The sequence below is a fragment of the Pseudomonas alloputida genome, assembly GCF_021283545.2.
In the GTDB taxonomy this organism is placed as follows: Bacteria; Pseudomonadota; Gammaproteobacteria; order Pseudomonadales; family Pseudomonadaceae; genus Aquipseudomonas; species Aquipseudomonas alloputida.
This window is the reverse complement of record NZ_CP128540.1, coordinates 4,880,433-4,993,878: the sequence shown is the minus strand read 5'-3', so window position 1 is coordinate 4,993,878 and position 113,446 is coordinate 4,880,433. Positions and strand designations below refer to the sequence as shown.

Annotated in this window: 106 protein-coding genes, 4 tRNA genes and 1 riboswitch (2 of these 111 only partly in view); of the genes, 81 read left to right on the top strand and 29 right to left on the bottom strand. The window is 62.8% G+C overall.

Going from position 1 to position 113,446, the window contains the following annotated elements:
- The 16 genes from rseP to ispD all read left to right on the top strand — a co-directional run.
- A protein-coding gene (gene rseP, locus LU682_RS23165; protein ID WP_049587451.1) for an RIP metalloprotease RseP crosses the window boundary here: on the top strand, positions 1–37 show its end. Its footprint begins 1,316 nt before the window's first position; the window shows 37 of its 1,353 coding nt (coding positions 1,317–1,353); its start codon lies off the left edge, out of view; its stop codon occupies positions 35–37.
- 73 nt (positions 38–110) lie between these two features.
- Positions 111–2,471 carry an outer membrane protein assembly factor BamA gene (bamA, locus tag LU682_RS23160; protein ID WP_010952679.1) on the top strand — a complete coding sequence of 787 codons (2,361 nt, stop codon included), beginning with the start codon at positions 111–113 and terminating at the stop codon, positions 2,469–2,471.
- 44 nt (positions 2,472–2,515) lie between these two features.
- Positions 2,516–3,019: an OmpH/Skp family outer membrane protein gene (locus LU682_RS23155; protein WP_003252311.1), complete on the top strand. Its 504-nt coding sequence runs from the start codon at positions 2,516–2,518 to the stop codon at positions 3,017–3,019.
- A gap of 1 nt (position 3,020) precedes the next feature.
- Positions 3,021–4,076, top strand: a complete 1,056-nt coding sequence (gene lpxD, locus LU682_RS23150; RefSeq protein WP_003252312.1) for a UDP-3-O-(3-hydroxymyristoyl)glucosamine N-acyltransferase — start codon at positions 3,021–3,023, stop codon at positions 4,074–4,076.
- Between the two features lie 114 nt (positions 4,077–4,190).
- Positions 4,191–4,631 (top strand): 3-hydroxyacyl-ACP dehydratase FabZ, encoded by a 441-nt coding sequence (gene fabZ, locus LU682_RS23145; protein ID WP_003252314.1) that lies wholly within the window; start codon positions 4,191–4,193, stop codon positions 4,629–4,631.
- A complete protein-coding gene (gene lpxA, locus LU682_RS23140) occupies positions 4,628–5,404 on the top strand; it encodes an acyl-ACP--UDP-N-acetylglucosamine O-acyltransferase (protein WP_010952681.1) in 777 nt (258 codons plus the stop codon). The genes fabZ and lpxA overlap by 4 nt, the downstream gene beginning before the upstream one ends.
- Before the next feature lies 1 nt (position 5,405).
- Entirely contained in the window at positions 5,406–6,533 is a 1,128-nt protein-coding gene (gene lpxB, locus LU682_RS23135; RefSeq protein ID WP_010952682.1) for a lipid-A-disaccharide synthase, read from the top strand.
- A gap of 1 nt (position 6,534) precedes the next feature.
- Complete coding sequence (gene rnhB, locus LU682_RS23130) at positions 6,535–7,158, top strand: ribonuclease HII (protein WP_003252319.1); 624 nt, start codon at positions 6,535–6,537, stop codon at positions 7,156–7,158.
- Positions 7,159–7,344: 186 nt separating this feature from the next.
- Complete coding sequence (gene dnaE / locus LU682_RS23125; RefSeq protein WP_010952683.1) at positions 7,345–10,869, top strand: DNA polymerase III subunit alpha; 3,525 nt, start codon at positions 7,345–7,347, stop codon at positions 10,867–10,869.
- 106 nt (positions 10,870–10,975) lie between these two features.
- Positions 10,976–11,923: an acetyl-CoA carboxylase carboxyltransferase subunit alpha gene (locus tag LU682_RS23120; protein WP_003252323.1), complete on the top strand. Its 948-nt coding sequence runs from the start codon at positions 10,976–10,978 to the stop codon at positions 11,921–11,923.
- Between the two features lie 171 nt (positions 11,924–12,094).
- Entirely contained in the window at positions 12,095–13,378 is a 1,284-nt protein-coding gene (gene tilS / locus LU682_RS23115; RefSeq protein ID WP_010952684.1) for a tRNA lysidine(34) synthetase TilS, read from the top strand.
- Between the two features lie 267 nt (positions 13,379–13,645).
- Entirely contained in the window at positions 13,646–15,274 is a 1,629-nt protein-coding gene (pyrG, locus tag LU682_RS23110; protein ID WP_003252329.1) for a CTP synthase, read from the top strand.
- A gap of 3 nt (positions 15,275–15,277) precedes the next feature.
- Positions 15,278–16,123: a 3-deoxy-8-phosphooctulonate synthase gene (kdsA, locus tag LU682_RS23105; RefSeq protein ID WP_010952685.1), complete on the top strand. Its 846-nt coding sequence runs from the start codon at positions 15,278–15,280 to the stop codon at positions 16,121–16,123.
- 154 nt (positions 16,124–16,277) lie between these two features.
- Positions 16,278–17,567 (top strand): phosphopyruvate hydratase, encoded by a 1,290-nt coding sequence (gene eno, locus LU682_RS23100; RefSeq protein ID WP_003252333.1) that lies wholly within the window; start codon positions 16,278–16,280, stop codon positions 17,565–17,567.
- Between the two features lie 168 nt (positions 17,568–17,735).
- Positions 17,736–18,017: a cell division protein FtsB gene (ftsB, locus tag LU682_RS23095; protein ID WP_004576849.1), complete on the top strand. Its 282-nt coding sequence runs from the start codon at positions 17,736–17,738 to the stop codon at positions 18,015–18,017.
- The gene (gene ispD / locus LU682_RS23090; RefSeq protein WP_010952686.1) at positions 18,014–18,721 is read left to right on the top strand and encodes a 2-C-methyl-D-erythritol 4-phosphate cytidylyltransferase; all 708 of its coding nucleotides are present in this window, start codon (positions 18,014–18,016) and stop codon (positions 18,719–18,721) included. Before ftsB ends, ispD begins: the two co-directional genes overlap by 4 nt.
- A gap of 127 nt (positions 18,722–18,848) precedes the next feature.
- Here ispD and LU682_RS23085 read toward each other — a convergent pair whose 3' ends face one another.
- A complete protein-coding gene (locus LU682_RS23085) occupies positions 18,849–19,745 on the bottom strand; it encodes a LysR substrate-binding domain-containing protein (RefSeq protein ID WP_010952687.1) in 897 nt (298 codons plus the stop codon).
- A 107-nt stretch (positions 19,746–19,852) separates the two neighbouring features.
- Between LU682_RS23085 and LU682_RS23080 the strand changes: the two genes are divergently transcribed.
- From LU682_RS23080 to rpoS, 8 genes are all read left to right on the top strand, one after another.
- Positions 19,853–20,965: an S-(hydroxymethyl)glutathione dehydrogenase/class III alcohol dehydrogenase gene (locus tag LU682_RS23080; RefSeq protein ID WP_014592131.1), complete on the top strand. Its 1,113-nt coding sequence runs from the start codon at positions 19,853–19,855 to the stop codon at positions 20,963–20,965.
- A gap of 8 nt (positions 20,966–20,973) precedes the next feature.
- The gene (gene fghA / locus LU682_RS23075) at positions 20,974–21,828 is read left to right on the top strand and encodes an S-formylglutathione hydrolase (RefSeq protein ID WP_003252340.1); all 855 of its coding nucleotides are present in this window, start codon (positions 20,974–20,976) and stop codon (positions 21,826–21,828) included.
- A gap of 112 nt (positions 21,829–21,940) precedes the next feature.
- Positions 21,941–22,414, top strand: coding sequence for a 2-C-methyl-D-erythritol 2,4-cyclodiphosphate synthase (gene ispF, locus LU682_RS23070; protein WP_003252342.1), 474 nt, complete (start codon positions 21,941–21,943; stop codon positions 22,412–22,414).
- Positions 22,411–23,469, top strand: a complete 1,059-nt coding sequence (truD, locus tag LU682_RS23065; protein WP_010952689.1) for a tRNA pseudouridine(13) synthase TruD — start codon at positions 22,411–22,413, stop codon at positions 23,467–23,469. The genes ispF and truD overlap by 4 nt, the downstream gene beginning before the upstream one ends.
- Positions 23,457–24,206, top strand: coding sequence for a 5'/3'-nucleotidase SurE (gene surE / locus LU682_RS23060; protein ID WP_010952690.1), 750 nt, complete (start codon positions 23,457–23,459; stop codon positions 24,204–24,206). The genes truD and surE overlap by 13 nt, the downstream gene beginning before the upstream one ends.
- Positions 24,207–24,241: 35 nt before the next feature.
- Positions 24,242–24,880 carry a protein-L-isoaspartate(D-aspartate) O-methyltransferase gene (locus LU682_RS23055; RefSeq protein ID WP_003252348.1) on the top strand — a complete coding sequence of 213 codons (639 nt, stop codon included), beginning with the start codon at positions 24,242–24,244 and terminating at the stop codon, positions 24,878–24,880.
- Between the two features lie 237 nt (positions 24,881–25,117).
- Positions 25,118–25,975 (top strand): peptidoglycan DD-metalloendopeptidase family protein, encoded by an 858-nt coding sequence (locus LU682_RS23050; RefSeq protein WP_049588177.1) that lies wholly within the window; start codon positions 25,118–25,120, stop codon positions 25,973–25,975.
- Between the two features lie 108 nt (positions 25,976–26,083).
- Positions 26,084–27,091, top strand: coding sequence for an RNA polymerase sigma factor RpoS (rpoS, locus tag LU682_RS23045; RefSeq protein ID WP_003252351.1), 1,008 nt, complete (start codon positions 26,084–26,086; stop codon positions 27,089–27,091).
- A 532-nt stretch (positions 27,092–27,623) separates the two neighbouring features.
- On the opposite strand, the gene fdxA is transcribed toward rpoS, so the two are convergent.
- Both fdxA and mutS read right to left on the bottom strand, forming a co-directional pair.
- Positions 27,624–27,947 carry a ferredoxin FdxA gene (gene fdxA, locus LU682_RS23040; RefSeq protein ID WP_003252355.1) on the bottom strand — a complete coding sequence of 108 codons (324 nt, stop codon included), beginning with the start codon at positions 27,945–27,947 and terminating at the stop codon, positions 27,624–27,626.
- Between the two features lie 140 nt (positions 27,948–28,087).
- On the bottom strand, positions 28,088–30,661 hold the full coding sequence (gene mutS / locus LU682_RS23035; protein WP_010952693.1) for a DNA mismatch repair protein MutS: 2,574 nt from the start codon (positions 30,659–30,661) through the stop codon (positions 28,088–28,090).
- A 184-nt stretch (positions 30,662–30,845) separates the two neighbouring features.
- On the opposite strand from mutS, the gene LU682_RS23030 reads away from it, so the two are divergent.
- The 4 genes from LU682_RS23030 (at position 30,846) to recX (ending at position 34,114) form a co-directional block, all read left to right on the top strand.
- Entirely contained in the window at positions 30,846–31,913 is a 1,068-nt protein-coding gene (locus tag LU682_RS23030) for a hypothetical protein (RefSeq protein ID WP_049588159.1), read from the top strand.
- Between the two features lie 55 nt (positions 31,914–31,968).
- Complete coding sequence (locus tag LU682_RS23025) at positions 31,969–32,451, top strand: CinA family protein (RefSeq protein ID WP_010952695.1); 483 nt, start codon at positions 31,969–31,971, stop codon at positions 32,449–32,451.
- A gap of 103 nt (positions 32,452–32,554) precedes the next feature.
- The gene (recA, locus tag LU682_RS23020) at positions 32,555–33,622 is read left to right on the top strand and encodes a recombinase RecA (RefSeq protein WP_003252365.1); all 1,068 of its coding nucleotides are present in this window, start codon (positions 32,555–32,557) and stop codon (positions 33,620–33,622) included.
- A 21-nt stretch (positions 33,623–33,643) separates the two neighbouring features.
- Complete coding sequence (recX, locus tag LU682_RS23015; RefSeq protein ID WP_010952696.1) at positions 33,644–34,114, top strand: recombination regulator RecX; 471 nt, start codon at positions 33,644–33,646, stop codon at positions 34,112–34,114.
- A 276-nt stretch (positions 34,115–34,390) separates the two neighbouring features.
- Here the strand turns inward: recX and LU682_RS23010 are convergent, their stop codons facing one another.
- Entirely contained in the window at positions 34,391–35,509 is a 1,119-nt protein-coding gene (locus LU682_RS23010) for an LOG family protein (RefSeq protein ID WP_010952697.1), read from the bottom strand.
- A 160-nt stretch (positions 35,510–35,669) separates the two neighbouring features.
- Between LU682_RS23010 and LU682_RS23005 the strand changes: the two genes are divergently transcribed.
- Positions 35,670–35,879, top strand: coding sequence for a hypothetical protein (locus LU682_RS23005; protein ID WP_020193312.1), 210 nt, complete (start codon positions 35,670–35,672; stop codon positions 35,877–35,879).
- Positions 35,880–35,893: 14 nt separating this feature from the next.
- Here the strand turns inward: LU682_RS23005 and LU682_RS23000 are convergent, their stop codons facing one another.
- Complete coding sequence (locus LU682_RS23000) at positions 35,894–36,313, bottom strand: quorum-sensing-regulated virulence factor family protein (protein ID WP_003252372.1); 420 nt, start codon at positions 36,311–36,313, stop codon at positions 35,894–35,896.
- Positions 36,314–36,529: 216 nt separating this feature from the next.
- On the opposite strand from LU682_RS23000, the gene LU682_RS22995 reads away from it, so the two are divergent.
- The 3 genes from LU682_RS22995 (at position 36,530) to LU682_RS22985 (ending at position 38,509) form a co-directional block, all read left to right on the top strand.
- Positions 36,530–37,240, top strand: a complete 711-nt coding sequence (locus LU682_RS22995; protein WP_003252373.1) for a tRNA-uridine aminocarboxypropyltransferase — start codon at positions 36,530–36,532, stop codon at positions 37,238–37,240.
- A 179-nt stretch (positions 37,241–37,419) separates the two neighbouring features.
- Entirely contained in the window at positions 37,420–38,070 is a 651-nt protein-coding gene (erdR, locus tag LU682_RS22990; protein ID WP_010952699.1) for a response regulator transcription factor ErdR, read from the top strand.
- Between the two features lie 73 nt (positions 38,071–38,143).
- Positions 38,144–38,509, top strand: a complete 366-nt coding sequence (locus tag LU682_RS22985) for a diacylglycerol kinase (RefSeq protein ID WP_010952700.1) — start codon at positions 38,144–38,146, stop codon at positions 38,507–38,509.
- Here the strand turns inward: LU682_RS22985 and finR are convergent.
- Positions 38,506–39,432 (bottom strand): LysR family transcriptional regulator FinR, encoded by a 927-nt coding sequence (gene finR / locus LU682_RS22980; RefSeq protein ID WP_003252379.1) that lies wholly within the window; start codon positions 39,430–39,432, stop codon positions 38,506–38,508. The genes LU682_RS22985 and finR overlap by 4 nt on opposite strands.
- A gap of 117 nt (positions 39,433–39,549) precedes the next feature.
- Between finR and fpr the strand changes: the two genes are divergently transcribed.
- On the top strand, positions 39,550–40,329 hold the full coding sequence (gene fpr, locus LU682_RS22975) for a ferredoxin-NADP reductase (protein WP_003252381.1): 780 nt from the start codon (positions 39,550–39,552) through the stop codon (positions 40,327–40,329).
- A 142-nt stretch (positions 40,330–40,471) separates the two neighbouring features.
- On the opposite strand, the gene LU682_RS22970 is transcribed toward fpr, so the two are convergent.
- A complete protein-coding gene (locus LU682_RS22970) occupies positions 40,472–40,966 on the bottom strand; it encodes a SprT family zinc-dependent metalloprotease (RefSeq protein ID WP_010952701.1) in 495 nt (164 codons plus the stop codon).
- Positions 40,967–41,097: 131 nt separating this feature from the next.
- A complete protein-coding gene (locus LU682_RS22965; protein ID WP_003252385.1) occupies positions 41,098–41,697 on the bottom strand; it encodes a Yip1 family protein in 600 nt (199 codons plus the stop codon).
- 263 nt (positions 41,698–41,960) lie between these two features.
- Between LU682_RS22965 and ttcA the strand changes: the two genes are divergently transcribed.
- Together ttcA and LU682_RS22955 are read left to right on the top strand one after the other, a co-directional pair.
- The gene (gene ttcA / locus LU682_RS22960) at positions 41,961–42,785 is read left to right on the top strand and encodes a tRNA 2-thiocytidine(32) synthetase TtcA (RefSeq protein WP_010952702.1); all 825 of its coding nucleotides are present in this window, start codon (positions 41,961–41,963) and stop codon (positions 42,783–42,785) included.
- Between the two features lie 4 nt (positions 42,786–42,789).
- Complete coding sequence (locus LU682_RS22955; RefSeq protein ID WP_010952703.1) at positions 42,790–43,461, top strand: DNA-3-methyladenine glycosylase I; 672 nt, start codon at positions 42,790–42,792, stop codon at positions 43,459–43,461.
- A 103-nt stretch (positions 43,462–43,564) separates the two neighbouring features.
- Here LU682_RS22955 and LU682_RS22950 read toward each other — a convergent pair whose 3' ends face one another.
- Genes LU682_RS22950 through arsC form a run of 3 tightly spaced genes read right to left on the bottom strand, consistent with a single transcriptional unit; the run spans position 43,565 to position 44,926 of the window.
- Complete coding sequence (locus LU682_RS22950; RefSeq protein ID WP_010952704.1) at positions 43,565–43,978, bottom strand: DUF2069 domain-containing protein; 414 nt, start codon at positions 43,976–43,978, stop codon at positions 43,565–43,567.
- On the bottom strand, positions 43,971–44,576 hold the full coding sequence (gene wrbA, locus LU682_RS22945) for an NAD(P)H:quinone oxidoreductase (RefSeq protein ID WP_003252400.1): 606 nt from the start codon (positions 44,574–44,576) through the stop codon (positions 43,971–43,973). Before wrbA ends, LU682_RS22950 begins: the two co-directional genes overlap by 8 nt.
- On the bottom strand, positions 44,573–44,926 hold the full coding sequence (gene arsC / locus LU682_RS22940; protein WP_010952705.1) for an arsenate reductase (glutaredoxin): 354 nt from the start codon (positions 44,924–44,926) through the stop codon (positions 44,573–44,575). Before arsC ends, wrbA begins: the two co-directional genes overlap by 4 nt.
- Positions 44,927–45,011: 85 nt before the next feature.
- Between arsC and LU682_RS22935 the strand changes: the two genes are divergently transcribed.
- On the top strand, positions 45,012–45,476 hold the full coding sequence (locus LU682_RS22935) for a peroxiredoxin family protein (RefSeq protein ID WP_010952706.1): 465 nt from the start codon (positions 45,012–45,014) through the stop codon (positions 45,474–45,476).
- A gap of 35 nt (positions 45,477–45,511) precedes the next feature.
- Here the strand turns inward: LU682_RS22935 and LU682_RS22930 are convergent, their stop codons facing one another.
- From LU682_RS22930 to LU682_RS22915, 4 genes are all read right to left on the bottom strand, one after another.
- A complete protein-coding gene (locus LU682_RS22930) occupies positions 45,512–45,916 on the bottom strand; it encodes an META domain-containing protein (protein ID WP_014592116.1) in 405 nt (134 codons plus the stop codon).
- On the bottom strand, positions 45,913–46,350 hold the full coding sequence (locus LU682_RS22925) for a hypothetical protein (protein WP_010952708.1): 438 nt from the start codon (positions 46,348–46,350) through the stop codon (positions 45,913–45,915). The genes LU682_RS22930 and LU682_RS22925 overlap by 4 nt, the downstream gene beginning before the upstream one ends.
- 31 nt (positions 46,351–46,381) lie before the next feature.
- On the bottom strand, positions 46,382–47,371 hold the full coding sequence (locus LU682_RS22920; RefSeq protein WP_049588155.1) for a 2-hydroxyacid dehydrogenase: 990 nt from the start codon (positions 47,369–47,371) through the stop codon (positions 46,382–46,384).
- A 76-nt stretch (positions 47,372–47,447) separates the two neighbouring features.
- Positions 47,448–50,201, bottom strand: coding sequence for a response regulator (locus tag LU682_RS22915; protein ID WP_010952710.1), 2,754 nt, complete (start codon positions 50,199–50,201; stop codon positions 47,448–47,450).
- Positions 50,202–50,394: 193 nt separating this feature from the next.
- On the opposite strand from LU682_RS22915, the gene LU682_RS22910 reads away from it, so the two are divergent.
- From LU682_RS22910 to LU682_RS22860, 11 genes are all read left to right on the top strand, one after another.
- A complete protein-coding gene (locus LU682_RS22910) occupies positions 50,395–51,114 on the top strand; it encodes a response regulator transcription factor (protein ID WP_049588153.1) in 720 nt (239 codons plus the stop codon).
- A 3-nt stretch (positions 51,115–51,117) separates the two neighbouring features.
- Positions 51,118–52,494, top strand: a complete 1,377-nt coding sequence (locus LU682_RS22905; RefSeq protein WP_010952712.1) for a sensor histidine kinase — start codon at positions 51,118–51,120, stop codon at positions 52,492–52,494.
- 193 nt (positions 52,495–52,687) lie between these two features.
- Entirely contained in the window at positions 52,688–53,653 is a 966-nt protein-coding gene (locus LU682_RS22900) for an IS110-like element ISPpu10 family transposase (protein ID WP_010951808.1), read from the top strand.
- Positions 53,654–53,967: 314 nt separating this feature from the next.
- On the top strand, positions 53,968–54,867 hold the full coding sequence (gene cysM / locus LU682_RS22895) for a cysteine synthase CysM (protein ID WP_010952713.1): 900 nt from the start codon (positions 53,968–53,970) through the stop codon (positions 54,865–54,867).
- Positions 54,868–56,226 carry a 23S rRNA (uracil(1939)-C(5))-methyltransferase RlmD gene (gene rlmD, locus LU682_RS22890; RefSeq protein WP_010952714.1) on the top strand — a complete coding sequence of 453 codons (1,359 nt, stop codon included), beginning with the start codon at positions 54,868–54,870 and terminating at the stop codon, positions 56,224–56,226.
- A 96-nt stretch (positions 56,227–56,322) separates the two neighbouring features.
- A complete protein-coding gene (relA, locus tag LU682_RS22885) occupies positions 56,323–58,563 on the top strand; it encodes a GTP diphosphokinase (protein ID WP_010952715.1) in 2,241 nt (746 codons plus the stop codon).
- 123 nt (positions 58,564–58,686) lie between these two features.
- Positions 58,687–59,520, top strand: a complete 834-nt coding sequence (gene mazG / locus LU682_RS22880; protein WP_003252422.1) for a nucleoside triphosphate pyrophosphohydrolase — start codon at positions 58,687–58,689, stop codon at positions 59,518–59,520.
- A gap of 26 nt (positions 59,521–59,546) precedes the next feature.
- Positions 59,547–60,086 carry a DUF2058 domain-containing protein gene (locus tag LU682_RS22875; RefSeq protein WP_003252424.1) on the top strand — a complete coding sequence of 180 codons (540 nt, stop codon included), beginning with the start codon at positions 59,547–59,549 and terminating at the stop codon, positions 60,084–60,086.
- A gap of 310 nt (positions 60,087–60,396) precedes the next feature.
- A complete protein-coding gene (locus LU682_RS22870; protein ID WP_010952716.1) occupies positions 60,397–61,737 on the top strand; it encodes a hypothetical protein in 1,341 nt (446 codons plus the stop codon).
- Positions 61,738–61,741: 4 nt separating this feature from the next.
- Positions 61,742–62,233: a sorbitol dehydrogenase gene (locus tag LU682_RS22865; RefSeq protein ID WP_049587214.1), complete on the top strand. Its 492-nt coding sequence runs from the start codon at positions 61,742–61,744 to the stop codon at positions 62,231–62,233.
- On the top strand, positions 62,230–64,488 hold the full coding sequence (locus LU682_RS22860; RefSeq protein WP_060488993.1) for a GMC oxidoreductase: 2,259 nt from the start codon (positions 62,230–62,232) through the stop codon (positions 64,486–64,488). Before LU682_RS22865 ends, LU682_RS22860 begins: the two co-directional genes overlap by 4 nt.
- Before the next feature lie 100 nt (positions 64,489–64,588).
- Here the strand turns inward: LU682_RS22860 and LU682_RS22855 are convergent, their stop codons facing one another.
- The 4 genes from LU682_RS22855 to purM all read right to left on the bottom strand — a co-directional run bounded on the left by LU682_RS22855 (position 64,589) and on the right by purM (position 67,402).
- The gene (locus tag LU682_RS22855; RefSeq protein ID WP_003252431.1) at positions 64,589–64,771 is read right to left on the bottom strand and encodes a hypothetical protein; all 183 of its coding nucleotides are present in this window, start codon (positions 64,769–64,771) and stop codon (positions 64,589–64,591) included.
- A 200-nt stretch (positions 64,772–64,971) separates the two neighbouring features.
- Positions 64,972–65,682: a DUF3108 domain-containing protein gene (locus LU682_RS22850; RefSeq protein ID WP_010952720.1), complete on the bottom strand. Its 711-nt coding sequence runs from the start codon at positions 65,680–65,682 to the stop codon at positions 64,972–64,974.
- Positions 65,683–65,690: 8 nt separating this feature from the next.
- Entirely contained in the window at positions 65,691–66,344 is a 654-nt protein-coding gene (gene purN, locus LU682_RS22845) for a phosphoribosylglycinamide formyltransferase (RefSeq protein ID WP_010952721.1), read from the bottom strand.
- Positions 66,344–67,402 (bottom strand): phosphoribosylformylglycinamidine cyclo-ligase, encoded by a 1,059-nt coding sequence (gene purM, locus LU682_RS22840; RefSeq protein ID WP_003252437.1) that lies wholly within the window; start codon positions 67,400–67,402, stop codon positions 66,344–66,346. Before purM ends, purN begins: the two co-directional genes overlap by 1 nt.
- Positions 67,403–67,722: 320 nt before the next feature.
- Here purM and LU682_RS22835 point away from each other — a divergent pair, with 320 nt between their 5' ends.
- The 20 genes from LU682_RS22835 to LU682_RS22740 all read left to right on the top strand — a co-directional run bounded on the left by LU682_RS22835 (position 67,723) and on the right by LU682_RS22740 (position 85,224).
- Positions 67,723–68,790, top strand: coding sequence for a DUF2066 domain-containing protein (locus tag LU682_RS22835; RefSeq protein ID WP_010952722.1), 1,068 nt, complete (start codon positions 67,723–67,725; stop codon positions 68,788–68,790).
- A 12-nt stretch (positions 68,791–68,802) separates the two neighbouring features.
- Positions 68,803–69,876, top strand: coding sequence for an AI-2E family transporter (locus LU682_RS22830; protein WP_010952723.1), 1,074 nt, complete (start codon positions 68,803–68,805; stop codon positions 69,874–69,876).
- Positions 69,877–70,074: 198 nt separating this feature from the next.
- Positions 70,075–70,782 (top strand): DnaA regulatory inactivator Hda, encoded by a 708-nt coding sequence (gene hda, locus LU682_RS22825; RefSeq protein WP_003252443.1) that lies wholly within the window; start codon positions 70,075–70,077, stop codon positions 70,780–70,782.
- A 127-nt stretch (positions 70,783–70,909) separates the two neighbouring features.
- Entirely contained in the window at positions 70,910–71,548 is a 639-nt protein-coding gene (locus LU682_RS22820; protein WP_049587217.1) for a C40 family peptidase, read from the top strand.
- A 142-nt stretch (positions 71,549–71,690) separates the two neighbouring features.
- On the top strand, positions 71,691–72,224 hold the full coding sequence (locus LU682_RS22815; RefSeq protein WP_010952725.1) for a C40 family peptidase: 534 nt from the start codon (positions 71,691–71,693) through the stop codon (positions 72,222–72,224).
- A 121-nt stretch (positions 72,225–72,345) separates the two neighbouring features.
- A riboswitch (cobalamin riboswitch) is annotated at positions 72,346–72,566 on the top strand.
- A 120-nt stretch (positions 72,567–72,686) separates the two neighbouring features.
- Positions 72,687–73,298, top strand: a complete 612-nt coding sequence (gene cobO / locus LU682_RS22810; protein WP_003252448.1) for a cob(I)yrinic acid a,c-diamide adenosyltransferase — start codon at positions 72,687–72,689, stop codon at positions 73,296–73,298.
- Positions 73,295–74,590 (top strand): cobyrinic acid a,c-diamide synthase CobB, encoded by a 1,296-nt coding sequence (locus tag LU682_RS22805; protein WP_010952727.1) that lies wholly within the window; start codon positions 73,295–73,297, stop codon positions 74,588–74,590. Before cobO ends, LU682_RS22805 begins: the two co-directional genes overlap by 4 nt.
- Positions 74,587–75,237, top strand: coding sequence for a 5,6-dimethylbenzimidazole synthase (bluB, locus tag LU682_RS22800; RefSeq protein ID WP_010952728.1), 651 nt, complete (start codon positions 74,587–74,589; stop codon positions 75,235–75,237). Before LU682_RS22805 ends, bluB begins: the two co-directional genes overlap by 4 nt.
- Positions 75,234–76,142 carry an adenosylcobinamide-phosphate synthase CbiB gene (gene cbiB / locus LU682_RS22795; protein ID WP_049587220.1) on the top strand — a complete coding sequence of 303 codons (909 nt, stop codon included), beginning with the start codon at positions 75,234–75,236 and terminating at the stop codon, positions 76,140–76,142. Before bluB ends, cbiB begins: the two co-directional genes overlap by 4 nt.
- Positions 76,135–77,127, top strand: a complete 993-nt coding sequence (cobD, locus tag LU682_RS22790; RefSeq protein WP_010952730.1) for a threonine-phosphate decarboxylase CobD — start codon at positions 76,135–76,137, stop codon at positions 77,125–77,127. The genes cbiB and cobD overlap by 8 nt, the downstream gene beginning before the upstream one ends.
- A complete protein-coding gene (locus LU682_RS22785; RefSeq protein WP_010952731.1) occupies positions 77,124–78,578 on the top strand; it encodes a cobyric acid synthase in 1,455 nt (484 codons plus the stop codon). The genes cobD and LU682_RS22785 overlap by 4 nt, the downstream gene beginning before the upstream one ends.
- A gap of 1 nt (position 78,579) precedes the next feature.
- Positions 78,580–79,101 (top strand): bifunctional adenosylcobinamide kinase/adenosylcobinamide-phosphate guanylyltransferase, encoded by a 522-nt coding sequence (gene cobU, locus LU682_RS22780; RefSeq protein WP_003252463.1) that lies wholly within the window; start codon positions 78,580–78,582, stop codon positions 79,099–79,101.
- On the top strand, positions 79,098–80,153 hold the full coding sequence (gene cobT / locus LU682_RS22775) for a nicotinate-nucleotide--dimethylbenzimidazole phosphoribosyltransferase (protein ID WP_060488991.1): 1,056 nt from the start codon (positions 79,098–79,100) through the stop codon (positions 80,151–80,153). Before cobU ends, cobT begins: the two co-directional genes overlap by 4 nt.
- On the top strand, positions 80,150–80,716 hold the full coding sequence (locus LU682_RS22770) for a histidine phosphatase family protein (protein ID WP_010952733.1): 567 nt from the start codon (positions 80,150–80,152) through the stop codon (positions 80,714–80,716). Before cobT ends, LU682_RS22770 begins: the two co-directional genes overlap by 4 nt.
- Position 80,717: 1 nt before the next feature.
- Positions 80,718–81,440: an adenosylcobinamide-GDP ribazoletransferase gene (locus LU682_RS22765; RefSeq protein ID WP_014860997.1), complete on the top strand. Its 723-nt coding sequence runs from the start codon at positions 80,718–80,720 to the stop codon at positions 81,438–81,440.
- Positions 81,441–81,659: 219 nt separating this feature from the next.
- Positions 81,660–82,775 (top strand): glycoside hydrolase family 5 protein, encoded by a 1,116-nt coding sequence (locus LU682_RS22760; RefSeq protein ID WP_079732500.1) that lies wholly within the window; start codon positions 81,660–81,662, stop codon positions 82,773–82,775.
- Positions 82,776–82,837: 62 nt separating this feature from the next.
- Positions 82,838–83,242, top strand: coding sequence for a MarR family winged helix-turn-helix transcriptional regulator (locus LU682_RS22755; RefSeq protein ID WP_010952736.1), 405 nt, complete (start codon positions 82,838–82,840; stop codon positions 83,240–83,242).
- Between the two features lie 62 nt (positions 83,243–83,304).
- Positions 83,305–84,507: an MFS transporter gene (locus LU682_RS22750; protein WP_060495340.1), complete on the top strand. Its 1,203-nt coding sequence runs from the start codon at positions 83,305–83,307 to the stop codon at positions 84,505–84,507.
- Positions 84,504–84,626: a hypothetical protein gene (locus LU682_RS22745; RefSeq protein WP_010952738.1), complete on the top strand. Its 123-nt coding sequence runs from the start codon at positions 84,504–84,506 to the stop codon at positions 84,624–84,626. Before LU682_RS22750 ends, LU682_RS22745 begins: the two co-directional genes overlap by 4 nt.
- Positions 84,627–84,672: 46 nt before the next feature.
- Positions 84,673–85,224 carry a glutathione peroxidase gene (locus tag LU682_RS22740; RefSeq protein WP_049587226.1) on the top strand — a complete coding sequence of 184 codons (552 nt, stop codon included), beginning with the start codon at positions 84,673–84,675 and terminating at the stop codon, positions 85,222–85,224.
- Positions 85,225–85,359: 135 nt separating this feature from the next.
- On the opposite strand, the gene LU682_RS22735 is transcribed toward LU682_RS22740, so the two are convergent.
- Complete coding sequence (locus tag LU682_RS22735; protein ID WP_049587228.1) at positions 85,360–85,620, bottom strand: DUF2798 domain-containing protein; 261 nt, start codon at positions 85,618–85,620, stop codon at positions 85,360–85,362.
- A 114-nt stretch (positions 85,621–85,734) separates the two neighbouring features.
- Between LU682_RS22735 and LU682_RS22730 the strand changes: the two genes are divergently transcribed.
- Entirely contained in the window at positions 85,735–86,664 is a 930-nt protein-coding gene (locus LU682_RS22730; RefSeq protein WP_010952741.1) for a LysR family transcriptional regulator, read from the top strand.
- A gap of 41 nt (positions 86,665–86,705) precedes the next feature.
- Here the strand turns inward: LU682_RS22730 and LU682_RS22725 are convergent, their stop codons facing one another.
- The 3 genes from LU682_RS22725 to LU682_RS22715 form a co-directional block, all read right to left on the bottom strand.
- Complete coding sequence (locus LU682_RS22725; protein WP_010952742.1) at positions 86,706–87,971, bottom strand: OmpP1/FadL family transporter; 1,266 nt, start codon at positions 87,969–87,971, stop codon at positions 86,706–86,708.
- Positions 87,972–88,118: 147 nt separating this feature from the next.
- Entirely contained in the window at positions 88,119–88,601 is a 483-nt protein-coding gene (locus LU682_RS22720) for a hypothetical protein (RefSeq protein ID WP_003252489.1), read from the bottom strand.
- A 249-nt stretch (positions 88,602–88,850) separates the two neighbouring features.
- On the bottom strand, positions 88,851–89,075 hold the full coding sequence (locus LU682_RS22715) for a hypothetical protein (protein ID WP_010952743.1): 225 nt from the start codon (positions 89,073–89,075) through the stop codon (positions 88,851–88,853).
- Positions 89,076–90,025: 950 nt separating this feature from the next.
- On the opposite strand from LU682_RS22715, the gene LU682_RS22710 reads away from it, so the two are divergent.
- Together LU682_RS22710 and LU682_RS22705 are read left to right on the top strand one after the other, a co-directional pair.
- Entirely contained in the window at positions 90,026–90,445 is a 420-nt protein-coding gene (locus LU682_RS22710; RefSeq protein ID WP_049587229.1) for a tetratricopeptide repeat protein, read from the top strand.
- 410 nt (positions 90,446–90,855) lie between these two features.
- Positions 90,856–92,229 (top strand): DNA recombination protein RmuC, encoded by a 1,374-nt coding sequence (locus LU682_RS22705; protein WP_162490567.1) that lies wholly within the window; start codon positions 90,856–90,858, stop codon positions 92,227–92,229.
- On the opposite strand, the gene LU682_RS22700 is transcribed toward LU682_RS22705, so the two are convergent.
- Positions 92,201–95,680, bottom strand: coding sequence for a hybrid sensor histidine kinase/response regulator (locus LU682_RS22700; protein ID WP_010952747.1), 3,480 nt, complete (start codon positions 95,678–95,680; stop codon positions 92,201–92,203). The genes LU682_RS22705 and LU682_RS22700 overlap by 29 nt on opposite strands.
- A gap of 126 nt (positions 95,681–95,806) precedes the next feature.
- The gene (locus tag LU682_RS22695; RefSeq protein WP_010952748.1) at positions 95,807–96,985 is read right to left on the bottom strand and encodes an MFS transporter; all 1,179 of its coding nucleotides are present in this window, start codon (positions 96,983–96,985) and stop codon (positions 95,807–95,809) included.
- 181 nt (positions 96,986–97,166) lie between these two features.
- On the opposite strand from LU682_RS22695, the gene LU682_RS22690 reads away from it, so the two are divergent.
- The 4 genes from LU682_RS22690 (at position 97,167) to LU682_RS22675 (ending at position 102,160) form a co-directional block, all read left to right on the top strand.
- Positions 97,167–97,898, top strand: coding sequence for a GntR family transcriptional regulator (locus LU682_RS22690; RefSeq protein ID WP_020189988.1), 732 nt, complete (start codon positions 97,167–97,169; stop codon positions 97,896–97,898).
- A gap of 94 nt (positions 97,899–97,992) precedes the next feature.
- Positions 97,993–99,267, top strand: coding sequence for an MFS transporter (locus LU682_RS22685; RefSeq protein WP_010952750.1), 1,275 nt, complete (start codon positions 97,993–97,995; stop codon positions 99,265–99,267).
- A 24-nt stretch (positions 99,268–99,291) separates the two neighbouring features.
- Positions 99,292–100,125 carry an amidohydrolase family protein gene (locus LU682_RS22680; RefSeq protein WP_049587235.1) on the top strand — a complete coding sequence of 278 codons (834 nt, stop codon included), beginning with the start codon at positions 99,292–99,294 and terminating at the stop codon, positions 100,123–100,125.
- Positions 100,126–100,282: 157 nt separating this feature from the next.
- On the top strand, positions 100,283–102,160 hold the full coding sequence (locus tag LU682_RS22675) for an MFS transporter (protein ID WP_049587237.1): 1,878 nt from the start codon (positions 100,283–100,285) through the stop codon (positions 102,158–102,160).
- Between the two features lie 3 nt (positions 102,161–102,163).
- On the opposite strand, the gene sugE is transcribed toward LU682_RS22675, so the two are convergent.
- Together sugE and rdgC are read right to left on the bottom strand one after the other, a co-directional pair.
- Positions 102,164–102,481, bottom strand: a complete 318-nt coding sequence (gene sugE, locus LU682_RS22670) for a quaternary ammonium compound efflux SMR transporter SugE (RefSeq protein ID WP_010952753.1) — start codon at positions 102,479–102,481, stop codon at positions 102,164–102,166.
- Between the two features lie 217 nt (positions 102,482–102,698).
- Positions 102,699–103,619 (bottom strand): recombination-associated protein RdgC, encoded by a 921-nt coding sequence (gene rdgC / locus LU682_RS22665; RefSeq protein WP_003252510.1) that lies wholly within the window; start codon positions 103,617–103,619, stop codon positions 102,699–102,701.
- 217 nt (positions 103,620–103,836) lie between these two features.
- Here rdgC and LU682_RS22660 point away from each other — a divergent pair.
- From LU682_RS22660 to nirD, 7 genes are all read left to right on the top strand, one after another.
- A tRNA-Val gene (locus tag LU682_RS22660) sits at positions 103,837–103,912 on the top strand.
- 13 nt (positions 103,913–103,925) lie between these two features.
- Positions 103,926–104,002: transfer RNA gene (locus LU682_RS22655), tRNA-Asp, on the top strand.
- A gap of 170 nt (positions 104,003–104,172) precedes the next feature.
- Positions 104,173–104,248 (top strand) — tRNA-Val (locus LU682_RS22650).
- 13 nt (positions 104,249–104,261) lie between these two features.
- Positions 104,262–104,338 (top strand) — tRNA-Asp (locus tag LU682_RS22645).
- A gap of 519 nt (positions 104,339–104,857) precedes the next feature.
- Positions 104,858–108,883, top strand: coding sequence for a bifunctional nitrate reductase/sulfite reductase flavoprotein subunit alpha (locus LU682_RS22640; RefSeq protein ID WP_232857205.1), 4,026 nt, complete (start codon positions 104,858–104,860; stop codon positions 108,881–108,883).
- A 270-nt stretch (positions 108,884–109,153) separates the two neighbouring features.
- Positions 109,154–111,706, top strand: a complete 2,553-nt coding sequence (gene nirB, locus LU682_RS22635; RefSeq protein ID WP_010952756.1) for a nitrite reductase large subunit NirB — start codon at positions 109,154–109,156, stop codon at positions 111,704–111,706.
- Complete coding sequence (gene nirD / locus LU682_RS22630; protein WP_010952757.1) at positions 111,706–112,068, top strand: nitrite reductase small subunit NirD; 363 nt, start codon at positions 111,706–111,708, stop codon at positions 112,066–112,068. The genes nirB and nirD overlap by 1 nt, the downstream gene beginning before the upstream one ends.
- Before the next feature lie 127 nt (positions 112,069–112,195).
- Here the strand turns inward: nirD and LU682_RS22625 are convergent, their stop codons facing one another.
- Both LU682_RS22625 and LU682_RS22620 read right to left on the bottom strand, forming a co-directional pair.
- Positions 112,196–113,146, bottom strand: a complete 951-nt coding sequence (locus LU682_RS22625; protein ID WP_010952758.1) for a 2-hydroxyacid dehydrogenase — start codon at positions 113,144–113,146, stop codon at positions 112,196–112,198.
- A 24-nt stretch (positions 113,147–113,170) separates the two neighbouring features.
- Positions 113,171–113,446 carry the end of an SDR family oxidoreductase gene (locus LU682_RS22620; RefSeq protein ID WP_010952759.1) on the bottom strand. The gene runs 483 nt beyond the window's last position, so the window shows 276 of its 759 coding nt (coding positions 484–759); the start codon falls outside the window, past its right edge — the gene reads right to left on this strand; its stop codon occupies positions 113,171–113,173.

The following is a 113,446-nucleotide window of genomic DNA, read 5'->3' as shown; positions in this document are numbered from 1 at the left end:
GTTGCTCGCCCTGATCAACGATCTGGGTCGACTATAAAGCTTCGCTCAATTGCGAACCTGCCGTTCTGTGACGGCAGGTTGTTTATTGCCAGTTGGAATAAAAGGACTTCATGAAACGTCTGCTGCTAACTGCGGTCATGTCCGCACTGATGATCGCTGAAGTTCACGCCGAGTCCTTCACCATCTCCGATATTCGCGTCAACGGCCTGCAGCGGGTTTCCGCTGGCAGTGTGTTCGGTGCCTTGCCGCTGAACGTCGGCGACCAGGCTGACGACCGCCGCCTGGTGGACTCGACTCGTTCCCTGTTCAAGACCGGGTTCTTCCAGGACATCCAGTTGAGCCGCGATGGCAATGTGCTGATCATCAACGTGGTCGAGCGCCCGTCGGTGTCGAGCATCGAGATTGAAGGCAACAAGGCGATCAGCACCGAAGACCTGATGAAGGGCCTGAAGCAATCGGGCCTGGCCGAAGGCGAGATCTTCCAGCGTGCCACCCTCGAAGGTGTGCGTAACGAACTGCAACGCCAGTACGTGGCCCAAGGGCGCTACTCGGCCGAGGTCGATGCCGAAGTGGTGCCGCAGCCGCGCAACCGTGTGGCCCTGAAGATCAAGATCAACGAAGGCACCGTCGCCGCCATCCAGCACATCAACATCGTTGGCAACAACGTATTCGATGATGAGACCCTGGGGCAGCTGTTCGAGCTGAAGACCACCAACTGGCTGTCGTTCTTCAAGAACGACGACAAGTACGCCCGTGAAAAACTCTCCGGTGACCTGGAGCGCCTGCGTTCCTACTACCTGGACCGCGGCTACATCAACATGGACATCGCCTCCACCCAGGTGTCCATCACGCCGGACAAGAAGCACGTCTACATCACCGTCAACATCAACGAAGGCGAGAAATACACCGTTCGCGACGTGAAGCTGTCCGGTGACCTCAAGGTGCCGGAAGACCAGGTCAAGTCGCTGCTGCTGGTGCAGCCGGGGCAGGTATTCTCGCGCAAGGTGATGACCACCACGTCCGAGCTGATCACCCGCCGGCTGGGTAACGAAGGCTACACCTTCGCTAACGTCAACGGCGTGCCGCAACCCAACGACCAGGACCACACGGTCGACATCATGTTCGTGGTCGACCCGGGCAAGCGTGCCTACGTCAACCGCATCAACTACCGCGGCAACACCAAGACCGAAGACGAAGTGCTGCGTCGCGAAATGCGCCAGATGGAAGGCGGCTGGGCGTCGACCTACCTGATCGACCAGTCCAAGACCCGTCTTGAGCGCCTGGGCTTCTTCAAGGAAGTCAACGTCGAGACCCCGCAGGTGCCTGGCACTGACGACCAGGTCGACGTCAACTACAGCGTCGAAGAGCAGGCCTCCGGCTCGATCACCGCCAGCGTCGGTTTCGCCCAGAGCGCCGGCCTGATCCTGGGTGGTTCGATCAGCCAGAGCAACTTCCTCGGTACCGGTAACAAGGTATCCATCGGCCTGACCCGTTCGGAATACCAGACCCGTTACAACTTCGGCTTCGTTGATCCCTACTTCACCGCCGATGGCGTCAGCCTGGGCTACAACGCCTTCTATCGCAGCACCGATTACGACGACCTCGACGTCGACGTTGCCAGCTATGCGGTGGACAGCTACGGTGCCGGCGTCAGCCTGGGCTACCCGATCAGCGAAACCTCGCGCCTGACCTACGGCCTGAGCGTGCAGCAGGACAAGATCAAGACCGGCAAATACACCGTTGACGAGATCTTCGACTTCCTCGAGGAGGAAGGTGACAACTTCCTGAACTTCAAGGCCTCGATCGGCTGGTCCGAGTCGACCCTGAACAAAGGCGTACTGGCCACCCGTGGTCACTCGCAAAGCCTGACCCTGGAGTCCACCGTTCCGGGCAGCGACCTGTCGTTCTTCAAGCTTGACTACCGTGGCCAGCTGTTCAAGCCGATCACCAGCGACTACACCCTGCGCCTGCATACCGAGCTGGGCTATGGTGATGGTTACGGCAGCACCTCCGGTCTGCCGTTCTACGAGAACTATTTCGCGGGTGGTTTCAACTCCGTCCGTGGCTTCAAGGACAGCAGCCTGGGCCCGCGCAGTACCCCGAGCATCGGTGAGGCCGCAGGTGGCAAGCCAGGCACCATCGCCGACCCGGATCAGGATCCGTTGCCGTTTGGTGGTAACGTGCTGGTGCAAGGCGGTGCCGAACTGCTGTTCCCGCTGCCGTTCGTCAAGGACCAGCGTTCACTGCGCACCTCTGTGTTCTGGGACGTGGGTAACGTGTTCGACACCAATTGCGGCAACAAACCTGATTGCGAGAAGGTCGGGTTCTCGGGCATGGCCAGTTCGGTCGGCCTGGGCGTGACCTGGATTACCGCACTGGGCCCCCTGAGCTTCAGCCTGGCAATGCCGGTCAAGAAGCCGGACGATGCCGATACCCAGGTGTTCCAATTCTCTCTGGGCCAGACCTTCTAAGGTCGGCCCTTGCTTAATGACAACGGTTTATCCAGGAGTGCATCGTGCGTAAATTGGCTCAATTGGCCGTAGTGGCCGCGGCGCTGGTCGCCACCCCGGCTTTCGCCGAAATGAAGGTTGCCGTCCTGAACTACCAGATGGCCCTGCTCGAGTCGGATGCCGCCAAGAAGTATGCGGTTGATGCCGAGAAGAAATTCGGTCCGCAACTGACCAAGCTGAAAAGCCTGGAAAGCAGTGCCAAGGGCATCCAGGACCGCCTGATCAAGGGCGGCGACAAGATGCAGCAGCAGGAGCGTGAGCGCCTGGAGCTCGAGTTCAAGCAAAAGGCCCGCGATTTCCAGTTCCAGTCCAAGGAACTGAACGAAGCCAAGGCCGTTGCTGATCGCGACATGCTCAAGCAACTGAAGCCGAAGCTGGATGGTGCTGTCGAGGAAGTGATCAAGAAGGGCGGCTACGACCTGGTCCTCGAGCGTGGTGCGGTCATCGATGTCAAACCTCAGTACGACATCACCCGCCAAGTCATCGAGCGCATGAACCAAGCCCGTTGATATGAGTGTGACCATGACGCTAGGCCAGCTGGCCGAGGTACTCGGAGCTACCCTCAAGGGGCCCGAGGCGCTGCAGATTACCGGGTTGGCCACCTTGCAGGAGGCTGGCCCGACGCAGTTGAGCTTCCTCGCCAACCCGCAGTACCGCAAGTACCTGGATAACAGCCAGGCCGGCGCGGTGCTGCTCAAGGCTGCGGATGCCGAAAGCTTTGCCGGCAATACCCTGGTCGTGGCGGACCCGTACCTGGCTTACGCGCGAATTTCCCACCTGTTCGATCCCAAACCCAAGGCTGAGGCGGGTATACATCCCAGCGCCGTGGTGGCGGAAGATGCCCAGGTGGACGCCAGCGCCAGCATCGGGCCGTTCGCGGTCATCGAAAGTGGTGCGCGCATCGGCGCCAACGTCAGCATCGGCGCACACTGCTTCATCGGTGCCCGCTGTGTGGTCGGTGAAGGTGGTTGGCTGGCACCGCGGGTCACGCTGTATCACGACGTGACCATCGGTAAGCGTGTGGTCATCCAGTCGGGTGCCGTGATCGGCGGCGAGGGCTTCGGCTTTGCCAACGAAAAGGGCATCTGGCGCAAGATTGCGCAGATCGGCGGCGTCACCATTGGTGATGACGTGGAGATCGGCGTCAATACTGCTGTCGACCGTGGCGCGCTGTCCGACACCCGGATCGGCGACGGGGTCAAGCTGGATAACCAGATCCAGATCGCTCACAACGTACAGATCGGTGATCACACTGCCATGGCCGCTTGCGTCGGAATCTCCGGCAGCACGCGCATCGGCAAGCACTGCATGCTGGCCGGGGGTGTGGGGCTGGTTGGGCACATCGATATTTGCGATAACGTTTTCGTTTCCGGAATGACCATGGTTACCCGTTCGATCACTGAACCGGGTTCCTATTCTTCCGGCACTGCCATGCAGCCGCTGGCTGACTGGCGCAAGAGCGCCGCGCGTATCCGCCACCTGGACGACATGGCCAAGCGTCTCCAGCAGCTGGAAAAACGCGTCGATACCGTGACCTCAGGTGGCCTGCCGACATCAGAAGGCTGATACCATTCCCTGAGCAAGAGTGAACAGTCGCTAGCTGGCTCCTCTTTGGATTGCAAAAGGAGCGTGTGGTCAGCACCTGCGCTCCCTATTCTTATTACAGGCTTCCCCACCGAAATGATGGACATCAACGAGATTCGCGAATACCTGCCTCACCGCTACCCGTTCCTGCTGGTAGACCGTGTGACGGATCTGGACTTCGAGGCCCAGAGCATTCGTGCCTACAAGAATGTCAGCATCAATGAGCCGTTTTTCAATGGCCACTTCCCGGCACACCCGATCATGCCGGGTGTCCTGATCATCGAAGCCATGGCCCAGGCGGCCGGCATCCTTGGTTTCAAGATGCTCGATGCCAAGCCGGCCGATGGCACCCTGTACTACTTTGTCGGTTCCGACAAACTGCGTTTCCGTCAGCCGGTTCTGCCGGGTGACCAGCTTGTGCTGGAAGCCAAGTTCCTCAGCCGTAAAAGCATGATCTGGAAGTTCGAGTGCCGCGCCCTTGTCGATGGCAAGCCGGTCTGCTCGGCAGAAATCACCTGCGCGGAACGCTCCCTATGAATTCGATTGATCCTCGGGCCATTATCGATCCGTCGGCCAAGCTGGCCGACGGCGTCGAGGTCGGCCCTTGGTCGATCGTTGGCCCTGATGTAGAAATCGGGGAGGGCACCGTTATCGGCCCGCATGTTGTGCTCAAAGGCCCGACCCGCATCGGCAAGCACAACCGTATCTTTCAGTTTTCCTCGATCGGTGAAGACACCCCGGACCTTAAGTACAAGGGTGAGCCGACGCGCCTGGTGATCGGCGATCACAATGTGATTCGCGAAGGGGTGACCATCCACCGCGGTACTGTTCAGGACCGCGCGGAAACCACCGTGGGTGACCATAACCTGATCATGGCCTATGCCCACATTGGCCACGACAGTGTCATCGGCAACCACTGCATCCTGGTCAACAACACGGCGTTGGCAGGTCATGTACATGTGGGTGACTGGGCGATCCTGTCCGGTTACACCCTGGTTCACCAGTACTGCCACATTGGCGCCCACGCGTTTTCCGGCATGGGCACGGCCATTGGCAAGGACGTTCCGGCCTTCGTTACCGTGTTCGGCAGCCCCGCCGAAGCCCGCAGCATGAACTTCGAGGGCATGCGCCGCCGCGGTTTCAGCGACGAGGTGATCCATGTGCTGCGTCGTTGCTACAAGATTGTCTACCGTCAGGGCCTGACCGTAGAAGACGCGCTCAAGGAGCTGGCCGAACCGGCCACGCAACACCCTGAGGTCGAGCTGTTCCGTCAGTCGATCCTGAGCTCCGCTCGCGGCATCACGCGCTGATATGGCCCAGCTTTGCGTAGCGCTGGTCGCCGGTGAGGCCAGTGGCGATATCCTTGGTTCAGGCTTGATGCGTGCCCTCAAGGCGCGCCACCCCGACGTGCGTTTCATCGGGGTTGGCGGCCCCTTGATGGAGGCCGAGGGCCTGCAATCCTATTTCCCCATGGAGCGCCTGGCCGTCATGGGGCTAGTCGAGGTACTGGGGCGCCTGCGCGAACTGCTCAAGCGCCGCAAGCTGCTGATCCAGACCCTGATCGAAGAAAAGCCCGACGTATTCATCGGCATCGACGCCCCTGACTTCACCCTCAACATCGAGCTCAAGCTGCGCCAGGCCGGGATCAAGACCGTGCACTATGTCAGCCCGTCAGTGTGGGCCTGGCGGCAGAAGCGCGTGCTGAAGATCCGCGAAGGCTGCGACCTGATGCTGACGCTGCTGCCGTTCGAGGCGCGGTTCTACGAAGAGCAGGGTGTGCCAGTGCGTTTTGTCGGCCACCCGCTGGCAGACACCATACCGCTTGAAGCCGACCGCCCGGCCGCGCGTGCCGCGCTGGGCCTGGGCGAGGGGCCGGTGGTGGCGTTGATGCCGGGCAGCCGGGGTGGCGAAGTAGGGCGCTTGGGCGCGCTGTTCCTCGACGCCGCCGAGCGCCTCAGCCAACAAGTGCCGGGTGTGCGCTTCGTGTTGCCCTGCGCCAACGCCACGCGGCGCGCCCAGATCGAACAGATGCTTGAAGGGCGCCAACTGCCGCTGACCCTGCTCGATGGCCAGTCGCACCAGGCCCTGGCGGCCTGTGACGCGGTGCTGATCGCCTCGGGCACCGCCACCCTCGAGGCGTTGCTGTACAAGCGGCCGATGGTAGTGGCGTACCGCCTGGCGCCCTTGACCTTCTGGATTCTCAAGCGTCTGGTGAAAAGCCCTTACGTGTCATTGCCGAACCTGCTGGCCCAGCGAGAGCTGGTGCCCGAGTTGCTGCAGGACGACGCTACCAGCGAAGCGCTGGCCAACACCCTGGCGCCGCTGGTGCGCGATGGAAGCCAGCAGACCGAACGTTTCGACGAAATTCACCGCACCCTGCGCCGTGACGCCTCCAATCAGGCGGCCGAGGCGGTACTGGCCCTGCTCAAGGACCGCTGACATGCAAATTGGACTGGACTTCAACTTGGTAGAAGACCTGGTTGCCGGCGTTGATGAAGTGGGCCGTGGCCCGCTGTGCGGCGCGGTGGTAACGGCGGCGGTGATTCTTGATCCTGCACGGCCGATTCTCGGTCTGAACGATTCTAAGAAACTCACCGAAGCCAGGCGTGAGGCGCTGTTCGACGAGATCTGCGAAAAGGCCTTGAGCTTCTGCATCGCCCGCGCCGAAGTCGAGGAAATCGACAGCCTGAACATCCTGCAAGCCACCATGCTGGCCATGCAGCGGGCAGTGGAGGGGTTGCACATTACGCCAAAGCTGGCCCTGATCGATGGCAATCGCTGCCCGAAGCTGGCGGTGCCGGCAGCACCGGTGGTCAAGGGGGATAGCCAGGTGCCGGCCATTGCGGCGGCATCGATCCTGGCCAAGGTGACCCGTGATCGGGAGATGAGTGCGTTCGAACTGATCTACCCGGGTTATGGCATTGGCGGGCACAAGGGCTACCCGACCCCGGTGCATCTCGAGGCGTTGGCACGTCTTGGGCCTACGCCCATTCATCGGCGTTCCTTCGCCCCGGTGCGGGCGGCTTGGGAAGCGCGCGAAGGCGTCACCGATTCCCTGATCTGACCTATTGGGGCCGCTTCGCGGCCCTTCGCGGGCACGCCCGCTCTCACAGGATTCATCGGTCTGAGCGGCGGGGCCGTACCTGTGGGAGCGGGCGTGCCCGCGAAGGGCTGCAAAGCAGCCCCAAAAAAAGCCCCTAGTTAGGCTACAATCCCGCCCTTGTCGTTAAGCACTGCTACAGGATCTTCCATGTCGGTTCCCTTCGTTCACCTGCGCGTCCACTCCGAATTCTCGCTGGTCGACGGCCTGGTGCGGATCAAACCGCTGGCCAAGGCGCTGACCGGGATGAACATGCCGGCGGTCGCGATCACCGATCAGAGCAACATGTGCTCGCTGGTGAAGTTCTACAAGACTGCCATGGGCGCCGGCATCAAACCGATCTGCGGTGCCGACCTGTGGCTGGCCGGTGCCGACCCGGAAGCCCCGCTGTCGCGCATCTGCTTCCTGGCCATGGACCCCAAGGGCTATCGCAACCTCACCGAACTGATCTCGCGCGGCTGGACCGATGGCCAGCGCAATGGCCTGGTCATCCTCCAGCGTGAATGGATCGCCCCGGCCAGCGAGGGCCTGATTGCCCTGTCCGCGGGCAAGGAAGGCGACATTGGCATGGCGCTGCTGGCGGGGCGGCAAGACGAAGCCGAAGCGCTTCTTCAAGACTGGATGGGCATGTTCCCCGAGCGCTTCTACGTTGAAGTGCAGCGCACCAATCGGGCACGCGACGAAGAATACGTGCACGCGGCGGTGGCATTGGCCGACAAGCTTGGCGCCCCGCTGGTGGCTACCAACGACGTACGTTTCATCAAGCAGGCGGACTTCGACGCCCACGAGACCCGCGTATGCATTGGCGAGGGATGGACCCTTGACGACCCGCGCCGTCCGCGTTGCTACAGCGACCAGCAGTACCTGAAGTCGGCCGAGGAAATGGCCGAGCTCTTCAGCGACCTGCCCGACGCCATCGCCAACACCGTCGAGATTGCCAAGCGCTGCAACATCCAGGTGCAACTGGGCAAGTACTTCCTGCCTGACTTCCCCACGCCCAACGGCATGGGCATCGACGACTACCTGCGGCATGTGGCCCACGAAGGCCTGGAAGAGCGCCTGGCCGTGCTGTGGCCGAAAGAGACCACGCCCAATTATGAAGAAAAGCGTCAGGTTTACCTGGACCGCCTGAAGTTCGAGCTGGACATCATCATCCAGATGGGCTTCCCCGGTTACTTCCTGATTGTTATGGACTTCATCAAATGGGCCAAGAACAACGACGTACCGGTGGGCCCGGGTCGTGGTTCGGGTGCCGGCTCGCTGGTGGCCTATGTCCTGAAGATCACCGATCTCGACCCGCTGGCCTACGACCTGCTGTTCGAGCGCTTCCTCAACCCTGAACGTGTTTCCATGCCCGACTTCGACGTCGACTTCTGCATGGACGGCCGTGACCGGGTGATCGACTACGTGGCTGAGGCCTACGGCCGTAACGCGGTGAGCCAGATCATCACCTTCGGTACCATGGCCGCCAAGGCGGTGGTGCGTGACGTGGCGCGGGTGCAAGGCAAATCCTATGGCCTGGCCGACCGCCTGTCGAAGATGATCCCCTTCGAAGTGGGCATGACCCTGGAGAAGGCCTACGAGCAGGAAGAAATCCTGCGTGACTTCCTCAAGGGCGACGAAGACGCCCGTGAAATCTGGGACATGGCCCTGAAGCTGGAGGGTGTGACCCGGGGTACCGGCAAGCACGCCGGTGGTGTGGTTATCGCACCGACCAAGCTCACCGACTTTTCGCCGATCGCCTGTGATGAAGAGGGTGGTGGCCTGGTAACCCAGTTCGACAAGGATGACGTCGAGGCCGCCGGCCTGGTGAAGTTCGACTTCCTCGGCCTGCGTACCTTGACCATCATCAAGTGGGCGATGGAGATCATCAACCGCGAGCAGGCCAAGAAGAACCTGCCCGACCTCAACATCGACTTCATCCCGCTGGACGACCGCAAGACCTACGAGCTGCTGCAGAAGGCCGAAACCACGGCGGTGTTCCAGCTTGAATCGCGCGGCATGAAGGAGCTGATCAAGAAGCTCAAGCCCGACTGCCTGGAAGACCTGATCGCACTGGTTGCGTTGTTCCGCCCGGGCCCGCTGCAATCGGGCATGGTGGACGACTTCATCAACCGCAAGCACGGCCGCGCCGAGCTGGCCTACCCGCACTCCGACTACCAGTACGAAGGCCTCAAGCCGGTACTGGCGCCAACCTACGGCATCATCCTGTACCAGGAACAGGTGATGCAGATCGCCCAGGTGATGGCAGGTTATACCCTGGGTGGCGCCGACATGCTGCGCCGGGCCATGGGTAAGAAAAAGCCCGAGGAAATGGCCAAGCAGCGCGGTGGTTTCATCGAAGGTTGCGTGGCCAACAATATTGATGCGGACCTCGCCGGTAACATCTTCGACCTGGTAGAGAAGTTCGCGGGCTACGGCTTCAACAAATCCCACTCCGCCGCCTATGGCCTGGTGTCGTACCAGACCGCCTGGCTGAAAACCCACTACCCGGCGCCATTCATGGCCGCGGTCCTGTCGGCGGATATGCATAACACCGACAAGGTGGTGGTGCTGGTGGAGGAGGTGCGCAGCATGAAGCTGCGCCTCGACGCGCCGGACGTGAACTTCTCGGACTTCAAGTTCACCGTCAACAACGACGGCCGTATCGTCTACGGCCTTGGTGCCATCAAGGGTGTCGGCGAAGGCCCGGTGGAGGCGATTGTCGAGGCTCGTGCCCAAGGCGGTCCCTTCAAGGACCTGTTCGATTTCTGTGAACGCATCGACCTCAAACGGGTCAACAAGCGTACCCTTGATGCGCTGGTGCGCAGTGGCGCGCTGGACCGCCTTGGCCCGCACTTCCATGACGAGATCAAGGCCTACCACGCCAACATCGACATCAACCGGGCAACCTTGCTGTCGGCGCTGGGCGAGGCCATCAAGGCAGCCGAGCAGGCTGCGCATACCGCTGACAGTGGCCATGTCGACCTGTTCGGCAGCATGTTCGACGCGGCAGATGTCGACGTCTATGCCAACCATCGCAAGGTGCGCGAGCTCACCCTCAAGGAGCGTCTGAAGGGGGAGAAGGACACCCTTGGCCTGTACCTCACCGGCCACCCGATCGACGAGTACGAGACCGAGATCCGCCGCTTCGCACGCCAGCGCATCGTCGATCTCAAGCCGTCGCGCGAAACCCAGACCATCGCGGGCATGATCATTGCCCTGCGGGTGATGAAGAACAAGAAGGGCGACAAGATGGGCTTCGTCACCCTGGATGACCGTTCCGGGCGGATCGAGGCATCGCTGTTTGCCGATGCCTTCATGGCGGCACAGTCCTTGCTGCAGACCGATGCGATGGTGGTGGTGGAAGGCGAGGTCAGCAATGACGACTTCTCCGGGGGCTTGCGCCTGCGGGTGAAGCAGGTGATGACCATGGAAGACGCGCGCACCAAGCTGGCCGAGAGCCTGCGCCTGAAGGTGGCGCACGACGCACTGAAGGGCGACCGGCTGAAGTGGCTGGGCGAGCTGATCACCCGCCATCGCGGTGCCTGCCCGATCACGCTGGAGTACACCGGCAGTGACGCCAAGGCCATGCTGCAGTTTGGCGAGCAGTGGGCGATCGACCCGGCCGATGGGCTGATTCAGGCGCTGCGTGACCAGTTCGGGCGTGAGAACGTCTTCCTGCAATATCGTTGAACCGACAAAAATTTAATCTCGACCTGAATGCGCCTGATCCCGTAAGGTATGGCGCCAAACGGATCAACCGGCCGGCCGCCTGGCCGTAGACCCAAGACGGATGACTATGAACCCGAATTTCCTCGACTTCGAACAGCCGATTGCCGACCTGCAAGCCAAGATCGAAGGCCTGCGCCTGGTGGGCAACGACAACTCGCTGAACATCAGCGATGAAATTGCCCGTCTGCAAGACAAGAGCAACACCCTGACCGAAAGCATCTTCGGCAACCTGACCAGCTGGCAGATCGCCCGCCTGGCCCGTCACCCGCGTCGTCCTTACACCCTGGACTACCTGGAGCACATCTTCACCGAGTTCGAAGAGCTGCACGGGGACCGTCACTTCTCTGACGACGCCGCCATCGTGGGTGGTACTGCGCGTCTGGACGGCAAGCCGGTCATGGTCATTGGCCACCAGAAGGGCCGTGAAGTGCGCGAGAAAGTGCGTCGCAACTTCGGCATGCCGCGCCCGGAAGGCTACCGCAAGGCCTGTCGCCTGATGGAAATGGCCGAACGCTTCAAGATGCCGATCCTGACCTTCATCGACACGCCGGGCGCCTACCCGGGCATCGACGCCGAAGAGCGCAACCAGAGTGAAGCCATCGCCTGGAACCTGCGGGTCATGGCACGCCTGAAAACCCCGATCATCGCTACCGTGATCGGTGAGGGTGGTTCCGGTGGGGCACTGGCCATTGGCGTGTGCGACCAACTGAACATGCTGCAGTACTCCACCTACTCGGTGATCTCGCCGGAAGGCTGTGCTTCGATTCTGTGGAAAACTGCCGATAAAGCAGCAGACGCGGCCGAGGCCATGGGCATCACCGCCGAGCGTCTGAAGAGCCTGAACATTGTCGACAAGGTCATCCAGGAGCCGCTGGGCGGCGCCCACCGTGATCCGGCCAAGATGTCCGAAAGCATCCGTGCCGATCTGGTGCAGCAGCTGGACATGCTCGGCAAGTTCGACAACGATGCGCTACTGGCCCGTCGTTACGAGCGCCTGATGAGCTACGGCCTCTAATTCTGATTTGCCCCGGGGCCGTTTTGCGGCCCTTGTGATTGATGGCACCGGCTTCGCCGGTGTTCGCGGGTAAACCCGCTCCTACAGGTATTGCGCTGCCCTTGAGGCTTGCGCCGTACGTGTGGGAGCGGGCATGCCCGCGAATGCTTTCTGGAATCGAGCGAGGGCTAGATGATCAACCTCACTCCTTGGCTCAACGCCCCCACCTGGTACGTCGCCTTCTCCGGCGGCCTCGATTCCACCGTCCTCCTGCACCTGCTGGCCGAATACGCCCGCAACCACGCATCCCCCCCGCTGCGCGCCATCCATATCCACCACGGCCTGCAAGCTGCTGCCGACGCCTGGCCCGCCCACTGCCAGGCCATCTGCGACAATTTCGACGTTGAACTTCAGGTCATCCACGTCCAGGTCTCCCCAGGCGCCAGCCTTGAACAGGCCGCTCGCGATGCCCGCTATGCCGCCTTCAGGCAAGTGCTCGGCCCGGGCGATATCCTGTTCACCGGCCAGCACCGCGACGACCAGGCCGAGACCCTGCTGTTCCGCCTGTTGCGCGGTGCCGGCCTGCGGGGCCTGGCGGCAATGCCGGGGCAGCGGGCGCTGGGGCAGGGCAGCCTGGTCAGGCCGTTACTGGCCTGTTCCCGGCAACATTTGCAGGAGTATGCTCAAGCCCAAGGGCTGACCTGGATCGAAGACCCGTCAAACGTCGACACACAATTCGCCCGCAACTACCTGCGCGGCGAAGTGATGCCGCACTTGCAGCAACGTTGGCCACAGGCCAGCCAGAACTTCGCCCGTGCAGCAGAGCATCTGGGCGAGGCGCTGGGTTTGCTGGACGAACTGGCCCAGGAGGATCTGGCGCTTGCGGGTAAGGGGGCGCCCCTCGCCTGGCCGGGGCTGGATTCCCTCGACCTGGCCGCCCTGCTGGCGTTATCGCCGGCCCGTCAGCGCAATGCCTTGCAGTACTGGCTGAGCCAGCGCACCCGTTTGCCCGATACCCGGCACTGGGCCGGCTGGGCAGACCTGCGCGATGCCGGTGCCGATGCCCGGCCAGTCTGGCGGCTTGCCGATGGACGGTTGGTGCGTAGCCACGGGCGCATCTGGTGGTTGAGCGGTGATTGGCTACAGCAACCGGCTGGCTCGCTGGCCTGGCCCGACCCTGATGGGCCGTTGCGGTTGCCGGGCAATGGTTGCGTGCGTCTTGTTGGCGCAGCCGTGCCGAGCGGGTTGCGCATTGCCTACCGTCAGGGGGGTGAAATGCTGGAGGTTCCCGGCCGTGGTCGGCGGGACCTCAAGCGCCTGCTCAACGAACAGCAGGTGCCGCATTTCCTGCGCTCGCGCCTGCCGTTGCTGTATCACGGCGAATGCCTGCTGGCGGTGGCCAACCTGCCCGGGCTGGTGCAGGCGGATTGCCAACTGCACTGGCAGTTACCGACGAACGCGCAAGGTTTGAGCTGAAGGGTACATTCCGGTAGACTACCCTCCCTTCTTGATACAACTTCTGTGGGTTCCGCGAAAACACAGGAGTTGCCGATTACCAAGCAGTTTTTTGCCGAGCTGATTCTGGAAATGACGAGCGAACGCCATGCCGGGTATACCCTGGCTGTACAGACGCGGCAGTTTTTCGAGATGCACTGTGATTGACGCAGGTGATCGGGGGCTTCGGCCTTCCTTCGCTTTCTCCGGCGGCGCTGGCCGCCTTAACGCAGACTTCTAGGGTTTTTCATGACGCGCTACATATTCGTCACGGGCGGTGTTGTTTCTTCATTGGGGAAAGGCATTGCCTCGGCTTCCCTGGCGGCCATCCTGGAAGCGCGGGGCCTGAAGGTCACCATGCTCAAGCTGGATCCGTACATCAACGTCGACCCGGGTACCATGAGCCCGTTCCAGCACGGTGAAGTTTTTGTCACCCACGATGGCGCCGAGACCGACCTCGACCTGGGGCACTACGAGCGGTTCATCCGCACCACCATGACCCAGAACAACAACTTCACCACCGGCCGTATCTACGAGCACGTGCTGCGCAAAGAGCGTCGTGGTGATTATCTGGGCGCGACCATCCAGGTCATCCCGCACATCACCGACGAAATCAAGCGTCGCATCATCAAGGGTGCCGGCGATGCCGACGTGGCCCTGGTGGAGATCGGCGGTACCGTGGGTGATATCGAGTCGCAGCCGTTCCTCGAGGCGATTCGCCAGCTGCGTGTCGAAGTGGGCTCCAAGCGTGCCATGCTGATGCACCTGACCCTGGTCCCGTACATCGCCACCGCTGGCGAAACCAAGACCAAGCCGACCCAGCACTCGGTCAAGGAGCTGCGCTCCATCGGCCTGCAGCCTGACGTGCTGATCTGCCGCTCCGACCACCCGGTGGATGCTTCGTCGCGTCGCAAGATCGCGCTGTTCACCAACGTTGAAGAGCGTGCGGTGATTTCGCTGGAAGACGTCGACACCATCTACAAGATCCCGGGCGTGCTGCATGCTCAGGGCCTGGACGACTTCGTCGTCGAGCGCTTCGGCCTGCAGTGCAATGGCGCCGACCTGTCCGAGTGGGACAAGGTGGTCGATGCCAAGCTCAACCCGGAGCACGAAGTGACCATCGCCATGGTCGGCAAGTACATGGAGCTGCTGGATGCGTACAAGTCGCTGATCGAAGCGATGAGCCACGCCGGCATCACCAACCGGACCAAGGTCAACCTGCGCTACATCGATTCGGAAGACATCGAGAACCAGGGCACCAGCCTGCTCGAAGGCGCCGATGCCATCCTGGTACCGGGCGGTTTCGGCCTGCGCGGTGTGGAAGGCAAGATCACTGCGGTGCAATACGCCCGTGAGAACAAGGTGCCGTACCTGGGTATCTGCCTGGGCATGCAGGTGGCCGTCATCGAATTCGCCCGTAACGTGATGGGCTGGAAAGACGCCAACTCCACCGAGTTCGACCGTAACAGCGGCCACCCAGTGGTCGGCCTGATCACCGAGTGGGCCGATGCCACCGGTGCCGTCGAGACCCGCGACGAGGCTTCCGACCTGGGCGGCACCATGCGCCTGGGCGCACAGGATTGCCAGCTGGCTGCCGGTTCCAAGGTGCACGACTGCTACGGCAAGGACGTGATCACCGAGCGTCACCGTCACCGCTACGAAGTGAACAACAACCTGCTGCCACAACTGGTGGAAGCTGGTCTGGTGGTTTCCGGCCGTTCCGAAGACGGCGCGCTGGTGGAAGTGGTCGAGTCCAAGGATCACCCATGGTTCGTCGCTTGCCAGTTCCACCCGGAGTTCACCTCTACCCCGCGTGACGGCCACCCGCTGTTCAGTGGTTTCGTCAAGGCAGCCCTGGCTCAGAAGAACAAGGCCTGATCGATGACCCAGAAGATCATTCGCGTCGGTAACATCGAGATCGCCAACGACAAGCCGTTCGTCCTGTTCGGCGGCATGAACGTTCTGGAATCCCGTGACCTGGCGATGAAGGTCTGCGAAGAGTACGTGCGGGTTACCGAGAAGCTCGGTATCCCGTACGTGTTCAAGGCCAGTTTCGACAAGGCCAACCGTTCGTCGGTAACGTCCTACCGTGGCCCTGGCATGGAAGAGGGGCTGAAGATCTTCGAAGAGATCAAGCGCACCTTCAACGTGCCGGTGATCACCGATGTGCACGAGCCTTACCAGGCCGAGCCCGTCGCCAAGGTATGCGACATCATCCAGCTGCCGGCTTTCCTGTCGCGGCAGACTGACCTGGTGGTGGCCATGGCCAAAACCGGCGTGGTGATCAACATCAAGAAGGCTCAGTTCCTCGCACCTCAGGAAATGAAACACATCCTGGCCAAGTGCGAAGAGGCCGGTAACGACCAGTTGATACTCTGCGAACGTGGTTCGAGCTTCGGCTACAACAACCTGGTTGTCGACATGCTGGGCTTCGGCATCATGAAGCAGTTCGAGTACCCGGTGTTCTTCGACGTGACCCACGCCCTGCAGATGCCGGGTGGCCGCGCCGATTCCGCCGGCGGTCGTCGGGCCCAGGTCACTGACCTGGCCAAGGCCGGCATGAGTCAGGGCCTGGCCGGGCTTTTCCTCGAGGCCCACCCCGACCCGGACAACGCCAAGTGCGATGGCCCATGCGCCCTGCGCCTGGATAAACTGGAGCCGTTCCTGGTCCAGCTCAAGCAATTGGACGACCTGGTGAAAAGTTTTCCGACGGTAGAAACCGCGTAAAGCTCATTTCTCGGGTAAAGTACCGCCCGATCCACCCCTGACCAGTCGGTCAGGGGCTCCCTTCATCAGGCCTGCCCAAAGCAAGTTCGCCCGGTGAACGGCAAGAATTTCCTAAGCTAAGTTGTTTTCGTCAAATTCTGGAGTGCTTACAACAATGGCAAAAATCGTCGACATCAAAGGTCGTGAAGTTCTCGATTCGCGTGGCAACCCCACTGTGGAAGCCGACGTACTGCTCGACAACGGCATCATCGGCAGCGCTTGCGCGCCGTCCGGTGCTTCTACCGGCTCGCGCGAAGCGCTGGAGCTGCGTGATGGCGACAAGAGCCGTTACCTGGGCAAGGGCGTGCTGAAGGCCGTCGCCAACATCAACGGCCCGATCCGTGACCTGCTGCTGGGCAAGGATCCTTCCGATCAGAAGGCTCTGGACCGCGCCATGATCGAACTGGACGGTACCGAGAACAAGGCCAAGCTGGGCGCCAACGCCATCCTGGCTGTTTCCCTGGCTGCCGCCAAAGCTGCTGCCCAGGACCAGGACCTGCCGCTGTACGCGCACATCGCCAACCTGAACGGCACCCCGGGCCAGTACTCGATGCCGGTTCCGATGATGAACATCATCAACGGTGGCGAGCACGCCGACAACAACGTCGACATCCAGGAGTTCATGGTTCAGCCGGTTGGCGCCAAGACCTTCTCTGACGGCCTGCGCATGGGTACCGAAATCTTCCACCACCTCAAGGCTGTACTGAAGGCCCGTGGCCTGAACACCGCCGTAGGTGATGAAGGTGGTTTCGCCCCTAACCTGGCATCCAACGAAGACGCCCTGGGCGCCATCGCTGAAGCTGTCGAAAAAGCCGGCTACAAGCTGGGCACCGACGTGACCCTGGCCCTGGACTGCGCGGCTTCCGAATTCTACGAAGACGGCAAGTACAACCTGTCCGGCGAAGGCAAGTCGTTCGACGCCGAAGGCTTCGCCGACTACCTGAAAGGCCTGACCGAGCGTTTCCCGATCATTTCGATCGAAGACGGCCTGGACGAGTCCGACTGGGCTGGCTGGAAAATCCTCACTGACAAGATCGGTGAAAAAGTCCAGCTGGTCGGTGACGACCTGTTCGTGACCAACACCAAGATCCTCAAGGAAGGCATCGAGAAAGGCATCGGTAACTCGATCCTGATCAAGTTCAACCAGATCGGCTCGCTGACCGAAACCCTGGAAGCCATCCAGATGGCCAAGGCTGCTGGTTACACTGCAGTGATCTCGCACCGTTCCGGTGAAACCGAAGACTCGACCATTGCCGACCTGGCTGTGGGTACTGCTGCTGGCCAGATCAAGACAGGCTCGCTGTGCCGTTCCGACCGCGTTTCCAAGTACAACCAGCTGCTGCGCATCGAAGAGCAACTGGGCGCCAAAGCGGTTTACCGCGGTCGTGCCGAGTTTCGCGGCTAAGCAAGAGATGGTAAAAAGGCAGCAGCCGGAGTTGTAGGAACGTTCGTACTGAACTTTCCTACGTACTAACGGGTTTCTGTCGACGAAGCCTGGCCTCGGCCAGGCTTCGTGCTATTCGAGGCCCCGAAGTAACAAGTACGCGGCAGCCTTTTTAACCTGGATAACGTGATGCGCAGTCCCTATTGGTTGTTCCTCGTTCTGCTCTTGCTGTTGGGTGGCCTGCAGTACCGCCTGTGGGTGGGTAACGGCAGCCTGGCGCAAGTGACCGAACTGAAGCAGCAGATTGCCGATCAGCATGCCGAAAACGAGCGCTTGCTCGAGCGTAATCGTGTGCTCGATGCTGAAGTGCTAGAGCTGAAAAAAGGCATGGAGACCGTTGAAGAACGGGCCCGCCATGAATTGGGGATGGTCAAAGAGGGCGAAACCCTCTTCCAGTTGCCACAGAAATGATCGATATCTTGCCGGCCTTCTGGGCCGTGATCCCTGCGGCGGGTGTAGGTGCCCGCATGGCTGCCGACCGCCCCAAGCAATACCTGGAGCTGGCTGGGCAGACCCTTCTCGAGCACAGCCTCGACTGTTTTCTTGGCCACCCGGCGCTCAAGGGCGTGGTGGTCAGCATTGCCGAAGATGACCCGTACTGGCCTGGCCTGCGCTGCGCCAGCGACCCACGCATCCACTGCGCGGCGGGCGGGCGTGAACGCGCTGACTCGGTGCTTAACGCCTTGCTGGTGCTGCATGCCCAGGGGGCGGCGGACAGCGACTGGGTGCTGGTGCACGATGCTGCGCGGCCGAACCTGGCGCGCAGCGACCTGGACAAGCTGTTGTCGGAGCTGGCGGACGACCCGGTGGGTGGCCTGCTGGCGGTGCCGGCGCGCGACACCCTCAAGCGTGCCGACAGCCATGGCCGGGTGAGTGCTACCGTGGACCGCAGCACCATCTGGCAGGCGTACACACCGCAGATGTTCCGCCTTGGAGCGTTGCATCGGGCGCTGGCTGAGTGCCTGGTGTCGGATGTGGTGGTGACCGACGAAGCCTCGGCCATCGAATGGTCCGGTCAGGCGCCGCGGCTGGTGGAAGGGCGCAGTGACAACATAAAGGTGACCCGGCCCGAAGATCTCGAATGGTTGCGCCAGCGCTGGGCGGGTAAACGCTGAGCGTTCTCCTGGGCTGGCCTTTTCGCGGGTAAACCCGCTCCTACAATGGATTGCATCGGTGGTTGGACACAGACCGTCGTAGGAGCGGGTTTACCCGCGAAGAGGCCAGTACCAGCAGCACATCCCGTCAGCCGAAACGATACTCCGGCAACCCCGCCAACCCCTCCTTCAGGTAATCCACCAGCCGCCGTACCTTCGGCGACAGGTGCCTCTGCTGCGGATACAGCGCCCATACCGCCGTATTCGGCGGTTGGTGCGCCTCCAGCAGCGACACCAGCGCACCACTGTTCAGGTGTTCCAGCACGTAGTAATCCGGCAACTGGCACAACCCGATTCCTTGCAGCGCCGCATCCAGCACTGCCTGGCCACTGTTGCAGCGCCAGTTACCCTGTACCCGCTGGCTGATCTCACGGCCATCCTGCTGTAGCGCCCACAAGTCCGAACTCCCCACCAGGCAATTGTGCCGCGCCAGCTCCGACAGGCTGTGTGGCCGGCCATAGCGCTCAAGATAGGCCGGCGAAACACACAGGTACATGCGCCTTGGCGCCAGGCGGGTAGCCACCAGGCGAGAGTCGGCCAGGCGGCCAAGACGGATGGCCAGGTCCATGCCTTCATGCAGCAGGTCGAGGGTGTGGTTGCTCAGCTCCACATCCACGCGCAACTGCGGGTACAGCGCCATGAATCGCGTCACCAGCGGCACGATGAAGCGCTCGCCGTAGGCCACTGCACACGTCATGCGCAACAAGCCCTTGGGTTCGCTGGCCAGGTCGCCCATGGCGCGCAGCGCTTCCTCACGGCCATCCTGCAAGCGTTGGCAATGCTGCAGGAAGGTCTGCCCGGCTTCGCTCAGGGTTACCCGGCGGGTGCTGCGATACAGCAGGCGCGTTTGCAGGCGGTCCTCCAGCCGGGCGATCTGCCGGCTGATGTGCGATGAGGAAACCCCCAGGCGTTCGGCGGCGGCAGTGAACTGGCCCGATTCGGCCACGGCGACAAATTCGTCGATGCCTTCCCATCGGCTGCTCATCGATTATCCCTGTGTGGCAATAATGTTTTGTCTTTGGCCTGATTATTAATCAAAAGGCGCTGAATTACACTGCAAGACTGAATCGATCCTCTGTCTGGAGACCTTTGATGATCAAGTCCCGTGCTGCCGTAGCCTTCGAAGCCAAGAAACCCCTGGAAATCGTCGAAGTCGACGTGGCCATGCCAAAGGCCGGTGAAGTGCTGCTGCGCGTGGTCGCCAGCGGTGTCTGCCACACCGATGCCTATACCCTGTCCGGTGCTGACCCGGAAGGTATCTTCCCGTCGATCCTTGGCCACGAAGGCGGTGCCATCGTCGAAGCGGTAGGCGAGGGGGTGACCTCGCTCGCCGTGGGTGACCACGTCATCCCGCTGTACACCCCGGAATGCGGCAAGTGCAAGTTCTGCCTCTCGGGCAAGACCAACCTGTGCCAGGCCATCCGCGCCACTCAGGGCAAGGGCCTGATGCCGGACGGCACCACGCGCTTCTCGTACAAGGGCCAGCAGCTGTTCCACTACATGGGCACCTCGACGTTCTCCGAATACACCGTGCTGCCGGAAATTTCCGTGGCCAAGATCCAGAAAGAAGCACCCCTGGAAAAGGTCTGCCTGCTGGGTTGCGGCGTCACCACCGGTATCGGCGCGGTGCTCAACACTGCCAAGGTCAAGCCCGGTGATACCGTGGCCATCTTCGGCCTCGGTGGCATCGGCCTGTCGGCCGTGATCGGTGCGGTCAAGGCCAAGGCCTCGCGTATCATCGCCATCGACATCAACCCGGCCAAGTTCGAAATCGCCCGCCAGTTGGGTGCCACCGATTGCGTCAACCCGAAGGACTACGATCGCCCGATCCAGGAAGTGATCGTCGACCTCACCGATGGTGGCGTGGACTTCTCCTTCGAGTGCATCGGCAACGTTCAACTGATGCGCGCCGCCCTGGAATGCTGCCACAAGGGCTGGGGAGAGTCGGTCATCATCGGTGTGGCCGGTGCCGGCCAGGAAATTTCCACGCGTCCATTCCAGCTGGTTACCGGTCGGGTTTGGCGTGGTTCGGCGTTCGGCGGCGTGCGTGGCCGCAGCGAGCTGCCGAGCTACGTGGAAATGTCCGAGAAAGGCGAGATCCCGCTGGACACCTTCATCACCCACACGATGGGGCTGGAAGACATCAACAAGGCCTTCGACCTGATGCATGAAGGCAAGAGCATCCGTAGCGTGATCCACTTCTGAGGTCTGTCATGAGCCTGGATAACATCTCCTGCCAGAAGAGCTTCGGCGGCTGGCACAAGCGTTACCGGCATCATTCCAAGGTGCTGGGTTGCGATATGGTGTTCGCTGTGTACCTGCCGCCGCAGGCCGAGCAGGGCGAAAAGCTGCCGGTGCTGTACTGGCTCAGCGGCCTCACCTGCACCGACGAGAACTTCATGCAGAAGGCCGGCGCCCAGCGTCTGGCCGCCGAGCTGGGGCTGATCATCGTCGCCCCCGATACCAGCCCGCGTGGCGAGCAGGTGCCGGGCGATCCGGACGGCGCCTGGGACTTCGGCCTGGGCGCTGGCTTCTACCTCAACGCCACCCAGCAACCCTGGGCCCAGCACTACCGCATGCATGACTATGTGGTGGAGGAGTTGCCAGCCCTGATCGAGGCACACTTCCCGGCGTCGGGCGAGCGCAGCATCAGCGGCCACTCCATGGGTGGGCATGGCGCGCTGGTGTGCGCCTTGCGCAATCCGGGGCGCTACCGCTCGGTGTCGGCATTCTCGCCGATCAGCAATCCGATGGATTGTCCGTGGGGCGAGAAGGCCTTCAGCCGCTACCTGGGTGAAGACCGTGGGCGCTGGCGTGAGTGGGATGCCAGCGTGCTGCTGGCCGAAACCCCGGCAGGCCAATGCCCGCCGTTGCTGGTGGATCAGGGCGACCGTGACGACTTCCTCGAGAAGCAACTCAAGCCTGAAGCGCTGGAACAGGCGGCACGCAAAGGTGGCCATGCAATGACCCTGCGTATGCAGCCAGGCTATGACCATAGCTACTACTTCATTGCCAGCTTCATCGAGGAGCACCTGCGCCATCATGCGGTGGCACTGGGGCGGGTTTAACGCCTCCTGTGGGAGCGGGCGTGCCCGCGAAGGGCTGCACAGCAGCCCCAATCCCACAAATCCCCTGCAAAGCAGGTAGAATCACGCCCTGACTCATTCAGGGCGTTTTCTTATGCGTATTGGCCACGGCTACGATGTGCACCGTTTCTGCGACGGTGATTTCATTACCCTGGGCGGGGTGCGTATCCCCCACAAATACGGCCTGCTGGCCCACTCCGACGGTGACGTGCTGCTGCACGCCCTGAGCGATGCCTTGCTTGGCGCTGCGGCGCTGGGCGACATCGGCAAGCACTTCCCTGACACTGACCCGCAGTTCAAGGGGGCTGACAGCCGCGCGCTGCTGCGCCATGTGGTCGGCATCGTCAAGGCCAAGGGCTGGAAGGTCGGCAACGTTGACGCCACCATCGTCGCCCAGGCACCGAAAATGGCCCCACACATCGAAACCATGCGCCAGCTGATCGCCGAAGACCTGCAGGTCGAGCTCGACCAGGTCAATGTCAAGGCCACCACCACAGAGAAGCTTGGCTTTACCGGCCGCGAGGAGGGCATTGCCGTGCATTCGGTCGCCCTGCTGCTGCCAGCATGACCGAACTGGAATTGCTGGGCCCGCGCGCATCGGGCGAACCCCTGGGCACCGCCATCCTCAAAGCGGTCGCCGAAGACTTTCAGGTTGACGAAGTCCTCGATATACCGCTATCGGGCCAAGGCGAGCACCTGTGGCTGTGGGTCGAGAAGCGTGATCTGAACACTGAAGAAGCCGCCCGGCGCCTCGCCCGCGCCGCTGGCGTGCCGGTGCGCAGCATCAGCTACGCCGGCCTGAAGGACCGCCAGGCGCTGACCCGCCAGTGGTTCAGCCTGCACCTGCCGGGCAAGGCCGATCCGGATCTGTCGCGTGCCGAGGATGCCAGCCTGCGTGTGCTCAAGCAGGTGCGTCACCAGCGCAAACTGCAGCGCGGCGCGCATTCGGCCAACGGGTTCACCTTGCGCCTGACCGCCCTGGCTGCCGATCACCAGGCGGTGGATGCCCGCCTGGAGCAGCTGAGGCAGCAAGGTGTGCCCAACTATTTCGGCACCCAGCGCTTCGGGCACGGGGGTGGCAACGTCCATGACGCCCTCGATTGGGCCGCGCGCAAGGCTTTGCCTGAACAGCGCAACGTGCGTTCGCGGCTGCTTTCGGCCGGGCGCAGCTACCTGTTCAATCAGTTGCTGGCTGCGCGTGTGGCTGACGGTAGCTGGGCCCGAGCCCAGGTCGGCGACCTGCTGGCGTTCACCGACAGCCGCAGTTTCTTCCCGGCGGGTGAGGCGGAATGTGCCGACCCGCGCCTGGCGATTCTCGACCTGCATCCAACCGGCCCGATGTGGGGGGAAGGCGCTTCACCTGCTGGCGGTGCGCCTGCGCAGCTGGAAAACGCTATCGGCGCACGTCAGCCGGCACTTTGCCAGTGGCTGGCCCAGGCGGGCATGGATCACGAACGGCGAATTCTGCGGCTCCCTATTGGCGGCCTGACGTGGCATTATCCCGAGCCTGATATCCTGCAACTGGAATTCGTCCTGCCGGCCGGATGCTTCGCCACCGTGGTGGTGCGTGAAGTCGTGGATCTGGTGTCGGCAGGGCAGACGGACAGCCCATGCGTATTCTGATTTCGAATGACGACGGTGTTACCGCACCTGGCATCGCCGCGCTGCACGCTGCGCTGGCGGATTATGCCGAGTGCGCGGTGATCGCCCCGGATCAAGACAAGAGCGGCGCCAGCAGTTCGCTGACGCTGGACCGGCCACTGCATCCGCAGACCCTGGCCAATGGCTTCATCAGCCTCAACGGCACGCCGACCGACTGCGTGCACCTGGGGCTCAATGGGCTGTTGCCGCAGATGCCGGACATGGTCGTGTCGGGGATCAACCTCGGTGCCAACCTGGGCGATGACGTGCTGTATTCGGGAACGGTCGCTGCGGCGCTGGAAGGCCGCTTCCTCGGCGGTACCTCGCTGGCGTTCTCGCTGTTGTCGCGCCAGCCGGACAACCTGCCGACTGCGGCCTATATCGCCCGTCGTCTGGTCGAAGCACAGTCGCGTCTGGTGTTGCCGCCACGCACCGTACTCAACGTCAATATTCCCAACTTGCCGCTGGAGCACATCCGTGGCATCCAGCTCACCCGTCTCGGTCACCGGGCGCGGGCGGCGGCGCCCACCAAGGTGGTCAACCCGCGTGGCAAGGAAGGCTACTGGATTGCCGTGGCCGGTGATGCCGAGGACGGCGGCCCAGGCACCGACTTCCACGCAGTGATGCAAGGCTACGTATCGATTACCCCGTTGCAGCTCGACCGCACCTTCAATGATGCCTTCGAGCAGCTCGATGGTTGGCTGGAGGGCCTGCTCTGATGCGTGAGGACGATATGCTGCGGCGTGGCATCGGCATGACCTCTCAGCGTACCCGGGAGCGGCTGATCCAGCGCTTGTGCGAAGAGGGGGTTTCGAACACCAAGGTGCTCGACGTGATCCGTCGTACGCCGCGCCACCTGTTCGTCGACGAGGCGCTGGCGCATCGGGCTTACGAAGACACCGCGCTGCCGATCGGCCACAACCAGACCATCTCCCAGCCGTTCATGGTTGCTCACATGAGCGAGTTGTTGCTCGAGGCCGGGCCGCTGGACAAGGTGCTGGAGATTGGCACCGGTTCGGGCTACCAGACGGCGATCCTGGCCCAGCTGGTCGAGCGAGTGTTTTCGGTAGAGCGTATCAAGGTACTGCAGGACCGGGCCAAAGAGCGCCTGGTGGAGCTTAACCTGCGCAACGTGGTCTTCCGCTGGGGTGACGGTTGTGAGGGGTGGCCGGCGCTTGCGCCGTACAACGGCATCATCGTCACCGCCGTGGCGCCGGAAGTGCCACAGGCACTGCTCGACCAACTGGCACCCGGTGGGCGCATGGTCATCCCGGTAGGGCCGGCCGGCGAAGCGCAGCAACTGATGCTGATCGTGCGCGAGGAGCATGGATTCTCCCGTCGGGTACTGGGGGCTGTGCGTTTCGTGCCGCTGCTCAATGGTCCCCTGGCCTGAGGCCTGTTGATCCGAGCTGTGCGGGCATGAGGCGCGGTGTATTTTTGTGCCGGTGGCGAATTCTTGTCGCTTCGCCCTGTCTATCAGGCGGTGCGAAGCGCTGACGCACAGCGTGCACCGGGGTTTTATGCCCGTCTTTTGTACCCGTCTGCCATTACCGGCTGGCTTGGTTATAATTGCAACAATATTGCATTTCTTGTCTTCATATCGATTTTCGGCACCATGAGGGGAGCGCGGGTGGGTCACACAGTCATTCGGCAGCGCAAGGACGGGTCGGGTTTCAAGCTTCTGGTGATTGCATTGGCCATGGGCTCGCTTCTGGTGGGTTGCTCAAGCACCAGCAGCAACAGCGCGCGGGTGGTCGACCGCAACAACACCGTGCCCAAGCGCCCGGCGGTGACTTCTGGGCAATACATCGTCAAGCCAGGCGACACCCTGTTCTCCATCGCCTTCCGTTATGGCTGGGACTACAAGGAGCTGGCTGCACGCAACGGCATTCAGGCGCCTTATACCATCCGCCCGGGCCAAGCGATTCGTTTCAGCAGCGGTTCCAGCAGCCGCACCACGGTGGTGTCCAGCCCGTCCTCGTCAAGCCGCACCACGGTCACGCGGCGGCCTGTGGGCAGCACAGCCACGGCGCCTGCCAGCACCAGCAAACCGGCCACGTCGGCGCCTTCCGCCCCTGCCCCTGTGGTTGCTACCGTACCAGCCGCAGAGCGCGCGGTAGGTGGGTGGACCTGGCCTGCCAACGGTGTACTGATTGGAAAATTCGCTTCAAACGGTAGTTTGAATAAAGGCATTGATATCGCCGGTGATTTGGGACAGCCTGTTTTTGCTGCGTCTGATGGTGCGGTGGTTTATGCCGGGAGTGGTTTGAGGGGCTACGGCGAGCTGATCATCATCAAGCACAGCGACACCTACGTCAGTGCCTACGGTCATAACCGCAGGCTGTTGGTTCGGGAGGGGCAGCAGGTCAAGGCAGGGCAGTCGATTGCTGAAATGGGGTCTACGGGCACAGATCGGGTGAAGCTGCATTTCGAGATTCGCCGCCAGGGCAAACCCGTCGATCCACTCCAGTTCCTGCCACGTCGTTGACCGTTGTACCCAGCCTGTTCCTGTGATGTAGAGGGGACAGGCTCAAGCGCTGCCAGGGAGAAAGGTGCCGCTCGAGTCTGAGTTCGAACTCAGCAAAGGATTATAACAATGGCTCTCAGTAAAGAAGTGCCGGAGTTTGACATCGACGATGACGTCCTCCTGATGGAGACGGGTATCGTTTTGGAAACGGATGTGGTGTCAGACGAACCTGCTGTATCTTCGGTTCGGACGAGGGCCAAATCGGGCTCTTCGCTCAAGCAACACAAGTACATCGATTACAGCAGGGCGCTCGATGCCACCCAGCTGTATCTCAACGAGATTGGTTTCTCGCCGCTTCTTTCGCCGGAAGAAGAAGTGCATTTTGCGCGCTTGTCGCAAAAGGGTGACCCTGCCGGCCGCAAGCGCATGATCGAAAGCAACCTGCGCCTGGTTGTCAAAATTGCCCGTCGATACGTGAACCGTGGCCTGTCGTTGCTCGACCTGATCGAGGAGGGCAACCTGGGGCTGATCCGGGCGGTCGAGAAGTTCGACCCGGAGCGTGGTTTCCGTTTTTCGACCTATGCGACCTGGTGGATTCGCCAGACCATCGAACGGGCGATCATGAACCAGACCCGCACCATTCGCCTGCCGATCCACGTGGTCAAGGAACTGAACGTCTACCTGCGCGCCGCGCGCGAGCTGACGCAGAAACTTGACCACGAGCCCTCGCCGGAAGAAATCGCCACCTTGCTGGAAAAGCCGGTCGCCGAGGTCAAGCGTATGCTCGGCCTGAACGAGCGGGTGTCTTCGGTAGACGTGTCGCTTGGCCCGGATTCGGACAAGACCCTGCTCGATACCCTGACCGACGACCGCCCGACCGACCCGTGCGAACTGCTGCAGGATGACGACCTGTCGCAAAGCATCGATCAGTGGTTGGGTGAGTTGACCGACAAGCAGCGTGAAGTGGTTGTACGCCGCTTTGGCCTTCGCGGCCATGAAAGCAGTACCCTGGAGGATGTTGGGCTGGAGATCGGCCTTACCCGTGAACGGGTGCGGCAAATCCAGGTGGAAGGGCTCAAGCGCTTGCGCGAGATCCTTGAAAAGAATGGTCTGTCCAGCGAGTCATTGTTCCAGTAGCTAGCGCTGTAACAAAAAACGCCCCGGTGATCTCGGGGCGTTTTTGTTTGTGAAGAAAAACCAGTTTCCCCTCCGGTTGCCGGGGCGCATGGCGCCCAGACTCTGCCAGGCAAGGCACAATCAAATGTGTACCGCGCTACCCCAGTAACATCGCGTGTAAGCCTTTGCTTACTCGTTGTGTAAGCTTTCCATGCAACCTTCAGTAAATCAAAGTCGTTTCCAAAGGCTGCATTTTTACAACCCATTGAAAAGCATGGTTTATTCACCGGTGAGTAAATGTGTCCGCGGAAATACCTTGCAAGGTCCATCGCTTGCTCGCCCGGCTGAACCCGCTAGTATTCGAACTGTGCACAGGGACATGCACAGGCTTTCAGGATGAAGGCCAGGGACATCGCAAGAAGCGATTTCATCAGGATGATGTTTGGGACAAGCAGGGACTACGGAAAAAAATGTGGGCGGGTCAAACCGCCCCTTTTTTTGCCCGTAGGAAAACAAAAAAGGCCCGAAGGGCCTTTTTCGCGTCTGGGCGCTATCAGCGCTCCAGGTCGGCAATCTTGCCAGGCTTGCCATCCCATTCTTCAGCGTCCGGCAGGGCGTCCTTACGCTCGGTGATATTAGGCCAGATTTCCGCCAGCTCGGCGTTCAGCTCGATGAAGTTTTCCATGCCCGAAGGCACTTCGTCTTCCGAGAAGATGGCTTGCGCTGGGCACTCCGGCTCGCACAAGGCGCAGTCGATGCACTCGTCCGGGTGGATGACCAGGAAGTTCGGGCCTTCGTAGAAGCAGTCCACCGGACAGACTTCCACGCAGTCGGTGTATTTGCATTTGATGCAGTTGTCGGTGACGACGAAGGTCATTTCTAATTCTCTCCTCAGGCGACGGCGGCGGCCCTTCCTCTCAGGGCCGCGCGGTTTACGGGCATGTGGCTGCAGGCCAGGCTAATAACCTGCAGCACCAGCAAACCGCGGCGGATTCTACCAGCTTGTAATGGGCGCCGTTATAACAGGTTCTTTAGTTGATATAGCATTTCGATAGCTTGACGCGGGGTCATGTCGTCCAGTTGCAGCTTGCCCAGCTTCTCGATGGCTGGATGCGGCAGGCTGGCAAACAAGTCGCTCTGGTGCGGCACTTGCGGCGCGTCCTTGGCCTTGTGGGCCGCTGGCTGCTCATGGGGCAGGCTGGTGGTTTCCAGCCGGCCAAGGTGCTCGCGGGCACGCTGGATCACTGCCGTCGGTACGCCGGCCAACTGCGCAACGGCCAGGCCGTAGCTTTGGCTGGCAGGGCCGGGTAGCACGTGGTGCAGGAACACGATGCGTTCATTGTGCTCGGTGGCGTTCAGGTGCACGTTGGCCACCAGCGGCTCGCTCTCCGGCAGCACGGTCAGTTCGAAGTAGTGGGTGGCGAACAAGGTGTAGGCACGCAGCTGGGCCAGGCGCTCAGCGGCAGCCCAGGCCAGCGACAGGCCGTCGAAGGTGCTGGTACCGCGGCCCACTTCGTCCATCAGCACCAGGCTGCGGTCGGTGGCATTGTGCAGGATGTTGGCGGTTTCGCTCATCTCCACCATGAAGGTCGAGCGCCCGCCGGCCAGGTCGTCACTGGAGCCGATGCGGGTGAAGATGCGGTCGACCAGCGACAACTCGCAACTCGCCGCAGGGACGAAGCTGCCGATGTGCGCCAGCAGCACGATCAGGGCGGTCTGGCGCATGTAGGTCGACTTACCGCCCATGTTCGGGCCGGTGATGATCAGCATGCGCGTACTGTTGTCCAGGCCCAGGTCGTTGGCCACGAACGGCGTGGTCAGCACCTGCTCCACCACCGGGTGGCGGCCCTGCTCGATGCGCAGGCAAGGCTCGTCGACGAAGCGTGGGCAGTTCAGGTCGAGGTTCAGTGCGCGCTCGGCCAAGTTGCTGAGCACGTCCAGTTCGGCCAGGGCGGCTGCGCTGTCCTGCAGTGGCGCCAGGTGGCTGATCAGGGTTTCCAGCAGTGCGTCGTAGAGCATCTTCTCGCGGGCCAGGGCGCGGCTCTTGGCCGACAATGCCTTGTCCTCGAACGCCTTCAGCTCCGGGGTGATGAAGCGCTCGGCGCCTTTGAGGGTCTGGCGGCGGATGTAGTCGCCCGGGGCCTGCTCGGCCTGCTTGGTCGGCAGTTCGATGAAGTAGCCGTGCACGCGGTTGTAGCCGACCTTGAGGTTGGCCAGGCCGGTGCGAGCCTTTTCACGGGCTTCCAGGTCGATCAGGAACTGGCCGGCGTTCTCGCTGATTGCCAGCAGCTCGTCCAGTTCGTTGTCATAGCCGGCTTTCAGTACGCCGCCGTCGCGGATCACCGCCGGCGGGTTGTCGATGATCGCCCGCTCCAACAGGCTGGCCAGCTCCGGATAGGTACCGGTAATGGCCGCCAGGCGCGCCAGGTGCGGCGCTTCGAGCTCGGTCATGGCGTTCTGCAGCTCTGGCAACGCGCCCAGCGCATCGCGCAGGCGTGCCAGGTCGCGCGGGCGGGCATTGCGCAGGCCAATCCGGGCGAGGATCCGCTCGATATCGCCAATTTCCTTCAACTGCGGCTGCAGCTTCTCGAAGCGGTAGCTGTCGAGCAGGCAGCGGATCGAGTCCTGGCGTGCTTGCAGCACCTTGAGGTCGCGCAGCGGGCGGTTCAGCCAGCGGCTCAGCAGGCGGCTGGCCATGGCGGTCTGGCAGCGGTCGATCACCGATTGCAGGGTGTTGTCGCGCCCGCCGGCCAGGTTGATGTCCAGCTCCAGGTTGCGGCGGCTGGCCCCATCGAGGATGACTGTATCGTCCAGACGCTCGTGGCGCAGGCTGCGCAGGTGCGGCAGGGCGGTGCGCTGGGTTTCCTTGGCATAGGTCAGCAGGCAGCCGGCGGCGCCGATGGCCAGGGTCAGCTTGTCGCAGCCGAAGCCCTTGAGGTCCTTGGTCGCGAACTGCTGGCACAGGGCCTTGCGTGCCGAGTCTCGGTCGAAGTCCCAGGGGGCGCGGCGGCGGGCGCCTGGGCGTTTCTCCGCAGGCAGGTCCCGTGGCCAGTCGTCGGGGATCAACAGCTCGACCGGGTTCAGGCGCTCGAGTTCGGCCAGCAGGTTTTCCCAGCCCTTGATCTCCTGCACGCTGAAATTGCCGCTGGTGATGTCCAGTACCGCCAGGCCGAACAGGCGCTCGTCACCGAGCAGGGCGGCAATCAGGTTGTCGCGGCGCTCGTCGAGCAGTGCCTCGTCACTGACCGTACCCGGGGTGATGATGCGCACCACCTGGCGCTCCACCGGGCCCTTGCTGGTGGCGGGGTCGCCGATCTGCTCACAGATCACCACCGACTCGCCGAGCTTGACCAGCTTGGCCAGGTAGCCTTCCAGCGAATGGAACGGAATCCCGCACATGGGGATGGACTGGCCGGCCGACTGACCGCGGGCGGTCAGGGTGATATCCAGCAGTTTCGCGGCCTTTTTCGCATCTTCGTAGAAGATCTCGTAGAAGTCGCCCATGCGGTAGAACATCAGCTGGTCCGGGTGCTGGTTTTTCAGCTTCCAGTACTGCTGCATCATCGGGGTGTGTGCGGAAAGATCTGACATTCAGGGCCTTACAGGGGGGATCTGGTTGGCGATGGTAAACCCGTAATGGTACAGGCTTTTTCGTTGCGATGCAGGCGCGTGCTATGGGGCATGCGCGCAGTCTGGCGGGCAATGGTGGAGCTGCGCCGCGTAACCCTCTAGAATGCGCGCCCCTCGATGAATGCCCCTAGCCGTGACCTGCACGATGAATGTGTCCAGCCCTGTCCCTTATGTAACGCAACAGCTGATCTACCTCCTTTATGGCGAGCGCCGGATCTATCAGCTGGAGGCAAAACTCAGCATCCTCACCGCCCTGGCCCGTTGCAAGGCGGCTGAGCTGCCGGTGATCCGCGTGCTTACCGACCAGCCACAGGCTTTTGCCGGCTGGCCGGTGGAAGTGATCGCACTGGACGAGCAGACCTTGCAGGCCTGGGCCGGCGACGGCGGCTACACCCATCGGCGCAAGGCCTGCGCCATTGCCCAGGCCGGGCAGTGGGCGGACAAGACCGTGTTCATCGATACCGATACGGTATTTCTGCAGTCGCCGCAAAAGCTGTTCAGCCAGGTCGATGTCGGGCAATTCTTGGTCGACGAGGTGGAAATGAGCTGGGCCGAGGCCTCGCGCAGCAGCTATTACCGCAGCTTCGTCGAGGGGCTTGCGGAGTCGGGCGAAGCACCGGCCGATGCCCTGCGGCTGTGTAACAGCGGTGTGATGGGCTTTACCCGCGACGACGTTGGCATCGCCGAGCGCGCCATCGTCCGGATTGACGACTGGACGCCGTATGCCCGTGACTTGCATACGATCGAGCAGATCGCTTTTTCCTTCGAATTGCATGGCGCGCCGATCAACGAGGCGCGCGGCGTGATCAGCCATTACTTTGCGATGAAGCAGTACGTGCATGCCATTCTAGAAATCTTCTTTGCCAGGCATGGCGAGCATTTTCATTCGAAGATGCCAGGTCTGGCCCTGAAGGTGCCGGCGCATCGCCCGGTGCCCTCGTGGTTGGCTCGGCTCTCGGTGAAATGGAGCCTCAAGCATGTACCCCGGGAGTTGCGTGGCATCGGCCGCAAGTTGCTCTACGGCAGTGTGATGAGTGGTGATGATTACCAGCGCGCGTGCAAGGTGGTCTGGTGGCGTTCGGCAATCGAGGACATGCGCACGCTGGGCGGCTTCGACTGGAGCCGGGAGTGGCCTGAGGGGCTGCCGCGGCTGGGGCAGCGTGACGAACTGGCGTTCAGCGAAATCGCCCGGGCCAGCCTGAAAGTTTCCTGAGCCAGAGCCCGAAGCAGGGTGATAGGGTAGAGAGCCGCCCTCAAGGAGCACCCACATGGACCCGATCACTACGCTCGCCACCCGCCTGGGTGAACACCTGCGCCGATTCAATGCGCAGGTGACTACCGCCGAATCCTGCACCGGTGGTGGCATTGCCGAAGCCATCACCCGCATACCTGGCAGCTCGGCCTGGTTCGAGGCCGGTTACGTCACCTATTCCAATGCCCAGAAAACCCGCCAGCTGGGGGTGCCTGAAGCGTTGTTCGGTCAGGTGGGGGCGGTCAGCCAGGAAGTGGTCGAAGCCATGGTCCGCGGAGCTCAGGCTGCCAGTGGCGCACGCTTCGCCGTGGCGGTGAGTGGTGTGGCCGGGCCGGACGGCGGCTCGCCAGCCAAACCGGTGGGCACTGTGTGGCTGGCCTGGGGTGATGGCGATCGGGTGTTCAGCGAACGTCGGCAGTTCGATGGTGACCGCGAGGCGGTGCGCCGACAGACGGTGATCGCCGCGTTAGACGGCTTGTTACAGCTTGGTGCCGAGTAAATCGACGACAGGGGTTTGCGCGGGCGTCTGCCTGTGGAATAATACTGGCTACTTATACAGGTATTCCGGCCGTCAGGGCCAAGTCGAACACGTGAGGATTTCAATGGACGACAACAAGAAGCGCGCCTTGGCTGCGGCCCTGGGTCAGATCGAACGCCAATTCGGTAAAGGCGCGGTCATGCGCATGGGTGACCATGAGCGTCAAGGCATTCCGGCCATCTCCACCGGCTCGCTGGGGCTGGATATCGCCCTGGGCATCGGCGGTCTGCCAAAAGGCCGTATCGTCGAGATCTACGGCCCGGAATCGTCGGGTAAGACCACGCTGACCCTGTCTGTCATCGCTGAAGCGCAAAAGAACGGTGCTACCTGCGCCTTCGTCGACGCCGAACATGCCCTTGACCCTGAGTACGCCGGCAAGCTGGGCGTCAACGTCGATGACCTGCTGGTTTCGCAGCCGGACACCGGTGAGCAGGCCCTTGAAATCACCGACATGCTGGTGCGTTCCAACGCGGTCGACGTGATCATTGTCGACTCCGTTGCCGCGCTGGTACCGAAGGCCGAGATCGAAGGCGAGATGGGTGACATGCATGTGGGCCTGCAGGCCCGCCTGATGTCCCAGGCACTGCGTAAGATCACCGGTAACATCAAGAACGCGAACTGCCTGGTCATCTTCATCAACCAGATCCGTATGAAGATCGGTGTGATGTTCGGCAGCCCGGAAACCACTACCGGTGGTAACGCCCTGAAGTTCTATGCTTCGGTCCGTCTGGACATCCGCCGTACCGGCGCGGTCAAGGAAGGCGACGAAGTGGTCGGCAGCGAAACCCGCGTCAAGATCGTCAAGAACAAGGTCTCGCCTCCGTTCCGTCAGGCTGAGTTCCAGATTCTTTACGGGAAAGGTATCTACCGTAACGGCGAGATCATTGATCTGGGGGTATCTCAGGGCCTGGTCGAAAAGTCCGGCGCCTGGTACGCCTACCAAGGCAACAAGATCGGTCAAGGCAAAGCCAACGCTGCCAAGTACCTGGCTGAGAACCCGGCTATTGGTGCCGAGATCGAGAAGCAGATTCGTGAGAAGTTGCTGAAAGCGGGTGCTGCTGCTGAAGCCGGCAAAGCTGCTGCTGCTGAAGCTGATGCCGATGACATGGCCGACGCTGACGCCGGTTATTGATTGCGCAGTAGATAGCCGAATATGTCTGCCGTACTCGACACCCCCGTCGCCATCCGGCGGACAGCCATGGACCTGCTCGCACGACGTGAGCACGGTCGAGTCGAGCTGACGCGCAAGTTGCGTCAGCGCGGCGCTTCGGACGAGCTGATCGAGCCTGAACTCGATCGGCTCGCCGAAGAAGGGCTGCTTAGTGAAGCCCGCTACCTCGAGAGTTTCATTCGTTATCGTTCCGGCTCTGGCTATGGCCCTGCGCGTATTCGCGAAGAGCTGTGTCAGCGTGGTTTGGCGCGTGCAGATATCGACCAGGCCCTGCGTGAAAGCGAGGTGAATTGGAGCGAGCGTATGCGCGACGTGTGGCAGCGCAAGTTTGCCGGGCAGCGCCCGCAAGATCCGCGCAGCCGCGCCCAGCAGACCCGGTTCCTGGCTTACCGTGGGTTCCCTATGGACATGATCGGTCGTCTGCTCAGCGGGCGTGATCTCGACGATTATTGAAGCTCGAAACCACAGTGGGTGGCACGTGCCCGTAGCGGATAATCTGTTTTGTCAAATGCCCCCGGCTGTCTCCATTCCATACATAGGAGCGGGTTCACCCGCGAATGCGGTAGCGGCTGCGACGGCGAATGACCAGGGAAATTGGCCAGCAGGTCAGGCCCTTTCGCGGGTAAACCCGCTCCTACGACGGTCTGCGTACAACAACCCGATCAGGTGCAGGAGCAAACAGCCTAAGGTTGCTCCTGCAGGTATCACGCGAGCTGTTACAGAAAAGCATCAACTCACTTTCAGCGCCTGCCTGGCCCTCTGCGTGGTATGCATGGGTTGTGGCTTGGCCCAGTTCTCCGGCAGGTTGATGAAATCCACCAGCTCACGCAAGCGGCCCTGATCCCGGCCGTTGAAGGCGAATGAGAGGCGGGTCAGGTGGCTGTAATTGCCAACTTCGTGCTCGGCACTGCTATCCGCTTGCTGATGATATTTGCCACTCAGGCGCAAATCGGCAAACCCTTCCTGAATGTCATACAACGCCGCCTCGCTGAGCGCATGGTGCATGCGGATCACGAACTGGCTCTTCAGCCAGCGGCTGGAGTGGTAGTTGCTGTAGAACTGGTTGATTTCCTCAACCGCCTCGTCAGCGCTGTGCACCAGGCGCACCAGCTTCAGGTCGCTGGGCAGGATGTAGCGGTTTTCTTCCAACTGGCGGCTGATGAAGTCCAGGCAGTCGTGCCAGAAGCTCCCGCCCGGCGAATCCAGTAGCACCACCGGCACCAGTGGGCTCTTGCCGGTCTGGATCAGGGTCAGTACCTCCAGCGCTTCATCCAGGGTGCCGAAGCCGCCAGGGCACAGCACCAGGCCGTCGGCCTCCTTGACGAAGAACAGCTTGCGGATGAAGAAAAAGTGGAACGGCAGTAATTTGTCGGTACCGTTCACCGTCGGGTTGGCATGTTGTTCGAAGGGTAAGGTGATGTTGAAGCCCAGGCTGTGCTCGCTGCCGGCGCCTTCGTGGGCGGCCGCCATGATGCCGCCGCCGGCGCCGGTGATAACCATCAGGTCGGAGCGCGCCAGAGTGGCGCCCAGCTCGCGGGCCAGGGCGTACATCGGATGCTCCAGCGGGGTGCGTGCCGAGCCGAACACGGTCACTTTGCGTCGGTCCTTGTAGCGCTGCAGGGTCCGGAACGACTGGTCCAGTTCGCGCAGGGCCTGCAGGGTGATCTTGGCGCTCCAGCGGTCGCTGTCGTCATGGGCCATGCGCAGGATGGTCAGCATCATGTCGCGGTAGAGCGGCAGGTTGGGGCTGTTGGGGGCAACCAGTTGCAGTTGTGCTTCGATATTGCTCAGATCGATATTGTTGTCGCGGAAGTGGCTGAACAGCAGTTCATTCGAATGGTAAGGCATGCGACGTCTCCTTCTGCACCAATACCTCTGACCTCAATCTAGACCCTTGCGCCCGATCGTGCCGAGGTGTTCGGCGCCGCCGCCTGTCGGCCTGCGGCCATCGGCAGCACGGGTTTGGTTAACTGGTAGAGTGAAACGTGTCGATGCAGGAGGTGGCGGTATGCATCGCTTGGTCATCGAAGTGGACTGGCAGCTCTACCAGCAGCTGGAGAACGCGGCCCAGGTGCATCACCTGAGCCTTGAAGCCGAGTGCCGCCGCAGGCTGTCGGGGCTGGAGTGCCGGTCGCGATACTTGCAGGCGCTGTTGGCGGAGATGCGCGCCGATGCCGCTGAAGGGCGCTGGCACGCTCATGAGGACGAAAAGGCGTAGCGTTGACGCTGTGCTTACTTCTTCTTGTTGCCGGCCACGCAGCTGGCGTTGTCGAAGGCTTGGTCCATGACTGGCTGGTTGGTCTTGTAGACCGTGAAGCGGTAGACCATGACGGCGCCCTTGGACATCAGGTTGCGGAAGCCGTTGTTGCGGCACACGCTGTCGCCGAGCTGGCTGCGCACCTGCTCAGGGTTGGCCTGCATGCGTGCTGCGTGGCTCTGGCGTACGCTCAGGTGGTTGACCAGCGCCTTGCCTTCAACGGTGTAACCCTGATCGAGGATGTCCTCGTTGATTGCGCGTGGGGTTCCGACGCTGCTCTCTTTGGCGACCTTCTGCAGCAGGGTGTTCAGGTCGTAATCCTGCTTGGATGCCGCCTGGGCTGCCAGAGGCAGGGCGAGCAGCAGGCTCAGGGCGGGGGCGATAAGGCGCAGCATGAATCTCTCCTGGTTCGATGACTGGCGCTTTGACATGCGCGGGTCAACGGCGTTCCGTAAAATTGCGCGTGGCGAGGACCGGCACGGTAGAAGTCCGATTATAAGGAGCGCTTTGCTGGCTGCACAGCAATTGCCACCTGTTCTGGTAGACTGGCCGCCTTGTTTTTTCCGAGTCATCCCTGTGCCCATTTTCAATCTGTCCAGAGGCCTGCCGGCATGAGCCATGCGGTAGCGCGTCTGCGCGCCGAACGCCTGGCCCGCAGCAACAAGCCTTTCATCGCCCGTGGCTCGCGTGCCGAGCGTTGCCCGGATTGCCGGGTCATCGCCACCCATTGCCTGTGTGCCTGGAAGCCTAGGGTGCAGGCTGACGCGGGTGTGTGCCTGCTGATGCACGACACCGAGCCGCTGAAACCCACCAACACCGGCTGGTTGATTGCCGACCTGATTGAAGACACCTGGGCCTTCGGCTGGTTGCGCACCGCAGTTGACGAGCGACTGCTGGCCTTGCTCGATGACCCGCGCTGGCAGCCCTATATCGTTTTTCCGGGCGAGTTCGTTGCCCAGGAGCGGGTGGTCAGCGAGGTGGTGCGGGAGCCGGGCAAGCGGCCATTGTTCATCCTGCTGGATGCCACCTGGACCGAAGCGCGCAAGATGTTCCGCAAAAGCCCGTACCTGGACCGCTTCCCGGTGTTGAGCCTGCAAGCCGAGCAGATGTCGCGCTACCGCCTGCGGCGCTCCAAGCGCGATGATCATTTCTGTACGGCAGAAGTTGCGGCGATGTGCCTGGACCTTGCTGGCGATGGCCAGGCTTCGCAGGCGCTGGATGCCTATCTGGATGTGTTCAGCCTGCATTACCTGAGCGGCAAGCGGCGGCTGCCGCTTGACGAGCAGGACGACACCCACCAGCGTTTGCATACCTTCCTATAGTCCAAGGGGCACAACCCCTGCTTTGGTTCATAATGACGGAGCTGGCAGCCAGGGTGGGCGAGACGGCAGGGCGATTGGCTTGATCTCCCTTGACCGTGCTCGGCATCCTTGGCGCCGATTCCCCGCCGGGCGCTTCCCTTCCCCTCGAGTGCCTGGCACAGAACAGGATCCTTAGATCGATGGCCACATACGAAATCCTGATTGCCGATGACCACCCACTGTTCCGTGGCGCCCTGCGCCAGGCCGTTACCCTCGGGCTTGGCTCCGATGTGCGTCTGGTCGAAGTCGCAAGCATTGCCGAACTGGAAACCCGCCTGAGCGAAAAAGCCGACTGGGACTTGGTGCTGCTGGACTTGAACATGCCGGGTGCCTACGGTTTTTCCGGTCTGGTGCTGCTCCGCGGGCAGTACCCGCAGATCCCCGTGGTGATGGTTTCGGCACAGGAAGAGGCCGCCGTGGTGGTCAAGTCCCGCGAGTTCGGCGCCAGTGGTTTCATTCCCAAGTCCAGCACCCTGGAAGTGATCCAGGATGCGGTGCGCAAGGTACTCGACGGCGAGGTCTGGTGGCCGCCGCAGGCGTTCGAAAAGGTCGATGTTTCGGCCGAGGCCAAGGCCGCCAGCGAAGGCTTGGCCAGCCTCACGCCGCAGCAGTTCCGCGTACTGACCATGGTCTGCGAAGGCTTGCTGAACAAGCAGATCGCCTATGAGCTGAGCGTGTCGGAAGCGACCATCAAGGCCCACGTAACCGCGATCTTCCGTAAACTGGGCGTGCGTACCCGGACCCAGGCTGCACTGCTGCTGCAACAACTTGAATCGGTTGCCAGCAACTGACTGCGTGTGGCTTCACGCTTTTTTGACCCGAGCCGGTCTAGTCTGCTGGCCTTTCTGCTGTGAAGTGACTCACATGACATCGCCATTCAAGGGCCAGACCGGCCTCAAACGCATCTTCAACGCCGCTGGCTACTCGCTGGACGGCCTGCGTGCCGCCTTCAAGGGCGAGGCCGCATTCCGCCAGCTGGTGCTGCTCAACGTGCTGCTGATCCCGATCGCCTTCTGGCTGCCGGTCAGCCGCGCCGAGCGGGCAATCATGATCGCCGTTTGCCTGCTGGGGCTGATCGTCGAGCTGTTCAACTCGGCGGTGGAGGCGGCCATCGATCGCATTTCGCTCGAGCGCCACCCGCTGTCGAAAAATGCCAAGGACATGGGCAGCGCCGCACAGCTGGTGGCCCTGACCATGGTGGCGCTGGTGTGGGGTGTGATCCTGCTTTAAGCGATCGGCGGCAGCACGATCTCGTCACTGCGGGTAAAGCCCGCAGTGAAGTTGCGGCATAGCTCGAGAAACTCACGCATGGCCGAGGTCTGGTACTTCTGTTTGTGCCAGATGAAGTAGAACTGGCGCAGCAGGTCCAGCTCCGGTGTTTCCACAGGTACCAGGCTGCCACGGCGGAAGGCGTCACGCAGGGCCAGACGTGAAATGCAACCGATGCCCAGGCCCGACTCCACCGCGCGCTTGATCGCTTCGGTGTGCTCCAGCTCCAGGCGAATATTGAGGTTGGCGCGGTGATGGCGCATGGCCTGGTCGAAGGTCAGGCGCGTGCCTGAGCCTTGTTCGCGCAGGATCCACGCCTCTTGCGAAAGGCTTTCGATATCGGCGCGGCCCAGTTTCGCCAGTGGGTGCTGTGGCGCACAGAACACCACCAGTTCGTCCTCGACCCACGGCTGAACTTCCAGGTCGGGGTGATTGCAGTCACCTTCGATTAGACCCAGATCAATTTCGTAGTGCGCGACCTGTTGCACGATATGCGCAGTATTTTGAACATGCAGTTTTACCTGGCTTTCCGGGTGTGTCTGCATGTAGTTGCCGATCAGCAGGGTGGCCAGGTAGTTGCCGATGGTGAGCGTGGCGCCGACCGCCAGTGAGCCGAAACCGGATTTGCCGTTGAGCAGGTCTTCGATTTCCTTGGCCTGGTCAAGCAGGGCTACTGCTTGTGGCAGCAATTGATGGCCCAGGGCATTGAGGGCCAGGCGTTTGCCGGCACGGTCGAACAGCTGGCAGCTCGATTGCCGCTCCAGTTCCGTGATAGAGGTACTGGCGGCCGACTGCGACAGCGCCAACAGGCTGGCGGCCCGAGAGACGCTTTGGTGCTGGGCGACGGCGACGAAGACTTGCATTTGACGGAGTGTGAATCGCATATCGATATAACCGATAACACATATCTTGATAATCCAGTTAACAGATATTGTCGCTGCCCCTAAACTATTGCGCAACTGTGCGCTTTGCGCGCGCGTTTTTCTTCAGGAGCCCCATCGATGAGCAACATGAACCACGAACGTGTCCTCAGTGTGCACCACTGGAACGACACCCTGTTCAGCTTCAAGTGCACCCGCGACCCGGGCCTGCGCTTCGAGAACGGTCAGTTCGTGATGATCGGCCTGCAGCAGGACAACGGCCGTCCGCTCATGCGTGCCTACTCCATCGCTTCGCCAAACTGGGAAGAGCACCTTGAATTCTTCAGCATCAAGGTGCCGGACGGCCCGCTGACCTCGCAGCTGCAGCACCTGAAGGAAGGCGATGAGATCATCATCAGCAAGAAGCCTACCGGCACCCTGGTCCTCGACGACCTGAATCCTGGCAAGCACCTGTACCTGCTGAGCACCGGCACTGGTCTGGCGCCGTTCATGAGCGTCATCCAGGACCCGGAAACCTACGAGCGCTTTGAAAAAGTGATCCTGGTGCACGGCGTGCGCTATGTGAACGAAGTGGCCTACCGCGAGTTCATCACCGAGCACCTGCCGCAGAACGAGTTCTTCGGTGAGTCGGTTCGCGACAAGCTGATCTACTACCCGACCGTGACCCGCGAGCCGTTCGAAAACCAGGGCCGTCTGACCGACCTGATGCGCAGCGGCAAGCTGTTCAGCGACATCGGCCTGCCGCCGATCAACCCGCAAGACGACCGCGCGATGATCTGCGGCAGCCCGAGCATGCTCGACGAGACCAGCGAAGTGCTGGACAGCTTCGGCCTGAAGATCTCCCCGCGCATGCGCGAGCCGGGTGACTACCTGATCGAACGTGCCTTCGTCGAGAAGTAAGGCGCAGGCGGGTAGAGGAAGGCGACTTTCGGGTCGCCTTTCTTATGCCTGGGATTTGTGCATTGCCTGTTCCGGCCCTTTCGCGGGTAAACCCGCTCCTACGCGGGGCAGCGCACGTCTCGGGAATTGTACGACCCCCGATCTATTCGACCCGCGTCTCGCCGCTGTACACCAGGACTTCCCGGCACCGCTTGCACAGGTATCGCCGCCCTTGGTGCACCAGCTTGTGCCGCTGCGCGGTAAACGGGAAGTCGCTTTGCGGGCACGGGCAGCGGTAGATGTAGCGGGTCACTGCGCGCCGTTGCACGTCATAGTTGTGGCAACGATTGGGCGGCAGTTCATACACCCCGCGCATGATCAGCTGCCACTCTTCACCATGGGCCTGGATGCGGTCGCCAAACAGTTGGTGGGCAACCAGGTGTGCCACTTCATGGGCCACGGTCTGGCGCAGGAAGTCTTCCTGGTTTTCGCGGTAGAGCTGCAGGTTGAAACGTAGCAGATTCTCGTGCAGGTGGGCGACGCCGGCTTTTTGCCCGCGCAGTTTGAAGCTGACTTCGGGGCGCGGGAAGCGGCGTTTGAAAAAGGCTTCGGCTTGCTGGTAACAGGTTTCGACGCGTTGTTTGAGCTGCTCGGGCATGGCGGGGCGGTTCTCCTGACCAGGCATTATGCCGCAAGCGCAGGTGGCTTGCCGAGTCACCGGTCAGCGCACAGCCAGAGGCCGCCTTGCGGCGGCCCCTGGTTGATGCCCCAGTGTTGGTTCGGTCTGTTCTAGTTGGTGTAGACGGGCCCCACGCCCAGTCCCCAGATAATCACGGTAGCGGCCATGATTGCCACCAGTACTACCAAGCCCACTGCCAGCACCGAGCTGGAGAACAGGAAGCCTTCATCCGACGGTATGTTCATGAACGTCGGCAAGCCGACATACAGCAGGTACACCGTGTAGCAGATGGCGGCAGTGCCGATCAGCATGCCCAGCCACAGGTGCGGGTAAAGCGCCGCCAGGCCGCCGATGAACAAGGGGGTGGCGGTGTAAGTGGCAAAAGCGATGCATTGCGCCATGGACGGGTTGGCATCGTAGGTGCGGGCCATCCAGTGGATGAACGCGCCCATTACCGCCACTCCGGCGAGCATGGCCAGGTAGGACATGATGCTCATCCAGATTGCGCTTTCCATGGTCAGCATCACTGCTGGTCGGTCACCGATCACCCAGCCCACCTGGGTAGTGCCGATAAACGCCGAAACGGCCGGAATCGCCGCGAGGATCAGGGTGTGTGTCAGGTACATGTGGCTGATGGTTTCTTCTTCGCCACGAATCTCCCGCCATTCCTGATCGGGATGGGTAAACAGCCCCACAACGTGATGAATCATGCCGATCACTCCTCTCAATGTTGCCAAACGCCCCCCAATATGGAGCGTAAGCGGCCCGAGGCCCTAACACCGATGCAAGCGGTAATGTGGCCTTATGTCGCAGTATAGGAAGCCGTTACCTACATAAACCGCGCTTTTTAGAGCAAATTGCGCTGTAAGCCGTGCTGTTGATTACAATGAAGTCTTTATCGGAATGCCTACAGCGGCGTCGCGTTTGTGCGTAAAATAGCCGGCTTTTGTCACACCTCGCGGATCCAAGCGCTATGGGCACCCTCTCGGTCAACCAGAACAAACTGCAAAAACGCCTGCGTCGTCTCGCTGGCGAAGCCATCACCGACTACAACATGATCGAGGATGGCGACAAGGTCATGGTCTGCCTGTCCGGCGGCAAGGACAGCTACACCATGCTCGACGTTCTGTTGCACCTGCAGAAGGTGGCACCGATCACGTTCGAGATCGTTGCGGTGAACATGGACCAGAAACAGCCGGGCTTCCCTGAGCACGTACTGCCGGCCTACCTCAAGGAGCTGGGGGTCGAGTACCACATCGTCGAGAAGGATACCTACTCGGTGGTAAAGGAGCTGGTACCCGAAGGCAAGACGACTTGCTCGCTGTGTTCGCGCCTGCGCCGCGGTACCCTGTACACCTTCGCCGACGAAATCGGCGCTACCAAGATGGCGCTGGGGCATCATCGCGACGACATCGTCGAAACCTTCTTCCTCAACATGTTCTTCAACGGTGCGCTCAAGGGCATGCCGCCGAAGCTGCGCGCCGACGATGGCCGCAACGTGGTGATCCGCCCGCTGGCCTACTGCAGCGAGAGGGACATCCAGGCCTACTCGGACATGAAGGCATTCCCGATCATCCCGTGCAACCTGTGCGGCTCGCAGGAAAACCTGCAGCGCCAGGTGGTCAAGGACATGCTGGTGGAGTGGGAACGCAAGCACCCGGGCCGTACCGAGAGCATCTTCCGTGCCCTGCAGAATGTGGCACCGTCGCAGTTGGCCGACCGGAACCTGTTTGACTTCACCAGCCTGAAGATCGACGAAAACGCTACCCCGCGTTTCCTCGACGTGCTGAACATCTGAGCCCATGCGTGATTACCAGTGGTTGCATGAGTATTGCCTGAACCGCTTTGGTTCGGCCCAGGCGCTGGAGGCTTTCCTGCCGCAGCCGCGCACGCCGGCGCAACTGCGCGACATCAGTGACGACCGCTACCTGTCGACATTGGCCCTGCGCGTGTTCCGCGCGGGGCTCAAGCACAGCCTGGTGGATGCCAAGTGGCCGGCGTTCGAGCAGGTGTTCTTTGGCTTCGACCCGGAGAAAGTGGTGCTGATGGGCGCCGAGCATCTGGAGCGGTTGATGCAGGATGAGCGCATTATCCGCCACCTGGGCAAGCTCAAGAGCGTGCCACGCAATGCGCAAATGGTGCTGGATATCGCCAAGGCGCATGGCAGTTTTGGTGCATTCATCGCCGATTGGCCAGTGACCGACATTGTCGGCTTGTGGAAGTACCTGGCCAAGCACGGCAACCAGTTGGGCGGGTTGTCGGCGCCACGGTTCTTGCGCATGGTCGGCAAGGACACGTTCATCCCGACCGATGACATGGCAGCGGCGTTGATTGCGCAGAAGGTGATCGACAAGCAGCCAACCAGCCAGCGCGACCTGGCTCTGGTGCAGCAGGCGTTCAACCAGTGGCATGCAGAGAGCGGGCGGCCGCTGTGCCAGTTGTCGGTGATGCTGGCGCACACCGTCAACCATTGAGCCTTGTGTTGCTCCCATTCGCGGGCATGCCCGCTCCCACAGTAATCGCACCGCACTTAAGGCCTGTGCAGTACCTGTGGGAGCGGGCGTGCCCGCGAAAAATCTAACTGCCTTCGCCCGCCATGCGCCGCTCATGCTGGAACTTCCAGCGCACGTACAGTAGCCCGGCAATGAACAGCCCCAGGCTCACCAGCACTTCAAGCCAGCCGAATACCGCCCGCGCCGGGTCGAACGCCGCCAGCACGCCCTTGATGAAATAGATATTCACCACGAAGCAGGTCCAGGCATGCGCCCGGGCGCTGCCTTTCAGCATGCCTGGCAACAGCAACAGCAACGGCACCAGCTCGATCGCCAGGATCACCTCGACCCTGGCCCCATGCAGGTTGGCGAACCACAGGTTGTTCACCACCAGCAGGGCGATCAGGCCGAAGAAGCATGCCAGGCTCAATGCCCGCGTCAGGCGCAGGCGTGGTACCAGCCATTGGACCGGCGGCAATGCCTTGGGCTTTCTAGCCACGCGCCGCCTCCAGGGCCTTGGCCGTGGTCGCCAGGCGTTGGCCCAGGGCGCGGCACAGGGCGATTTCGTGTGGGTCGAGTTCGCGCTTGCCATCGGCGCCTGCGTGGTGGCTGGCGCCATAAGGCGTGCCGCCACCACGGGTCTCGAGCAGTGCCGACTCGCTGTAGGGCAGGCCCATCACCAGCATGCCGTGGTGCATCAGCGGCAGCATCATCGACAGCAGGGTGGTTTCCTGGCCGCCGTGCAGGCTGGCGGTGGAGGTGAACACGCCAGCCGGTTTGCCGACCAGCTCACCGCCGAGCCAAAGGCTGCTGGTGCCGTCCAGGAAGTACTTGAGTGGCGCTGCCATGTTGCCGAAGCGGGTCGGGCTGCCCAGTACCAGGCCAGCGCAGTGGCGCAGGTCATCAAGGGTGGCGTACAGCGCGCCACTGGCCGGAATATCCGGGGCCACCGCTTCGCATTCGGTGGAAATAGCCGGCACCGTGCGCAGACGCGCCTCCATGCCGGCCAGCTCGATACCGCGGGCGATGTGCCGGGCCATTTCGCTGGTCGCGCCATGGCGGCTGTAATACAGCACCAGGATGTAGGGCGCGCTCACGGCAGGATCTCCAGCACCTTTTCCGGCGGGCGACCGACCACGGCCTTGTCGCCGGCAACCAGGATCGGCCGTTCGATCAGTTTGGGGTGCTGGGCCATGGCCTCGATCAGTTGCGCGTCGGTCAGTGCCGGGTCGGCCAGGTTCAGCGCTTTATATTCGTCCTCGCCGCTGCGCAGCAACTGACGCGGGGCGATGCCCAGCTTGCCGAGCAGGGCCTTGAGGGTGTCCGCGTCGGGCGGGGTTTCCAGGTAGCGCACGATGGTCGGGGCCAGGCCGCGGGCTTCGAGCAGTTCCACGGCGCCGCGGGATTTCGAGCAGCGCGGGTTATGATAGAGCGTGAGGTCAGTCATGTCGGGTCGCATCCAGCTGGGTGTGGCGGCTATTCTAACCGCAGCGACTGACCAATTTGCTTTAAAACTCGAGAAGGATTGACCCATGGCAAGGCGTCTGGCAGCAGTACTGGCCATCACCGCGAGCCTGTTGCTCGGTGGTTGCGGTGCCGATTACGGCGTGGACCAACACGGTAATACGGTTAAGGCCGAACAGATCGAAGGGCACTGGCTGGTGCTCAACTATTGGGCTGAATGGTGCGGACCGTGCCGTACCGAAATCCCGGAACTGAACGCGGCGGCCAAGCAATGGGCGGCTGATGGCGTCAAGGTGGTGGGGGTGAACTTCGATGGCCTGCAGGGGCAGGACCTGAAGCAGGCTGCCGAAACCCTGGGTATCGGTTTCACCGTGCTTGCCCAGGACCCGGCCGAGCGCTATGACCTGCCGCGCAGCGAGGCGTTGCCGGTGACCTACATCATCGACGACAAGGGCAAGGTGCGTGAGCAGTTGATGGGCGAGCAGACCCTGGAAGGGTTGCAGGCCAAGATCAAGGCCCTGAAAGGCGCCTGATGCATTCGGGGCCGCTTTCGCGGCCCCGGCAATCCTCAGCCTTCCTCGGGCCAGAAGCGCAGCGGCTTGCCTTCGGCTGGCCAGAAGCGCATCTGCCCCACCGGTGACACATCCCAACGCTCTACCGTTTCCAGCGCCTGCAGGAAGCGCTTTTCCTGTTCCATCAGCGCGGGTGCGCACAGCTTGCGGGTCTTGCCGACCTTGCCGAAGCTCAGGTGTTCGCCATCGAGCGTGTAAGGCGCAAACCAGTGGTTGCAGCCGCCGTTGCCATAGGCACGGCCGTCGCTGGCCAGGGTCAAGGTCAGGTGGCTGTAGTCGATCAGTGGTCGTTCGCCAATCCACTCCAGCACGTAGCTGCGTTCCTGCTGCAGCCTGGAAGGTTCAGTGGCGCAGCCGAGCAGGCCGGTTGCAATCAGCACGCCGGTCAGCAGATTCTTCACTCGGCGCTCTCCTGGCAACGCGGACACAGGTGTTTTTCGCCACGGCTGGCCCAGCCCAGCTCTGCGATACGGGCGCTGGCAGCCGGCTGACGAGCTGCCTTGCCGAGCTTGGCGTCTACTGCGAACTCGAAGCCCAGCACCGCATCGCAGCGATCGCACTCGACCTGCCAGGTGAGGATTTCCAGCTCGTTGAATACCGGGCCGTTCGCCACGGCCACCCACTGGCCGCGTGGGTTGATCAGGTGGCGCACGCTTTCCACGGTCAGGCGCATGGACAAATCCTTGCTGCCCTTGAGCGTGACCAGCAGGCTGTCGCCTTTTTGCATCGAACCGCCGTTGCCCGTGACCTGATAGCGGCCCGGCACCAAAGCGCGGCACTCGATCAGGGTGTGTTGCGGGTTGAAAAGGGTGTAGCGAAAATCGTGTTCGACCATGGGTCCTCCAGAAATGCCGCGTATCCTAGCATTAACCCATCACCAGGTTCTGTGGATTGCCTGCCGCCCAGCGGTTGATGTTGTCCAGTGTGGTCGCGGCAATGGCATCCAGCGCCTCGCGGGTGAGGAAAGCCTGGTGGGCGGTGATGATCACGTTGGGGAAGGTCAGCAGCCGAGCCAGCACATCGTCTTGCAAGGGCAGGTCGGAGCGGTCCTCGAAGAACAGTTGGGCTTCTTCTTCGTAGACGTCCAGGCCCAGGTAGCCAAGCTGGCCGCTTTTCAGTGCGTCGATCAGCGCCGGGGTGTCGACCAACGCACCGCGACCGGTGTTGATCAGCATGGCGCCGGGCTGCAACTGGGCCAGGCTTTGCGCGTTGATCAGGTGGCGAGTGTGCTCGGTCAGTGGGCAGTGCAGGCTGATGATGCGGGCTTCGCGCAATAGCTCGGGCAGGGGCAGGTAGCGGGCGCCAAGGGCCAGCAGCTCTGGGTTGGGGTAGGGGTCGTAAGCCAGCAGCTGGCAGCCGAAACCGGCCATGATGCGAGCGAAGGCGACCCCGATCTGGCCGGTACCGACCACCCCGACGGTTTTCCCGTGCAGGTCGAAGCCGGTCAGCCCGTGCAGGGTGAAGTCACCTTCGCGGGTGCGGTTGTAGGCCCGATGCAGACGCCGGTTGAGTGCCAGGATGAGCGCCACGGCATGCTCGGCAACGGCGTGTGGCGAGTAGGCCGGCACCCGCACCACGGCCAGCCCCAAGCGCTGGGCGGCGGCCAGGTCGACGTGGTTGTAGCCGGCCGAGCGCAGGGCGATCAACCGCGTGCCAGCGGCGGCCAGGCGCTGCAGCACCGGCGCGTCGAGTTCGTCATTGATGAAGGCGCAGACCACCTCAAAGCCATCTGCCAGGGCGGCGGTGTCGAGGGTCAGGCGGGCGGGCTGGAAATGCAGCTCCAGGGCGGTGCCGCCGGCAGCCTTGGTGAAGCTTTCCTGATCGTAGTGCTGGCTGCTGAACAACAGGGCGCGCATGGTCGAACTCCTTTGCAATGCATGTCTTGGGTGGGTCACTGCCTGTCAAGGCATGCCCAGCGTGGCCCAGATCCCCTCAAGCGCTCAATCTGGCCTGTGCCGCCAGCCGGCTGATCGCGCTGTCCAGTTCATCCAGGGCCTGCTGCGCCTGGGGATTGTCCTGCTTCAGCAAGGTCTCGCTGCGTTGACACGCTGCCCGTAACTGCGGCACGCCGCAATAGCGTGAGGCACCGTTCAGACGGTGTACCTGCTCGATCAGGCCATTTCGGTCATCGGCTGCGCGGGCGGCGCGTATGGCTTCGCGGTCCGTATCCAGGGAGGCCAGCAGCATGCTCAGCATGTCAGCGGCCAGATCTGCCTTGCCAGCGGCCAGGCGCAGGCCCTCTTCGGGGTCGAGTACCTTCAGTTCGTCGCCGTTGGTCAGCAGCTCGGCCTGCGCCTGCTGCGGTGTGCCCAGGCTCAGGCCGGTCCACTTCATCACCACCTGGGCCAGTTGCCGTTCGCTGATCGGTTTGGTCAGGTAGTCGTCCATGCCGCTGTGCAACAACGCGCGTTTTTCGTTGGCCATGGCATGGGCAGTGAGGGCGACGATCGGCAGCGGGTTGCCGCTCTGGGTGTTCTCCCACAGGCGGATCTGTTCGGTACAGGCGCGGCCGTCCATGCCGGGCATCTGCACATCCATCAGCACCAGGTCGAACAATTCTTCCTGCACGGCCTGTACCGCCGCATAACCATTGTTGACGGCCAGTACCTCGGCACCCAGGTCTTCGAGCAGGGTTTTTACCAGCAGCAGGTTGGCGGCATTGTCGTCGACGCAGAGTATTTTCGGTCGTCGCTGGCCGTTGGGGTTGCTCCCCTCGGCCAGCGGACGGCGAGGTTGCACCAGCTCCAGCAAGAGGCGCCGCAGCTTGCGGGTGCAGGTCGGCTTGGACAGCAACTGGCCATGGCCGTTGGGCAGGTACGGGTGGTACAGCGCCTGCTCGGTGGTCGGGCACAGCACTACGCATTGGCAGTGGTAACGCTCGAGCTGCTGATGATAATGGCCCAGTTGCTCGGGCGACAGGTTACCCAGGTTGGCACCGAGCACCGCGAACTCGAAGGGCAGGCCGGCCTGGCTGGCGGCCTGCACCCCCTGCAGCAACTGGTCGTAGGAGGCGAACAGGCTCACGCTGAGGCCGCAGTCTTCCAGCTGGTGCTCCAGTGCCTGGCGCGCCAGTTCGTGGCCATCGACAATGGCGGCACGGCGGCCCAGCAATGGCTGCGGTGGCAGCGCTTCGGCATCGTCATGAGCCTTGGGCAGGTTGAGGCTGATCCAGAACTGCGAACCTTCGCCCGGGGTACTGTCGACACCGATCTCGCCGCCCATCTGTTCGATCAGGCGCTTGGAAATCACCAGCCCCAGACCGGTGCCGCCGGGCTGGCGGGCCAGTGAGTTGTCAGCCTGGCTGAAGGCCTGGAACAGTGTGCGCACATCCTGAGGTGACAGGCCGATGCCGGTGTCCTGCACGCTGATGCGCAACTGCGCGCAGTCTTCGTGCTCGTCTTCCAGCATGGCGCGCACGACGATGGTGCCTTCGCGGGTGAACTTGATGGCGTTGCTGACCAGGTTGGTGAGGATCTGCTTGAGCCGCAACGGGTCGCCTACCAGCGAAGCAGGTGTGTCGCGGTAGATCAGGCTCAGCAATTCCAGCTGCTTGGCGTGGGCGGCCGGAGCGAGGATGGTCAGGGTGTCCTGGATCAGGTCCCGCAGGTTGAACGGTATGCTGTCGAGCACCAGCTTGCCGGCCTCGATCTTGGAGAAATCGAGGATCTCGTTGATGATTCCCAGCAAGTTGTCAGCAGACTTCTCGATGGTGTTCAGGTAGTCGAGCTGGCGCGGTGTCATCTCGCTTTTTTGCAGCAGGTGGGTAAAGCCGAGGATGCCATTGAGCGGGGTGCGGATTTCGTGGCTCATGTTGGCCAGGAACTCCGACTTGATGCGGCTGGCCTCAAGTGCCTCTTTGCGCGCCATGTCCAGCTCGATGTTCTGGATTTCGATGGTTTCCAGGTTCTGGCGCACGTCTTCGGTGGCCTGGTCGATGCTGTGTTGCAGTTCTTCGTGGGCATTCTGCAGGGTTTCGGCCATGCGGTTGATGCCGTGGGCCAGTTCGTCCAGCTCATGGCTGCCCATGGTCGGCAGGCGTTCTTCGAGGTGGCCGTCCTTGAGCTGATTGACCGCGTGCTTGATGCGTTCGATGGGGTCGTTGATGGTGCGGCTCATGCGCAGCGCCAACAGGCCGCTGAGTGCCAGGCAGGCGAGGATCAGCAACAGGCTGGTGAACAGGTTGCGGTAGCCGCGCAGCAGCGTGCCGTCGTGCGACAGCTCGATCTCTACCCAGCCCAGCAGGCGCTCGGCTTCGGCCGGCACGGCGTCGGTGGCCAGGTCGCGGTGGTGGCCGAAAACTGGCATCAGGTAGCGGGTGGCGTCGTTGCCACTGCGCTGCAGGAGTTGGGTGCCGGTACCGCCGCTGGGCGGCAGATTGAGCATGCTCGGGCCGGCGTGGGCCAGGCGCGTGCGGTCCGGGGCCAGAAACGCCACTGCGCGCACATCGGCCTGCTCCAGGGTTTGTGCGGCAATTCTCTCCAGTTGCGCAGGCGCGAGCCGGGCCATGGCGGGTGCGGCCAGGGGCGCCAGTTGTTCGGCGATCATCTTGCCGCGCTGCAGCAGCTGGGTGCGCAGGTCGTTCTGTTGCAGCCAGGTGAAATAGCTACCCAGCACCAGGGCCATCAAGCCGGCCGGTAGCAGTGCCAGCAGCAGTACCCGGCTGCGGATTCCCAAGCGATCGAGCACACTCGCCTCCTCTGATGTGCCTGGATGCCGTCAAGTGGTAACGGCCAAGCCGCGAAGTTACTCCGCCTGCCGCACCATTGCATCTCTTTAGTACGTGTTATGCGCCGTTGCCGAGGCATTGGTCGCAGTGCGGTTGCCTGGCAGGTGGCGAATGCTCAATAATCACGCAATTGAGAATGCATGGCAGTTGCCAATGAATCCTGTATCTATTTACAACACCAACATCCTTGCCATCGAGGACGACCCGGTGCTTGGTGCCTATCTGCAGGAAGAGCTGCAGCGTGGCGGCTGCCAGGTCACCTGGTGCCGCAATGGCCTGGAGGGCCTGGAAACGGCTGGCCGCCAGGCTTTCGATGTGGTGCTGATGGACATCCTGCTGCCCGGGCTTGATGGGCTGGACGCCTTGGCGCAGTTGCGCAGGCACAGCACCACACCGGTGATCATGATGTCGGCGCTGGGGGCCGAGGCGGATCGTATCAGCGGCTTTCAGCGCGGCGCCGACGATTACCTGCCCAAGCCATTCAGCATGGCCGAGTTGCAGGTGCGCATCGAGGCGATTCTGCGCCGCGTGGCACTGGAGCGGCGGCATCAGGGCCCGCTGGAGCAAGCCGGCTGCGGCGAGCTGCAGTTTGATGAAAGGCTGTGCGACGTGCGCCTGAATAGCCGCCTGGCAGGCCTGACCCCCAGCGAATACCGCCTGCTGGACATCCTCAACCGCAACCTCGACGAAGTCCTCAGCAAGCCATTCCTGTACCAGCACGTGTTGCAGCGCGGCTATTCACGGCATGACCGTAGCCTGGACATGCACGTCAGCCAGATCCGTCGCAAGCTCAAGGGCATCGGTTATCACGAACGGCAGATCCGCACCGTGTGGGGCAAGGGTTACGTGCTCAGTGCCAGCGAGGCGGAGTGAACCATGCTCGACCGCCATTCGCTGTTCTGGAAGCTGGCCATCTTGCTGGTGGGCTTCTGCCTGCTGATGATCGGCCTCAGTTATACCTGGGGCCGGCACATGGAAACCCAGAATGCCTTCCTCTCGGAGCCGGCACGCCAGACCTTGCGGGGTTATGCCGCCGAAGCTGAACAGGCCTGGCGCAGTGGCGGGCGGGCAGGGCTGGACCAGTGGGTGGCGGCCATGCATCAGCGCGAACGGGGCTGGGTCGGGGTGCTCGACATCAACCTGCGCCCGCTCGACAGCGCCACACTCAACCCACAGATCATGCAGCGTCTGACGCGCCTGCGCGGTGTCGATTGGCCGATGAGTCGGCGCAGTGTCGACCAGCCGTGGGTGCGCATACCGTTCCCGGGGGCGCCGGAGCAGGGCATGCTGGTGATCGAACTGCCGCAGCGCTTCAATCCGGGCCAGCACCGCTTGCTGTGGCGCATTGTCACCAACGGCATCATCCCGGGGCTGTTCACCTTGCTGTTGTGTGTAGGCCTGTACCGCATGCTGATCGTGCCGCTGAACCAACTTCGCGAGCAGGCCAATGCCTGGCGGGCCGATCAGCTGTCGGCCCGCCTGGACTCGCGCACCATCGCCCGGCATGACGAATTGGGCGAACTGGCGCGTGCCTTTGACCAGATGGCCGAGCGGCTGCAAGGCACGGTGGCTATGCAGCAGCAGTTGCTGCGCGACCTGTCCCACGAAATGCGCACGCCGCTGAGCCGGCTGCGGGTGGCCTGCGATGGTGAAACCGACCTGCAGCGTCTGCGTGATCGCCTGATCCGTGAAGTGGACTGCATGCAGCAATTGGTTGAAGACACCCTGCAACTGGCCTGGCAGGACGCCGAGCGTGCGCCGATGAACCTTGAGCCGATCGAGGTCCACGCCTTGTGGGAGTTGCTGGCCGAAAATGCCAGCTACGAGAGCGGCTGGTCGCCTGCGCAACTGCGCTGCGAAGTACCGGCCGACTGCTGGGTGCAGGGCAACCTCAACCACCTGGCTCAGGCGCTGGAGAACATCTTGCGCAATGCCATTCGCCACTCGCCGGCCGAGGGTGTGGTGCGGTTGGGTGGGCAGCGTGAGGGTAGCTATTGGTGGTTGTGGCTTGAGGATGAGGGTGGCGGGGTGGCTGAAGAAGACCTGGAACGGATCTTCGCGCCGTTTTCGCGGTTGGACGGTTCGCGGCCCGGGGATGGTGGCTTCGGCCTGGGGCTGAGCATCGCCCGCAGTGCCATCCAGCGCCAGGGCGGCACCTTGTGGGCGCAGAATGGCAAACGCGGGTTGCGCTTGTGGATGAGGTTGCCGTTGCATGTGCCGGCCTCTTCGCGGGTAAACCCGCTTGTATGGTAGGACTTGAAGGGAGGAGGAGGGCCATAACTCGCTTCTGACTGTTCGCGCAGTACAGACCGTAGGAGAAATCACCCCTCCTCCTTTCAACACCCAAGCGCCGATAAGGAATGCCTCGCGAGCAAGCGACAATAGAAGCAAGCCTGCGCCAGGGTGTGCCCTTCAAGTCACACTACGCTACAAGGAGCAGCTATTCATGGCAATGTCCGCAATCCCAATCGAAGCTGGCGTGGACACCTCCAAAGATGAACTGGTGATTCAAGCCGCTCCGAATACCAAATCCTTCGCCATCCCTAACACTCCGAAAGCAATCAAAGCCTGGCTCAAGACGCTGCCCAAAGGCTCAGCGCTGGCCATCGAAGCGACCAGTACCTATCACATGGAAATGGCGGAGCAAGCCCATGCTGCGGGCTTCGCGGTATACGTTATCGATGGGCTGAGGCTGAGTAAGTACCGGGAAAGTGTTGCTATACGGGCAAAAACAGATGCCCATGATGCCGCTTTGCTCGCCCGCTTCCTGAGCAACGAGCGGGGCTCTTTGAAGGCTTGGACTCCGCCACCAGCCGGGCATCGTGAGATCCAGGTGCTGCTGCGCCGCCGCGCCAAACTTGTAGCAGTGCGCGGCATGCTGCGGATGAGCTTGTCGGGCGACAAATTGTTTGCCTCAGAACTCAAACGTGTTGAGGAAGTGCTCGAACGCATAGAGCTTTCGCTGGAAAAACAGCTGCGTGCGGTGATCAAGAAGGCGGGGCTTTCCGATCAGATGCGCCGTGTTCAGAGGCTTCCGGGTGTTGGTTTCTTAACGGCTGCCGGCCTGGTGATGTCCTTCATGCGCGGCGAGTTCAAGAACAGCGACGCCTTTGTCGCTTATCTAGGCATGGATGTAACGGTTTCCCAATCCGGTAAATGGGCAGGCAGAGGGAAGTTGAGCAAGCGCGGAGACTCGGAGGTCCGTAGACTCCTGTACAACGCCTCGATGAGCGGCAGTCGAACCGCGACCTGGAAGCAGTATTACGCCCATCACCAAGCCCGGGGGAAGAAAACCACTCAAGCCTTGGTGATCCTTGCACGTCGCTTGGCTCGGCTGGCCTTCGGCCTGATGAGGCATCAGGCCGACTGGAAGCCCGAGATATATACCGGAGGTGCCAAGCCGGCCAGCTGAGGCTGGGGCTGCAACGCAGCCCGCCCAAACTGACGGGCAGTATCCAATGCTGGGGAGAAATTCTCTGGCACGCTGACTCGTACCTCGAGGTTGCTGAGAGAGGCCGATGGCGTTTTTACTGAAAATTTGCCTCCGGCCATAGAATCTCCTACAGGCTTGCGAATCCCCTGTAGGAGCGGGTTCACCCGCGAAGAAGCCAGCACATGTCACACCGTTATAGCTTGTAGCTATATGCACTACAGATTGCGTGATATGGCCGCGAAGGGTTTGCCGGTATGATAGGCACCCCCGCCGTCCGGATTGCGAAATACGCCATGACCTTGCAGTACCCAACCATCGCCGATTGCGTCGGCAATACGCCACTGGTTCGCCTGCAGCGCATCGCTGGCGAAACCAGCAATACCCTCCTGCTCAAGCTCGAAGGTAACAATCCTGCCGGCTCGGTGAAAGACCGCCCGGCCCTGTCGATGATCGCTCGCGCCGAATTGCGGGGCCAGATCAAGCCAGGCGATACCCTGATCGAAGCCACCTCCGGCAACACGGGCATCGCCCTGGCGATGGCGGCGGCGATCAAGGGCTACAAGATGATCCTGATCATGCCCGACAACTCCACCGCCGAGCGCAAGGCCGCCATGACGGCCTATGGCGCCGAGCTGATCCTGGTGACCAAGGAGGAGGGGATGGAAGGCGCCCGTGACCTGGCCGAGAAGCTGCAGGCCGAAGGCCGTGGCCTGGTGCTCGACCAGTTCGCCAACGGCGACAACCCGATCGCCCACTACAACAGCACCGGCCCGGAGATCTGGCAGCAGACCCAGGGCACCATTACCCATTTCGTCAGCTCCATGGGGACCACCGGTACCATCATGGGCTGCTCGCAGTACCTCAAGGAACAGAACCCCGCGGTGCAGATCATCGGCCTGCAACCGATGGAAGGCTCGGCTATTCCGGGCATTCGCCGCTGGCCCGAGGAATATTTGCCGAAAATCTTCGACGCCACCCGCGTCGACCGCGTGGTCGACATGTCGCAGCAGGAAGCCGAAGACACCACCCGTCGCCTTGCGCGTGAAGAGGGCATTTTCTGCGGCGTGTCTTCTGGTGGTGCGGTCGCGGCCATGTTGCGTCTGTCCCGCGAAGTGGAAAATGCGGTCATGGTTGCGATCATTTGCGACCGCGGCGACCGTTATCTGTCCACTGGCCTGTTTGATCCACGCTAAATGTCCAAGAAAAAAAGCAACAGCGGCCTGCGCTTCCAGCCGGCCGGCGGCAATCGCACCCCGCAGGTCCCAGTGGGCAAGAAGCAGCGCCTGGACATCGAGCGCCTGGCCGGTGACGGCCGTGGCATCGCCTTCCTCGACGGGCGTACCTGGTTCGTCAGCGGTGCCTTGGCCGGTGAGGCCGTGGAGGCGCGGGTGCTCAACGCCCGTGGCAAAGTGGTCGAGGCCCGCCTGGAGCGGTTGCTGCAGGCCGCGCCCGAGCGCCGTGAGGCGCCATGTCGCTACTACGACCGCTGCGGTGGCTGCAACCTGCAGCACCTGCCGCACGAAGCGCAACTGGCGCTGAAGCAGCGCACACTCGCCGAGCAGTTGCAGCGGGTGGCCGGCGTGCAACCCGAGGCGTGGGCTGCCCCCCTGAGCGGGCCGGAATTCGGCTACCGGCGCCGGGCCCGTGTCGCCGTGCGCTGGGACGTCAAGGCGCGTCAGCTGGAGGTGGGCTTCCGCGCCGAAGCCAGCCAGGACATCATAGCCATCGACGATTGCGCAGTGCTGGTACAACCCTTGCAGTCCATTTTGCGGCACTTGCCGACCGTGCTGCGTTCGTTGAGCAAGCCGCAGGCGCTGGGCCATGTAGAGCTTTTCAGTGGCACCGCCGAGGCGGTTCTGGTGCGCCACGTCGCGCCATTGCCGGCTGAGGACCAGGCCAGGTTGCAAGCGTTCTGCGAGCAGGCCAACGCCCAGCTGTGGCTGCAAGGCGAAGGTGAGCCGGCGCCCGTGGACCCAGCGGCGCAGTTGGGCTTTGCCCTGGCCCCCTGGCAGCTGGAGCTGGCCTGGCGCCCGGGCGATTTCGTGCAGGTGAATGCCCAGGTCAATACGGCGATGATCGAGCAGGCTTTGGCCTGGCTCGCTCCACAAGCCGACGAGCGTGTGCTGGACTTGTTCTGCGGTCTGGGCAACTTTGCCCTGCCGCTGGCCCGCCAGGCGCGTGAGGTGGTGGCAGTGGAAGGTGTACAGGCCATGGTCGATCGGGCCGCGGCCAATGCCCGGAACAACAATGTGCATAACGCACGGTTTTTTCAGGCCGATTTATCGCAGCCTTTGGCAGGCACCGGATGGGCCGCCGAGGGCTTTTCTGCGGTACTCTTGGATCCACCGCGCGACGGTGCTTTCGAGGTGGTGCAAGGCATCGCCCGCCTCAAGGCCAGAAGGCTGGTCTACGTATCGTGCAACCCGGCCACGCTGGCGAGAGACGCCCAAGTGCTGGTCGGCCAGGGGTACCGGTTAAAAAGGGCCGGGATTCTCGACATGTTTCCTCAGACGGCGCATGTCGAGGCCATGGCGTTATTCGAAGCGGGCTAGCTGACTGGCCCCTTGGTGCGGTTGCCACGGAAGGGCGGCCGCACGGTGATCGCCAGCACACTCGTATGGTGTGCTGCATGGAAAGGTAAAACAAAGATGGTACAGGTGAGAGTGCACCAGCCGGTCAACACTGACGGCAGTATCAATCTCGAAGCATGGTTGGACCATGTGGTAAGCGTCGATTCGGCACTGGATCGCGCAGCGCTGAAAGAAGCCTGCGAGTTTGCTCTTGAGGTAGAGAAAAAGGGCAACCCGGCCAAGCATTCCTGGGCGGATGGTACGTCCAGCTTCCAGGCAGGCCTGGAAATCGCCGAAATTCTGGCTGACCTCAAGCTCGACCAGGACTCCCTGGTGGCTGCGGTCATCTACCGCTCGGTGCGCGAGGGCAAGGTCACCCTCGCCGAGGTCAGCCAGCGGTTTGGCCCGGTGGTGTCCAAGCTGATCGACGGTGTGCTGCGCATGGCCGCCATCAGTGCCAGCCTCAGCCCACGACAGTCGCTGGTGCTGGGCTCGCAGGCGCAGGTAGAGAACCTGCGCAAGATGCTGGTGGCCATGGTCGACGACGTGCGCGTGGCGCTGATCAAGCTGGCCGAACGCACGTGCGCAATCCGGGCGGTCAAGTCCGCCGATGACGAGAAACGCCTGCGTGTCGCGCGTGAAGTGTTCGACATCTACGCGCCGCTCGCGCACCGCCTGGGTATCGGTCACATCAAGTGGGAGCTGGAAGACCTGTCCTTCCGCTACCTGGAGCCCGACCAGTACAAGCAGATCGCCAAGCTGTTGCATGAGCGGCGGCTGGACCGCGAGCGCTTCATCAGCGACGTGATGAACCAGCTGCAGAACGAGTTGCTCGCCACTGGCGTGAAGGCCGACATCAGCGGCCGGGCGAAACATATCTATTCGATCTGGCGCAAGATGCAGCGCAAAGGCCTGGAGTTCAGCCAGATCTACGACGTGCGTGCGGTGCGCGTGCTGGTGCCGGAAATCCGCGACTGCTACACCGCGCTGGGCATCGTGCACACCTTGTGGCGGCATATTCCCAAGGAGTTCGACGACTACATCGCCAACCCCAAGGAGAACGGCTACCGCTCGTTGCACACTGCGGTAATCGGCCCCGAGGGCAAGGTGCTGGAGGTGCAGATCCGTACCCACGGCATGCACGAAGAGGCCGAACTTGGCGTATGCGCCCACTGGCGCTACAAGGGCACCGACGTCAAGCCCAGCTCCAACCACTACGAAGAAAAGATTTCCTGGTTGCGTCAGGTGCTGGAGTGGCACGAAGAGCTGGGCGACATCGGTGGCCTGGCCGAGCAGTTGCGGGTCGACATCGAGCCTGACCGGGTTTATGTGTTCACCCCCGACGGCCACGCCATCGACCTGCCCAAAGGCGCCACGCCATTGGACTTCGCCTACCGCGTGCACACCGAGATCGGCCACAACTGCCGCGGCGCGAAGATCAACGGCCGTATCGTGCCGCTGAACTACAGCCTGCAGACTGGCGAGCAGGTGGAGATCATCACCAGCAAGCACGGCAACCCCAGCCGTGACTGGTTGAACTCCAACCTGGGCTACGTCACCACCTCGCGGGCGCGGGCCAAGATCGTCCACTGGTTCAAATTGCAGGCCCGCGACCAGAACGTTGCTGCCGGCAAGACCTTGCTTGAGCGCGAGCTCAGTCGTCTGGGCCTGCCGCAGGTTGATTTCGAGCGCCTGGCCGAGAAGACCAACGTCAAGACCGCCGAGGACATGTTTGCCTCGCTCGGTGCTGGCGACCTGCGCCTGGCTCATCTGGTCAACGCTGCCCAGCAGTTGCTGGAGCCTGAGCGTATCGAGCAGATCGAGCTGGTGCCGCGCAAGCCTACCGGGCCGCGTACCGGCAAGCGTGGCGACATTCAGATCCAGGGTGTCGGCAACCTGCTGACACAGATGGCCGGCTGCTGCCAGCCGCTACCGGGCGATGCCATTGTCGGTTACATCACCCAGGGCCGGGGCGTGAGCATTCATCGCCAGGACTGCGCCTCGGTACTGCAGCTGGCGGGCAAAGAGCCAGAGCGCATGATCCAGGTGAGCTGGGGGCCGATCCCGGTGCAGACCTACCCGGTCGACATCGTCATCCGCGCCTACGACCGCCCGGGCCTGCTGCGCGATGTGTCGCAGGTGCTGCTGAACGAGAAGATCAACGTGCTGGCGGTGAACACCCGTTCGAACAAGGAAGACAACACCGCGCTGATGTCGCTGACCATCGAGATTCCAGGCCTGGACGCGCTGGGGCGCCTGCTGGGGCGGATCTCGCAGTTGCCGAACATCATCGAGACGCGGCGTAATCGTACCCCTTGAGACCGGGGCGTCTGCTTCGCGGGTAAACCCGCTCCTACAGGATGGATGCAGGTTTGAAATCTGCACCGTACCTGTGGGAGCGGGCAAGCCCGCGAAGAAGCCACCACCGAAGGACCTGCCTGTATGACCTACACCCTTGACGACCTGCTGCACCTCATGGCCCGCCTGCGCGACCCGCAGTACGGCTGCCCGTGGGACCTAAAGCAGAACTACGCCAGCATCGTCCCGCACACCATCGAAGAGGCCTACGAGGTCGCTGACACCATTGAGCGCGGCGATTTCGAGCACCTGCAAGGCGAGCTGGGCGACCTGCTGTTCCAGGTGGTCTACTACAGCCAGCTGGCCCGCGAAGAAGGGCGTTTCGAGTTCGATGGCGTGGTCGACAGCATCACCCGCAAGCTCATCCGCCGCCACCCGCACGTGTTTCCGACTGGCGAGCTGTACGCGCCGGTGGACACGCCCAGCCTGAGCGAAGCCCAGGTCAAGTCGCGCTGGGAAGAAATCAAGGCCGAAGAGCGCGCGGAGAAGAGCCAGCCCGAACAGCTGTCGCTGCTTGATGACGTGCCGGCAACCTTGCCGGCGCTATCGCGGGCAGCCAAACTGCAAAAACGTGCGGCCACGGTCGGTTTCGACTGGCCGGCGGCGTTGCCGGTGCTGGACAAGGTCCGCGAAGAGCTGGATGAAGTGCTGCAGGCCATGGCCGACGGTGACGCCGATGCGCTGGAAGATGAAGTCGGCGACTTGCTGTTTGCTGCGGTCAACCTGGCCCGCCACCTCAAGCAAGACCCAGAGCATGCGCTGCGCCGCGCCAATCGCAAGTTCGAACGACGTTTCCGTTTTATCGAACAGGCATTGCGCGACAGTGGCCGCCCCATTGAAGATTGTGACCTTGACGAGCTGGATGCCCTTTGGGGGGAAGCCAAACGTCAGGAAAAGAACCTGCCCAGCTGCGGCTGAGCTGTTGCATAAGTGAGTGAATATTCATGAGCCTTTCCCTTCGCGACCAATTGCTCAAAGCCGGTCTGGTCAACCAGAAACAGGTCTCGCAGACCAACAAAGCTGAAAAGAAACAGAAGCGCATGGAGCACAAAGGCCAGGTCGAAGTCGACGACAGCCAGCAGCGCATGGCCAAGGAAGCCATGGCTGAAAAAGCCCGGCGTGACCAGGAGCTGAACCGCCAGCAGCAGGAAAAGGCCGAGCAGAAGGCCCGTGCCGCACAGGTCAAGCAACTGATCGAGGCCACTCGCCTGCCCAAACTGAGCACCGAGGATTACTACAACTTCGTCGACGACAAGAAGGTCAAGCGCATTGCCGTCAACGCGCTGATGCGCACCAAGCTGAGCAACGGCGCGCTGGCCGTGGTAGCCCATGCCGGTGGTTACGAGGTTATCCCCCGTGAGGCCGCATTGAAGATCCAGGAGCGCGACCCTGGCCGTATTCTGCTGCTCAACAGCCATGTCGAGGAAACGGACGAAGACGACCCGTACGCGGCTTACAAGATCCCTGATGATCTGATGTGGTAAGCACGAAAATCCCGCCTTGGCGTTAATGCGGTTCATTCAAGATCGCAGGGCCGCTCTGCGGCCCTTTCGCGACACGCGCGTTCTCTAGAAGACGCTGGCCTTGCGTCGCGAAAGGGTTCGTCGCTCACCGAACCGGCGCAGTTTGTCAGTTGCACTATCGTCTTGGTTCCCTCCGTTCGTCGGACATTTCTTAGGGTTCCGGCACAACGGCTAGCCTCCAGCTTAGCGTCAGGGATAGCGCTGAACATTCGGTCCAGGAAGGGCCAGTACGCCTCGTCGTCCCGACGCTTTATCTGCTGAGGAGACGACAATGAAAATAACCCTGAAACGGCTGGCGTGCCTGGGTGCAAGTTTCACCAGTGCGTTCGCCATGGCCGATGCGGCCAGCCCGCCGGTGCTGTCACCTGCGATTCCCTTCGACGTCACCGCCAATCCCCCCTTCACCCTGGACAACCTGCAACACGATTTCGACGTGCTGTCGTGGCAAACCTTCGTCGCCCTGAACTGGCCCGCCAACGCCGACGGCAGTGCCAACACTTCGGCGAAGATCGGCGCGCCCGGCAAGACCGTGTGGGAGTCGTGGAAAGAAAGCTACGAGATTTTCCTGCCCAAGGGTCAGAAACCCGTCGCCTGGGACCAGCAGGCGCCCGTGCCCGCGGCCTGCCAAGGCAAGGGTGACTTGCCGGTGCTGCAACAGATGGGCAAGGTCGCCGGTGTGCTCGATGAGTTCATCCAGCCGTTCAAGACCGGCCCGCTGGTTGACCAAAGCGGCACTTACACGCGCAACGCGATCATGGTCAACCAGCCGATGTTCGATGACATCGTCAACAATGGCCTGTACAGCAAGGAGGGCCAGCAAGCGTTCCTGAGCAAGGCCGACAACCGCATCGCTTTCGCCTGCGGTTCGCAAAAGACCCAGCAGGTCGGCGCGATCATGGTCAAGTCGGCCTGGAAAGTGCTCGATGGCAGCGACAACCCGCAGGAGTTCCACGCCGTCGACGCGCTGGTCTACACCCCCGGCAACGCCGACCCGAACAAGGGGGCGGTGATCCCCGAGTCGTGCAATGCGCAGAAGGTCGGGCTGGTAGGCCTGCACATCGTGCACAAGACCGAAGGCGCACCTCAGTGGGTATGGTCGACGTTCGAGCACGTGCGCAACGTGCCGGAAAAGACCACGCCAATGAACGAGCGCAAGGGGCCCTACCTGTTCTACGACGCCCAGGCCAGCGACCGCCCGGTGAACGAGCCGCCCGCGCCACCGTGGGACCCGTCGAAGAAGGCCATCCCCTCGCAGATCGTGCGTGAAATTCCCATCACCGCCGCCACCCAACAGCTCAACGCGCAGTGGCAAGGCGCGCTCAAGGGCACGGTGTGGGCCAACTACCACCTGATCAGCACCCAGTGGCCCACCGCCCCGGCCGATGACTGCCAGGTGCCGTCGCCGACCAACCCGTTAGGTACGCCTGCGCCGAACTTCCTGGCCAACGCCACCCTGGAGACCTACAACCAGGGCACCACCCCGCAGGCCTCGTCCAGCTGCATGGAGTGCCACAACAACGCGACCACCCGCGTGACCCAGTCACCGCGCACCAGCTTCGCCGATTTCACTTTCCTGCTTGAACGTGCCCAATCCACCGGCGCCAAGGAGTGATGCCATGAGCGACCAGAACCTGCAAAACTTCATCGGCTTGTCCGCGGTGCTCACTGGCCTGTCGGCCAAGCTGCTGGCGCCTTCCGTCGACCCGATCAACCTGCCGCCGGTGTTCTTCGCCATCGCCCAGCAGGGTATGGGCCTCGAGGCGTTCAGCAGCTTGCTGGAGCTGTACGCCAGCATCCAGAGCCAGCCGCCCGCGCAAATCGCCAGCGCCGTGCTCGATAACGCGAACCCGCAAATCGCCCAGGGCGCCCGCTCGATCATGAAGCTGTGGCTGCTTGGCAGTTGGTACCAACCCTACGACCTGGGCAACGCCCGCACGGGTGATACGCGTGTGGTCTCCGACCAGGCCTACAAGGAGAGTTGGGCGTGGAAGATCGCCCAATCCCACCCCATGGGCTACAGCCAGTTCCACTTCGGATACTGGGGTGAGCAGCCACCGACCCTCAAGCAATTCACCGGTGTCGACGCCAAGGAAGGGCAGCAGCCATGAGCAATGTACAAACCCAGAACATCGAAACCGCCGATGTGATCGTGGTGGGCGCCGGCATGGCCGGCAGTGTCATGGCCTACCAGTTGGGCCTGGCCGGGTTGAAAGTGCTGGTGCTCGAATCGGGCCCGGCCATTCCACCGAATCGCAGCGAGTACCTGGAGCGCTTCTACACCGCGGTGCTCAAGGCGCCCGAGTCGCCGTACCCACCTGAGCAGAGCGAGCAGACCCCGGCCACGCAGTTCGCGCCACGGGCGACCATCCAGGACCTGATCACCTCAGGTAGCCAAGACCCCAACAAGGCGCAGAAAAGCTACCTGGTGCAGAAGGGGCCGCACCTGTTCGCCAGCACCTACGAGCGGGTAGACGGCGGCACCATGTGGCACTGGATGGGCACGGCCCTGCGCCTGTTGCCCAACGACTTCCGCATGCGCACTGCGTACAACGTCGGGGTCGACTGGCCGATCAGTTACGACGACCTGCAGACCGCCTACTGCCGCGCCGAGGAGGAGATGGGCGTGTCCGCCGATGTCGCCTCGCAGACCTACCTGGGCGTGACCTTCCCGCAGGGCTACAAATACAGCATGCATGGCATCCCGCCGTCGCTGGTCGACCAGGGCCTGGGCAAGCACGTCACGGGCACCGTGTACCAAAGCCCGGAGAAGGGGCCTGACGGCAAGCCGTACCCAGGTGTCACCCTCAATGTCCGGCAAACCCCGGCCGGGCGCAACTCGCAGAATGATAACGGCCGTCGGGTGTGCGCTGGCAACACCAGCTGCACGCCGATCTGCCCGATCCAGGCCAAGTACGACGCCACCGTGACCATGGCCAAGGCACTGGATACCGGCAACGTGCGCATCCTCTACCAGACCGTTGCAAGCCAAGTGCAGGTCGATGCCAATGGGGTCACGGGCATCGATTTCATTCAGTACCAGAACAATGGTACGCGCCAGAACGGCACGGCCCAGGGCAAGCGCTACGTGATCGCCGCCCACGCGATCGAAACACCGAAGCTGCTGCTCAACTCCATCGGCCCGAACAGCCCTAAAGGGGTTGCCAACAGCAGCGGCCAGGTCGGCCAGGCATTGGCTGACCACCCGGTGTACCTGGCCTGGGGCCTGATGCCCGAAGGCAAGCCGCTGTTCCCGTTCCGGGGGCCGTTGTCTACCTCGGGGATCGAGGACATGCGCGATGGCCCGTTCCGCAGCCAGCGTGCCGCCTGGCGTATCGAAATCGGCAACGAGGGCTGGAACTGGTCGGTGAACGACCCCTACACCTCGGTCTGTGATTTCATCGACGGCACCAACCACGGCGGCGCTAACCCCAGCAATCTGGCGTTGTCCGGCCAGGCGCTGGTGCAGCAGCTCAACAGCGTGCTGACCCGCCAGTTCCGTCTGGGCTTCTTGGTCGAGCAGGTGGAGAAAGACCCCGATAATGCGCTGTGCCGGGTGGAGAGGAGTACGGAGTTCTCCGACGGATTGGGCCTGCCTCGGCCGCAGATCACCTACGAACTGTCCGACTACACCAAGGAGGGTTTCAAGCAGGCGCGCCTGGCCGCTACGTACATCATCACCGAGCTGATGGGCGCTACCGAGCTGACCGACCTGAACCCTAAGCTCGAGCCCGGCTCGCAAACGGTGTTCGAGTACGACGGCCAGAACTACGCGTTCTACGGCGCTGGCCACCTGATGGGCACCTACCGCATGGGCTCGGACCGCACCAAGTCGGTGGTGGACAAGGACCAGCGCAGCTGGGACCACCCCAACCTGTTCCTGGTCGGCGACGGCGTGTTCCCCACTACCGGCACCGCCAACCCGACCTTGACCATCACCGCGTTGACGTTCCAGGCCGCCGACGTGGTGGCCAGCGACCTGCTCAAGCGCACCGTGCAGGTGCAGGCCAACCAGGCATGGCAGGGCACGGGCATGCAGGTCAATGGGCAGAGCTGGCAGTTGGCGGTATGCACGGGCGGGCAGTGGACGGCGAACCCGGCCACCGGCATGGTTGGCGCGGCGGGCAACCCAAGGTTGATCGCCAAGCCCGGCTATGCCTTGCCTGGTCAACCGGAAGGGGCGTTGATCGGGCGTATCGGCAACAGCGGCGTGCCGTTCCTGGTCGGCAACCAGGTGCAATTGCCGCGTGGCCAGCAAGGTGAGTTGCAGCTGTGCATCAATGACGACCTGGACGGGCGTTACGGGGCTGGCCTGAGCGATAACCTGGGCAGCCTGTCGGTAGAGGTGCGTTTCGGGGCGGTGTAGGCCCTGTCATGGCAACCCCACGATGCTCCGGCAATGCCGCAGCATTTTGGGGTTGCTCACTGAGCCCAGGCGAGTCAGGGGTTCGCCGCAATGGGCAGGGTCATTGTGTGGCGCGCTGGTTTTCCAGGTCTTCAAGCTCAACGCGGTATTGGTGTGCTTCGTGTTCGTTATGGAACATGCCCACCAGTTGACCTTGTTGGTACACATCCCAGATCCGCACGCCAGCGGCCAGGCCTTCGTGGGACATTCTCGATTCGTCGCGTTCGGTTACTTGGACAGTCATCGGTAAACTCCACTTCTTCAAGATGGCTGCGACAGTGTGTCGCACGTCTTCTTTATAGAGTTTGTTAGCAGACTAAGTAAGTAAAACAGGCATGAAACAAGTTTCATGAAGCTCGAAGGGATGCTGCCTGGGTGGGCTTTTTCGCAGCAAAGAAAAGCCCCGCACTGGGCGGGGCTTCAGGTATTGCAGGCAGTGCGCGATCAGTTGCCCTTCACCGGCTTGCCATCGACCGTGCCATCCTGCAGCACGATCACATACTCCTTGCCATCGGTCTCTACCTGGCGCAGTTGCACCAGCAGGTAGTCCCAGTTCTTGGCAAACCACAGCTCGGTGATGCGCTTGCTCTGGCTGGGATCGCGCACGCGCTCGACCTTCACGGCATCGACCTGGCCGGTCTTGGTGGTGACCTTTTCGGTGCCCAGCACGCGGAAGTCGTAGGTGTCGATCTCGTCGCCGTCGACCACCTGGTAGGTCATGCTCTTCTTGCCTGCGGCCACGTCGTGCTGCAGGGCCAACTGGTAGGAGGATTTGTCCAGTACGCCGCGGTTCAGTGGCAGGCTGACAGCATCGCCACGGTCGCTGCCGGTGATCTTCTTGGTGCTCCAGTCGAAGTCCAGGTCGACCTTCTTGGCCTTGCCCAGTCCGCCGCGCTCGAAGTGATACTTCTGCGGCAGCAGGGTGTCGTTTTCCAGGCGCAGGGTGCTTTGCTCGGTCAGGCTGGCGATCATCATGGAAGCCTTGAAGTTAAGGTCCCAGGTACCGTTGGCATTTTTGACCAGGCTGCGCTCGGCGGTGCCGCTCATGGGCAGCTGCTTCCAGTCGGCGGTGTAGCTGGCCGAGAACGGCTTCAGATCAGCTGCCTGGAGGGGCAGGGCGAGCACGGCGAGAGCCAAGAGCAGGGCGCGACGCATAAATTCTCCTAGGATCGAATCAAGTGACCGCTGGCCGCCAGTGGCTGGCCGTCCAGTAATGCACCCTGTTCGCCAAGACGCAAGCGCCCTTCAGCGAACCAGCGCACCGCCAGTGGGTAGATCAGGTGTTCCTGATGGTGTACCCGCTGTGCCAGGCTTTCGACGGTGTCATCAGACGCCACCGGTACCACAGCCTGTACGACCAGTGGGCCGCCATCGAGTTCCTCAGTCACGAAGTGTACGCTGCAGCCATGCTCGGCGTCGCCAGCTTCCAATGCCCGGCGATGCGTATGCAGGCCCTTGTACTTGGGCAGCAGCGACGGGTGGATGTTGAGCAGGCGGCCCTGATAGTGGCGCACGAAGCCGCCACTGAGGATGCGCATGAAACCGGCCAGCACCACCAGGTCCGGGGCAAAGCCGTCGATGCGCGCCATTAGCGCGGCATCGAAGGCTTCACGGCCGTCGAACTGGGTGTGGTCGAGCACGACGCTGTCGATGCCGGCCGCTGCGGCGCGTTGCAGGCCGTAGGCATCGGCGCGGTTGGAAAGCACCGCGCGGATACGCACCGGGCTGTCCTGCCCTTGGCAGCTGTCGATCAGGGCTTGCAGGTTGCTGCCGGAGCCCGACAGCAGTACCACTACATTGCAGGTCTTGCTCGGCATCAGTGTGCCTTGAGGTTCTGCAGCTCGACCTGGGCAGCGCCTTCGGCGGCTTCGGCGATGTGGCCGATTACCCACGGTTGCTCACCGGCGGCGCGCAGTTCGTTCAGGGCGGCTTCGACCTGGTCCTGGGCCACGCAGATGACCATGCCCACGCCGCAGTTCAGTACGCGGTGCATTTCGTGCTCGTCGACGTTGCCTTTTTCCTGCAGGAAGTCGAACACCGCCGGGCGCTGCCAGCTGGCCACGTCAACCACGGCCTGGGCGTTTTTCGGCAGTACGCGCGGGATGTTGTCCAGCAGGCCGCCGCCGGTGATGTGGGCCATGGCCTTGACTGCGCCGGTGTTCTTGATCAGCTGCAGCAGCGGTTTGACGTAGATGCGGGTCGGCGCCATCAGCAGGTCGGTCAGCGGCTTGCCGTCCAGCTGGGTGTTCTCGATGTCGGTAGCCGACACTTCGAGGATCTTGCGGATCAGCGAGTAGCCGTTGGAGTGCGGGCCCGAGGACGGCAGGGCGATCAGCGCGTCACCGGTGGCAACCTTGGAGCCGTCGATGATTTCGGCCTTTTCCACCACGCCTACGCAGAAACCGGCCAGGTCGTAGTCTTCGCCTTCGTACATGCCAGGCATTTCGGCGGTTTCACCACCGACCAGCGAGCAGCCGGCCAGTTCGCAACCGGCGCCGATGCCGGTGACCACAGTGGCAGCCACGTCAACGTTCAGCTTGCCAGTGGCGTAGTAGTCGAGGAAGAACAGCGGCTCGGCGCCGCACACGACCAGGTCGTTGACGCACATGGCGACCAGGTCCTGGCCGATGCTGTCGTGCTTGTTCAGGTTCAGCGCCAGGCGCAGCTTGGTGCCGACGCCGTCGGTGCCGGAGACCAGCACCGGCTGCTTGTAGCCGGCCGGGATCTCGCAGAGGGCGCCGAAGCCGCCCAGGCCACCCATGACTTCAGGGCGTGCGGTGCGTTTTGCCACGCCCTTGATGCGTTCGACCAGTGCTTCGCCGGCGTCGATGTCTACACCGGCGTCCTTGTAGCTCAGGGAGGGTTGCTTGCTCATTGATCCAGGCCTTTAGGAGGGAGGGATTCTTAAAAACGACCATGACGGCCAAGGCCGGCTGATAAGCGGCGGCGGTCTGAAACGTCAGTGGTCTGTGAAGGCGCGCGATTTTATCAGGGTTGCCGGGCAGCGGCCATCCTCAGGCCGACGGGCAGGGCGGTAATTGTTGAAAAAAGCTGGAGGGTGGTTGATGTGGTTGCATGTGTATAAGCTGCAAGCAACGAGCTTCACGCTGCACGACAATGCAGCCCGGCGCTCGGCCTGCTTTTTCTTGCAGCTTGAAGCTTACGGCTTGAAGCTCGACTGGACAGGAATCCTCCATGCGTTTGTTCAATATTCTGGCAGCCGGTTGCCTGGCCCTGATCTCGGCCACTGCCCTGGCTGAAAATGTCTCCGGCCTTTATCAGGTGCGCGAGCCGGTCACCGGGCCGGGCGCCGAAGCCCGTACCGCGGCCACAGTCAAAGCCCTGGACACGTTGGTGCAGCGTCTGACCGGTGACCCTAAGGCCGTGCAGAGCCCTGCATTGGCCGAGCTGCGCAAGGACCCACAGCAAATCATCAACCAGGTGGGCAGCGAAGCCGGCCCGCCCGAGTCGGTAGTGGTCGAGTTCGACCCAGGTAGCACCGAGCGGGCCTTGCGCAAGGCTGGCCTGGCACTGTGGGGCAGTAACCGGCCCTCGATACTGGGGTGGTGGTTGAACGACACCGTTGAGGGCAGCAGCCTGGTCGGTGATGGCCAGGCCAGTGCCCAACCCCTGCGCCGCGCCGCCCAGCACCGTGGTCTGCCGTTGCGCTTGCCGCTGGCCGACTTGCAGGAGCAGCTGGTCGCCAATGCCAAGCAGATCGAAGGCAACGATCCAGCGCCGCTGCGCGAAGCTTCCGAGCGCTACGGCGCCGATGCCTTGCTGGCGGTACATGCCCAGGAAGCCGACGGCAAGTGGCAGGGCAAGTGGCAGCTGTGGCTGGGCGACCAGCGTGAACAGGGCACTGCCGAGGGCGCCGACCAGGCCGCCTTGGCTGACGCGGTGATGATGGCGGTAAGCAGCCGCCTGGCGCCACGCTACGTTACCCGGCCGGGTGCCAGCAGCCAGTTGCAGGTGCAAGTGCAGGGCATGAACCTGCAGCGCTATGCCGAGCTGGCCCGCGTGCTTGAGCCCTATGGCCCACGCTTGCAGGCGGCTGAAGGCACTACCCTGACCTACGGGGTTACGGGCAATCGTGAACAGCTACGTGCCCAGCTTGGCCTGGCCAAGCTGCAGGAAGTGCCGGTCGAGCAGGCACCGGCGGTGCCGGCCATGCCAGTACCGGCAGTGGACGCCGCAGCCGCGCAGCCCGCGCCTGCGCAGCCAGCACCCAAGCCGTTCGACGGCTTGCGTTTTCGCTGGTAAGGAGCGCTTGCCGTGACTGACATGCGTCGCTGGATCTGGCTGGGCGCTGCACTGCTGATCGCTGTGCTGCTTTATAGCCTGCACAATATTCTTACGCCGTTCCTGGTCGGCATCATGCTGGCCTACCTGGCCGACCCGCTGGTCGATCGTCTCGAGCGCCTGGGGCTTTCGCGTACCTGGGGTGTGGTGGTGGTGTTCGGCCTGTTCACCCTGCTGCTGTTGGCGTTGTTGCTGGTGCTTGTGCCGATGCTGGCCAAGCAGTTGGTGCGCCTGTACGAACTGGCGCCGCAGATGCTCGACTGGCTTGAGCATGTCGCGCTGCCGTGGGTACAGGGCCGCCTTGGCCTGGCCGATGGTTTCTGGAAATTCGACAAGATCAAGGCCGCCATCGGCGCGCACATGGGGCAGACCACCGATATCGTCGGCATGCTGCTGTCCCAGGCCACTGCCTCAAGCCTGGCGTTGGTGGCCTGGTTGGCCAATATGGTGCTGATCCCGGTAGTGGGCTTCTATCTGCTGCGCGATTGGGACTTGATGATGGGCAAGCTGCGCGGCCTGCTGCCGCGCCAGCGCGAGCCGCAAGTGATGGGCCTGGCAGGTGAATGCCATGAAGTGCTGGGGGCATTCGTGCGCGGGCAGCTGATGGTGATGCTGGCCCTGGGCGTCATCTATTCAGCCGGCCTGATGCTGGTGGGGCTCGAACTCGGTCTGCTGATCGGCATGCTTGCAGGCCTTGCGGCCATCGTGCCGTACATGGGCTTCATCATTGGCATTGGTGCCGCGCTGGTGGCCGGCCTGTTCCAGTTCGGTGGCGACCTGTACCCGATGCTGGGCATCGTTGCGGTGTTCATGGTCGGGCAGGCGCTGGAGGGTATGGTGCTGACCCCTCTGCTGGTGGGCGATCGCATCGGCCTGCATCCGGTTGCGGTGATCTTTGCCATCCTCGCCGGTGGTGAACTGTTCGGCTTCACCGGTGTGCTGCTGGCGCTGCCGGTGGCGGCGGTGATCATGGTGCTGCTGCGGCATGTGCATGACCTGTACAAGGAATCGGATATGTACGCCGGGAATATCGACCCGGAGCTTTGAACGCCCCGTGTTTCGTTTTGAGCTGTTTCGCGGGCGCTGAGCATGGTTCGTCCTGCATCCGGCGCTCGCTTGTGCAGCGCAACTTGTTGATTTTGCTTGCCCTATCTGCAGTCGAGATTGTGCGCCCCGCGTTGCGGGTATAGACTTTGCAGATTGTTCACCAAAGGCCCCCAGCGGTCCCGTCGACCGCCCGCGAGCATGAAACCACCGATCCAGTTGCCCCTGGGTGTGCGCCTGCGCGATGACGCCACCTTCATCAACTACTATCCGGGCGCCAATGCTGCGGCATTGGGTTACGTCGAGCGGCTATGCGAAGCCGACGCCGGCTGGACCGAGAGCCTTATCTACCTGTGGGGCAAGCAGGGTGTTGGCCGTTCCCACCTGCTGCAGGCCGCCACCCATCGCTTCCAGCAACGTGGCGAGCCCGCTGTCTACCTGCCGCTGGCGCAATTGCTCGACCGTGGCGTAGAACTGCTCGACTACCTGGCCCAGTACGAACTGGTGTGCATCGACGATCTGCATGTGATCGCCGGCAAGGCGGATTGGGAAGAGGCCATGTTCCACCTGTTCAACCGCCTGCGCGACAGCGGCCGACGCTTGCTGCTGGCTGCCTCGGCATCACCGCGTGAGCTGCCGATCAAGCTGCCGGACCTGAAGTCGCGGTTGACCCTGGCGCTGGTGTTCCAGATGCGTGGCCTGTCCGACGAAGACAAGCTGCGCGCCTTGCAGCTGCGAGCTTCGCGCCGTGGCCTGCACCTGACCGACGAAGTCGGCCATTTCATCCTCACCCGCGGCGCGCGGAGCATGAGCGCGTTGTTCGACTTGCTAGAGCGCCTCGATCAGGCGTCGCTGCAGGCCCAACGCAAGCTCACCATTCCTTTTCTCAAGGAAACCCTCGGCTGGTAACCCCCTGAAAACCCTGGGCCAGAGCGGTAAAACAAAAAAGTCACATCTTTTTCGATAAAATTTGCAAATGGCCATGATAGAGGGCATAGTTTCACCCTTCTAAAGGATTACAGACACGGTCGTGCCCATGCTGAAGCGCTTCGCACCCCTCGTGCCACTCGCACTCGTGACCCTGCTTTTTGGCTGCGCGGCCCAAGGCCCGGTATCTCAGCCCCAGGATCACACCCCGATCACTGCCCAATCGGCAATCAACGCCAAAGCCTCTTCCTCGTCGGTATTCGGCGAGCCGGAAGAGCTGGCCACCGAAGATGACCTGGCGTCTTTCTCCGGCGGCAAGCCTTACCAATTGCCGGTTCTGGCTGACAGCATTCTCGAGCGCGGTATGTCGTTGATCGGCACTCGCTACCGCTTTGGTGGTACCTCGGAAAAGTCTGGCTTCGACTGCAGTGGCTTCATCGGTTACCTGTTCCGCGAAGAGGCGGGCATGACGCTGCCGCGCTCCACGCGTGAAATGATCAACGTCGATGCGCCGAAAGTGGCCCGCAACAAGCTCAAGCCAGGTGACTTGCTGTTCTTCAGCACCAATGGCCGCGGCCGGGTAAGCCATGCCGGCATCTACCTGGGTGACAACCAGTTCATCCACTCCAGCAGCCGCCGCAGTGGTGGTGTGCGCATCGACAGCCTCGGTGATCGCTACTGGAGCAAGACCTTCATTGAAGCCAAGCGCGCCTTGGCCATGGCGCCGACCAACATCGCGCGCAACTGATATCAAAATGATGTACCCTGCCGCGGCGGTGATGCTTTGAAAAAAAAGCTCACCGCCGTGCGCATTTACAGAAAGCGTCTAATCTAAATTCTCAACTCTTTTTCGGCTGCAGCGCAGCGGTCTCAGACAGGATGTTCTGGCCATGGTAAAGATGGCGCGCTTCGCATTTCTCTCCTTGGCAGCCTTGCTGGCTGCATGCTCCAGCCGTGCGCCTGCGCCGGCCCCTGTGGTACAGCCGCAGGTTACCTATAGCCAGCCCAGTCCTTCACCGATTGCCGATGACGTGCTGATTCGCGCCATTGGTCTGGTTGGCACGCCCTATCGTTGGGGGGGCAATACCCCGGACTCCGGCTTCGATTGCAGCGGCCTGATCAAGTATGTGTACCGTGATGCTGCTGGCATCAGTCTGCCGCGCTCGACGCGAGAGATGATTGTCATGCGCGCACCCACGGTGGATGCCAGTTCGCTGCAGTCCGGTGACCTGGTGTTCTTCGCCACCAGTGGCGGCTCGCAGGTCAGCCATGCCGGCATCTATGTCGGGGACGGGCGCTTCGTGCATGCACCTTCCACCGGTGGCACCGTGCGCCTGGACTACCTGTCGAACAGCTACTGGGCCAAGGCCTACCTGCAGGCCAAGCGGGTGATTCCGCAAGGGCATCTGGCACAGAACCCTTGATATCCATGCCTGTTTAGCGGCCCCTCGAGCTCGGGGCCGATACCGGCTGCCTGGATTCAAGGTGGTTTGCTCACCCGCCAGACCACCCGCTTCGATTGACGCTCCCGGTGCAACCCTCTAACCTTCGCGGCGTGTTTCAGGTGCCCTGCCAGCCCCGACTGGGCAGGGTGAAACTGGGAAGCCGGTGGGCGCCAGCATGGCGCGATTCCGGCGCTGCCCCCGCAACGGTGGATGAGTAAAAGGCCGCGCAGGGCCACTGGATGCCAGCATCCGGGAAGGCGCGCAGGCCAGGGCCAAGGCCCACTCACAAGCCCGGAGACCGGCCTGATACTGCCAACGGCATCACGGAGGGTGATGCGCGGTGCACCGTGGCGCCCAGCCATGGCCTCTGCGCGTTCTCCGTTTGCCTGCCTATTACCTGTCGCCGCGCATTGCCGTGGTGCCAGCCAGCGGAGAACCCTGATGAGCGATTCCACCGAACGCGACGAACGCCACCTGGCGCGCATGCAGCGCAAGAAGGCGGTCATCGACGAACGCATCGCCAATTCCCCTAACGAATGTGGCCTGCTACTGGTGCTGACCGGCAATGGCAAGGGCAAGAGCAGTTCGGCCTTCGGCATGCTCGCGCGCGCCTTGGGCCACGGCATGCAATGCGGTGTGGTGCAGTTCATCAAGGGCCGCAACAGCACCGGCGAGGAGCTGTTCTTCCGTCGCTTCCCCGAACAGGTGCGCTACCACGTGATGGGCGAGGGCTTTACCTGGGAAACCCAGGACCGCCAGCGTGACATCGCTGCTGCGCAAGCCGCCTGGGCGGTGTCGCGCCAGTTGCTGCAGGACCCGGGTGTACAGTTCGTGGTGCTGGACGAGCTCAACATCGCCCTCAAACATGGTTACCTCGACCTGGACCAGGTACTGTCCGACATTCAGGCCCGCCCGCCCATGCAGCATGTGATTGTCACTGGCCGCGCTGCGAAGCCCGAGATGATCGAACTGGCCGACACCGTGACCGAAATGGGCATGCTCAAGCACGCCTTCCAGGCTGGTATCCGCGCACAGAAAGGCGTCGAACTGTGAGTCGATCGCGCCACTGCCCCGCCGTGTTGATCGCGGCGCCGGCCTCTGGCCAGGGCAAGACTACCGTCACTGCTGCGCTGGCCCGCCTGCACCGCAACCTCGGGCGCAAGGTGCGGGTGTTCAAATGCGGGCCCGACTTTCTTGACCCGATGATTCTCGAACGGGCCAGTGGCGCGCCGGTGTATCAGCTGGACCTGTGGATGATCGGTGCCGAGGAAAGCCGTCGTCTGCTGTGGGAAGCTGCTGGCGAGGCTGACCTGATCCTCATCGAAGGGGTGATGGGGCTGTTCGACGGTACCCCGTCAAGCGCCGACCTGGCACGCCACTTTGGCGTGCCGGTGCTGGCGGTGATCGACGGCACAGCCATGGCCCAGACCTTCGGCGCCCTGGCCCTGGGCCTGGCGCGGTACCAGGCCGATCTGCCGTTCGCCGGCGTGCTGGCCAATCGGGTAGGCAGCCTGCGTCATGCGCAACTGCTCGAAGGCAGCCTGACCGAGGGCTTGCGCTGGTATGGCGGCTTGTCCCGCGAGCGCGGCATCGAGCTGCCCAGCCGCCACCTGGGCCTGGTGCAGGCCAGCGAGCTGAATGACCTGGACACCCGCCTGGACGCCGCCGCCGAAGCGCTGGGCGCCAGTTGCGATGCGGCGTTGCCGCCGCCAGTCAGCTTTGCCGAGCCGGAACCGCAAGCCTGCGTTGCCTCGCTGGCCGGTGTGCGCATAGGCGTTGCGCGGGACGAGGCGTTCGCCTTCATCTATGGCGCTAACCTCGACCTGTTGCGCAACCTGGGTGCCCAGCTGGTGTTCTTCTCGCCGCTGCACGACCACGAACTGCCGGCGGTAGACAGCCTGTATCTGCCGGGTGGATATCCTGAGCTGCATCACCATGCGCTGGCCGCCAACGCACCGATGTGCGAGGCGATCCGCGCCCACCACGCGCAGGGCAAGCCATTGCTGGCCGAGTGCGGCGGCATGCTGTACCTGCTCGATGCCCTGACTGACGTGGCCGGCGAACGTGCCGAACTGCTCGGCCTGCTGCCGGGTGAGGCGACCATGCAGAAGCGCCTGGCTGCCCTGGCGCTGCAGGCGGTGGAGCTGCCGGAGGGGACATTGCGCGGTCACACCTATCACCATTCGCTGACCAGCACTGCGCTGGAACCGATTGCCCGGGGCCTGAGCCCCAACGGCGGGCGTGGCAACGAGGCGGTTTATCGTCTGGGCCGGCTGACGGCCTCTTACGTGCACTTCTATTTCCCTTCCTGCCCGGATGCGGCGGCGGCGCTGTTGCGACCATGAATGATCACGCCTACAGCGACGCCGAGCGCGCCGCCATTTACCGGGCCATCGGCGAGCGCCGCGACATGCGCCATTTTGCGGGTGGCCAGGTGGCGCCCGAACTGCTTGGCCGCTTGCTGGCCGCCGCGCATCAGGCGCCCAGTGTCGGGCTTATGCAGCCGTGGCGCTTTATCCGTATCACCCAGCGTGACCTGCGCGGGCGCATCCAGGCCTTGGTTGAGGCGGAGCGGGTACGCACGGCCGAGGCGTTGGGCGAGCGATCCGATGCCTTCATGAAATTGAAGGTGGAGGGCATAAACGATTGTGCCGAGCTGCTGGTGGCGGCCTTGATGGACAACCGCGAGCCTCACATCTTCGGCCGCCGCACCCTGCCGGAGATGGACCTGGCCTCGCTGGCCTGTGCCATCCAGAACCTGTGGCTGGCCGCGCGTGGCGAAGGGCTGGGCATGGGCTGGGTATCGCTGTTCGACCCGCAGGCGCTGGCCGCGCTGCTGGGCATGCCCGCCGGGGCCAAGCCGGTGGCGGTACTGTGCCTTGGGCCGGTCGCCGAGTTCTATCCGGTGCCGATGTTGGTGCAGGAAAGCTGGGCCGAAGAGCGTCCCCTGAGTGAAATGCTTTACGAAAACCAATGGGGAGAGCGTCAATGAGCGTGGCCTTGCTGACCGTGGCCGGGGTGGCCCTGGACGCTTTGCTGGGCGAACCACAGCGCCGTCACCCTTTGGTGGCGTTCGGCAATATGGCCGGCAACCTGGAGCGCCGCCTGAATGCGGGCGGGCGCGGCTGGCGCAGCCACGGCGTGAGCGCGTGGATTCTGGCGGTGGTGCCGCTGACCCTGGTGGCGCTGGTCCTTTCGTGGCTGCCGTATATCGGCTGGCTGGTTGATGTGCTGGCGCTTTACTGCGCCGTGGGGCTGCGCAGCCTGGGCGAGCATGTGCTGCCGGTGGCCAATGCCTTGCGCCAGGGCGACCTGGCGGAGGCGCGGCGCCGGGTTGGCTACCTGGTCAGCCGCGAAACGCGCGAGCTGGACGAGCCCGCGGTGGCCCGAGCGGCGACCGAGTCGGTGCTGGAGAACGGCAGCGACGCAGTGTTCGCCGCGTTGTTCTGGTTTGTGGTGGCCGGTGCGCCCGGTGTGGTGCTGTACCGCCTGAGCAACACGCTGGATGCCATGTGGGGCTACCGTAACGAACGTTTCGAGCGCTTTGGCTGGTGCGCGGCGCGCATCGACGATGTGCTCAACTATATACCTGCAAGGCTGGTGGCCCTGACTTATGCACTGTTGGGCAAGACCCGCCTGGCCCTGGCCTGCTGGCGCAAGCAGGGCCCGCTGTGGGACAGCCCCAACGCCGGGCCGGTGATGGCTGCCGGCGCCGGTGCGCTGGGCGTGGAGCTTGGTGGCCCGGCGGTGTACCACGGCGAACTGCATGAGCGGCCGCGTCTGGGCGAGGGGCCAGTGGCCGATGCCGATGCCATCGAGCGCGGCTGGCAGCTGGTGCAGCGCGGCGTGTGGCTGTGGCTGCTGGTGATCTGCCTGGGGGCCTATATCAATGCTTGAACATGGTGGCCGCCTGTTACGCGCGGTGCAGCAATACGGTATCCCCCGTGAGCAGTGGCTCGACCTGTCCAGCGGCATTGCGCCCTGGCCATTTCCTGTCCCGCCGATTCCCGTCGACGCCTGGGCCCGCCTGCCGGAAACCGAGGACGGCCTGGAGGACGCCGCGCGCGCGTATTACGGCGCCCGCCAGTTGCTGCCGGTAGCCGGCTCCCAGGCCGCGATCCAGGCCTTGCCGCTGCTGCGTACAACCGCCCGGGTTGGCGTGCTGACGCCGTGCTATGCCGAACACCCCTATGCCTGGCAACGGGCGGGGCATCAACTGCTGGCGCTGGATGAAGCGCAAGTCGAGGCTGCGCTCGACGGCCTCGATGTGCTGGTGCTGGTGAACCCCAACAACCCGACCGGCCAGCGGGTGTCGCGCGAACGCCTGCTGGCTTGGCATGCTCGCCTGGCTGCCCGCGGTGGCTGGCTGCTGGTCGACGAAGCATTCATGGACAACACCCCGGCGGACAGCGTGGTGGACTGCGCCGAACGCCCGGGGCTGATCGTGCTGCGCTCGTTTGGCAAGTTCTTCGGCTTGGCCGGCGTGCGCCTGGGCTTCGTTGCCGCCGAACACAGCTTGCTGCTGCGCCTGGCCGAGCTGCTCGGCCCCTGGACCGTCAACGGCCCGACCCGGGTGCTGGCCCAGGCCAGCCTGTCTGATGAGACTGCCCAGCGCGCGCAGGCCCAACGCTGTGCTGCTGCCAGCCAGCGGCTTGCGCACGTGTTGCGCAGTGCCGGCCTGGCGCCTAGTGGTGGCTGCGACCTGTTCCAGTACGTGCGTAGCGAGCATGCTGCACGCCTGCATGAATTTCTCGCCCGGCGCGGCATCCTGGTACGGCTGTTCGAACAGCCAGCGGCCGTGCGCCTGGGGTTGCCTGCCTGCGCGGCGGACGAACAGCGCCTGGCCCAGGCCCTGGCGGCTTATCAGAAGGAAACGGCATGACGACCCTCATGGTGCAAGGCACCACCTCCGACGCAGGCAAGAGCACACTGGTGACCGCGTTGTGCCGCTGGCTGTTGCGCCAGGGCGTCGCTGTGGTGCCCTTCAAGCCACAGAACATGGCGCTGAACAGCGCGGTGACGGCTGATGGCGGTGAAATCGGCCGGGCCCAGGCGGTGCAGGCCCAGGCCTGCCGGCTACAACCGCACACCGACATGAACCCGGTGCTGCTCAAGCCCAACAGCGACACCGGCGCCCAGGTCATCATCCACGGTCGCGCGGTCACCAGCATGAATGCAGTGGCCTACCACGACTATAAAACCACTGCCATGCAAGCGGTGCTGGCGTCTCACCATCGGCTGAGTGCCGCGTACCCGGTGGTCATGGTCGAGGGGGCGGGGTCGCCGGCAGAGATCAACCTGCGTGCCGGCGATATCGCCAACATGGGCTTTGCCGAAGCGGTGGACTGCCCGGTGATCCTGGTGGCCGACATCAACCGCGGTGGTGTGTTCGCCCACCTGGTGGGCACGCTGGAATTGCTGTCGACCACTGAACAGGCGCGGGTCAAAGGTTTTGTCATCAACCGCTTCCGTGGCGACATTGCTCTGCTGCAGCCAGGGCTGGACTGGCTGGAACAACGCACCGGCAAACCGGTACTGGGCGTCCTGCCTTACGTTACCGACCTGCACCTGGAAGCCGAAGATGGCATCGATGTGCGCCAAGGCGTCAAGCACGAGCGAGTGCTAAAGGTGATCGTGCCAGTGCTGCCGCGCATCAGTAACCACACCGACTTCGACCCGCTGCGCCTGCACCCGCAGGTGGACTTGCAGTTCATTGGCCCAGGCCAGCCGATTCCGGCTGCCGACCTCATCATCTTGCCGGGCTCCAAGAGTGTGCGCGGCGACCTGGCACAACTGCGCGAGCGCGGTTGGGACAAGGCCATCGAGCGGCACCTGCGCTATGGCGGCAAGCTGATCGGTATCTGCGGTGGCCTGCAGATGCTGGGGCGGGAAGTGCATGACCCGCTGGGGCTGGAGGGGGCCGCAGGCTCAAGCCAGGGGCTCGGTCTGCTCGACTATGCCACGGTGCTCGAAGCCGAGAAGCAACTGCGCAATGTGGCCGGCACGCTGAGCCTTGAAGCGGCAACGGTAACCGGTTATGAAATTCATGCTGGCGTTACGACGGGGCCTGCGCTGGCGCAACCCGCGGTCCAACTGGCTGATGGCCGCCATGATGGTGCTGTCAGTGCCGATGGCCAGATCCTCGCCACCTACCTGCATGGCCTGTTCGAAGGCAGCCAGTCGTGTGCTGCGCTATTGCGCTGGGCCGGGCTGGAGGATGTGCAGGTTATCGACTACGAAGCGTTGCGCGAACACGACATCGAGCGCCTGGCCGATCTGGTGGAAAAGCACCTTGACACCGTGCAGTTGCGCCAACTGTGTGGGGTAGCCTGACATGCGTAACCTGATTCTCGGCGGCGCCCGGTCTGGTAAAAGCCGTCTGGCCGAACAACTGGCCAGCGCCAGCGGCTTGCCGGTGACCTACATCGCCACCAGCCAGCCGCTGGATGGCGAAATGAACGAACGCGTGTTGCTGCATCGTCAGCGCCGGCCGGATGACTGGGGGTTGATCGAAGAGCCCTTGGCCCTGGCCGCGGTACTGCGCGCCGAAGCGGCCGAAGGGCGCTGCCTGCTCGTGGATTGCCTGACCCTGTGGCTGACCAATTTGTTGATGCTGGAAGATGACCAGCGCCTGGCCGAGGAGCGTGATGCCCTGCTGGCGTGCCTGGAACAGTTACCTGGCACCCTTATCCTGGTCAGTAACGAAACCGGCCTGGGCGTCGTGCCCATGGGCGAGCTGACCCGGCGCTATGTCGACCTGGCCGGCTGGCTGCACCAGGCGGTGGCCGAACGCTGTCAGCGTGTCGTGCTGACCGTGGCCGGCCTGCCCTTAATCCTCAAAGGACCTGCACTATGACCCAAGCCTGGTGGCGTGACGCCTGCCAACCCCTCGACAACGCCGCCATGGACCAGGCCCGCGCCCGTCAGCAGCAACTGACCAAACCTGCTGGCTCGCTCGGCCAACTTGAAGCGCTGGCGATTCAGCTGGCTGGCCTTCAGGGGCTTGAACGACCCACGCTCGATCAGGTCGCCATCACCATTTTTGCCGGCGACCACGGCGTGGTCGAAGAGGGCATCTCGGCCTATCCGCAGGCGGTAACCGGGCAGATGCTACGCAACTTCGTCGGCGGGGGCGCGGCGATCAGTGTGCTGGCGCGGCAGCTGCAGGCCAGCCTGGACGTGGTCGACCTGGGCACCATTGACGCGCAGCTGGAACTGCCCGGCGTGCGCCATCTGCGGCTGGGCACCGGTACTGCCAACTTTGCCCGTCAACCTGCGATGACCGAAAACCAGCTGCAAGCGGCCTTGCAGGCTGGTCGCGACAGTGCCCAGCGCGCTGCCGAACAGGGCGCACAGCTGTTCATCGGTGGCGAGATGGGCATCGGTAACACCACAGCCGCCGCAGCCTTGGCCAGCGTTCTGCTGGGTTGTCCGGCATCGGAGCTGAGCGGCCCTGGCACCGGCCTGGACAACGCCGGCGTGCAGCACAAGGCTGAAGTCATCGAGAGGGCGCTGCGCCTGCATGGCCTGCGTGCTGAAGACCCGTTGCAGGCACTGGCTTGTGTTGGCGGTTTCGAGATCGCGGCGTTGGCGGGGGCCTACCTCGGTTGCGCGCAGGCGGGTGTCACGGTGCTGGTGGATGGCTTTATCTGCAGTGTCGCTGCGCTCGTGGCAGTGCGCCTCAACCCGCAGTGTCGAGCCTGGCTGTTGTTCGCTCACCAGGGGGCTGAGCCTGGGCACAAGACCTTGCTTGCTGCGCTGCAGGCCGAGCCCTTGCTGGCCTTGGGCTTGCGCCTGGGTGAGGGCAGTGGCGCTGCATTGGCGGTGCCGCTGTTGCGCCTGGCCTGTGCACTGCATGGGCAGATGGCGACCTTTGCCGAGGCCGCGGTGGCGGACCGCCTGGCATGATCCTCGACTTGCTGCGCCATGGTGAAACGGAACAGGGCGGCCTGCGTGGCAGCCGTGATGATGCCCTGACCGACAAGGGCTGGGCGCAAATGCGCGGCGCCGTGGCAGACGCCGGCCCGTGGCAGGTGCTGGTCAGCTCGCCGCTGCAACGCTGTGGGCGCTTTGCCGATGAGCTGGGTGCGCAGTTGAACCTGCCTGTGCAGCGTGAGCCCGCCCTGCAGGAACTGCACTTCGGTGATTGGGAGGGCCAAAGTGCCGCGCAGATCATGGAGCACCAGGCCGATGCACTGGGCCGTTTCTGGGCCGACCCTTACGCCTTCACACCGCCCAATGGCGAGCCGGTCGAGGCGTTTGCCGAACGGGTGCTGGCGGCTGTCGAGCGTTTGCGCCTTCAGCATGCCGGCAAGCGCGTGCTGCTGGTGACCCATGGCGGCGTGATGCGGCTGTTACTGGCCCGTGCCCGTGGCTTGCCCAGGGAGCAGTTGCTGCAGGTCGAGGTTGGCCATGGCGCGTTGATGCGGCTGGTGCCGGGTGGCGATGGGCAACTGGTCGAGGCGCCCTGAGATGTTGCCGTTCTGGATCGCCTTGCAGTTTCTCAGCAGCCTGCCGGTGAGCCTGCCGGGCATGCCGGCACCGCGTGAGGTAGGGCGTTCGCTGCTGTACTACCCGCTGGTCGGGCTGCTGTTCGGCTTGCTGCTGTGGTTGGCCAGTCATCTGCTACAGGGTACGCCGTCGCCGCTGCATGCGGCTTTGCTGCTGACGTTGTGGGTACTGCTCAGTGGTGCCTTGCACCTGGATGGCCTGGCGGACAGTGCCGACGCCTGGCTAGGTGGTTTCGGCGACCGTGAGCGCACCTTGCGGATCATGAAAGACCCGCGCAGTGGGCCGATTGCCGTGGTCACGCTGGTCTTGGTGTTGTTGCTGAAGTTTTGCGCATTGTGGGTGCTGGTCGGGCAGGGCATCGGGGCGCAATTGCTGCTGGCGCCGTTGATCGGGCGGGCGGCGATGTTGGGTCTGTTCCTTTGTACACCTTATGTGCGACCTGGCGGGTTGGGCCAGGCGTTGGCCGAACATATGCCCCGGCGCGCAGCAGGGTGGGTATTGCTGGTTTGTGTGCTGTTCTGCCTCTTCCTGGGCGGATGGAGCGTGCTGCTGGCGCTGGCGGTGTTTGCCTGGTTGCGGCATCTGATGTGCCGGCGCCTGGGCGGGACCACCGGTGATACCGCCGGTGCGTTGCTGGAGCTGCTGGAGCTGGCCGTCGTACTCGGTTTGGCGCTGGGGCTTTGAGCTGGACGGCCCTTTCGGGGCCGCTTTGCAGTGCTTTCGCAGCAGGCCATACGGGGGGAGGGGGCCAGTAACTTCCAGAAACGGTCCGGTAGCGCCTGCCTCTTGCTTGTCGGCGTATCCTCAGCCTCCCCCCAGCAACCAGGTAGGCTTCCCGTGCGTCACTGGATCTTTGCCAGTCTATTGGTCCTGTCCACCCTCCCAGCCACTGCTGCAGATCTCATGGCGTTCTGGGACACCCCACGCCACGGCGGCAACAGCTTCAACCGGCTGCCACCCGATCAAGCCTACTTCGATGCCCTGAGGGGGTACGGCGCCACATGGGTGCGGCTGTCGTACGACAAATGGCATCCGGTGAAACGTGATTTCCTCCTTGGCAGCGCCGATACCTATGAAGGCCTGTCCGACGCCGACCTGGCGGTGCTGCGTGCCACCCTCGACCGGGCGCACCAGGCGGGGCTCAAGGTGGTCATCGCGCCACTCTCGCTACCGGGTATGCGCTGGTCGCAAAACAACCAGGGCCAGTTCGATGATCGCCTGTGGCAAGACAAACGCTACTGGTCCCAGGCTGCGGCGTTCTGGCGAGATATGGCGCGCGAACTGAAAAGTCATCCGGCCATCGCGGCCTACAACCTGATCAATGAGCCAGCACCGGAGAAACAGGGTGGCCTGGCTGAACATGCCGAACTCGGGCAGATGCAGCAGTGGTATGCGCAAGCGCAGGGCGGTGCGCGCGATCTGCCCTTGCTGTACCGGCAACTGATAGCGGCCATCCGCGAAGAAGACGCTGATACGCCGATCATGGTCGATGCCGGCTGGTATGCAGGCGCAGACGCGTTCGGCTACTGGCCGGCGCCGCTGGAAGACCCGCGAGTGCTGTACAGCGTGCACATGTATGAGCCCTATGCCGCAACCAGTGCGCCGAACATGGCGCGCAAACAGCCCATCGCCTATCCAGGCCCCGTATCTTTTGCCGGGCAGACACAGCTGTGGGATGGGCGGCGAGTTGAAGGCTACTTGCGCCAGCCGCTGGCATGGGCCGAGGCCATGGGGCTGCCGCTTTCTCGTCTGGTGGTGGGCGAGTTTGGCTGCATGCGCAGGCTGCCGGGTTGTCGGCAGTACCTTGAAGATGTACTCGTCGTGCTGGATCGCAACCGGTTGCACTGGGCATTCTATAGCTTCCGTGAAGACAACTGGGATGGCATGGACTACGAACTGGGCACGGCGAAGGTGCCGTGGCGCTACTGGCAAGCGGTCGAGCAGGGCGCGCCGGACCCCTTGGCGCGCAAGGCGACGGTTGAGTTCGAGCCGATCCGCAGGCGCTTGAACCCGGACTGACGCTTCTCAATCTTTCGTGAAACTTCTTGCAACACTCCGTACGCGGGTATATACACGTATCCATGCTGACCAGTGAATGCATCTGTACCCACCTGCGTCGCGCCGCCCGCGGCGTGAGCCGGCATTACGACGAAGCCCTTGCCGGCTTCGGGGTCAATGTCGCCCAGTTTTCCCTGCTGCGGCACCTGCAGCGGCTCGACCGACCCAGCATCACAACCCTGGCCGAAGCCATGGGGCTCGAGCGCAGTACCCTGGGCCGCAACCTGCGTGTGCTGGAGGCGGATGGGCTGGTAGCACTGGGCGAGGGCGACGACCAGCGTAACCGCGTGGTGCTGTTGACCGCGGCGGGTAAGCAACTTTTGCACGTTGCCCACCCGGCCTGGGAGCAGGCCCAGAAAGAGCTGGTTGAACGGCTCGGGGTGGGGCAGCGGGATGAACTGGTGCGACTGCTGGAACAACTGGCCTGATTTGATACGACTATAAGCGGGTATATACCCGCAAACCTTGCGATGTGCTGGAGATAACGACAATGACTTCGGTGTGGCGAACCAGCGGATGGGTGTTGGTGGGGGCGGCCTTGATACTGGCGCTGTCTCTGGGCGTACGGCACGGCTTTGGCCTGTTTCTGGAGCCGATGAGTACTGATTTTGGCTGGGGGCGTGGGGTGTTTGCCTTCGCCATTGCCCTGCAGAACCTGATCTGGGGCCTGGCGCAGCCGTTCGCTGGCGCCTTGGCCGACCGGCTTGGCGCAGCGCGGGTGGTCATCATCGGCGGTATTCTCTATGCCGTCGGCTTGATCTTGATGGGCTTGGCTGATTCGCCCTGGTCGTTGTCGCTGAGTGCGGGCTTGCTGATCGGCATCGGCCTGTCCGGCACGTCGTTCTCGGTCATCCTCGGTGTGGTCGGGCGTGCAGTGCCGGCCGAAAAGCGCAGCATGGCCATGGGGATCGCCAGCGCCGCCGGGTCGTTCGGCCAGTTCGCCATGTTGCCGGGCACCCAAGGCCTGATTCAGTGGCTGGGCTGGTCGGCAGCGTTGCTGGTACTGGGCCTTTTGGTGGCGTTCATCGTGCCTTTCGTCTGTCTGCTGCGCGATCGCCCGTTACCCAGTCACGGTGCCGAGCAGACCCTGGGCCAGGCGCTGCGCGAGGCGTGCACGCACTCCGGCTTCTGGTTGCTGGCACTGGGCTTTTTTGTCTGTGGCTTCCAGGTCGTATTCATTGGCGTTCACCTGCCGGCCTACCTGGTTGACCAGCATCTGGCTGCGGCCACCGGTACGACAGTGCTGGCGCTGGTCGGCCTGTTCAACATCGTCGGTACCTTCACCGCTGGCTGGTTGGGCGGGCGCATGTCCAAGCCGCGCCTGCTGACCGGGTTGTACCTGCTGCGTGCGGTGGTGATCGTGCTGTTCCTGTGGGCGCCGGTGAGCGAGTTCAGTGCTTACCTGTTCGGTATTGCCATGGGCCTACTGTGGTTGTCCACGGTACCGCTGACCAATGGGACCGTGGCCACCGTGTTCGGGGTGCGCAACCTGTCCATGCTCGGCGGTATCGTGTTCCTGTTCCATCAGTTGGGCGCGTTCCTGGGGGGCTGGCTGGGTGGGGTGGTGTATGACCGCACCGGTAGCTACGACCTGGTCTGGCAGATTTCCATCCTGCTCAGCTTGCTGGCCGCTGCCCTTAACTGGCCGGTGCGCGAACGTCCGGTTTCACGCCTTCAGGCCCAGGCTGTATGAACCGCTACCTGATACGCGGCCTGTTGGCTATTGCCGCTCTGTTGCTGCTGGCACTGGTGTGGTGGGGCTGGCATCAGGGTGGGATGGCGCTGATGCAACTGGGCATGAGTGTGTGTTAGGCGCTACCCTGCAAGCTCAAGGATTGTCATGCGGGAGAAACGAGTCATGCGTGCACATTGGTTGACGGTGCCGGTGCTGGCCCTGCTTGCCAGTACATCGAGCTGGGCTGCAGATTGCCCTGCGTTGTTGCAGGGCAGCCTGCCGGAGTTGCGCGGTAAGGGGCAGGTCGACCTCTGCGAGCGCTTTGCCGGCAAGCCGCTCGTGGTGGTGAACACTGCCAGTTATTGCGGTTTTGCCCCGCAGTTCGAGGGGCTTGAGGCGACCTACAAGGAGTATCACGAGCAAGGCCTGGAAATGCTCGGCGTGCCGTCCAATGACTTCAAGCAGGAAGACGCCGACAGTGAGAAGACTGCCAAGGTTTGCTATGCCAACTACGGTGTCACCTTCACCATGACCAAGACACAGGCGGTGCGGGGCAAGGATGCGATACCGCTGTTTGCGGAGCTGGCCAGCCAAAGCAGTGCGCCGAAGTGGAATTTCTACAAGTATGTTGTCGATCGCAAGGGCAAGGTGATCGGTAACTTCTCCAGCCTGACCAAACCGGATGATCCCGCGTTCCGCGCTGCTATCGAAAAGGCCATTGCCTCACAGCCGTGACCAGGCTGCGCTTGCTGCGGCGTTGCTTTAAAGCGCGAGGCAGTTCAGGCGACGCAGATTGCGACTTCAGGAGGCCGTTCTCCTGAAGTTGCGGGATCAAGATCAAGCACAGGAAGTGGCTGGCTGCGGGGCACTTCACCGTGCATGCACGGTAATAGCCACCAACCGCACCACCACCGGCCGGACCACCAGCACACACACAAATGCCACCGGCATCGCCAACTGATAGGCCTTGAGCACATTGCCCAGATACTCAGGGGTAAACCCGGCATTGGCCGCCGTGATCACGAAGCACATCAACAGCGCCATGATTGACGACATGTAGAACGCGAAAACGTAGGGAGTAGCGACCGGGTGCAATTTACGTCGACCGCGCGACCGGGACAGATTGCTCATGCGAACTCCTGAGAGCTGAGTGGAAGCGCAGATTAGCAACCTGCGCGCCTACAGCTGTAGACCGGCAGCATTGAGTTCTTTATAAAGAAATTCTTACGAATCCAAGCGCTCACCATGGACCTGCTCAACGCCATTCGCTGCTTCATCAAGGTGGTCGAGGCCGGTAGCATCGCTGCTGGTGCCCGTATTCTCGGCCTCAGTCCGGCAGCCGTCAGCCAGAACCTGGCGCGGCTGGAAGGCCACCTGCAAGTACGCCTGCTCAGCCGAACCACACGCAGCATGGCCCTGACGCCATCTGGCGCCCAGTATTACGAGCGTGTAAAGCATATCGAGCGTGATCTGGCCCTGGCCGAACAGGCAGTGACAACACCCGACAGCGAGCCTCAGGGGCGGCTGTGCATCGCCTCGACCTCTGCCTTTGGGCGCCATGTGCTGGCGCCGTTGATACCTGCTTTCAGTGCCCGCTACCCTTTACTTTCGATAGAGTTGGTAACGACTGATCGTCGGGTTAACCATGCCCGTGAAGACGTTGACGTGAGCCTGCGCATTGCCCCGCAGCTCGAAGACCAGCTGCTGGCCCGGCGCATCGCCCGCATCCCGTTCATTTGTTGTGCCTCACCCGGTTACCTGCAGAGCGCTGGCGTACCTGCCACGCCCGAGGCCTTGCGCGGGCACCGTTGCCTGGTGTTTCGCTATCCGGTGGATGGCCGCTTCTTGCGCTGGGGCTTCATGCGGGACGGCCTGCGCTTCGAAGCGGAATTCGGCACTGTATTGATCAGCGACGATATCGATGCCCTGACCCAGATGGCCTTGCACGATGGTGGCATCACCCGTCTGGCCGAGTTCATCGTGCGGCCGCACCTGGCCTCGGGGGCCTTGGTGCCGCTGTTCGAATACTGCGACAGCAGCCAGGCTTACGCCCAGACCGAGCCCATGGACATCTACCTGTGCCTGGCCGATCGCTTTGCCATGACCACCAAGGTGCGCGCTTTCATGGACTACCTGCGCGAATGCCTGGGCGACAGCTGGCAAGTGCAGGCATGAAAAAACCGCCACGAAGGCGGTTTTCATGTAACGCACAGGAATCAGAAGCGGTAGGTGAGGGATGCACCGATACCGTGAGCGCTGTTCTCGTACTTGGCCTGGTAGCTGCCTTTGGTTGCGCTGACCTGATTGACCTTGGTGTCTTCCTCCCACAGGTAGGAGTACGCGACGTCGATGGTCATGTCGTCGTTCGGGCTCCAGCCGGCCCCGAGGCTGAAAATCCGGCGGTCGCCAGTCGGGATGCGCGGCGAGCGGTCGTGGTTGTTGGTTGGCGACTGGTCGACGGTGAAGCCGGTACGCAGTACCCACTCCTTGTTGACCTTGTACGATGCACCAATGGCGTGAGCCCAGGTGTCATGCCAGTTCTGCTCTTCGGTGATGGTCTGGAACGCCGAACCTGCCAGTGGCGCCGGGACATCGTTTTGCACGGTGATGTTTTCCAGGCGGCTCCAGCGCGTCCAGGTGCTGCCTGCGTACAGGGTCCACTGGTCATCCAGCTCATGGGTAACCGAAAGGTCGACGGATTCTGGCGTCTTGATCTTCAGGCTGGCGTCAAACTTGTTGCCGTTGAATGGCCCGATCAGCGGGGTGCTGACACGGGTCTTGCCCTCGAGCTCGTAGTCGACCATCGAGTGGTAGGTGAGGCCTACGCGGGTGCGGTCGGTGGCCTGTACCAGGATGCCGATGTTGTAGCCAACGGCTGTATCGTCGCCCTTGATCTTCACTTCGCCGTCGTTGCGGCCCGGGGTGAACGGGTTGATCAGGCTAGAGCCCAGTTCGCCTTCGATGCGGTTGATGGTTGGGCCAAAACCGATCGAGACCTTGTCGTTGAAGGCATAGCTGACAGTCGGCTGGAAGGTGACAACCTGTACGTGGCTCTTCTTGCCCCAGTAACGCGCGGCATCATCGCTGCCATAGTCGGTTACCAGGCCGAACGGTACGTAGATACCGAAACCGACGCTCCAGTGGTCATCGATCGGTTTTACGTAGTAACCCATGGGTACGCCAACGACAGGCACCATGTCACCATCGGTTTCCCCCCCGAGGTTGCTGCCTGGGCCCGATATGTCGGTTTTGGCGATGACGGCAGCGCCGCCCACGGTGAATTGTTCGCGCTTGAGGCGGGACATGCCGGCCGGGTTGCCGAATACGGTACTGGCATCTTCGGCAGAGGAAGAACGTCCCGCGAAACCTGTCCCCATGCTGCTGATGCTCTGTTCGTTGAGCGCGAAGCCGCTGGCGAACAGTTGGCTGGAAGCAAGCGCAACGGCTACGCCGAGGGAGGTTTTGAGCATTACTTTTTTCATTATTAGAAAACTCCTTGGGATCTCCGGGGCGAAAAGCTACCAACAAATCACGCGCTGCGCTATAGGCTCAATCGCAGGAGTTAGAGCGGTTTTGTAGGACAATCCGACCAAAATTCCATTTTTTCCGGTTTGCTTGTAGGACGCGTCTCAAGATGCCTGTGGCAATTTCTGATCTATGCAGGCATGCCAGGCATGGGTGAAGTCGCGCAGACGACCCTGGGGGTTGAAAATCTGTCGCCAGATACGCGCCAGTGCCAGCAGATCGTCCGCCGCAGGCAATGGGGTGGCCTGCTCTTCGATGAGCATCCAGGCAATGGCAGTGGAATAGCGCAGGTTGACGGTGAGCTCCAGGTGCGGGCCACCAAGGAAGGCGTGCTGGCTGGCCAGGCCGCGGACCAGGCTGGCGAGGTCGGGGTCACGGGCCAGGTATTCGTCCCAGAGTGCCTGGTGACGATGTTCGCCGATGCGGTAGAGGCCGTGCCCGCGTCGGTCGTGCAGGGCTGAGCCGAGTGCTGACTGGCTGGCGGCGATACCCAGTAGCAAGGCTTCGGCGCTGGCGCAGTGACGGTTCAGGTAGACCAGGGTGGGTCGGATCACATACTGACACAATTCATTCGCCGCAATACCCATGATGCCCTCGAGCAGGTAAGGGCCGGACGGGCGCTGGAGCTTGGCAGCTGGTGAATGATCAGGCCCGCCGGGAGCGGAAAGCACCGCTCGAGTTGAAGTGTAGTGTGATAATCGTGGTGTAAAGAGCTGTTTTTAAATCGATTACTGCCTGATGCTCTGGGCTATATGCCCTAAGGCAATTACGCCAAAGGCGTTCAGGCAGTCTTGCGATTGGATGATTCAGCGCTTGAATACCCCGGTATTCGCCGGTCACGCGGTGAGCGACTGACGCGTCCGGGCGATCACCGCCTGCAGCGGTTCATGGCGGCTGTACTGCTCGTGGTACAGGCGTTCGGTGTGGCAGGCAACGCCGTGTTCGTCTACCAAGGTAAAGCTGAAGCTGCCCTTGCGTGGGGCAACGATAAGGCACTTCAACGGCGAGAAGGCCTGGGAGAGGGTGCCAATGGCAGCCTGAATCTGATGATGAGTTTGCATATTGTTGGAGGTTCCTGCTTTAAACACGGGGGTTATGATCCGTGCATGATAGAAACGTTCCAGTGACGCCTTTATTAAGGGACGAACGAACCTGACTGGAACAGGGCAGCCAGAGGGGGCGCAATCAAATGTAGGCGCTTGGGCTGACTGGTAGGTACTTCGGAAGGCAGGCAGCACGCCGGGGCCAAGGTTCTAGGCCGTCGAGGTGGGATCCTGATCAATCTGTCATGTGATTCGTGCTTGCGCAGCGTAAGGCTGGCGAGGGAATCATTGAATGGGCCGGTCCTTGTTTCAGCAGGGACGCTCTTGGGGGGAGCGAGCCTGCAAGGACGCTTGCGGCCAGAATTGACTTTCAGCTTGGTACTAACGAGGGGCACCTTACCGGAAGCGAAGATGTTTGGCAAGCACTACGTTTGTTCAGGTGAGCCGCGCAGTATGGCGCGAATTTTCGCTGCTGGGAAGAGGGGGCAAATGGCCCAAATGCCGTCCGATGTGCCCTTTTCGTGCACCCAAATGGAGGTTTATGGTGCACTTGTTCACATTCGGGGCAGCGCTTGTAACGGCTTGGCAACACCACCCAGCAGCCTCGCCAATGCCTTGACTGCGTGGTTAAGTCAATGAAAAAAAACACTATTTTTAGCTGGTGAAAAAATCGTCAGTTTGACCAAAGCCCCCATTTCACGGGGGTTTGAGGGGTATGAGAGGGGGTTGTCCACCGAGTTATCCACAGGAACTGTGGATTGTCCCGAGCGCTTGCTCTAGCACGGGCGTGCCAGCAATGGGATGGACTGTCCGACAATCGCCATGCTCCAACAGACCGGTTGGTCGTCCACCTGAAAACGTCAAGAAAAGATCATTGAATTTTTTTTCAATCCTTCAGAAATCGACAGGCCAGGGCGAAAAAAAAAGAGTAGAGTGGCGCGCCTTTCGAGTTACCAAACCTGTTGCTCATGAAGTTTCGCGGTAAACACCTTTCCAGCCCCGCTGCATCGACAGCTGCACCTCCCGCCAAACGCTTTTCCCTGAAAGTGGCCCTGTGGTTGCTCGACAGTCCGCGCCTGGGCGACAACCCTCAGGTCAAGCACCTGGCCGGGCGCTTGTTGAAGCAGCCGGCGCGCCAAGGTGTGGTTGTGGCGCAGAGCCGCCTGGGGCAGATGCTGTGCCGAGATTGTGGCAACGCCCGTGACCGGCGTATAGGCCATGAGCTGCTGCGTCAGGCTGCCCGCGCAGGGGATCGGCGGGCGCAGCTGGAGTACGCCCGGCTGTGTCAGCACAACGAGCCGGAGCAGGCGCGCTATTGGCTTGAGCTTGCGGCAGGGCAGGGGTCGCAGGAAGCGCGGCGCTTGTTGCGACAGTGGTTTTCTGTCTGAGCTTTTTTGCCTGCACGGGCCCTTTCGCGAGCAATCACCGATGTGTGTCCACCGCCGTGGTAGGCGCGGGTTTACCCGCGAATACGGTGGCGGCGGCAACGGTGAATGGCGGGTGGAGATTGGCCAGCAGGCCCGGCCTCTTCGCGGGTGAACCCGCTCCTACGGGCGACCGTGCAGGCATTACCTTTGCCTTCAGGCTTGCGCAGCGGGCAGGCCCACGATGAGGCCGATGCAGGCAACACGCCAGTCAGGCTGATAAGCTGCACTCAATTTGCATCAGAGCGTTCGGGGTAAGCATGACAGTGGATCTGGCCAGCATTCTGCTGGGCTTGGTGGCAGGCGCAATACCCTGCCTGGTGTGGGTCATGCAGGTGCAGCGCCGCCAGGGCGCACGGCAAGCTGAGCAGGCCTTGCTCGAAGAACGCCTCAATGCAGCCCAACTGGCCCAGGCTGGCCTGCAGGCGCAACTGGACGCCAGTCGCGACGAGGTCAGCGACCTCAGTGAGGCCAACGCCGTCAAGCAGGCCCAGTTGGCCGCCCAAAGCCGTGAGCTGGAGCTGCTGCAGATCGATCGCGACAACGCCCGTGATGCCGCCCACGCCTGGAGCCTTGAGCGCGCCAATCGCGAAGCCGAACTGCGTCGCCTGGAGGCGCAAACCGCGCGCCTGGACGCAGAGCTGCGTGAACAGCAGGAAAGCCACCAGCAACGCCTGGAAGACCTGCAGGAGGCCCGTGACACCTTGCGCGCCCAGTTCGCCGACATGGCCACCAAGATTTTCGACGAACGCGAGCAGCGCTTCGCCCAGACCAGCCAGCAGCACCTTGGCCAGTTGCTCGACCCGCTCAAGGAGCGCATCCAGGCCTTCGAAAAACGCGTGGAGGAAAGCTACCAGCAAGAGGCCCGCGAGCGCTTCTCGCTGGGCAAGGAGCTGGAGCGCCTGCAACAGCTCAACCTGCGCCTGTCCGACGAAGCCACCAACCTTACCCAGGCCTTGAAGGGCCAGAAAACCCAGGGTAACTGGGGTGAGCTTATCCTCGAACGTGTGCTGGAACATGCCGGCCTGGAAAAGGGCCGCGAATACCAGACCCAGGTCAGCCTGAAAAGCGCCGATGGTGAGCGTTTCCAGCCGGATGTGCTGATCATGCTGCCCGGCGACAAGCAGGTGGTGGTGGACGCCAAGGTCAGCCTCACGGCGTACCAGCAGTTCGTTGCCGGCAACGACGAAGTTGCGCTCAAGCAGCATGTGCAGTCGCTGCGCAGCCACGTCAAAGGCCTGTCGAGCAAGGACTACAGCCGCCTCGAAGGCCTGCACAGCCTGGACTTCGTGTTGTTGTTCGTGCCCATCGAGGCGGCCTTTTCGGCGGCCCTGCAGGCCGAGCCGAACCTGTTCCAGGAGGCCTTCGACCGGCAGATCGTGATTGTCAGCCCTACCACGTTGCTGGCCACCTTGCGGGTTATCGACAGCCTGTGGAAGCAGGAGCGTCAAGGGCAGAACGCCCGCGAAATTGCCGAGCGGGCCGGCTGGCTCTACGACAAGTTCGTGCTGTTCATCCAGGACCTGGACGAACTGGGCAGCCGCTTGCAGCAGGTGGACAAGGCTTATGCGGCAGCGCGCAACAAGCTGTGCGAAGGGCGTGGCAACCTGGTTAGCCGTAGCGAGCAGCTTAAGCTGCTGGGCGCCCGTGCCAGCAAGAGCTTGCCGGCAGACCTGCTGGAGCGGGCGCTGTCCGATGAGGCGCTGCCCGAGGTAGCGGTTACTGAGCCAGGCTCAGATGGCGATTGAGCAGGGCGCGCAAGGCCGCAGGCTTGACCGGTTTGGCCAGGTAGTCCAGCCCTGATGCATGTACCAGGGCGATGGTTTCCTTGCTGCCGTCGGCGCTGATCACTACACCGGGTACCGGCTCACCCAGCCGTGCTCGAAGCCAGCCCATCAGCCCGGTGCCGGTCTCGCCGTCGTCCAGGTGGTAGTCCACCAATGCCAGGTGCGGGCGCATGCCTTTGGCCAGCAGGGCTTCGCATTCGGCCTGGTTGCGCGCGGTCCATACCTGGCAACCCCAGCGGCTCAGCAGGCTGTTCATGCCGATCAGGATGCTGTCTTCGTTGTCCACGCATAGCACTTGCAGCCCGGCCAGTGGCTGGCCGCCCTGTTGTTCCACGGGCGTGCTTGGCGCCGCGGCGGCCTGGCGTGCAATCGGTACGCTGACGCGGAACACCGTGCCCTTGCCTGGCCATGAGCGCACTTCCAGCGGATGCCCCAGCACCCGACACAGACCGTCTGCAATGGCCAGGCCCAAGCCTAGCCCCTTCTCGGCACGGGTCTGGTGGCTGTCCAGGCGCTTGAACTCCTGAAAGATCACTTGCAGCTTGTCGTCAGCAATGCCCGGGCCACGGTCCCAGACCTCCAGCCACAGGCGCTCGCCCTGTCGGCGCGCGCCCAGCAGGATCGGGCTCTTGCCGTAGCGCAGGGCATTGGTGAGGAAGTTCTGCAGCACCCGGCGTAGCAGTTTCATGTCGCTGTCCACCCGCAGGCGGCTGCCGCGCAGGCGGAACTCCAGGCCTTTCTCGGCCGCCAGCAGCTTGAACTCGGCGCCCAGGGTGTCGAACAGTTCGTTGAGGGCGAAGGGTTTGGCATCCGGGGTGATCTTGCCGTTTTCCAGGCGCGAGATGTCCAACAGGTCGCTGATCAGCTCTTCAGCCGAGCGCAGCGAGCTGTCCATGTGCTGTACCAACTGCCGGGCCTCTTCGTTCATGCCCTCGGCCTGTTGCGACAAGGCGGCAGAGAAAAGCCGTGCGGCGTTCAACGGTTGCATCAGGTCATGGCTGACGGCGGCCAGGAAGCGGGTCTTGGAGTTGCTCACCGCTTCGGCCTGGCTCTTGGCTTCGGACAGCGCCTGGTTCAACTGCGACAGTTCGTGGGTGCGCTCCGCCACGCGTTGCTCAAGGCGTTCGTTGGCATCGCGCAGGGCCTGCTCGGCCTCGCGGAACGGGGTGATGTCGGTGAAGCTCATGACAAAGCCACCGCCCGGCATCGGGTTGCCGATCAGCTCGATCACCCGGCCATTGGGGAACAGCCGCTCGGAGGAGTGCGCGCGGCCCTGGCGCATCCAGTGCAGCCGCCGCGCCACATGCACCTGTGCCTCGCCGGGGCCGCACAGGCCGCGCTCGGCGTTGTAGCGGATGATGTCGGCAATCGGTCGCCCAACGCTGATCAGTCCGTCCGGGTAGTTGAACAGTTCCAGGTAGCGGCGGTTCCAGGCCACCAGGTGCAGGTTCTGGTCGACCACGCTGATGCCTTGGTTGATGTTCTCGATGGCGCCTTGCAGCAGGGCGCGGTTGAACTGCAGCACCTCACTGGCTTCGTCAGCGATGCGCACCACGTCTTCCAGTTGCATGTCGCGGCCTTCGATGGCCGCCTTGACCACCGCGCGGGTCGACGAGGTACCGAGCACCCCGGCCAGCAGGCGCTCGGTGTGCTCGATCCAGTCGCCATCGGCGTTCTGGTTAGGGTTGAAACCCTTGCCCTGGCGGTAGGCAAAGCGGATGAAGCTCTGCCGTGCGCGCTCTTCCCCGACAAAGCGCGAGGCCAGGGTCAGCAGGTCGTCGATCTGCACCGCCAGCAGCGGCTTGCTGCTGGGCCGCGCGCTGGTCTGCTGGCCAATGAACCGGCCGGCCTGCCAGTGCTCGGAAACCCGCGTGCGCGACAGCACCGAAACCCAGGCGAACAGGGTGAAGTTGCCCGCCAGTGACAGCACCACACCTTGGGTCAGTGGACTGATCGGCAGGTTCAGCGGGTTGCCGTGCAGCCACGCCAGGCCAGGGAACAACTGCAACGACCAGCCCAGGCTGTGCGCGGCAATCGGCAGCACCAAGGTGTAGAACCACAGGAAAATGCCAGCGGCCAGGCCGGCGAACACACCGCGACGGTTGGCCTGCTTCCAGTACAGCGCGCCAAGCATGGCTGGGGTGAGCTGGGTCACAGCGGCAAAGGCAATCTGGCCGATGGTCGCCAGGCTGGCGGTGGAACCCAGCAGGCGGTAGCTGACATAGGCCAGCAGCAGGATCACCACGATGGTTACCCGGCGTACCGAAAGCATCCAGTGGCGGAACGCTTCGAAAGGCCGCTCGGCGTTGTTGCGGCGCAGCAGCCAGGGCAGCAGCATGTCGTTGGACACCATGGTCGACAACGCCACGGCCTCGACGATCACCATGCCGGTAGCCGCCGAGGCACCGCCGATGAACGCCAGCAGGGCAAGGCTCGGGTGCGCCTCGGCCAGGGGCAGGCTGATGACGAACGAGTCGGAGATCACCGTGCCGGGCAGCAGCATCTGCCCGGCCAGGGCAATCGGCACCACGAACAGCGCGGCCAGTGCCAGGTACATCGGGAATACCCAGCGCGCCAGGCGCAAGTCCTGCGGTTCGATGTTCTCCACCACGGTAACGTGGAACTGTCGGGGCAGGCAGATGATTGCCATCATCGCCACGGCGGTTTGCACCACCATGGAAGGCCAATTGATGGTTTCTTTCCAATAGTCCTGCAAGTGGATCGACTGGCGGGCCTGGCTGAACAGGTCGTCGAAACCGTCAAACAGGTTGAAAACGATGAAGATGCCCACGGCAAGGAACGCCAGCAACTTGATCAGCGATTCGAAGGCGATCGCCAGGACCATGCCGCGGTGGTGCTCGGTCACATCCAGGCTGCGGGTACCGAAGACGATGGCGAACAGCGCCAGTACCAGCGATATCACCAGCGCGGTGTCCTGCACGCGGGTGCCGGTGGCGTCGGCGTTGGCGCCGATCAGCAGGTTCACGCCCAGTACGATGCCCTTGAGCTGCAAGGCGATGTACGGCAGCACACCGACCAGGCAGATCAGTGCCACCACCACTGCCAGGGTCTGCGACTTGCCGTAGCGCGCGGCAATGAAGTCGGCGATCGAGGTGATGTTCTGCTGCTTGCTGATCAGCACCATCTTCTGCAGCACCCAAGGGGCGAAGATCAGCAGCAGTACCGGGCCCAGGTAGATGGGCAGGAACGCCCAAAGCTGTTCGGCGGCCTGGCCGACCGCGCCGAAGAAGGTCCAGCTGGTGCAGTACACGGCCAGCGACAGGCTGTACACCCAGGCACGCAGCTTTGGCGGCAATGGCGTGCTGCGGCGGTCGCCATAGAAGGCGATGGCGAACATGATGGCCATATAGGCCAGGGCGACCACGGCGATCAGCCCGCTGGACAACGACATGAAGACTCCGAAGCAAAAAGGTAACGCGGTCCCGATCAATCAGTCTGGCACGCAAGTGCCGCTTCGTCAGCGCAGACGATGGTTGTAGGAGCGGGTTCACCCGCGAATGGGCCGGAACAGGCAACATCAACCCCTTCGGGTACCCAACCAATAGAACACCCCTGCCAGTATCACCGACAACACCAGCAGGTAGAAGACTGCCCCCGGCCACAGGTGTACCAGTGCAAAACCCACCATCACCGGGCCCAGCGCCGCCCCCAGGTTGGACAGGTTCTGCGCGCCGTAATACACCCCGCGCAAGTGCTCCGGTGCGATCAGGTCGATAAACATGTACTCGGCCGGGATCACGATGATTTCGCCCAGCGTGAACACCAGCATCGCCAGGCACCAGGCCAGTACCGAGCCTGCCAGCGCAAAACCCAGCAAGCCGGCGATGAACAGGCCCATGCCGGCCAACAGCCACGGCATCAGGCGCTGGCGGCTGATACGCCGGCCAATCAGGTACTGCAAGGCAATGACCGTCACGGCGTTGGTGGTGACCAGATAGCCGATCAGCCGTGCCGCTTCGGCCGGGTTGCTGGTGACCACCAGGTACTGGGACAGGTAGGCGGTGAACTGGCCGAACACCACCGCGCTCAGCACCCCTCCCACGGTAAAGCACACCAGCCGACGATCCCGCGCCAGCCCCAGCGCCACTTGGCCGAAGCCGGCCGCAGGTTTGTCCGGCGCGCTGGCCTGCAGGCTGCGATCACCCAGGCGCCAATAAGCCAGGCACATGGCCAGGCCAAGCAGCGCAGAGGCGAGGAACGGCACATGGTCGTTCAGTTCAAGCATGGCCACGCCCAGCAACGGGCCGGCGGCGTAGCCGACGTTGCTGAGGGTGTACTTGATGGCGAATACCTCGGCCCGCTCATCCACCGGCAGTAACGCGCAGAAGCCTGCCTTGGCGGCGATGTCGACCACTGCCAGGGCCAGGTTGATCAACACCAGACAAAAGAAGAACGGCAGTGCCGAACGGCTGGCGACCGCGCCGACGAAGGCCAGGGCGAACAGCAGGGTACTGGCGCTGACCAGCGTGTGGTTGCTCAAGGTGTCGACCAGATGACCACCGTACAGACTCAATAGCGAGGCAACGATCAGCGCGCCACCGATCAGCAGGCCGATCTGGCTGATCGGCAGCTGGAAATTGTCAGCCAGGTAAACCACCAGGTAGGGCAGGGTGAGGGCGCGGGCGACGGTAAGCGTGAAGGTGGTGGTGAGCAGCAGGCGAACGGTGTGCGGGTAGCGTTTTATGGCGGCGAGCATTGCCACGTCCTTGTTGTGCGGGTTTGCCGAGCACAAGCATAAGCCACATGCGGTCCTCCCGACACAAGGCTGTTTCGCCTACCAAAGGGCGACAGGCGGAGGATTGACAGCCTGTCAGGCTCAGGGAATACTCTCGAAAAATTCATATATATGTTTATATAACAAGACGAGAGCGAGACCCATGCACCCATTGACCGGTGATGCTCGACTGCCCCGCTACCAACAACTGCGCGATCACATGGTTGCGCAAATTGCCAACAACCGCTGGCGCCCGGGGGAAGCGATCCCGACCGAGGCAGCCTTGGCCACCGAGTTCGACCTGTCGATCGGTACCGTGCGCAAGGCCGTCGATGTCCTGGTGGCCGAAGGCGTGCTGGAGCGCCAGCAGGGCCGCGGCACCTTCATTCGCCGCCCACAGTTCCAGTCGTCGCTGTTCCGCTTCTTCCGTTTCGAGGCCGCCAATGGCGAGCGCATAGTGCCGGAAAGCCGCATTCTCTCCATCGAGTCGCTGCCGGCGCCTTCCGCGGTGGCCGAGGCATTGGGCCTGGCAGGGGAGGCAGAAGTGATCCGCATCATTCGCACACGTCTGCTCGGCGCCCAGCCGGTGCTGGCCGAAGAAATCTGGCTGCCGCGCCAAACCTTCCAGCCGCTGCTGGACGTGGATCTGAACAGCGAGGGCCCGCTGCTGTACCCGATCTACGAAGCGCTGTGCGGTCAGGTGGTCGCCTACGCCGAAGAAACCCTGACCGCCGAAGCGGTCGACGCGGTGCATGGCCGCTTGCTGCAACTGCCGGCCGACAGCCCGGTGGTCGTGATCGAGCGCCTGGCCCGCGATTACGCCGGCAAACCTCTGGAATGGCGCCGCTCGCGCGGCCATGCGCAGCACTTCCGCTACCGCATCGACATTCGTTAAACCGGTCGCTTCACCCTTCACCTGTCTGCGCCGTGCTGCCACGGCGCAGTGGCTTCGCCTGCCCGTCACACCCACGACTAGAAGGATAACAATCATGTTCAGCTGGTATCGCGAGATCACCTCACGGGAACGCAAGACATTCTGGGCCTGTTTCGGCGGCTGGTCGCTCGATGCGCTGGAAGTGCAGATGTTCGGCCTGGCCATCCCCGCGCTGATCGCCGCGTTCTCCCTGACCAAGGGCGATGCCGGCCTGATCAGTGGCCTGACCCTGGTGACCTCGGCAATCGGCGGCTGGCTGGGTGGCACACTGTCCGACCGCTATGGTCGCGTGCGTACCCTGCAATGGATGATTCTCTGGTTTTCGTTCTTCACCTTTCTTTCGGCGTTCGTCACCGGCTTCTACCCGTTGCTGTTCGTCAAGGCCATGCAAGGCTTTGGCATCGGTGGCGAATGGGCAGCCGGCGCTGTGCTGATGGCCGAAACCATCAACCCGAAGTATCGCGGCAAGGTCATGGGTACAGTGCAGAGTGCCTGGGCTGTGGGGTGGGGCCTGGCGGTGGCATTGTTTATGCTGATCTACTCGCTGGTGCCGCAGGAGTTTGCCTGGCGGGTGATGTTCTTCGTCGGTCTGCTGCCATCGCTGCTGATCATTTGGGTACGCCGCAACGTGCCTGAGCCGGACAGCTTCCAGCGCCTGCAGAAAGAAAAAGCCATCCCTTCCAGCTTCTTGCAGTCGATGGCTGGCATCTTCCGCCCTGAACTGCTGCGTGTGACCCTGCTGGGCGGCTTGCTCGGCCTGGGTGCCCACGGTGGCTACCACGCGGTGATGACCTGGTTGCCGACCTTCCTCAAGACAGAGCGCAACCTTTCGGTGCTGAACTCGGGCGGTTACCTGGCGGTGATCATCCTGGCCTTCTGGTGCGGCTGCGTGGTCAGCGGCCTGCTGATCGACCGTATTGGCAGGCGCAAGAACATCCTGCTGTTCGCCCTGTGCTGTGTACTGACCGTGCAGGCCTACGTGTTCTTCCCGCTGACCAATACGCAGATGCTGTTCCTCGGCTTCCCGCTGGGCTTTTTCGCCGCCGGCATCCCGGCCAGCCTGGGTGCGTTTTTCAATGAGCTGTACCCGGCTGACGTGCGCGGCGCCGGGGTGGGCTTTTGCTACAACTTCGGTCGCGTGCTGTCGGCCGTGTTCCCGTTCCTGGTCGGGCACATGAGCGAGTCGATGTCGCTGGGCAGTGCCATCGGCATCGATGCCGGCATCGCCTATGGCGTTGCGGTGATTGCAGCCCTGTGCCTGCCCGAAACCCGTGGCCGCAACCTTGAATCTGCACCTGCGCCGGAAACGGCCGGTGCCGTCGCCAAGTAACCTGAACCTGTTTGTATGAGAACCATGCCCGACGCACCCGCTTTGCACCTGACTGCCATCGACAGCCACGCCCACGTGTTCAGCCGTGGGCTGAACCTGGCCAGCCAGCGGCGTTATGCGCCCAACTACGATGCGCCGCTGGGCGACTACCTGGGCCAACTGCGGGCCCATGGTTTCAGCCATGGCGTACTGGTCCAGCCCAGCTTCCTGGGTACCGACAACCGCTACCTGCTCAGCGCCTTGCAGACCGTGCCAGGGCAACTGCGCGGGGTGGTGATGCTGGAGCGGGATGTCGAGCAGGCGACCTTGGCGGAAATGGCCCGATTGGGAGTCAGGGGGGTACGCCTCAACCTCATGGGGCAAGACATGCCTGACCTGACCGGCGCGCAGTGGCGGCCCCTGCTGGAGCGCATCGGCGAGCAGGGTTGGCACGTGGAACTGCACCGTCAGGTGGCGGACATTCCAGTGCTGGTGCGGGCATTGCAGCCCTATGGGCTGGACATCGTGATTGACCATTTCGGCCGCCCGGATGCCCGCCGTGGCCTGGGCCAGCCGGGGTTTGCCGAACTGCTGACCCTGAGCGGTCGGGGCAAGGTGTGGGTGAAGGTGTCCGGCATCTACAGGCTGCAGGGCTCGCCGGAGGAGAACCTGGCATTCGCCCGTCAGGCGCTGTGCGCGCTGGAAGCCCATTACGGCGCAGAGCGGTTGATGTGGGGCAGTGACTGGCCGCATACCCAGCATGAGTCGGAGGTCAGTTTCGGCAGCGCTGTCGAACAGTTCGAGGCCTTGGGTTGTTCAGCGCAGTTGCGCCAGGCACTGTTGCTGGATACCGCGCGGGCGTTGTTTGGTTTCGAGTGACCTAGCGCCAGTGCTGCAACTGCCAGCAGGTCCTTGAACGCAAGCTTGCGTGGTCATGCCTGAGCCGGTGCTTGCCAGCCAGCGCATTTCCCATGCAGATTTGTGGCCCGGCGCGCTTGGCGAGCCTCCAATTGAAAAGCCCTCAGGACCAAGGACGATGAGTCACTCTTCGCAATTCACCTTGCTCGGCAAGCGGCGTTTCCTGCCGTTTTTCATCACTCAGTCGCTGGGTGCCTTCAACGACAACCTGTTCAAGCAGTCGCTGATCCTGGCGATTTTGTTCAAGCTCAGCCTGGGCGATGGTGACCGATCGATCTGGGTCAACTTGTGTGCCTTGCTGTTCATACTGCCGTTTTTCCTGTTTTCGGCGCTGGGCGGGCAGTTTGGCGAGAAGTTCGCCAAGGATGCGCTGATCCGGGCAATCAAACTGGCCGAAATCGTGATCATGGCGATTGGTGCACTGGGCTTTGTCACCAACCATCTGGCGCTGATGCTGGTGGCGCTGTTCGGTATGGGGACCCACTCGGCGCTGTTCGGCCCGGTGAAGTATTCGATCCTGCCGCAGGCCCTGCGCGAGGAAGAGCTGGTGGGCGGTAACGGGCTGGTGGAAACCGGCACCTTCCTCGCCATCCTCGCCGGCACCATCGGCGCGGGCATGATGATGTCGGCCGACAGCTACGCAACGGTGGTAGCCGGTGGCGTGGTCGGCACGGCGGTACTCGGCTACCTCGCCAGCCGCTGGATCCCTCGGGCGGCTGCCGCCTCGCCGCAAATGCCGCTGGACTGGAACATCTTCAAGCAGTCGTGGGTGATCTTGCGCATGGGCCTGGGCCAGCCGCCGGCGGTGTCGCGCTCGATCGTCGGCAACTCGTGGTTCTGGTTTGTCGGCGCCATCTACCTCACGCAGATCCCGGCCTATGCCAAGGATTGGCTGCACGGTGATGGCACGGTGGTGACCCTGGTGCTGACCCTGTTCTCGGTGGGCATTGCCCTGGGCTCGCTGTTGTGCGAGCGGCTCAGTGGACGCAAGGTGGAAATCGGCCTGGTGCCGTTCGGCTCGTTCGGCCTGACCCTGTTCGGCCTGCTGTGGTGGTGGCACTCCGGTGATGTACCGGCTGCAGCAGCGCCGCACGACTGGCTGGCACTGCTGGGCATGAGCCAGGCCTGGTGGATCTTGCTGTCGATCATTGGCCTGGGTGTGTTCGGCGGCTTCTACATCGTACCACTGTATGCGTTGATCCAGGCCCGCACGGCCGAGGACGAGCGCGCCAGGGTGATCGCGGCCAACAACATCCTCAATGCCTTGTTCATGGTGGTGTCGGCGGTGCTCACCATCATCCTGCTAGGCGTGGCCAAGCTGAGCATCCCGCAGCTTTTCCTGGTGGTGTCGCTGCTCAATATCGCGGTCAACACCTATATCTTCAGGATCGTGCCCGAGTTCACCATGCGTTTCCTGATCTGGCTGCTCAGCCATTCGATGTACCGCGTGCAGCACCGAGACCTTGAGCGCATCCCCGACGAAGGTGCAGCGTTGCTGGTGTGCAACCACGTGTCGTTCGTCGATGCGTTGCTGCTGGGCGGGGCTATCCGCCGGCCGATCCGCTTTGTCATGTACTACAAGATCTACAACCTGCCGGTGCTCAACTTCGTGTTTCGCACTGCCGGTGCCATCCCGATTGCCGGGCGTAACGAAGACCAGGCGACGTACGAGCGGGCCTTCGCGCGCATTGCCGAATACCTGGCGGATGGTGAACTGGTGTGCATCTTCCCGGAAGGCAAGCTGACGGGCGATGGCGAAATCGATGTCTTCAAGGGTGGGGTCAGCCGCATCCTCGAAGAAACGCCGGTACCGGTGATTCCGCTGGCCTTGCAGGGGTTGTGGGGTAGCTTCTTCAGCCGTGACCCGGCCAAAGGCTTCTTCAAGCGCCTGTGGTCGCGGGTGACCATCGTGGCAGGCGCCGCCATCCCGGTGGAGGCGGCGCAGCCTGAAGTGTTGCGCGAACAGGTCAGCCGCCTGCGCGGCCCTCTGCGATAGGGGTTAGCTGGCGCTGACTTTCAGGCCGACAAGGCCGCAGACGATCAGCGCCACACTGACCAGCCGCACCAGGGCCATGGACTCGCCGAACAGAATGATCCCGGCGATGACCGTACCGACTGCGCCTACGCCGGTCCAGATGGCATAGGCGGTGCCCAGCGGCAGTTCCTTCATGGCCAGGCCCAGCAGGCCCAGGCTGATGACCATGGCGCCGACGGTAAGGACAGTGGGTAGCGGTCGAGTGAAACCGTCGGTGTATTTGAGGCCGACGGCCCAGCCGACCTCGAACAGGCCGGCGAAAAACAGGATGATCCAGGACATGAGTGTGTCTCCATCGTTTGAATGATGGGGCCGTCCCCGGAGTGGTCACGCGGTGCGTCGTGAGGTCGTCCTCACCGTGGGCACCATGGTGCCTGTCTGCGGCCTTGCGGGCAAGACCGCGCCTGCAAGGGGTTACCACTTGCAGGCGCGGGTTTACCCGCGAAGAGGCCGGTGCTGGCAGAAAACGATTCAGGCCAGCACCTGCATTTCATACCAATCAGACCCCTTGCGGAATCTCTTCACCACCCAGCGCCTCGAACAGCACCGGCAGGAATTCGGCAAAGGTCATCATCATCAACTGGAAGCTGGCATCGAACTGCTGCGCAGCCTCATCGCCACCGTCCTGCTCGGCCTGCTCCTGCAGCAGCTCTTCGAACTTCAGGCGCTTGATGACCATCTTGTCGTCGAGGATGAACGACAGCTTGTCTTGCCAGGCCAGGGCCAGCTGGGTCACCACTTTGCCGGTGCTCAGGTGCAGCTGGATCTCTTCGCCGGTCAGGTCCTGGCGCTTGCAGCGCACGATACCGCCATCTTCGGCGGTGTCGCGCAGTTCGCACTCGTCCAGCACATAGAAGCCTTCGGCGGCTTGCTGCGATTTGACCCAGTCGGTCATGGTGGCCACTGGCGCAATCTTCACCGTGGCCGGGCGCACCGGCAGCGAGCCCATCACTTCACGCAGGGTCGACAGCAGGTCTTCGGCGCGCTTGGCGCTGGCCGAGTTGACCAGGATCACACCCAGGCGCGGGGCAATGGCAGCGAAAATCATCGAGCGGCGGATGAACGCACGCGGCAGGAACGCCTGGATGATTTCGTCCTTGATCTGGTCGCGTTCCTTTTTATAGACCTTGCGCATTTGCTCGGTCTCGATCTCTTCGACCTTTTCCTTGACCGCGTCGTTGACCACGCTGCTCGGCAGGATGCGTTCTTCCTTGCGCGCGGCAATCAGCAGGTACTCGCCGCTGACATGCACCAGGGGAGCGTCTTCGCCTTTGCCGAACGGCGCGACGAAACCATAAGTGGTCAGCTCCTGGCTGGCGCAGGGGCGGGCCGGCTTGCTGGCCAGGGCGGCTTCCAGCGCTTCAGGCTCGAACGGAACTTCCTGGGTCAGGCGGTAGGTCAGCAGGTTCTTGAACCACATGAGGGGCAATCTCTCCTTAATGCATAAGGCGGGCATTATTCTCCGAGTGGTGAATTCAGGCCAGCCCTGTCAGAGGGCCAGCAGTGGCTTATGCATGAAAGAATCGCCCGGTAACGCTAGGTCTTTGAAAGGTCTGAGGTTTTTTTTGCAAAAAGTTTAAAAAGTGCTTGCCAGGGTGCGGGGCGCTCCGTAGAATGCGCGCCACACCGAGAGACATGGGTGATTAGCTCAGCCGGGAGAGCATCTGCCTTACAAGCAGAGGGTCGGCGGTTCGATCCCGTCATCACCCACCACTCGATGTATAGCGCAGCGGTAGTTCAGTCGGTTAGAATACCGGCCTGTCACGCCGGGGGTCGCGGGTTCGAGTCCCGTCCGCTGCGCCATATTCCACTTCCAGGGCCCACTGAACACCCGGAAGTAACAAAGAAAGCGACCTTAGAGTCGCTTTTTTTGTGCCTGATTTTTGGTGTTTGACCGAAGTGTGAAAAAACTTCGATAAGTGCTTGCCAGAGCGCCAAGTCGCCCGTAGAATGCGCGCCACACCGAGAGACATGGGTGATTAGCTCAGCCGGGAGAGCATCTGCCTTACAAGCAGAGGGTCGGCGGTTCGATCCCGTCATCACCCACCACTCGATGTATAGCGCAGCGGTAGTTCAGTCGGTTAGAATACCGGCCTGTCACGCCGGGGGTCGCGGGTTCGAGTCCCGTCCGCTGCGCCATATTCCACTTCCAGGGCCCACTGAACACCCGGAAGTAAAAAAGAAAGCGACCTTAGGGTCGCTTTTTTTATTTCTGCATCATGCAATCGTTTACGCCCTGCAACAAGGGGCTAGCTGCGCCACTCTTCTTCCCGCAGCGTCAGCACCTCAAACCCGTCCTCGATCACCGGCATCTCCTGGGACATGGGAGGGCAGTGCTCATGCTGGAAATTGCCCCAGCAAAGCGCCTGGGAGCATGAGGTTGCCACCGCATGGTGCGTAACCTGTGCAGGCCTCTTCGCGGGCACGCCCGCTCCCACAGGTACTGCGCCGCCCTCAGGCCTTGCGATATCCCTGTGGGAGCGGGCATGCCCGCGAAAGGGCCGGTATAGCTGGCCCATAAATTGCTGATCTACCTCATCCCGGGCTGTCAACGTCGACAGCCCTCACCACTTCACGACAAAGGCGCCGTGTTGCCCCGCTTGCATCAGCATGCCGGGGCAGCCGGCGCCTTTTTGCGTTTTCCACAGGAGCCCGCCCATGGCCAACAGCGAAGTACGCAGCGTCTGCCCCTACTGCGGCGTGGGCTGCGGCATCGTCATGAGCGTTGCCGATGGCAAGGTCGGCAAGATCAGCGGCGACAAGCTGCACCCGAGCAACTTTGGCCGCTTATGCACCAAAGGCCTCACCGCACACCAGCCACTGAGTGCCAGCGGGCGCATGGCCGACGCCTACCTGCGCCAGCAACGCAGCCAGCCGCCAGTGCGCACCAGCATGGACCAGGCCATCGCTGCCACCGCCGAGCGTCTGCGCGGCATCATCGACCAGCACGGCCCGGATGCCGTGGCGCTGTACGTGTCCGGGCAAATGTCGCTGGAGGCCCAGTACCTGGCCAACAAGTTGGCCAAGGGCTTTATCCGTACGCGCCACATCGAGTCCAACTCGCGCCTGTGCATGGCCAGCGCCAGCAGTGGCTACAAGCTGTCGCTTGGCGCCGATGGCCCACCTGGCAGTTACCAGGACTTCGAGCACGCCGACGTATTTCTGGTGATCGGCGCCAACATGGCCGACTGCCACCCGATCCTGTTCCTGCGCCTGCTTGATCGGGTCAAGGCCGGTGCGAAGCTGATCGTCGTCGACCCGCGGCGCAGCGCAACCGCCGACAAGGCCGACCTGTTTCTGCAGGTGCGCCCCGGCAGTGACATGGCCTTGCTCAACGGCCTTTTGCACCTGCTGCATCGCAACGGCCACACCAACCCCGATTTCATCGCCCGCCACACCGAAGGCTGGGACGAAATGCCGGCCTTCCTCGACGACTATACCCCCGAGCGCGTCGCCGCCATCACCGGGCTGGCCGAGGCCGATATCATCAAGGCCGCCGAATGGATCGGCAGCGCCAACAACTGGATGAGCTGCTGGACCATGGGCTTGAACCAGAGCATTCACGGCACCTGGCACAGCAACGCCATCTGTAACCTGCACTTGGCCACGGGTGCCATCTGCCGCCCCGGTAGCGGCCCGTTCTCGCTGACCGGCCAACCCAATGCCATGGGCGGCCGCGACATGGGCTACATGGGGCCCGGCTTGCCAGGCCAGCGCTCAGCCTTGGTGGAAGATGACCGCGCGTTCGTCGAACGGCAGTGGCAACTGCCACCCGGCAGCCTGCGCAGCGAGGGGGGCGAGGGTACGGTGGCGCTGTTCGGGCAGATGAAAGCCGGTGAAGTGAAAGCCTGCTGGGTCATCTGCAGCAACCCGGTGGCCAGTGTCGCCAACCGTCAGCAAGTGATCGACGGCCTGCGCAAGGCCGAACTGGTCATTACCCAGGACGCCTTCCTCGACACCGAAACCAACCGTTACGCCGACATCCTGCTGCCGGCCGCGCTGTGGGCCGAAGGCGAGGGTGTGATGATCAACAGCGAGCGCAACCTGACCCTGATGCCACGCGCTGTCGAGCCCCCCGGGCAAAGCTTGCCGGACTGGCAGATCATTGCCCGCGTGGCGTGTGCCATGGGCTATGCCGACGCCTTCGACTACCCCAATGCCGAAGCGGTGTATGAGGAAATACGCCGCTTCCACAACCCCTCAACCGGTTATGACCTGCGCGGTATCGGCTATGCCGAATTGCGGACACAGCCGCGCCAGTGGCCTTGTGCACCGGGCAGCGAGCAGCATCGTAGCCCGCTGCGCTACCTCAACGACGGCAGCAGCCAGGCGCTCCTGCTCGATGCCCGAGGTAGGCGGCCGGCACTGGCCTTTCCCACCGCCAGCGGCAAGGCGCACTTCTTTGCCCGGCCCTGGTTGCCGGCAGCGGAAGTGCCGGACGATGACTACCCCATGGTGCTGAATACCGGTCGCGTGCAGCACCAGTGGCACACGTTGACCAAGACCGGCAAGGTGCCGGCGCTGAACAAACTGGAGCCCGGCCCCTACCTTGAGATTCACCCCGAGGATGCCGCCCGGCTGGGTGTCGCTGAAAAGGACCAGGTGGCCGTTCGCTCGCGCCGGGGGCAGGCCGTGTTGCCGGCGCGCATCAGTGACCGGGTCATGCCGGGCAACTGCTTTGCGCCGTTTCACTGGAACGACCTGATCGGCGAGCAATTGGCGATCAATGCCGCGACCTGCGATGCGGTCGACCCGCTGTCGCTGCAGCCTGCCTTCAAGCACTGCGCCGTAGCCCCGGAGCGGGTCGCAGGCGAGCGCATCGACGCCCTTGATCTGAACACTGCCACTGTAGAGCCTGTCCGCATGCCGACCGCCACCCTGTCCCGTCTGCTTGGCCTGCACACCTTGCCGGTTCCGGTGCTGGCCGAAGAAGAGCGTCATTACCTGCAAGGTTTCCTGCTGGGCCTGGACCAGGCCCGCGCCGAGGGCGTACCCCGCCTGCCGGCCAGTGCGCCGCTGGCTGCCAGCCGTCGTTTGTTTGTCGACGGCTTGCTGGCCGGGCTGTTCGCCCAGCCTGCAACTGCACCCATCGCGGCACAGGCCGCGCCATGGCATCAGGTGCTGTGGGCCTCGCAGACCGGCAATGGTGAGCAGCTGGCGGAACGCTGTGCCGCGCGCCTGCGCGGTGCCGGTCTGAATGTGCAACTCAGCTGCCTGGAGGCGGTCAGCCCAAGCCAGCTGCAGGGTGCTGCCAGTGTGGTGTTGATCGCCAGCACCTTTGGCGATGGCGACGCGCCCGACAGCGGCGCGGCCTTCTGGCAGGCTTTGCAGGGCGAGGAGGGCGCTCACTGCGCCGGGCTGCCCTATGCCGTACTGGCCCTGGGCGACTCCAGTTACGACCAGTTCTGCGGTTTTGGCCGCAAGCTCGACCAGCGCCTGGCCGAGCTGGGAGGGCATCGCCTGCTGGCGCGGGTGGACTGCGAGCCCGACTTCGACGAAGCCTTTGCTGGCTGGCTCGAAGCGTTATTGCCTGCACTGGGCACTGCCGCGGCGCCATCTCCGGCGAGTGAACCTGCACCCGTATCGGCCTTCAGCAAGCAGCAACCCTGGATGGCCACCGTACTGGAAAACCGCCTGCTCAATGGCCCCGGCGCCAGCAAGGAAACCCGCCAGCTGGTCTTCGATCTGGGCGGCAGCGGCTTCAGTTACGCTGCCGGCGATGCCCTGGGCGTATGGCCGCGCAACTGCCCGGCCCTGGTGGAAGAGCTGCTGACGCTGATGCAGCTCGATGGCCAGGCTATGGTCGAGCTTAAAGGTCATAGCACCATGCCATTGGCCGAAGCCCTGCGAGCACACCTGGAAATTGCCAAGGTCACTGCGCAACAACTGCAGGCATTTGCCAGCAACGCGCCTGACCTGCAGCGCTTGCTGCAGCCTGAATGCAAGGCCGAGCTGCAAGATTGGCTGTGGGGCCGGCAGTTGGTCGATGTGCTGCGCGCCTTCCCCCAGCAGTTGCCGCTGGCCAGCTGGCTGGAACTGCTCAAACCATTGCAGCCGCGGCTCTATTCGATCAGTTCCAGCCCGCTGGCGCACCCAGGCCAGGTGCATCTGACGGTATCGACGGTGCGTTATGGCGAACGTAAAGGCGTGTGCTCAAGTTTCCTTGCCGACCGTGCGCAGGTGCAAAAGGTGGCGATCTTCCCGCAGGTGTCGAAGCACTTTCGCTTGCCCGAGGACGACAGCGTGCCGGTGATCATGGTGGGCCCTGGTACTGGCATTGCACCGTTCCGTGCGTTTCTCGAGGAGCGAGAGGCACGGGGGGCAAAAGGCGACAACTGGCTGTTCTTCGGCGAGCAGTACGCAGCGACCGATTTCTATTACCAGGAGCAGTTGCAGGCCTGGCAAGCGGCGGGGCACCTGCGGCTGGACACGGCGTTCTCGCGGGACCAGGTCGAGAAGATCTATGTGCAGCAGCGCATGCTCGAGCAGGGTGCGCTGTTGTGGCAATGGCTGGAGGCGGGGGCGTATTTCTATGTGTGTGGCGATGCGCAGCGCATGGCCAGGGATGTGGATGCGGCGTTGCGGGTGATTGTCGCCGAGCATGGCCGGATGGATGCGGCGGCGGCTGCGGCTTATGTCGAAGGCTTGAGCAAGGCCAGGCGTTATCGGCGCGATGTGTACTGAAGTGCTCCAAGATGGGGTGTTGTGCACCTTGAATGTGCATTGGCTGGGCGGGCCCAGCGCAAGTGTAGGAGCGGGTTTACCCGCGAAGAGGCCGACACAGGCAACCCAGGCAACCCACGCAACCCGATTGGCACGCTCCCTGCTTAACCTCGGATACAACAAAGCCCACTGATCAACGGCGATCAACCGGGCCCCCTACCGTGATGAATACAGGCAAAGGCGCCTGGAGCTTCGGCTCCAGGCGCTTTTTTTTTGATCGAGGATCGGCTTATGAAGGCAACAGCGAGCAGCGGGCAACGAGAGCGACTGGTCATCGTCGGCAACGGCATGGTCGGCCACCATTGCGTCGAACAACTGGTCAGTCGCGGCGCCCTGCAGCGCTTCGAGGTGCGGGTATTCGGCGAAGAGCGCCAACGCGCGTATGACCGCGTGCACCTGTCCGAATACTTCGGCGGCAGCTGTGCCGAAACCCTGGCCCTGTGTGAGCACGATTTCTACGAGGCCAATGGCGTGCACCTGCACCTGGGTGAGGCCGTGCTGGAGATCGACCGCGAGCGCCGCGAAGTCGTCACTGCCGCAGGTCGCTATGGCTACGACCAACTGGTGCTGGCCACCGGCTCCTATCCCTTCGTGCCGCCGATCGAAGGCTCCAGCGGCAATGCCCGCCTGGTCTACCGCACCCTGGACGACCTCGATGGCATTCGTGCTGCCGCAGCCGGTGCCCGCCGAGGGGTGGTGGTCGGCGGCGGCCTGCTTGGCCTGGAAGCGGCCAACGCCCTCAAGTCGCTGGGGCTGGAAGCTCACGTGGTGGAATTCGCCCCACGGCTGATGCCGGTACAGCTGGACGGCGAGGGCGGTGCCGCGTTGAAGGCGCAGATCGAAGCGCTAGGTGTGGGGGTGCACCTGTCGCGCGCCACCCAGTCGGTCAGTGCCGGTGAAACCTACCGCTACCGCATGAACTTCGACGGCGGTGAGCACCTGGAAACCGACCTGATCGTGTTCTCCGCCGGTATCCGCCCACAGGATGCACTGGGCCGGGGTTGCGGCCTGGACATCGCCGCGCGCGGTGGCGTGGTCATCGATAACCACTGCCGCAGCAGCGACCCCCGCATCTTCGCCATCGGCGAGTGCGCCTCGTGGAACGGCAGCGTGTTCGGCCTGGTCGCCCCGGGCTACAGCATGGCGCGCAACCTGGCCGGGCTGCTGATGGGCGAGGCGGCGGTGGCGTTCACCGGCGCCGACATGTCGACCAAGCTCAAGCTGCTGGGTGTGGATGTCGGTTCGATCGGCGATGCCCACGGTGCCACGCCGGGCGCGCGCAGCTATCGCTTCATCGATGAAGCCAACAGCGCTTACCGCCGTTTGGTGGTGGATGCCAGCGGCAAGCACGTGCTCGGCGCGGTGCTGGTCGGCGACAACAGCTATTACGACACCCTGTTGCAGTACGCCCAGAACGGCATCGCCCTGCCGGCCGACCCGGCAGCGCTGATCTTGCCGCAAGGCGGTGGTGCGCCGGCCCTGGGCGCCGATGCGCTGCCCGACAGCGCGACCATCTGCTCCTGCCACAACGTCAGCAAGGGGGCGGTGTGCGCCGCGATCGACAGCGGCTGCAGCGACCTCGCTGCGGTCAAGGGCTGCACCAAGGCCGCGACCGGCTGCGGTGGTTGCGCGGCCCTGCTCAAGCAAGTCTTCGAGCACGAACTGACGGCCCGCGGCGTGGCGGTGGACAAGAGCCTGTGCGAGCACTTTGCCTACACCCGGCAGGAGCTGTACGGGTTGGTGCGGGTGGAGGGTATCCGCACTTTCAGCGAACTGCTCGAGCGCCATGGCAAGGGCCATCTGGGGTGTGACATCTGCAAGCCGGCGGTGGGCAACATTCTCGCCTCGTGCTGGAACCAGCCGATCATGGACCCGGCGTTGGTGCCGCTGCAGGACACCAACGACACCTTCATGGCCAACATGCAGAAAAACGGCACCTATTCGGTGGTGCCGCGCATTCCCGGTGGTGAAATAACCCCCGACAAGCTCATCGTCATCGGCCAGGTGGCCAAGAAATACGACCTGTACACCAAGATCACCGGTGGCCAGCGCATCGACCTGTTCGGCGCCCAGTTGCACGAGCTGCCGCTGATCTGGGGCGAACTGATCGAGGCCGGTTTCGAAACCGGCCACGCCTACGGCAAGTCGACCCGCACGGTAAAGTCGTGCGTGGGCAGCACCTGGTGCCGTTACGGCGTGCAGGACAGTGTCGCCATGGCCCTGCGCCTGGAAGATCGCTACAAGGGCCTGCGCAGCCCCCACAAGCTCAAGTTCGCGGTATCGGGATGCACCCGTGAATGCGCCGAGGCGCAGAGCAAGGACATCGGCGTTATCGCCACCGACAAGGGCTGGAACCTGTACGTGTGCGGTAACGGCGGCATGCGCCCGCGGCATGCCGAGCTGTTCGCCACCGACCTGGACGACGAAGCCCTGGTACGCCTGATCGACCGCGTGCTGATGTTCTACATCCGCACGGCCGACAAGCTGCAGCGCACCTCGGTGTGGCGCGAAAACCTGGAAGGCGGGCTGGACTACCTGAAGCAGGTGATCATCGACGACAGCCTGGGCCTGGCCAGCGAGCTGGAAAGCCAGATGCAGCATGTGGTCGACCAGTATGAATGCGAATGGGCCAATGCCCTCAACGACCCGGAGAAGCTCAAGCGCTTCCGTACCTTTGTCAACGATCGCCGCGCCGACCCGGACGTGCACTTCGTGCGCGAACGCGAACAACGCCGGCCCGCTGCACCGCTGCACCTGATCCCAACTGTCGAGGAGGCTGTTTGATGAACCTGGCCAATGCTGCTGTGAACACGCAAGAAAACTGGCAGACGGTGTGCCAGGCACAAGACCTGGTGGCCGACTCCGGCGTCGTGGTTTGGCTCGATGGGGCCCAGGTGGCGTTGTTCTACCTGCCGGGGCAGGCCCAGCCGCTGTACGCGGTGGACAACCGCGACCCACGCTCCGGTGCCAATATCATCGGTCGTGGGCTGGTGGGCAGTGTGCAAGGTGAGTTGGTGGTGGCAGCGCCGCTCTACAAGCAGCACTTCAGCCTGCTGAGTGGGGAGTGTCTGGAGGATGCCGGGCAGAGGTTGCGGGTGTGGCCGGTGCGGTTGAAGGGGGAGGCGGTGGAGCTGGCGGTGGCCTGATACCCCTTTGCTGCCTGTGCCGGCCTCTTCGCGGGCAAGCCCGCTCCTACGGAATCTGCACCGCCTTGTAATACGGCGCCGACCCTGTGGGAGCGGGCTTGCCCGCGAAGAGGCCAGCACAAGCCGACTAGATAACCAACCCCTGCGGCGTGCGCCCGGCAAACACATCCACCAGGCTGGCCACCACCATCTCGCCCATGCGCGTGCGTGTCTGTACAGTGGCACTGGCGCGATGCGGTTGCAGGACTACATCTTCGCGCTCGAACAACGCCTCGGGCGCTCGCGGTTCATCGGCAAACACATCCAGCGCCGCGCCACCGATCTCGCCAGCCTGCAGCGCGGCGATCAACGCAGGCTCATCTACCAGCTTGCCGCGTGCGATGTTGATCAGGTACCCCTCGCTGCCCAACGCCTGAAGCACGTCGCGATTGATCAGCGCCTCGCCCTTGTCAGCCGCCGCTGCGAGGATCAGCGCATCGCTGTCCTTGGCCAACTGCAGCAGATCTGCCTCGAACCCGTAGGGCACATCCAGTGCCTGTAGATCGGTGTAGCGGATCGGGCAACCGAAGGCTGCCGCCCGCTGTGCTACCGCCCGCCCGACCCGGCCCATGCCGACGATGCCCACGCGCATGCCCGACACCTGCCGGGCCAGTGGCAGCGGTGCCAGCGGCGTGGTGCTGGTGGCCCAACGGCCGGCGCGAACGAAGCGGTCACCGGTGCAGATCCCCCGGCACAAGCCGATCAGCAGGCCGATGGCAAGATCGGCGACGTCCTCGGTGAGCGCACCGATGGTCGCCGTCACCTGGATGCCGCGATCACGGGCATAGGCCAGGTCTACCGCGTCGGTGCCGACGCCATTGACGGCGATCACTTCGAGGTTGGGCAGGCGCGCCATCAGCGCCTGGCTGATGCCGGTGTGGCCGCCGGTGATCACGCCGCGAATATTGCCAGCATGCTGGCTGACGTAGGCCTCCTTGTCGGCCTGTTCGTAGTAGCGGTGTACGGTGAACAGCTGTTCCAGGCGCTCACGGATCTGCGGGATCAGGATAGGGCTCAGTTGCAGGACTTCTGGTTTCATCGGTCACTCCATCATAAACAGGGATCAGCCACGGCCAACGAATGGCATGTTGCTGGCCATCACGGTCATGTTCAGTACGTTGGCGTCGAGCGGCAGCGCTGCTATGTAGCGCACCGCATCGGCCACATGCCGCACGTCGAGCATCGGCTCGGCGGCGATCTCGCCATTGGCCTGGCGCACCCCCCGGGTCATGCGCTCGGACAACTCGGTCAGGGCGTTGCCGATGTCCACCTGGCTGCACACGATGTGGTAAGGCCGACCATCCAGCGCCAGCGCCTTGGTCAGGCCCAGCACCGCATG

Coding starts and splice junctions, on each gene's coding strand:
- cobD (WP_010952730.1), top strand. CDS start 76,135: ATGCTTGAACATGGTGGCCGCCTGTTACGCGCGGTGCAGCAATACGGT.
- pyrG (WP_003252329.1), top strand. CDS start 13,646: ATGACGCGCTACATATTCGTCACGGGCGGTGTTGTTTCTTCATTGGGG.
- LU682_RS22690 (WP_020189988.1), top strand. CDS start 97,167: ATGCACCCATTGACCGGTGATGCTCGACTGCCCCGCTACCAACAACTG.
- LU682_RS22770 (WP_010952733.1), top strand. CDS start 80,150: ATGATCCTCGACTTGCTGCGCCATGGTGAAACGGAACAGGGCGGCCTG.
- LU682_RS22700 (WP_010952747.1), bottom strand. CDS start 95,680: ATGTCGTTGTCCAGCGGGCTGATCGCCGTGGTCGCCCTGGCCTATATG.
- LU682_RS22850 (WP_010952720.1), bottom strand. CDS start 65,682: ATGCGTCGCGCCCTGCTCTTGGCTCTCGCCGTGCTCGCCCTGCCCCTC.
- LU682_RS22900 (WP_010951808.1), top strand. CDS start 52,688: ATGGCAATGTCCGCAATCCCAATCGAAGCTGGCGTGGACACCTCCAAA.
- cobU (WP_003252463.1), top strand. CDS start 78,580: ATGCGTAACCTGATTCTCGGCGGCGCCCGGTCTGGTAAAAGCCGTCTG.
- lpxA (WP_010952681.1), top strand. CDS start 4,628: ATGAATTCGATTGATCCTCGGGCCATTATCGATCCGTCGGCCAAGCTG.
- kdsA (WP_010952685.1), top strand. CDS start 15,278: ATGACCCAGAAGATCATTCGCGTCGGTAACATCGAGATCGCCAACGAC.
- LU682_RS22640 (WP_232857205.1), top strand. CDS start 104,858: ATGGCCAACAGCGAAGTACGCAGCGTCTGCCCCTACTGCGGCGTGGGC.
- cobT (WP_060488991.1), top strand. CDS start 79,098: ATGACCCAAGCCTGGTGGCGTGACGCCTGCCAACCCCTCGACAACGCC.
- LU682_RS22680 (WP_049587235.1), top strand. CDS start 99,292: ATGCCCGACGCACCCGCTTTGCACCTGACTGCCATCGACAGCCACGCC.
- LU682_RS22835 (WP_010952722.1), top strand. CDS start 67,723: ATGCGTTTGTTCAATATTCTGGCAGCCGGTTGCCTGGCCCTGATCTCG.
- LU682_RS23000 (WP_003252372.1), bottom strand. CDS start 36,313: ATGCTGCGCCTTATCGCCCCCGCCCTGAGCCTGCTGCTCGCCCTGCCT.
- tilS (WP_010952684.1), top strand. CDS start 12,095: ATGATCAACCTCACTCCTTGGCTCAACGCCCCCACCTGGTACGTCGCC.
- LU682_RS23025 (WP_010952695.1), top strand. CDS start 31,969: ATGGACCCGATCACTACGCTCGCCACCCGCCTGGGTGAACACCTGCGC.
- rlmD (WP_010952714.1), top strand. CDS start 54,868: ATGTCCAAGAAAAAAAGCAACAGCGGCCTGCGCTTCCAGCCGGCCGGC.
- LU682_RS22685 (WP_010952750.1), top strand. CDS start 97,993: ATGTTCAGCTGGTATCGCGAGATCACCTCACGGGAACGCAAGACATTC.
- nirB (WP_010952756.1), top strand. CDS start 109,154: ATGAAGGCAACAGCGAGCAGCGGGCAACGAGAGCGACTGGTCATCGTC.
- rnhB (WP_003252319.1), top strand. CDS start 6,535: ATGCAAATTGGACTGGACTTCAACTTGGTAGAAGACCTGGTTGCCGGC.
- eno (WP_003252333.1), top strand. CDS start 16,278: ATGGCAAAAATCGTCGACATCAAAGGTCGTGAAGTTCTCGATTCGCGT.
- LU682_RS22855 (WP_003252431.1), bottom strand. CDS start 64,771: ATGACTGTCCAAGTAACCGAACGCGACGAATCGAGAATGTCCCACGAA.
- cobO (WP_003252448.1), top strand. CDS start 72,687: ATGAGCGATTCCACCGAACGCGACGAACGCCACCTGGCGCGCATGCAG.
- LU682_RS22715 (WP_010952743.1), bottom strand. CDS start 89,075: ATGCAAACTCATCATCAGATTCAGGCTGCCATTGGCACCCTCTCCCAG.
- LU682_RS22910 (WP_049588153.1), top strand. CDS start 50,395: ATGAATCCTGTATCTATTTACAACACCAACATCCTTGCCATCGAGGAC.
- bluB (WP_010952728.1), top strand. CDS start 74,587: ATGAATGATCACGCCTACAGCGACGCCGAGCGCGCCGCCATTTACCGG.
- LU682_RS22865 (WP_049587214.1), top strand. CDS start 61,742: ATGAGCGACCAGAACCTGCAAAACTTCATCGGCTTGTCCGCGGTGCTC.
- LU682_RS22920 (WP_049588155.1), bottom strand. CDS start 47,371: ATGCGCGCCCTGTTGTTCAGCAGCCAGCACTACGATCAGGAAAGCTTC.
- LU682_RS22675 (WP_049587237.1), top strand. CDS start 100,283: ATGAGTCACTCTTCGCAATTCACCTTGCTCGGCAAGCGGCGTTTCCTG.
- LU682_RS22925 (WP_010952708.1), bottom strand. CDS start 46,350: ATGGTCGAACACGATTTTCGCTACACCCTTTTCAACCCGCAACACACC.
- recX (WP_010952696.1), top strand. CDS start 33,644: ATGTCTGCCGTACTCGACACCCCCGTCGCCATCCGGCGGACAGCCATG.
- LU682_RS23005 (WP_020193312.1), top strand. CDS start 35,670: ATGCATCGCTTGGTCATCGAAGTGGACTGGCAGCTCTACCAGCAGCTG.
- LU682_RS22755 (WP_010952736.1), top strand. CDS start 82,838: ATGCTGACCAGTGAATGCATCTGTACCCACCTGCGTCGCGCCGCCCGC.
- LU682_RS22760 (WP_079732500.1), top strand. CDS start 81,660: ATGGCGTTCTGGGACACCCCACGCCACGGCGGCAACAGCTTCAACCGG.
- LU682_RS22750 (WP_060495340.1), top strand. CDS start 83,305: ATGACTTCGGTGTGGCGAACCAGCGGATGGGTGTTGGTGGGGGCGGCC.
- sugE (WP_010952753.1), bottom strand. CDS start 102,481: ATGTCCTGGATCATCCTGTTTTTCGCCGGCCTGTTCGAGGTCGGCTGG.
- fdxA (WP_003252355.1), bottom strand. CDS start 27,947: ATGACCTTCGTCGTCACCGACAACTGCATCAAATGCAAATACACCGAC.
- ftsB (WP_004576849.1), top strand. CDS start 17,736: ATGCGCAGTCCCTATTGGTTGTTCCTCGTTCTGCTCTTGCTGTTGGGT.
- LU682_RS22720 (WP_003252489.1), bottom strand. CDS start 88,601: ATGGGTATTGCGGCGAATGAATTGTGTCAGTATGTGATCCGACCCACC.
- purN (WP_010952721.1), bottom strand. CDS start 66,344: ATGCCGAGCAAGACCTGCAATGTAGTGGTACTGCTGTCGGGCTCCGGC.
- LU682_RS22815 (WP_010952725.1), top strand. CDS start 71,691: ATGGTAAAGATGGCGCGCTTCGCATTTCTCTCCTTGGCAGCCTTGCTG.
- LU682_RS22870 (WP_010952716.1), top strand. CDS start 60,397: ATGAAAATAACCCTGAAACGGCTGGCGTGCCTGGGTGCAAGTTTCACC.
- cbiB (WP_049587220.1), top strand. CDS start 75,234: ATGAGCGTGGCCTTGCTGACCGTGGCCGGGGTGGCCCTGGACGCTTTG.
- LU682_RS22955 (WP_010952703.1), top strand. CDS start 42,790: ATGCGTGATTACCAGTGGTTGCATGAGTATTGCCTGAACCGCTTTGGT.
- mazG (WP_003252422.1), top strand. CDS start 58,687: ATGACCTACACCCTTGACGACCTGCTGCACCTCATGGCCCGCCTGCGC.
- dnaE (WP_010952683.1), top strand. CDS start 7,345: ATGTCGGTTCCCTTCGTTCACCTGCGCGTCCACTCCGAATTCTCGCTG.
- LU682_RS22965 (WP_003252385.1), bottom strand. CDS start 41,697: ATGATTCATCACGTTGTGGGGCTGTTTACCCATCCCGATCAGGAATGG.
- lpxB (WP_010952682.1), top strand. CDS start 5,406: ATGGCCCAGCTTTGCGTAGCGCTGGTCGCCGGTGAGGCCAGTGGCGAT.
- bamA (WP_010952679.1), top strand. CDS start 111: ATGAAACGTCTGCTGCTAACTGCGGTCATGTCCGCACTGATGATCGCT.
- mutS (WP_010952693.1), bottom strand. CDS start 30,661: ATGTCAGATCTTTCCGCACACACCCCGATGATGCAGCAGTACTGGAAG.
- LU682_RS22735 (WP_049587228.1), bottom strand. CDS start 85,620: ATGAGCAATCTGTCCCGGTCGCGCGGTCGACGTAAATTGCACCCGGTC.
- LU682_RS23030 (WP_049588159.1), top strand. CDS start 30,846: ATGAATGTGTCCAGCCCTGTCCCTTATGTAACGCAACAGCTGATCTAC.
- ispD (WP_010952686.1), top strand. CDS start 18,014: ATGATCGATATCTTGCCGGCCTTCTGGGCCGTGATCCCTGCGGCGGGT.
- nirD (WP_010952757.1), top strand. CDS start 111,706: ATGAACCTGGCCAATGCTGCTGTGAACACGCAAGAAAACTGGCAGACG.
- lpxD (WP_003252312.1), top strand. CDS start 3,021: ATGAGTGTGACCATGACGCTAGGCCAGCTGGCCGAGGTACTCGGAGCT.
- LU682_RS22740 (WP_049587226.1), top strand. CDS start 84,673: ATGCGTGCACATTGGTTGACGGTGCCGGTGCTGGCCCTGCTTGCCAGT.
- rpoS (WP_003252351.1), top strand. CDS start 26,084: ATGGCTCTCAGTAAAGAAGTGCCGGAGTTTGACATCGACGATGACGTC.
- ispF (WP_003252342.1), top strand. CDS start 21,941: ATGCGTATTGGCCACGGCTACGATGTGCACCGTTTCTGCGACGGTGAT.
- LU682_RS22725 (WP_010952742.1), bottom strand. CDS start 87,971: ATGAAAAAAGTAATGCTCAAAACCTCCCTCGGCGTAGCCGTTGCGCTT.
- purM (WP_003252437.1), bottom strand. CDS start 67,402: ATGAGCAAGCAACCCTCCCTGAGCTACAAGGACGCCGGTGTAGACATC.
- LU682_RS22985 (WP_010952700.1), top strand. CDS start 38,144: ATGACATCGCCATTCAAGGGCCAGACCGGCCTCAAACGCATCTTCAAC.
- LU682_RS22970 (WP_010952701.1), bottom strand. CDS start 40,966: ATGCCCGAGCAGCTCAAACAACGCGTCGAAACCTGTTACCAGCAAGCC.
- LU682_RS22765 (WP_014860997.1), top strand. CDS start 80,718: ATGTTGCCGTTCTGGATCGCCTTGCAGTTTCTCAGCAGCCTGCCGGTG.
- LU682_RS23010 (WP_010952697.1), bottom strand. CDS start 35,509: ATGCCTTACCATTCGAATGAACTGCTGTTCAGCCACTTCCGCGACAAC.
- LU682_RS23055 (WP_003252348.1), top strand. CDS start 24,242: ATGACCTCTCAGCGTACCCGGGAGCGGCTGATCCAGCGCTTGTGCGAA.
- fghA (WP_003252340.1), top strand. CDS start 20,974: ATGAGCCTGGATAACATCTCCTGCCAGAAGAGCTTCGGCGGCTGGCAC.
- LU682_RS22875 (WP_003252424.1), top strand. CDS start 59,547: ATGAGCCTTTCCCTTCGCGACCAATTGCTCAAAGCCGGTCTGGTCAAC.
- LU682_RS22785 (WP_010952731.1), top strand. CDS start 77,124: ATGACGACCCTCATGGTGCAAGGCACCACCTCCGACGCAGGCAAGAGC.
- ttcA (WP_010952702.1), top strand. CDS start 41,961: ATGGGCACCCTCTCGGTCAACCAGAACAAACTGCAAAAACGCCTGCGT.
- LU682_RS22745 (WP_010952738.1), top strand. CDS start 84,504: ATGAACCGCTACCTGATACGCGGCCTGTTGGCTATTGCCGCTCTGTTG.
- LU682_RS22625 (WP_010952758.1), bottom strand. CDS start 113,146: ATGAAACCAGAAGTCCTGCAACTGAGCCCTATCCTGATCCCGCAGATC.
- LU682_RS23085 (WP_010952687.1), bottom strand. CDS start 19,745: ATGAGCAGCCGATGGGAAGGCATCGACGAATTTGTCGCCGTGGCCGAA.
- fpr (WP_003252381.1), top strand. CDS start 39,550: ATGAGCAACATGAACCACGAACGTGTCCTCAGTGTGCACCACTGGAAC.
- cysM (WP_010952713.1), top strand. CDS start 53,968: ATGACCTTGCAGTACCCAACCATCGCCGATTGCGTCGGCAATACGCCA.
- LU682_RS22935 (WP_010952706.1), top strand. CDS start 45,012: ATGGCAAGGCGTCTGGCAGCAGTACTGGCCATCACCGCGAGCCTGTTG.
- LU682_RS23120 (WP_003252323.1), top strand. CDS start 10,976: ATGAACCCGAATTTCCTCGACTTCGAACAGCCGATTGCCGACCTGCAA.
- relA (WP_010952715.1), top strand. CDS start 56,323: ATGGTACAGGTGAGAGTGCACCAGCCGGTCAACACTGACGGCAGTATC.
- LU682_RS22860 (WP_060488993.1), top strand. CDS start 62,230: ATGAGCAATGTACAAACCCAGAACATCGAAACCGCCGATGTGATCGTG.
- LU682_RS22905 (WP_010952712.1), top strand. CDS start 51,118: ATGCTCGACCGCCATTCGCTGTTCTGGAAGCTGGCCATCTTGCTGGTG.
- LU682_RS22820 (WP_049587217.1), top strand. CDS start 70,910: ATGCTGAAGCGCTTCGCACCCCTCGTGCCACTCGCACTCGTGACCCTG.
- recA (WP_003252365.1), top strand. CDS start 32,555: ATGGACGACAACAAGAAGCGCGCCTTGGCTGCGGCCCTGGGTCAGATC.
- erdR (WP_010952699.1), top strand. CDS start 37,420: ATGGCCACATACGAAATCCTGATTGCCGATGACCACCCACTGTTCCGT.
- LU682_RS22695 (WP_010952748.1), bottom strand. CDS start 96,985: ATGCTCGCCGCCATAAAACGCTACCCGCACACCGTTCGCCTGCTGCTC.
- fabZ (WP_003252314.1), top strand. CDS start 4,191: ATGATGGACATCAACGAGATTCGCGAATACCTGCCTCACCGCTACCCG.
- LU682_RS22730 (WP_010952741.1), top strand. CDS start 85,735: ATGGACCTGCTCAACGCCATTCGCTGCTTCATCAAGGTGGTCGAGGCC.
- LU682_RS22710 (WP_049587229.1), top strand. CDS start 90,026: ATGAAGTTTCGCGGTAAACACCTTTCCAGCCCCGCTGCATCGACAGCT.
- surE (WP_010952690.1), top strand. CDS start 23,457: ATGCGTATTCTGATTTCGAATGACGACGGTGTTACCGCACCTGGCATC.
- LU682_RS23080 (WP_014592131.1), top strand. CDS start 19,853: ATGATCAAGTCCCGTGCTGCCGTAGCCTTCGAAGCCAAGAAACCCCTG.
- truD (WP_010952689.1), top strand. CDS start 22,411: ATGACCGAACTGGAATTGCTGGGCCCGCGCGCATCGGGCGAACCCCTG.
- hda (WP_003252443.1), top strand. CDS start 70,075: ATGAAACCACCGATCCAGTTGCCCCTGGGTGTGCGCCTGCGCGATGAC.
- rdgC (WP_003252510.1), bottom strand. CDS start 103,619: ATGTGGTTCAAGAACCTGCTGACCTACCGCCTGACCCAGGAAGTTCCG.
- LU682_RS22995 (WP_003252373.1), top strand. CDS start 36,530: ATGAGCCATGCGGTAGCGCGTCTGCGCGCCGAACGCCTGGCCCGCAGC.
- arsC (WP_010952705.1), bottom strand. CDS start 44,926: ATGACTGACCTCACGCTCTATCATAACCCGCGCTGCTCGAAATCCCGC.
- finR (WP_003252379.1), bottom strand. CDS start 39,432: ATGCGATTCACACTCCGTCAAATGCAAGTCTTCGTCGCCGTCGCCCAG.